Genomic DNA, 107,614 nt, shown 5'->3' with positions numbered 1-107,614 from the left:
ATAATTCCTAGTTATCCTTACTTTATTTGTTTATATAATCACCGAATAGATTCAAACCGTCAATAATTTACTTTTATTTTCCAAAATAGAAACTTTACATACACATTACCTCTATTACACAAGAGAACAGCCCTAGCCTTTTGGTTACCGCTTCTTAGTAGATTATTCAGTTTTTATGCTGTATGCTGCTTTTGATCAATACTCGTTAGCGATATTCAAATGGTACTTTGAAGTTTCAACTACCAAATATCTTACAAAACCAGTTATTCTCTGCAGTTCAAAGTGATAAAGGTTATTTAGAGGCCCACCTCAATTATTCAGCTCAACCCTTTTCGAGTATGATCTTTAAACTGAATAAGACGCCCGGATTGCTTTTCTGCTTGGAAGTCGCAACTCGTTAACCTAAACATGAGTACCCAATCCGAGAGACACTCGGTGTCATGAATATCTCCTGGAAGGTAGGTAGTCACGTTAGAGGGTTGTATAACATTGGCTCCACGACTCACTAGCGTGGTATCACCATCTGGGCTAGTTATTTGTTTATAAGTCGTCACCCTCATTTCACCGCTATGCAAAGCGTAAAACACCCAGCCAGCACCATGGTTGTGCGGCGCTCTGTACAAGCCCTTTTTTTCAAAATGTGCCAGTAAAATAAAGCCATGCTTAGCATCGCGGTGTAGCTCTTGGCTTTGCGGTTTCTCTGCGAACAAACGTGCTAACCACGGTTCCTGTACAGAAGTGTGAGTCAATTTTTGTAACTGTGTGCGGGTATGCTCGACTGTGTAAGAGTCAAGCCCTCGCCAATGTTTTTGAATGTCATTGATAACGTCATCTAGTGTATTTTTCATCACGGTTTACCTCTCTATATAATCAATTGAAATACCAAATGTTAGGCTGTCTCGCTGGTTCTTTACGTTGGTCGCTGTACTATAAATTGCAAGGATAATGCACAACATAGAACTAATGTGAGATTAACACTGCTAATGGCCATTGAAGGCAGCAATGCGGATAAAGCCAGAGCGACCAGAATAGCACGATGTGATTTGATATCTGGATGTGGAGCATTTAGTTGAGCAAGCCGTTTCATAGAGAACTTATTGAAGTCACAAACCATGAAACCTATACTAAGACTTCAAGTCGACTTGAGGTCAACAGCTATGAGCACACAATCTGAATTAGATATCCAACAGGTATCATTACGCTCAGGATTACCGTCTTCTACCATTCGTTATTACGAAGAAAAAGGGCTGATCAAACCGCTTGGTCGTAAAGGCCTAACGCGTATATTCAATGCCAATGTTCTAGAAAAACTATCGGTAATTTCATTGGGGCAGTTCGCAGGCTTTTCGCTGGACGAAATACGTGTATTACTTGAGTCGGGTACAGCCTCTGAGATTGACCGCTCACGACTGATTGAAAAGTCTGAGGAAATTGAGCGGAGCATTAAGTTGTTAAGCGTTATCAGTGATACCTTACAACATGTGGCCCATTGTCCCGAGCACAATCAATTTGATTGCGCTAAGTTTCAAAACTTATTAAAAAAGGCCACGCGATTACAGCATAAAGGCGTGAAGAAAATGAAGTTCAAATAAAAATGAGCGTATAAAGTTAACCTATCTCAGGCCAATCCAGTTTGAGGGCAATAAATTTATATCAAGATTTAACCCAGCCCATCACAACAAAAGTCCCCCCCTTGCTATCCAAATATCAGCCTATATCATTTGATAAATCGTCGCTGTAGAGCGCCTAGACATACAAAAAAGCCACAGTGTTCACTGTGGCTTTCTACTCTAAATAGCGCGAAGCAATTAATGCTCTTCGTTTACTATATTGAGGTTATATTTTGGAATTTCAACGACTAAGTCTTCATCAGCGATAACAGCTTGGCACCCGAGGCGAGATTCAGCTTCCAAGCCCCACGCTTTGTCTAGCATATCGTCTTCAAGTTCATCACTTTCGTCAAGTGAGTCGAAGCCTTCACGCACAATCACATGACAAGTAGTGCATGCACATGATTTCTCACACGCGTGAGGAATACTGATACCATTTTTCAGTGCCGCGTCTAATACCGTTTGTCCTTTTGGTGCTTCAATTGCAGCACCTTCAGGGCAAAGCTCTTCATGGGGTAAAAAGATGATTTGTGGCATATTACACCTCGTCTACAGACTGCCCTTGCAGTGCTTTCTTAATTGATACATCCATACGACGTGAAGCAAATTCGCTGCTGGCAGCGTCTACTTTCTCGATGGCATTTTTAATTTCGTCTGGTGATTGAGCCTGTTCACGAGCAATCGCTAACATGGTCATTTGTTCACGCAGTAGTGCCAGCTCCTGCTCGTTCAACAACTCGCTATCTGTGGCAAGTGATGCTTCCAACGCTTCCAATACTCGTAGCGCTTCTACTTGCTGCTCTTTGAGCATGCGTGCCTGCATATCGTCTTTTGCGTTGCTCATTGAATCTTTGAGCATTTGTGCCACTTGGTCATCCGATAAACCAAATGATGGCTTCACTTGAATCTCAGCTTGAACGCCCGTTGATTTTTCCATCGCAGAAACACTTAGCAATCCATCCGCATCCACTTTAAAGGTCACCCGAATATGGGCAGCACCGGCGGCCATCGGAGGAATACCTTTGAGGCTGAACTTAGCCAATGAGCGGCAATCATCTACCAACTCTCGCTCACCTTGTAGCACGTGTAAAGACATGGCCGTTTGCCCATCTTTAAAGGTGGTAAATTCTTGCGCTCTGGCAACCGGAATGGTGGTATTTCTTGGAATGATTTTCTCAACCAAGCCGCCCATGGTTTCTAAACCTAGAGACAGCGGTAACACATCCAATAGCAACATGTCTGAATCAGGCTTGTTACCCACTAGAATATCAGCTTGAATTGCGGCACCAATAGCAACCACTCTGTCAGGGTCTATCGATGTAAGAGGCTGTTTTTCAAAAAATGCTTCAACTTGCTCACGAACGACAGGCATACGGGTCGAACCACCGACCATCACCACTTGTAAGATGTCTTCATGACTTACATCAGCATCTTTCACTGCCCTGCGACATGCACGTAAGGTTTTTTTCACCAGCGGCATCACCAATTCTGCAAACTCAGCTCGGGTAATAGTAACCGTGTGGCTTTGCTCACGCAGCTCAAGCTTAACATTGACGGTTTCGTAGCTGCTCAGCGCTTCTTTACAGGCTTTCGCTTTATTGATGAACAAACGTAATTCGTTGGCATTTAAATCATTAATGCCAGTTTGAGACTTGAATACATTAACTAGTACAGAGTCAAAATCATCACCACCTAAGCTTGAGTCGCCACCCGTAGCAAGTACCTCAAACACGCCCTGATTTAGCCGTAAAATTGAAATATCAAACGTCCCGCCACCTAGGTCATACACGGCGATAACGCCTTCCTGACCCGAGTCTAAGCCATAGGCAACCGCAGCCGCTGTAGGCTCGTTTAGCAAACGTAATACTTTCAAACCAGCAAGTTCTGCGGCATCTTTGGTGCTTTGACGCTGTGCATCATCAAAATAGGCAGGTACTGTGATCACGGCACCTTGTAGTTCATCCCCTGCAAAGCTAGCTTCCGCTCTAGCGCGTAAGCTTTTTAAGATTTCAGCAGAAGCTTGAACAGGGCTAATAGGGCCTGCCACTGTGTTGATTGCCAAACCATTGTCTGTTTGTACAAACTCGTAAGGCAACTGACCGTAACTTTGTTCTATTTCTTGCTGGGTTTTACCCAAAAAGCGTTTTACTGAGATGAGGGTGTTAGTTGGATCTTGAGCAGAAGTTTGCTGTGCTTGAACACCCACTTCTGTGCCCTGCGCCTGATAACGCACTACCGAAGGTAGCATCACAGAACCGTCAAAATCGGCCAGTGTTTTGGCCTCACCACTTTGCACGGTAGCAACCAATGAGTTGGTTGTGCCCAAGTCGATACCTACAGCCAATTTATGTTCGTGTGGTGCCGCGCTCTGCCCCGGCTCAGCGATTTGCAATAATGCCATAATGCTCTTTCACTTTTGCGACCGCTCGTTAAGGGCGGTCTGGAGAATTAATCAAATAAACTGTCTTCGATACGCGCCAGTTCGTCACGTAGCTTATATACAAATTTGAGTTTACGGATGTTGTCGGCGGCTTGCTCTAAGTCTTGTTGGTTGTCACTGCTTAACTGCGCTGCCAACTGCTGACTAAATTGTACATCAAGCACTTTAATTTGCTGCTCAAACTGCTCAATTGCGGCCTCAACATCGTTGCTGTTAGGCAGCTCTTCCAATGCCTCACGCAGCTCCATTTGCTGCATTAGAAACATGGGGTCTTGCAATGTTTGTTGCTCGGCGCGAATATCTACACCGCGTTCGCTGAGCATGTACTCCGCGCGCTTGACTGGGTGCTTGAGCACCGCCAATGCGTCATTGATCTCCGCCGTTTTTTGCACGGCGAGCAGCTTCTCTCGTTCACTTTTTCCTGCAAAGCGGTCTGGATGAACAACTCGCTGTAACTCAAGGTAATGCTGATTTATCTTTTTAAGATCAACATTATAATCGACTGGAATATCAAAAAGCTCAAAATAGCGCATGTCTTTTATAAACCCTAAGTGTGCGCACAATGCGCATTGCAAATATACGACAAAGCCCCACCAAGGCAGGGCTTTGAGATCAGGCTAAGCGGCGCTTAAACCGTAAAGCTCTCGCCACAGCCACATTCGTCTTTCTGATTTGGGTTGTTAAATTTAAACCCTTCATTAAGACCTTCTTTAGTGTAATCAAGCTCAGTGCCGTCGATGTAAACCAGACTCTTGGCATCAACAATGATTTTTACATCTTTGTCATCAAAAACCTCATCGCCTTCATCAAGTTCATCAACAAACTCAAGAACATATGCAAGACCTGAACAGCCCGTGGTTTTAATGCCAACACGCAAGCCTACGCCTTTGCCACGATTGCTCAAAAAAGCCTGAACTCGGTTTGCCGCCGCGTCTGTCAATGTCACTGCCATATTTATCTACTCTTACTTCGCTTGTTTACTTTTATAATCTGCAATTGCTGCTTGAATTGCGTCTTCTGCTAAAATTGAGCAGTGGATTTTAACCGGTGGCAATTCTAGCTCAGCACTAATATCGGTGTTTTTGATGCTAGCCGCTTCGTCAAGGGTTTTACCCTTAACCCACTCTGTTACCAAAGATGATGACGCAATCGCACTACCACAGCCGTAAGTTTTAAACTTAGCGTCTTCGATAATACCTTGATCTGAAACTTTAATTTGTAGCTTCATTACGTCACCACAAGCAGGTGCACCCACCATACCTGTTGCAACACTTGGATCGCTTTTATCAAGTGACCCGACGTTACGTGGGTTTTCCACGTGATCTATTACTTTTTCACTGTACGCCATAACTCTTTCCTCACTATGTGCTCATAGCGCCTGGCTACAAGCAAAAACTTGCTTAATGATGTGCCCATTCAACGCTATCTAGGTCAATGCCTTCTTGATGCATTTCCCAAAGCGGCGACATTTCACGTAATCGACCGATTGACTCTTTAATCAAGTTGACGGTGTAGTCGATATCTTCTTCTGTTGTGAAACGACCAATGCTAAAACGAATCGAGCTGTGTGCCAGTTCATCGTTACGCCCCAAAGCACGTAACACATACGACGGTTCCAAACTTGCTGACGTACAAGCTGACCCCGAAGATACGGCGATGTCTTTTACCGCCATTAATAGTGACTCACCTTCAACAAAGTTAAAGCTGATATTCACAATACCTGGTACTGACTGATCAATCGCACCGTTGAAATACACTTCATCCATCGTCATTACGCCATCAATTAAGCGTTTACGAAGTGCACTGATGTGCGCGTGATCTTTTTCAAAATCTTCTTTGGCGATACGAAACGCAGCGCCCATGCCAACTAACTGATGCGTTGCTAATGTACCAGAGCGCATACCACGCTCATGACCACCGCCGTGCATTTGTGCTTCTAAGCGCGCACGAGGTTTACGACGAACATACAAAGCACCAACGCCTTTAGGGCCATAAACTTTGTGACCAGAGAACGACATGAAATCAACTTTAAGCGCTTGCAGGTCGATTTTTACTTTACCCGCGCTTTGTGCGCCATCAACGTGGAACATGATCTTGCGCTCACGGCACATTTCGCCGATAGTGGCGATATCTTGGACCACACCCAACTCGTTGTTTACATGCATAACGCTCACTAAAATAGTGTCATCACGCATTGTAGCTTCTAGCTTTTTCAAATCTAATAGGCCGTTATCTTCAACGTCCATATACGTCACTTCAAAGCCCTGACGCTCAAGTTCACGACAAGTATCTAGTACCGCTTTGTGCTCGGTTTTAACCGTAATAATGTGCTTGCCTTTCTTTTTATAGAAATGTGCAGCGCCTTTGATAGCAAGGTTGTTTGATTCCGTAGCACCAGAAGTAAAAACAATTTCACGTGGGTCCGCGTTAATTAAATCAGCGATATCATTACGCGCCTGATCAACCAACTCTTCAGCCTGCCAACCGAAACGGTGTGAGCGTGAAGCTGGGTTACCAAAGTTGCCATCCATTGTCAGGCATTGCATCATTTCGTCTGCAACGCGCTGATCAACCGGAGTGGTTGCTGCATAATCTAGATAAATCGGTAATTTCATTTGTTTCTCCGCTTGACGTCAACCTACAGTTGACAGCTCACTTGAATATTGTCTAATTGCTTCATCGCACTGTTGACGCTTTTATCTTGACGCGATGCAACCGCACGCACCTCTGAATTTGCGACTAACTCGGCAAGGGAAATATTGTTTAAAAACTCTTCGATGCGCACGCTTAAATCCGACCACAGGGTATGTGTTAAACAACGCATCCCACTTTGGCAGCCGCCCCCTTCTCCATGGCAACGTGTTGCGTCAACAGATTCATCAACCGCACTTATCACGTCACCTACAGAAATACTTTGCACATCACGACCAAGTAGATAGCCGCCTCCCGGACCACGAACAGAACTGACGAGGCCATGTTTACGCAGTCGGGCAAATAATTGTTCAAGGTAAGATAATGATATCTCCTGGCGTTCGGAAATATCAGCCAATGGGACTGGGCCAACTTCACCATGCAAAGCAACGTCTAACATTGCTGTTACTGCATATCTGCCTTTCGATGTCAGTTTCATGGAAGCCCCCTAGCTAGTTTACCAAGCCGCAAATTTTAATTACCTGACTAAGATAGTCAAGTATTACTCATCAGTATTGCGACTAAAGTTGACGAATACTTGAGTAAATTAGTCAACTACTAGGTCCATTGTAATTACCTGAGTAATTTAGTCAAGTATTATTATTGTTCGGCAGAACGTGCTAAAGCGGGTTTATTTCGCTGCTTGCACGTTCATGGGTGAGCGCTGTTTACTCAGGTTTTTGGCGGGTAGACTTATTGATAGAGGTTAAAATACCACGCAGGATATTCAACTCTTGATCCTCTGGTCTGGCACGATTGAATAAGCGTTTAAGCTTGGTCATTACCATGCCTGGATGCTGCTTAATGATAAACCCAGTTTCATTCAATGTGCTCTCTAGGTGCTCGTAAAACAGCGCCATTTGTTGAGCACTTGGGTATACCGCGTCATCTGACTCTGGCTGCTTTTCCTGACGGTCTAAAAACGCCATACGCGTCTCATAAGTCAGTGTTTGTACCGCCATTGCTAAGTTTAATGAACTGTATTGTGGATTCGCAGGAATACACACATGGTAGTTGCACAGTTGCAGTTCTTCATTGGTTAAGCCGCTATTTTCACGACCAAACACCAAAGCTACTGGGCCTGTTTCAGATCCGCTTACCAACTTTTGCGCACACTCACGCGGCTCCACCATCGGCCATGATAATGTGCGAGAACGCGCACTCGTGCCAATGGTTAATGCACACTCTTCAATAGCCTCTGACAGCTCGCTGACAACCGTCGCATTGCCTAAAACATCCGTTGCTCCCGCAGCCAAAGCACTGGCATGGCTGTCTACCTCACAAGCAGGGTCAACTAAATAGAGTTTAGATAGCCCCATTGTCTTCATTGCACGTGCGACAGAGCCAATGTTGCCTGAATGAGATGTGTTGACTAACACAATACGAATGTCTTCTAATGCCATTGATAAACCAGTCTTCAAAAAATAATGGCGAAGTTTATCACAGCATCAAGCTGGCACCATAGTAAAAAGCACATCAATCTAATTCCTTTTCCAGAACAGCGCAGTACAAAAAAACAGCAACTTTATTTGCAATCGGTTATTTACTTTGTGACAAAAATCGCTAGAATACGCCGGCTCTATATGAATATGTTCTTTTACAACCCAAAGGTAATGCTATGCATCCAATGTTAAACATTGCGGTACGCGCTGCGCGTAATGCAGGTAAAGTGATCTTACGTGCATGTGAAGATTTATCAAAAGTCGAAGCTCAACAAAAAGGCAGCAATGACTTTGTTACAAACGTAGACAAAGACGCAGAAGCCGTCATCCGCGATACTATCCTAAAAGCCTATCCTGATCATTCAATCGTGGGTGAAGAATTAGGTATCACTGAAGGCAAAGATGCAGATTACCAATGGGTTATCGATCCTCTTGATGGGACAACTAACTTCATCAAAGGCATTCCTCATTTTGCCGTTTCTATTGCATTAAAAGTGAAAGGCCGCGTTGAGCAGGCTGTGATTTATGATCCGATTCGCAGCGAGTTGTTCACCGCATCTCGTGGTCAAGGTGCCCAGTTAAACTCAAAGCGTATCCGTGTAACTAAAAGCACAGAAATCGCAGGTTCAGTCCTTGCAACTGGTTTCCCATTTAAGCAAAAACACCACCTTGATGCTTACACAGAAGCATTTAAAGCATTGTTTATACACACTGCGGATATCCGTCGTGCCGGGTCAGCTGCGCTTGATATGGCGTATGTTGCGGCAGGTCGTATGGACGGTTTCTTTGAAATTGGTCTTAAGCCTTGGGATACAGCAGCCGGCGAGTTGCTAGTAAAAGAAGCGGGCGGCATGGTAATGGACTTTGCCGGTGGCGCAAGCTACAACCAAAGTGGCAACGTGATCTGTGGCGCACCAAAACTTTGCCAGCTGATGGTTAAAGAGATTCGTCCAGTATTAACGGAATCATTGCTACGTTAATACCCACGCAGTACACCTAAACAAAAAAGGAGCTTATGCTCCTTTTTTGTTGCCTGTTGTATAGCGGTTCTATTGCGACTTACCTTGATTTAAAGCCCACTTAGACTCGTCTTGGTCGCGTTTTTTTGGCGGTCGAAAATACGGGTTTTGCAACATCAGCACTTTGGTGTCTTTATCAAAAGGTAGCTGAGCAAGCATCTTGGCAAAGTAGCGTTCAAACAGCGCGTCAAACTCTCCTGTCGCTTGTAGTTTTGCCAGCCCTTGAGTTAATGCATTGGCAAGCTGTGGCTTATCTTTATTGACGAAAAAATAAAATGCGCTGGGGTATTGCAAATAAAGAGTGGGTAAGATCACCAAGTTGTCACCCGTTTGTGTGGCCAACTCAGCGCCAACCTCAATAAACGAACGAGGAAAATAATCTAGGCGACCCCGAGACACCATCGCAAACATTGCCTGATAGTTCGCCATGGGCCTAACGTGCAAATGGTTGTGACCTAAGATCTTTGTGTCAGGCCAGTCATGCCCTTGTACGGCGGTAAGTTTGGCTAATTGTTGTAGTGAGTCAATATCCTCAAATTGCGACAGTTGCATCTTGTTGATCAGTAACGCACGCTTGCCAATAAAGCCTTTAAACAGAGGCACCGGTATTGCCGTTGCCAATTGCTCTCGCTCAGGGCTAGTCATACTCCAATGTAAATCAACTTCACCTTGGCTCAAAGCCAATAAAGTGCGCTGCTGATGAGGGTGTACTTTGACATGCTCTATTTGCGCTGCAAAGCCAGCGGCTTTAAGCGACATCTCTAATAATTCGTACAAGTACAAGTCTCTATCGTACAAAGTACGTTGCTCTTTGGCGACATAAATGGTTTCTGCCGCAACTAATAAACCAGCCCAACTACACAATAGGCACAGCAATACGAGTCTACGCATATCTGTGTTCCAAACTTGTTTTTGTTAACGCTACACCGAGCTGAGCTTTTACTCAAGCTTTTATACCGAGATTCGAACCACTCAGGCTATGCTGAGCATTCGGTCTGATCCTTTGCAACTTTTACGACTGATACACTTGGACGACGTCGATTACATACAAACAAGTAACTGTTTCGATACCGCTTAGCTTCTTTTTTAGCATCCGTCGCCAACGCCGCTACCTGATGACTGTTTTTACAGCTTTCTAAATCAGGCCTGACTAAACCGATGGATAGCGTCAGCAAGGGCACGAATTGCTTTTGCCCTTCTCGATTGGTGGCCCAGTAGCCTCCTGACTTAACATGTTCGGGTGTAAAAAAGGCCTTTGACTGTTGCTCAAAGTCATTGATGATTTGATGGCAAAGTTGCTCGGCATCGTTGGCATCAAACACCACCATAAAGTCATCACCGCCGATATGTCCGACAAAACACGGACTTTGTTCACTCGCTTTTACCGTCACATCAGCGAGCAATTTGATCACGCTATCGCCACTTGCGTAACCATACAAGTCATTAAATTGCTTAAAGTGGTTTAAATCGATATATGCCAACGAAAAGTCAGATTGCTTACGCAGGCGCGTTTCAATTGCTTCATTTATTGCTACATTACCTGGCAACATAGTGAGTGGGTTAGCGTGCTGAGCATGACGGATTTTTTCTTCCGTGATGTGCTTGAGAATATCTCTAAGCGGCGCAAGTCCTAAGTAGCAACCATCTCGAGTGATAATGATATGGCGACGAATATCAAATTCCTGCTCAGTTATTTGCTGACTCACTTGATCCAATAGGGCATTTTCATCGACGATCAGCGGCTGCTTATCCATTAGCTCCATCACTGATTTTTTCGCATATAATGCATGTCCATATGGCGCGGCAAATACTTCTGTCAGTTGATCACGGTGCAATAATCCTATCGGCTCTCTGTTATCGTTCACGACCGCTAAGCTCATCAGCTTTTTATCCGACTCAAAGCTTTTGTGGGCATCTTTACATTGTGTGCACTGGTGAATGGCATTTTGTGTCATGGCTAGCCAGCCAATCGCCATTGATTGCTCTGTCGTATTCATTTTCGGCGTCAAGTTTAGGGCCGACCACTGACTGGCCTCAAGTTCAATCGTAGGTTCACTCTGGGGGTAGGCCAGTAAATATCCTTGAGCGTTCACAATGCCTAGCTTTTCAAGCAATGATAATTCTTCAACCCGCTCTATCCCTTCAGCGATCACCGATGTTCCTGTAGCTTTTGCAAGCTCAATAATGGATTTTAAAAACTCTCTTTTAACAATACTTTGGTCACAATAGTCAATAAAGTACCTGTCGACTTTGACATATTCAGGGCAAAGCTCTGACCATTGCTTTAAGCCTGAATAGCCAGCGCCCAAATCATCAATCGCAATATTAAAACCAAGCTGTCGATAGTGCTCGATGGTTTTTAATAATAAAAAACCATCATCTACCTTGTCTTGCTCCGTTACTTCAATCACCACCCTATTCGCAGCCAATCCGTGTTTTTGTACTAAATGGCGCGTTTCTCCGCGCGGGTGACTTGGGTCAAGTAGCGTGCTTGGGCTCACATTCAAAAACAGCTTGCCAGGTAATTGTAGCGAGACAAACCGCTCTATCGCCTTTTCTCGACAAAGTAACTCTAACTCAGACAGCTTGTTATGAACCCCTGCGGCGCTAAACAATTGCTCAGGCATTTCTAAGCAATCTACACCTCGACTTAGTGCTTCGAATCCTAGTATGTCTTGTTTGCTAATATCATAAATGGGCTGAAATAAAGTATTAACAGTGCCGTGTTTTAATATGTTTTCTAATACTCGTTTTTCTAGCTCTGCTGCTTCATTCACGCCTGTAACCAACGAACAATTGACCAAATAATAGCCCAGCAAATTAGCAAGGTTTTATGACATTTTTGTGGCAAAAATGGGAATTGTCCCGATTATCATTGGTCGAATTTCAACAATAAACACCTTGAACATGTCGCCAGCGCCCAGCACGGCTTGGCTGTGTAAAAATAGCTTGTCGTAAAACAAGTGAGTGAATTTTATTCACGCTACGTGGCATTTTTATTTCATGAAAATCACAAATTGAATACCGTTATCAGCGTGCGTATTTTGATACTTGGGTAGCCCTATGTTTACTTGGCAATAAAATTGTCGTAGCATTTGCGATAGTTCATCTATTGGTTTTGTTATGTTCAAATCACTTTCAAGCATCTTAGTTACGCTCACAATGCTGATTGCCTTCACTGGGCAAGCCTTGGCGTATGCTGCTATGCCATGTGATATGTCATTAGATAACCATCGCTCAATGATGACTATGGTTAACAGCGCAGACATGATGGCCAGCAACATGGACCACAGTAATATGTCCAGCGCAGCGGATTGCTGCGATACCGATTGCACCTGCCCTGCCAGCGCCTGTACGTCAATTCATTACCTAAACACCTCATTGCTAACAACCCCAGCGGTTTATTGGTCTGAAGCAATCAATCATGCGCTTCCTGAGACACCTCACGCCATTACCAGCTCTCTCTATCGTCCACCGATTTTTGCCTAATATGGGGTAAGTGCGCCCAAAATTCGCACGCACGGCATATATTTACCTAATAATTACAGCGTTTATATTACGCATATTACCGTCCAGTTAGATCTGGGGACACACTATGAAACACAATTATTTTACCATTGTATTGATGGCTTTAGCGCTGCCCGTGAGCGTTCAAGCAACCTCCGTTGGGGCAACTACCGTTGGGACAACCTCCGTTGGGACAACCTCCGTTGGGACAACCTCCGTTGGGACAACCTCCGTTGGGGCAACCTCCGTTGGGGCAACCTCCGTTGGGGCAACCACTCAGCAGAATGCACTTTCTCTTGAACAGGCCATTACACTCGCTCAACAAAATGACCCATGGTTACATGGCAATCATCTCAAACAACAAGCTGTGGAACATGCCAGTATCGCCGCCAATACCTTACCCGACCCAAAAGTGTCGGTGGGTATGATGAATTTGCCAACCGATGGCTGGAATTTATCCCAAGAAGGCATGACCCAATTTAAAGTCGGCGTATCGCAAATGTTTGGCCGTGGTGACAGCTTGGCAATTAAAAGCAAGCAGCTTAAGCTCTCGGCAACGCAGTTTCCACTGCAAAGGCAAGATAGGAAAGCCAAACTACAAAGCAATATTACGCAACTTTGGTTAGACGCGTACCTCGCGCAAAAAACCATTGCTTTAATTAAACAGGACCGTGTTTTATTCGAGCAAATAGCTGAAGTTGCCAAGGCTGGTTATTCCAGCGTGGTCGGTAAAACCAGACAACAGGATGTTGTACGCGCTCAGCTGGAGCTCATTCAACTCGAAGATAGACTCACAGTGGAGCAACAAAAACTCGAAACGGCGCTGGCGCAGCTAAACGAGTGGCTACATATTTATGACGCAACGGCGCTCGATGTAGCCTATGACTTTGATAAGCAGCGCACCGCTTTTACTGTGTCTGACAATTTGCCTCACCTTGAGCTGGCCTATGCAGCGTTACTAAAACCCGAGCACTACGTTCGAAACGAACTGGCCAAATTATTGCTCAACCACCCAGTCAATCGCGCTATTGATGTTAAACAGCAAGTGTCTGAGCAAACCATCGCTCTAAACAAGCAGCTGTACCAGCCCCAATGGGGAGTTAATGCAAGCTATGGGTATCGGGATGATATGCCCTCTGGCATGAGTCGTGCCGATCTATTCTCTGTGGGTGTCACCTTTGATTTGCCGCTGTTCACAAAGAACAAACAAGATAAACAAGTTGCCGCCGCGGTTGCTGAGTCTGAAGCGGTAAAGACTGACAAGCTGTTGATGGTCAAGCAAATGCTTAGCGCCGTCGAAAAAGAGCTGAAGCAGCTCAATCGGCTCTCAGATAGACAAACCTTGTACGCCACACAACTGTTAAAGCAGGCGCACTACCAAGCTGAAGCAGCCCTGACTGCCTATACAAATGATGATGGAGATTTTGCCGAAGTGGTTCGAGCGCGCATAGCTGAACTCAACGCGCGTATCGCGGCATTGAAAATTGATGTGGATGCGCTGAAATCCGTCACTCGTATCAACTATTTACTTACACAAGCGACTCAACCTGCTGAGCAGCCTCACGCTTTGGGAGCAAACTAATGTCTTCAAATCAAAAAACTATCATCGCACTCATTGTCGGCATCGCACTTGGCACCGCGGCCATGAGCCTGATACCAACGCAGCACAACGAACAAGCACACAGTAGTGAGCCTGAGCAGAAAAAACCTTTGTATTGGGTCGCCCCAATGGACGCGAATTATCGTCGTGATAAGCCGGGCAAATCTCCTATGGGCATGGATCTGATTCCTGTTTATGCCGAAGACGATGGCGCAAATGATGCAGGCCCAGGTAGCGTCAAAATTGCACCACATGTGGTCAATAACCTCGGAGTGAGAACCGCCCCTGTAGAATATGCCCCCATGCATACAGCCATTTCAACGGTGGGTTACGTACAGTACGATGAAGACAAGCTCATTCATATTCACCCGCGTGTTGATGGCTGGATAGAAAAGCTTTATGTCAAAGCGGCAGGGAACCCTGTGGAAAAAGGGCAACCCTTGTACACCCTGTATTCACCACAGCTGGTAAATGCGCAAGAAGAGTTACTGCTCGCGCTAAAGCGCAACAATGGCTCTTTGATCAGCGCAGCTAAGGACCGCTTAAAGGCGCTACAGTTGTCTGAGCAATTTATCAATGCATTGGAAAAAAACCAGAAAGTACAGCAAACCATCACTTTTTACTCGCCACAATCTGGTGTCATTGACGGATTAAAAATTCGCGAAGGGTTTTATGTCAAACCCGGTACAACTTTAATGAGTATTGCTCAGCTCAATCAAGTATGGGTCGAAGCCGAGGTCTTCGAGCGTGATACGTCTTTGATTTCACAAGGTCAACCCGTTTCTATGACGCTTGATTATCTGCCAGGCAAACAATGGAACGGCACGGTAGACTACATTTACCCAGCGCTAAACAGCAAAACCCGTACGTTACGCGTTAGGCTTAAGTTCGATAACCCAAACTTTGAGCTCAAACCCAACATGTTTGCGCAAGTGGCTATTCATACCAACCTTGATGAGCCTGTTATTTTAGTGCCTAAAGAAGCGGTGATCAGAACCGGCAAGCAAGACCGCGTGGTACTCGCCTTAGGTGACGGGCAATTTAAATCCATTGAGGTGACGGTAGGACGGATCACAAAAGATAAAATCGAAATTTTACAGGGTCTTAATGAAGAGGACAAAGTGGTTACCTCTGCACAATTCTTGATAGATTCGGAGTCCAGCAAAAACTCTGACTTTAAACGCATGACCCATGACCCTGAGCCTACTTCTGTTTGGATTCAAGGCGAGGTAAATGATGTGATGGCTGACCACCGCATGGTCAATATTACTCACGACCCAGTGGAAGCATGGGATTGGCCAACTATGACTATGGACTTTATGGTCGCTGAAAAGGTCGATATTGATGCCTTAAATGCCGGGCAAACACTCCACTTTGAAGTGAGCAAAACAGACGGTGGCGGTTATGAATTAACCGGTATTCATATTATGTCGCAAGGTTCTGCTGAGCCACAAGTGAGTAGCGCAACCGTGAACGGTCTAATCAACGCGATTGATGTAAATACCCGTATTGTGAATATCAGCCGCGATGCCATTGAAAAATGGAACCGCCCCGCCGCAACCATGGACTTTTTGGTCGCTGAGAATGTGAGTCTTGATGAGGTAAAAGTCGGTGATGAAATCACCTTTACCTTTGAGGTTAGAGATGATTTTGTGGTGATAGAACTCAAGCCAAAAGCCGCTATGAGTGATGATGACCACAGTATGCATATGAATCACAATTAAGGAGCACAAATATGATTGAAGCTATCATTCGATGGTCTGTCGGCAATCGCTTTTTTGTGCTGCTGAGCACGCTAATCATCGCGTTTGCTGGGGTGTTTTCACTAAAAAATACCCCCGTTGATGCTATTCCGGATTTATCCGATGTACAGGTAATCATCAAAACCAGTTATCCAGGCCAAGCCCCGCAGGTGGTGCAAGATCAGGTAACTTTTCCGTTGACTACAGCCATGCTTTCGGTGCCTGGCGCGCAAACCGTGCGAGGATATTCATTTTTTGGTGATTCCTACGTGTATATCATTTTTGATGATGACACCGATTTATACTGGGCAAGAAGTCGCGTGCTGGAGTACTTGAGTCAAGTATCCGCCAGTCTCCCTGAGAGCGCCAAGCCGCAACTTGGTCCTGATGCCACCGGTGTGGGCTGGGTGTATATCTACGCATTGGCGGATAAAACAGGAAAACACGACTTAAGCCAGCTCAGAAGTATTCAAGATTGGTTCTTAAAATACGAACTGCAAACCGTTCCTGGTGTATCAGAGGTGGCAGCTGTAGGTGGAATGATCAAACAATACCAAGTGCAGGTTGACCCAGATAAATTGCGTGCTTACAACATTCCGCTCAACCATATTCAAACAGCACTCAAGCGAGGTAATCAGGAAACGGGCGCGTCTGTGGTTGAAATGGCTGAGGCCGAATACATGGTCACGGCAACAGGCTATATTCAGTCGGTTAGCGACATCGAAAAAATCCCCCTTGGGATCAATGAACAAGGCACGCCCCTTAGAGTGGGCGATGTGGCCACGGTTAACCTTGGTCCACAAATGCGCCGTGGCATTGCGGAGCTAAATGGTGAAGGCGAAGTAGTCGGTGGCGTTGTGGTGATGCGCTTTGGTGAGAATGCGCAGAAAACTATCAATGGCGTGAAAGAAAAACTCGCCGCTTTGAAAAACTCGCTGCCTGAAGGGGTGGAAGTCATTACGGTGTACGACCGCTCCAGATTAATTGAAAACGCGGTAGATAACCTATGGAGCAAGCTGCTTGAAGAGTTGGCCGTGGTCGCGCTGGTGTGTGTGGTGTTTTTATTCCATTTACGCTCTTCGATTGTTGCGGTGATCACTTTACCGCTGGGCATTTTGGTATCGTTTATCATCATGTACATGCAAGGCATTAACGCCAATATCATGTCGCTTGGCGGGATTGCGATTGCCATCGGAGCCATGACCGATGGTGCCATTGTCATGATTGAAAACATGCATAAGCACATGGAAAAAACGCCACTTACCGATGACAATCGCTGGCAGATTGTTGCCAAGTCGGCCTCAGAGGTAGGCCCTGCACTGTTCTTTAGTTTGCTGATCATCACGGTATCATTCTTGCCGGTGTTTATTTTAGAAGCGCAAGAAGGCCGTATGTTCGCGCCTCTGGCTTACACCAAAACCTATGCCATGGCTGCCTCAGCGGGACTTGCCATTACCTTAGTGCCAGTTTTAATGGGCTACTTTATTCGCGGCAAAGTGATCTCAGAGAAAAAGAACCCTCTGAATCGTATGCTTATAGCGCTGTATATGCCTGTGCTGAAACAAGTAATGAAGTTTCCAAAAATAACCATCATGTTAGCCATCGCAATCACCGCAGTTGGCTTTTATCCCATCGACAAGATAGGCAGTGAGTTTATCCCGCCGCTCGATGAGGGAGACCTCATGTATATGCCTACCACATATCCTGGTATTTCTATTGGTAAAGCGCGTGAGTTGCTGCAGCAAACTGACAAACTCATTCGCACCGTGCCAGAGGTGGAGAATGTATTTGGTAAAGTAGGCCGCGCCGAGACCGCAACCGACCCCGCGCCTTTAACCATGATTGAAACCTTCATTCAGTTAAAACCTAAGTCACAATGGCGTGAAGGCGTGACTACCGATAGTCTCAAGGCCGAGTTTGATAATCTGGTGAAGTTTCCGGGGCTAACCAATGCTTGGGTAATGCCAATAAAAACTCGCATAGATATGTTAGCAACCGGCATTAAAACCCCTGTAGGGATTAAAGTCGCAGGCGCTGATCTAGATGTTATCCAACAGATTGGTCAGCAAATTGAACGCCTACTGCCCAATGTTGAAGGCACCGCGTCGGTCTACTCTGAGCGCGTGGCTGGCGGTCGATACATTAAGGTGGATATTTCACGCCAAAAAGCCAGCCGTTTTGGCTTGAATATCGCCGATGTTCAGCAAGTTGTGGCCACCGCAATTGGGGGAATGAACGTCACTCAAACCGTTGAGGGCCAAGAGCGCTACCCTGTTAATCTGCGTTACCCACAAGATTATCGCGACTCACCAGAGCAGCTGGCTCGTTTGCCTGTGGTTACTCCATCAGGAGAGCGTATTGCCCTAGGCGATGTAGCACACGTTTACATTGAAAATGGCCCGCCAGGCATTAAAAGCGAAAACGCCCGCATCAATGGCTGGACATTTATTGACATTGATGGCGTGGATGTTGGCAGCTATGTGGCAAACGCCAAACAGTATTTGGCAGACAACCTTGATTTACCCGTAGGTTACTCAATCACTTGGGCTGGGCAGTACGAATATATGGAGCGTGCAAAAGCCAAGCTTAGTTATGTACTGCCACTGACTTTGGCCATCATCGTGATTTTACTTTACCTCAATTTCAGGGCATTTCGTGAAGTGGCAATTATCATCGTCACCTTACCAATGGCGATGAACGGTGGCTTGTGGCTGATGTATCTAGAAGGATTTAACTTCTCGGTGGCGGTTGGCGTCGGCTTTATTGCGCTGGCTGGGGTGGCCGTAGAAATTGGCGTGATCATGCTGGTATATTTAAACCAAGCACTCAATGAGCTCAAAGAAAACGCCCAGCAAACAGGCAAGCCAATCAGCGCTGAAATGTACCGCGAGGCACTGCTTCACGGTGCGGGCTTACGGGTTCGTCCTGTGATGATGACGGTTGCGACCATCATTATCGGCCTGCTCCCTATTTTGTACGGCACAGGTACAGGCTCTGAGGTGATGAGCCGAATTGCCGCACCTATGGTTGGCGGCATGAGCAGCGCCGTATTGTTAACCCTGATAGTACTTCCTGCTATCTATAGTTTGGTTAAAGCCCAAGCGGTGAGCCAATTTAACAAAGGGATTAGTCATGATAACAACCAAGCTTAGAAAGGCGCACAAATGGCTGATGACCTTTATCGGTATACAGTTTTTAGTGTGGTCTATCACTGGGCTGTATATGGTCAGCATGGATATTCATTTTATTCACGGCGAGCCACTAAAGCAGCAGCCCTTAAACACGCTTGAGCTTGATAAGGTCACCTACTCACTGAGCGATTTGCTCAGTGAGTATCCTCAGGCGCAAAATATTCAATTGGGTAGATTGTTAGACAAGCAAGTTTATCGCATTGACGAGAGCCAATCGGGCAAACTCATATTGGATGCAAGTACGGGAGAGCCGCTAGGCAACATCGATGAAAATATGGCAAAACGAATTGCTAAACATCGCTATACCGGTACGCATGATATTCAATCCATACAGTTGTTGAGTAAGCCAGAGCAAGTCCCCAGTGAGCTTTCTGCTCGTCACTTGCCCGTTTGGCAAGTGACCTTCTCAAATCCATTTGCCGATACTTTTTATATCAACCAATACAGTGGGGAGTTAGTGACAACACGCCACCACTTTTGGCGATTATTTGATTGGATGTGGCGCTTTCATATTATGGATTATGACGATGGTGAAAACGTCGCAAACTGGCTGCTACTGATGATTGCATTGCTTGGTTCGCTGGCAGCCACCTTAGGTTTGCTTTTAACTTACCAGCGTGTTTTTAAAACAAGCCAAGGAGCAAGCTAATGCCACAATGGAACAAATCACTACACAAATGGCTATCGCTGCTGGTCGGCATACAGCTCCTTATTTGGCTTGTCACAGGCCTGTATTTTAACTTGATGGACCATAGAAAAGCGTCAGGCAATAGCAACTTACAGAGCATTAACCATCAGGGAATTATTGCTCCCGAGCGCCTCATACCAGTCACACAACTGGCGGTCCAAAATGCCAAACACATTGGCTTATTGTGGCTGTTTGGTAAGCCATATTACCAAGTGACGATTGAGCGCGGCGCACATAGCTACCAAGCACACAATATTAAGTTGTTCGATGCCAGCACGGGGGCACCATTTACGCTCAATGAGTCCTTGGCTCGCACCATCGCCTTAAAGTCTTATAACGGGCCTGTTAATATTATTAGCGCCGATTTACTCGCGCCGCCTATGGATGAATTACCAAAACAAAAAAATCCACTGTGGCAGGTTAAACTGCAAGATGAATTGCATACCCATGTATACATAGAGCCTACATCTGGCGCTGTCGTTGCGCATATTAATGACGAGCGAAGAGTACGTGATTTAATGTTTAAACTGCATTTTATGGATTATCTCGGCACAGGGGGGTTCAATCATTGGTTGACCATCACCTTTGCTCTGCTCACTTTGGCTTTAACTATTACAGGGTTAGCTTGGCTGAGTGAGCGCTATCGAGCGGGTCAATTGAGCTTTACACACCAACACAAAACTCAAAATGTCACGGTGCATGTTAGTAACACGCAACACACCCATGTACTCGCACTTGATAAACACAGCACACTGTTTGATAGCTTAGCGCAACAAGGCATAATGCTCCCATCAAACTGTGGCGGCGGTGGCACCTGCGGCATGTGTAGAATACAAACAAACCAGCCCGTAAAAGTCACGCAAGCCGACCAAACACGGTTATCTCAAAGTAAGCTTGAACAAGGGTTTCGTCTTGCCTGCCAACACAATGCCTGTGATATACAGCACATCACTGTACGTACACTCAAAAGGACAAACAAAAATGCGAGCTAGCCTGCGCACCAAAATAATTGAAGTATGCGATAAAAAAATGGCCGTCAAAGGAGACAATGTCGGCCTATCGTTTTATGCGTTTTTTGCTAATAAAAACGATGCCCCTGAACTGCTGATGGAAGCCGCCACTTGGTGGATACAAACCCACCAGCTGGACCATTTTGAAAAGGCCATTAAAATAAAAAAGCTGGTAAATGAGGGCCAATAAAACCAGCTTTTTACTGCCTTATTAGCGCCAATACTTCCAACCATCTAGGTAATAATACAAAACGTGCGGCTTATCTAAGCTGCTCGCTTTGCTGTTGGTATTATTAATATCCTCAGGCTCTACTTCTGGGTCTAGCTCGTAGGTTGGATAAGCCGCGAAGCGGCGCCATCCAACTTTGAGGAGACATTTCGCGAACAAAGTGTGTTTATGAAACGCTCTATATAGGATGGCGACACGCGATGGTCGCCACCCGGTAGCCGCAACTATTACCCTCTACTTTGAATCGCTTAAATTCAATTTTGCAGTGGTAGGCAGCTGCCAACAGAGTGCTTGAGCATATCTAGCAACTCATCGTTCATGTAGCGATATTCATCGGAAATATCTAACACCTGAATATCTTTAAATACTACAGACCTAATTTGTAAACATTTTATATTAATTGTTGATTGTAATTTCAACTGCGCGTCCTCACTTCACTATTTTAGCAACAATCAAGAGAGTACTTATGGACATGCTTTCATCCATCACACTATGGAGCACGCTTGCTCAATGTTTACTAATGATTGTCGCTGCCTGCTTAGTGATAAAAACGATGTTCGCCATGGTAAAATGGGGCAAAAAGATGCCCAAAGGCGCCTTTATTTTGTTAGCTTTTTTACCGTTAATTTCGCTCTTTCCTATTCCTCCCCCGGTGTTTAAAAATGTTGAGAAAGCCAAGCAAGAGCAACCTAAGAAAAAAGCAGCTGATGGTGATGGGCCAAACAAACAGTAAGCGCTAGTGAGTAGGTTGAATAAGGCGCGCAGCAACGCCATCCAACATTGTTATAATGTTCGCCAAGTGTCGCTCGCTACTTTAAAACACCCGCTCTAGCAGCGTTTGCTTGCTAACTAATGGGACTGACTGCGCTTGTTTTATCTCACTTGCAAAGAGCACTCTGGCATGATGCGAAGACACAAACTGCTCAACCTCAATACCAAGCGCATCGACTTTATTCATCAATATTGCAAGACGGTGGTAGGCATCTATATCGGGCCAGCGACTTGGGGAATCAAAGCCAACTTGCATGCTACTGCCGAACATATCTTCACTAAACAATATTTTCTGCTCAGGAAGGTAAACCACTAAGTTGTGATTGGCATGACTATTTGGTACATCAAACAGCTGTACTTTGCCACCCGCCAATGTGCCTTGCTTGCTGACTTTAATTAACTGCTCTGCGGTGAGTGGCATTTTTAAATAGCTTTGCAGCGCAACGACATCGTTGGCATAAACAACCAATGCAGCCCCGTGTTCAAGCACGTCTTTTAGTCCCATTAAATGATCTGTGTGATGATGTGTGACGATATGCTGCTTGATAGGTTTGTCAATTTTGGTTGTTTCTCTAAGCAGTGCCACGTTGTTTTGCCAATCTTGGCTGTGCTCATCCATCTGCCAAGCCCCTGCACTGATAAAGTAGTCGCCAACATCAATAAACAAGGTGTATGACCACTCTTTACCTACATAATACACGCCCGGAGCAAGTTTTCTTATGCTCTGCTTTGATACGTCAATGGGCGTGTCACTTGGACGTAATCGGTAGTTGCTAGGTAACTCAAATTGGTGATTGCGTACTGAATTAAAGGTCACCCGCCTTGCATTGCTATGAAGCAGCGGCCCTTGTTCAGTGCCAGCAAAAATCCGCTGCGCCCAAGTTAACCCTGCGCTTTGCTTATGGTTTAAAAAATCCACACTCACAAGCTGGCCCTGCTGGGCTTTCAGTAGCCGCGTTAAATAGCCGGTATTTTGGTTGATATAGAGTGTGTACTCTTGCTGTGTACCAGAGTGAACAGTCAACACATCATGAGCTTGCCCCTGAATGTATGCGATATCCGTCCATTTACTCGCCGCTTTATGATCGAATAGGCTTTTAACTATCAGCGTATCTAACCACTTACTTTGTCCTATATCAGCATTATCAAAATTGACTCGCTTAGTAGGATTATATTGCTCTAAAGCGTGATCAACCCCGTAGCCTTTGCCATCAACATAAAGCCTGTGCATCACGGTGGGACTGTCCGAGCCATGGCCCCCCACTAATCGCATCGTTGCACGCTTAAACACTTTGCGCTGGTTGGCAAAATCAATTGCCAATTCTAGTCGTTGCTCGCTCAGGTAACTGACCATCTCCCCCTGAAGCGCATGACCGCTTTGCCACTGTGAAAAGTGTAGCTGCTCGTCATGTAATGTAATGCTTTTAAGCTGGATGAGTTTTTCGCCACCGTAAGCATTCACGGCATGATTAATCACTTGTGCGGCTTTATCACCCGCGCGCAATGTTGTGCATACGGTGGATAGCAAAATGGTCGCCGCCCAACACCACACCTTAATGTTATTTGTCACCTTCATATAATTGCCTTTGTTTTTATAATTCACCCGCAGTGAACAAAAAGCATGGTCACACCACCACAAAGGCATGCTTATAAATAGCTGATTAATAGCTGATGAAAACTAATCATTTGTTTTATAAGCTTATTTAAACTTCCCTTGTTATTCTAATAAGCCATTTGAGCCTAGACAGTAAATTCAATAGCCCATACACTGTGGCCAGAGAGTATTGAGTGACCACCATGACACAGCAGCCCATTTTTTCTATTCGCGATTATAAAATTGACCTATCACGTTCAGTCATTGAGCAGGGTGAGCGGCAGACTAAAATGGAGCCTAAGGTACTCAAGGTATTATATGTATTAGCGCAGCACCCCAATGAAGTCGTCACGCATCAAACCTTAATGGCACAAGTTTGGCAAGGAGCTGAGGTGGTGCCCAACGCCTTACAGCGATGTATTGCCATTTTGCGCAAAGAGCTTGGGGACGATGCTAAATCTCCAGCGGTGATAGCCACTCATCCCAAAATTGGTTATCGGTTGCTGTGTGAGGTCACTTGGCAAAGTCCACCGAGTGCGCAAAGCACACCACATAGCGTAAAACGTCAGCGCTTACTTGGCCTAACCCCCGCTGTGTTTGCAACGGCTTTTATCGCTATCCTACTGTTAATTATTACTCTATTTTGGACAGAAACGCCGAATTCGCATTACACACACATCACGGAACTGACGCATACCGATGCCCACGAGTCTCACGCCATTTATAGTCCAAACGCGCAGTATATTGTGTTCAACCGTTATGCAGGAAGTTGTAACAGTCATATTTGGTCCAAAGAACTCAGCACTGGCAAAGAAGTAAAACTGACAGCGAGTGCAGGCCAATTTGGTGCGCCAAGCTTTACTGTCGATGGCAGAGAGCTGGTATTTACTGCAAACGATACATGTGAACAAACAGCCTCTAGCCACTTACAAAAAAATACTTGTTGGACCTTAGCGACGTTAGATTTTGCGCAAGCACTCACTCAGTCACAAGCGCCAAGTATTCGCTATCAATGCCAAGCAACGCAGATAAAAAACCCCAAAGCACTCTCTAACCATCAATATGCCTTTTTACAATCTGATGGTACTGACTATACCTTGATCCATTACAACGATTTGACTAAGCAAATTACACCTTTGTTTAGTGATGAAAACTCGTCGGTTTATCATTTTGACTATCACCCTATCCACAAAAAATTTGCGCTGTTTGCGTACGATGGAAACAACCATCATCAGCTTATTTTACTCGATAAATTTGGCCAGCTGCTGCAACAAGCAAAGCTAACAACCGAGTTAGAATTTGATACAAACCAGTTTTTTACAGCTAAGTTTTCAACTCAAGGTGAGTACTTACTTGCTGTGTACAATCAGTATCTTTACAAAATTGAACTTGATGGCCAAGTAAGCGAGGTAAACACACCCAGCTCAAGTTTAATTTCTGTGAGCCCACACCCAACTAACAGCACTTTACTCGCGGTTCAGGGTAGTAAAGACATTGACATTGCACGCATCTATTTGCATGCAGATACAGCCCAACAAACCGAGCTTGACCTAAACACCGTTGTCACTCCTTACCCAAGCTTGGCTCGCACTCAAGCCCAAGAGCGCATGGCTCGCTTTGCGCCTAACGGGCAAAGCATCGCTTTTATTAGCGACCAAACGGGGCAAGATGAAATATGGTTATGGCTCGACTCGGGTAATGCGGTGCAATTAACCCATCGCGAAAATAACAGCAAAATTCACAATTTTGCTTGGTCGGCGGATAGTCACACTATCGCATGGGTGGAAAACGGTAAACTGGCGCTCACAAATATAAAAGGTAACGATTTAAAAATTCCAGATTTAAAAAGCACTGATTTAAAAGAAGAAAGTAAATTTGTAAGTACCCACCAACCACTATTCTCAGTATTAAACTGGCGTGATAGCAGCACACTGCTGGTGCTTATCAAACACAAGCTAGTCAAACACTTGTATCAGTTAAACATCAACACAAATACGCTTACACCCTACAACATCGGTGGCGTTGAAAATGCCTGGGTTAGTCATAAGCAACTCATTTATAGTACCGCACAAGGCGAGATATTTAGCCGGGCGCTGGAGCCCAACTTAGTGCCAGCTAGGGCGCTTACGCAACTAAATGGTAAAGCGCTATTGGTGAAAAACGGTTTTATTTATAGTGTGGATAAGCAAACCTTTGACCTAAACCAATACAACTTAGACGGGCAATTTATTCGCACCTTAAAAACCCTTAAGCCCACGGCTTGGAAAGTGACCGACTTACATAATGAACAACTCCTGCTTGAGCAGTTTATTGGTATAGATCAGGAGGTGGTGATATTGAATTAAACAGTACAGCATTGAACCATTAGAAGTAAGGTAAAATGAACTGAAACACTGACAAGCAGCAATGTTGAATTGCTCGTTGTCAGTGTTTTAGTTGCCCGATTTAGCGACTAGATGATAGTGCCTATTTTTAAATAAGCCCAATGTAGTGCTTAGTTATATCTTTTTGATTATATGCCTTTTTTGGTGTCCAATCTGTAGGCCAATTGCTACTACTGAACGACCATGCGTTAAAAAGGTTTAATCTTTTTTGCAACTCAGTTAGATTTTGTAATAGTCCTTGTTGTGATGACACATTGCTACTTACAGACATGCCTTTCCACTCAATATCACCTTCGGCTGCCGAAAAAGGTATTGGATAGCAGGTCACTTTGCCGTCTTGCGCACTCAACACCTTACGGGTTTTATCGCAGACAAACGATAGGTACTTAATTTTTTTATTTGGCTTTGAAAAAACAACCTCATTATCATAAATAGAGCTTAGCCCACCCTGTTCAGGACCAAAGATCCAAATATCTTGATCAGGGGTAATAAGCGGCAATAAACTATAATAATCACTAAATGCATGATAATTGGCAGATTCGAAGTCAAATAGGCAAGACTCTAATGAATAAGATTGACGTTCACTTGTTCCACTGAGTTTTTCAGATACTGATTTATCTCCTTTGATGAGGCCTAATCCCAGCTCACAATTTCGTAAGAACCCCACTTCATTCCACAATGAATAAATCGCGCCAGCATCCTTCCCAAGTTCCTTATATACCTTTTGCCTGTCAGCGTTTGGTTGTTGTAACTTCGCAGCACCATTTGCAAAGGCATCTGCCAACTGACTACTTTTAGTGCTAGGTTTCGAGGTATCTTTTCTCGCTATTTCGGTGATCCCACAGTTATCGGCAATATAATAAATTTTACTTAGTGTTAGAAGATCTTGCACCATAACCCGTAATTGCAACGACTCAATTTCCTTAAAGTCTTCAACATTGTTATAAAATCCACGTGCCAACCAAGGAAAAAGATCCGCCCAATTCGCTATCTGCACGCCCAGAGGTACACACCCTTCAATATTTAAAAAATCACTTGTACCCACACTATCAGCAGTCGCACTTGAACCACTTGCTGAACAAGAGAGCACTTGTAACGAGTGATGCTCACCATCACGCTTGCTTTCGATTTTTCCTTCTGATGCTAGTGTGTTGACATTGTTATTTTTAATATCGTCAATTGTTTTCGATATACCAGATGTGTTTGAAGGTTCGTCTGTTTGATTGAGAAATTCAGTCAACGTAAGCGTTTTGTCTTTTGCTTTGGCTTGCTCATAGGCTTGTGCTTTCGCAAGTGCTTCAAGTCCTTCTAAGTCTTTTATTTTGTCAATTTTATCGATTAAATTACTACTGACGGGAGGCTCTACAAAATCAGGGATTTTTGGCGTATCTTTTATCGTCATGCTCGGCGCTTTAGTCACCACGTCAACTTCCGCGAGCGCTTGGTAGCTCTTACCAGCCAGTTTCCCAACCCAATCGTTTGTTTGATGTTCTAACTTTGAACCAATCCAGAAAGATTGCCACTCCACATTCACTTTTGCATCATTGCTAGAGTTACTACCCGCATAGGTGGTTTTAACATTGATAGATGCTACAGGGTTCGCGTAAGAAAAGTTTGCCTCGCCACCATATTGCCATGAGTTAGCTTTCTCTTTGGCGGTCATAGTCATTTGTACACAACTGATCGCTCCCCAAGTCACTTCTACCACTATGCCATCGCCATGCTTCTGACAAAACGTGTTACTTCGCTCTATCCAAATATTAACTAGCTCAATAAAATCTTTGTAATCATCAGGATCCTTCAAAGCACTTAATATATCGACATCCAAATTGCCAGCCGCTTTAATGACGTTGTTATACGCGTCAAGTACGTCGATACATAAATCTTTAGGCGAGCTTTTTAAACTCTCTAAAAAGCTTCCCACGTTGAGGTTTTCAAAATCAATATATTGTACGCCAACAACAGATATTGCAGAGTAATCGACTGAGATTGATTTACTTGACCGTGCAACCGCATTACCCGCATACGCCGCTAAAGATGATTTGAATTGGCTGATCCCTGAAACACCGTAGGACCCCGATACACCAAATGACCCTTCATTGATTCGATCTTTATATACGTAGCTGCTTTGTCCTGACATGTACATGTGGGCTTTTTCTTGCTTCACCATCTTGCTCACATTTATATTTAAAACGGAGGCTTTATCTGAGCCTTCTGTAGGTACTGTGCCAAATGGATAGACTTTAGTGCCAAGGGTAACGCCATATAATGGGTACATATTGCTTATTCCTTACATTAAGTATTTGTAGTTAAAACGAATAGATGCGTGTTAAAGCCGCGCTCTACTCACTTTTGTTATAGAGTTTGTAAAACACTTTTTGCGTGTGTCCACCAGAGTGCTTTTCTTCACATTCAAAATCGGCGTCTGAAGGTTTAAGCACAATGCCGTATTTACTTTTGGTCGCAGCGATTGGATGATCAAACTCAAATTTAACCGTCGTATCCTGCCCTTCGAATTGGTAAAGCACATAGCCCTGTGGCCCGTAAGCACCACCACTCCTACTGCTGCACTTCCATGAACCAGTTGCTTCTATTCTCTTTGGTGGGTTTTTAGTAAATTTGCCGTGTGTATCGTGTTTCTTTACATAGATAAGTGCTATGCCTGTATTGTTTTCAACAGTTAAAGTAACGTCTCTACTCATATTCCTGAACTCCTATTCACTTCAATGGTACATTTAAAATTTGCCACGCGTAACGAGTAAAATGCCTAATCACTTGCTACTAAAGCTAAAAGGTACTGTTGGAAAGAATGAGAATCAATTACATGACATTACGGTGACATACCGCAAAGTTCAGAGTCTGTTAACATAAAGAGAACAAAACTGTAGAAAAGCCAAAATATGGGAGGAATTACTTTATTCCGATAATCCGCATTATCTACAGTCATTGCCTTGTGTGTTCGAAACAGATAAACACTGATTGCTGTCGCAGTTTATGGGTATTGAGCAAAGCTAACAGAATTAAAATAAGTTTTAAAATTAGATATTTAATCATTTTACTGACGCCTTTAGCCGCTGCTCTAATGCGGCCGTATAAGCAGGCACATACTGTTGAATAATGGCCAACCTTTGCCCTGAACTGTCAAGCGTATCCAGCGCTTTTTGCCAATTAGCTACCACACTGTCGGGCGTATCTTTTGAAAAAGCCATATACACGGCATGTGCTGGGCAATTGAAACGACATCATTTCGAGCGCATTAACGAATAACCCGCTTCTTGCATGGCTTGTTGGGTGTTCATCAGTGCAATCATATTGCAGTCAAATCGACTTTTGGGATGTAAAAGTAGCTTGATGGCTTGTTCTTGGCTTGAGGTTTCATGGTCTGCAATACCAGCGCTGGCAAATAACTCAGTATCCGCAACTTTTTGTTGTGCCACACAAGTGGCTTCATGCTGTTTGATGTCTTCTAGGCTGCGATAAATGCGCAGATCACCCGCGCGTTACTTCCTATAAAATAATGAGGTAAACTTAGAGATCTTTCTAAAACTTTCCCTGAAAACATCTGTCGAGTTATAGCCAACAGGATCAGGCGCCGCGTATTTGTCTGGTGGAGGTTTTGGAATATTGGAATTGCTTTTTGTATTTTTGTTAACTGTTGTAGGGTTATTTGGCCTAAGAGGTATTAGGTGGGTCTTACTCGTAGGGAGTTTTAATTTCACATAATCATTCTATCGATTAACACTTAAGTATTACGTTAAGCAAATTTACTTTGATACATTTCCCCCTTCTGTATAGCAAACTCTATATCGCGTGCATAAGCTAAGTAGGGTACCCTGTATCCATACTTTCGTTTCTCCGACACACAAACTAACACAAATAAAATGTGAACATTTGGCGGTAGGGCTAATACGGCGACTTGTATAACAATTTCAGCGTCGACTAAAGATAAAAAGTATACCACAAAGAAAATAAACCATAAAAATCAACAAAATAAAACAGTAATATTTTTACCTACAGTATTTAAACGCTCTCCTCCCTTGTTGAACCTTTCTATTAGTAATGTTAATTATTTGTTTACCATCGAGTTTAATTGATGGTTATAGAATGTTTAGCCACCCAAAAATGACAGCGATGTCTTTTGAGCTGTAAATATTTGGAAGATATTTATTTACCATCTACATCTAATGAGGAATTTATGAACAAGCCATACTCTATAAAAAACAAGTGTGTAAGCATATCTATATGTGCAATCTCTATGCTCAGCTGCACTGCTATCAATGCAAAAATCATTGATCAAGATAATGAGCGATTTATTATTAAGCTTAACTCAAGCTATGTTTCTAGCGAGTTAAGTAAAAAGCAGTATTTTCATAACAATACCCTAGAAGCGAAAGCGACTATATTGAGCCGTTTTGCCAAACAAACAGGGGTATCAGTGACAAAAAAACTACCACTACAAGATGCCCTTGTTGCCTATTTAAAGTCGTCTGAACTTAAAGTATTAAAAGAAAACCCCCACATTAAATTTATTGAAGCCGACCCAAAACGTTACCTTCAATCAGAATCTATTCCATATGGGATAAGTCTCATTCAAGCGGATCAATTGCCCGACGTGGGCGCAGCTAACCGCAAGGTATGTATTATGGATACGGGTTATACCTTGGGACATCCAGATCTACCTCATGCCAATATTTCAGGAGATGATGGCTATGGAGAGTTTGACACGGGTAATTGGTTTGAAGACGGTCACGGTCATGGCACACATGTAGCGGGAACAATTGCGGCTATTGGAGGAAACGACATAGGAGTTGTTGGTGTTAATCCCTCAGCAGAGTTGGGACTTCATATTGTAAAAGTATTTGATTCACAAGGCAGCTGGACTTATGGCTCTACGATTGCCGAAGCGGTTTACCAATGTGCTGCTGCTGGAGCAAACATCATCAACATGAGCCTTGGTGGTAATAAGCCTTCGGAACTAGAGCGAGAAGCGTTTAATACCACATACCAACAAGGTGTTTTGCATATTGCAGCGGCAGGTAATAGCGGCTTTTCAAATCATCATTACCCAGCCTCTTATGGTGATGTGGTTTCTGTGGCCGCGGTTGATGAGCAAGGGGTGAAAGCGAGTTTTTCTACCTACAATGATCAAGTTGAAGTCGCAGCGCCTGGGGTTAAAGTCAATTCTACAACAAAAAATGGTCGCTATGGGGAGATGAGTGGCACGTCAATGGCAACCCCTCATGTCTCTGGGGCTGCGGCGCTTCTATGGGGATACTATCCTGATTGCACCAATCAACAGATCCGTGAAGCCCTGCAAGTTACAGCATTAGATAAAGGGCCAGTTGGTCGCGATAATGAATATGGTTTTGGTGTTATCCAAGTACTTGCAGCAAAACACTATCTAGCTCAGCAAACATGCGAACAACCAGTAGGCTTACCACTTGCCGATTTTAGCTATAGCAGTAATTTACTTGAACTCACCTTTTCAGATGAGTCAACAGATAACGATGCCATTGTTAGCCATCACTGGGCTTTTGGTGATGGCAGCCACAGCTCACAACAGAACCCTATTCATATTTATGAAAAGGAAGGCACATATATGGTTCGCTTAGTGGTTACTGATAGTGAAGGCCATCGCGCATTAAAGATTAAATCGGTAAATGTTGATGACGGTATTGCTCCAATATGCGACGACCGACCTCAATGGCAGCAAGATAAACATTACCGTATTGGAGACAAGGTGAAGTACCTAGACAAAAAGTACACCGCAATCCATTGGGGAATGGGCGCAACGCCAGATGTATTTACTCATGTCTGGCGCTTTGATGGCCCCTGTGACGCTTCTACAACTAATAGCTTGTGATTTTTAAGGATAATCGAATGAAAAAAAGCACGATGATATTCAAATCTTTAGCCCTGTTAACGTCGCTATGCACATCGATGAGTTTTGCCGCAGAAAGAATCAACGCCAATGCACTTATTCCTTCGGTGTCGCAGGCGAAATCGGCTCAGATAGTGAAAGAATTGACAATTCACTCGTTGTTGCGTGAATCAAAAGCTTTAGTCGAAGTGCCAGTGCTATCAGGTGTTAAAAAAATGCGCATGCAACAGTATTACCAAGGTATTCCTCTATTAGGTGAGTCATTCGTCATGAGCAAAAGCCCAAGTGGTAGCTTGGGTTTATTTGGTGACGTGATAACGGAAATTAACGATGATATCGCATCTATAGTGCCAAAAATAACAGCAGAGTTTGCGGTTAAAATGGCGTTAGAACATACCAAATTGCGTATTGGAGAGCTTCAAAATCCATCACAACAGCTCTATATTTGGTTAGATACTGAAGACAAAGCACATTTAGTCTGGCTGGTATCTTTTTACAGCGATGTGGATAAACCTATTCGACCACATTTTATTATCGATGCCCACAATGGACTGCTTTTGCGCCAATGGGATGGGTTAACACATGTGTCTAAGTCGATAAAAGCGGGAGGTCCTGGAGGAAATGGTAAAACAGGGCTCTATCACTATGGAGTTGAGCGTGAATTGCCACCGTTTGATGCAACAGAAGAGCAAGGCCTTTGCTATTTAGACAGTTCCAATGTTTCAACGTTTGACATGCGTAACACAACAAGCGAGCTGCATTTGCATGAATTTGTGTGCTCTGAGAATGTAGCGAGGGAAGTAAATGGTGCTTTCTCACCTTTAAACGATGCGCACGCATTTGCACAGTATACGGATAGAATGTTTACTCAGTGGGCTAACACGCCAGCACTCAAAGACCAAATAAAAATGCGCGTGCATTACGGACAAAATAGAGCTTCAGCATTTTGGAATGGGGAGTTTGTTACTTTGGGGGATGGCACACAGAGCAATTACCCATCAGCCACTTTGAGCGTCGTGGCTCACGAAATAGCACATGGTTTTACCGAGCAGCATTCACAATTAATTTATAGCGGCCAGTCTGGCGGGCTCAACGAAGCCTACTCAGACATTACCGCCGCTGCAGTGAACCAGTTTATACACCAGCAGTTTAACTGGCAGATAGGCGATAAACTTCTAAAAGCTGAAGGCGCTGTTAGGTATATGGACAACCCTAAAATGGGCCACACTAGTCAATATAAGACCAATACAGGTGTACACACTAGCTCCGGAATATTTAATAAGGCGTTTTATGTACTTGCAACTAAGCCAAATTGGAATATTCAAAAAGCATTCAAACTATTTACGCTTGCAAATCAACTTTATTGGACAAGCGATGCAACGTTTGAGTCTGCAGGGCTAGGCCTTTATCAAGCAGCGTTAGATCTTAACTACTGTGTAAACGATGTTGTTTTTGCCATGGAATCGGTAGGGGTTTATGACTCTGGCGTGAAAACCGATAGATACTGCCCAAATCAAGATAATGATTCAGGGCCTACTGCACAGTTTTTATATAACAAACAGCAGTTACAAGTCAGTTTTAATGACCATTCAAACGATGATAACGGCATTGCCAGTTATCATTGGGATTTTGGTGATGGCGAACTGTCTACGCTTGCTAACCCCATACACACTTATAAACAACCAGGTAGCTATCAAGTGCGCCTGACGGTGTTTGATAGCAAGAACGTACTCGATCATACTTTGCAAACTATTATCGTGCAAAGTGATACATGTCATGTCGCCGCTTGGCAACCAACACAAGTTTATCGTTACCCAGATAAAGCTGAGTACAATAATTTAGTTTATCAAGCACGATGGTGGACTAAAGGCAATCAACCTGACCTAAACTCAGGAAATGGCCAAGTTTGGCGCTACATTGAACCTTGTTTAGGAAGCAACTAGCCGTTGGGCTTGTAGATAATGAAGAGAGCTTGCCCAAAAAAACACGAACAGGTTACTTGTAGTACAGTAACCTAAATAAGTAACCTAAATAAGTCTTAGCTTTACCTGTCAGGTTTGATTGTTAGAGCTTAATCAAATCTGACAGTCGCATTAGTGCCAGATGCGGACCTTTAAGGGTAACTCGTTTCTGCACCTAAATGAGTTAACCTAATTGCTCTAAAGGTCTGTTTTGACTGAACAACAGACGTAGGTAGAAAGCAAAGTTATGCAGTTTTTATACAAAGTGCCTGTTTTTGTCCTATAACATTATTACTCGCCGTTTTGAAGTGACAAACTGGAATTTGCCGCTGTGTTATATGCCTGTTCACAGTAGATATTATTAGTGGAATTATGAAGGTATGTAATAAGAGCCGCTTTGGTGTGTTATAAACCACCAAAGTGGGACAGAATAAGTTGTTATATTTTTTGATAGGTAGGACCAGACTTGGAAGCTTGTAATACATGGCAGTGCTTTAACAGCTTTGCTCCTTGGCTGTCAGCGTTCGGAGCAATACTAATTTCTGGGTTGGCTCTTTGGTTATCCGTTCTTGATAAATTTATCCGACTTAAGGCAAATTACAGTGGATGTATAATTCCAAGTTATGACCCGATGAGATTAGACACGTATGCATATGTGCTGGATTTAGTGAATGTAGGTACTCGCGAAGTCCAAGTTACAAATTTTGAATGGCACTGGAAGCATGCGCCTTTTCTAAGAAGACAACGCACTGTCATACAGCCGTATCTCGATGAAAGAGTCACTAGGCTTTGCTCGAAGTTGCCAATGAGATTGTCTGACGGAGATACAGCTAGAATAAACTTCGCCTCAGACTTCATTGAAAAACTTGATTCGCCAGAACGATTTCTATTTCCAGCCAATACCATGAAAGCATTTTTCAGGATATTTACATCTGAGATTTACTTATGCACCAGTGTAGGGCGAAAAATAAAGGTTCAAATGAAAGCAGGAATGCGACGGGAAATCTGGAGCAGATATAAAAAATATAACAAGTCAATGCAGCCGACCGCTAAACGCGGCGGCTGATTGAAGCATTAGGCAATTCAAAAATATGAACACAGAATTAGTAACTCAGTTAATCATTTTAGCTACTGCGCTAGTCGGTTTATATAAGGCTGCAACTTTTAAGTCAGCTGAGAATTCAACTGATGGTAAAGTAGAACCTAGTCCAGTCTCAGAAGCTGTTGCTAGACTACTAGACTTTGTTGGTATATTTGCTTTTATGCTGGCAATGCCTGCTTTTATTTGGGCGTTTACAACTATCACAGAAAATATTGGTTCTTCTTCTAAACGTAGTGAGGCTGTTCAATATAGTATTCCTTATGAAGTTAGCAAAGACCCATCAAAAGCTGAGCTTATGCTGGCTGCAGCTTCGCAAATATCGTATGAAACAAGTCGAGGCTCAGCGCTTGAAAAAGTATCCAACTTCGCTATCAGTGCTGGGAATTATCAAGTAGCAGTCTTGGCGGCAGCATCGATTCCATACGAACCGTCACGAGACTCGCAACTAGCAAAAGTAGTCGATTCGATAGAAAAAGAGGCGCGTGGGAAATTACCTAACAAACAAATTAACAAGGACTAAAAACCGTTGGCTTTAAGTGAAATATTTGAATTTAGGTCACAGGAACAACACGGTAAGTCTAGTTATTTCAAAGTAAATTCATCATTTTTGTCGGATGGCGGCGCTTCGCGCCTTATGCCGACCTACGTCAAAAGGTAGGTTGGTTAAGCCGAAGGCGCCACCCAACAGAGTTTCAGATTCACGCCTTGAAGGTCCGCTTCATAGAGCCGCCAGTTATCTCTATCTCATTTCTGTCCAGAAACGAGTTAGAGCGATGGTCTTCTTTTCGCTCAAAGCCACCTGTTAGGTGAAGTCTAAGCCCTGTTTTTTAGCTGTAAGATCGATTAACAAGCTAAATATCATAGCTTTTAAACTGTTTTAAGTTTCATGAGTTCGCAACGTTATAGAAGATAAAAGCGTTTACTACATGCATTTATCTTCTATCGATTTAGAGCTCCTACTGCTCATCGAAACGGCCAATCAGTGTCGCGCCTGAGAACTGAGGATCAGCAGACAACATAATGTAATACGTTCCCACCTGTGAATTATCAAAAGTACACGTCTCTTTGTTACCTCGCTTCCAAGGACGGCACTCGTAATCCTTTTTGGTCGGCTCACTGCCAAACTTAACATGCATATCAAGCTCCCCTGTACCTCCAACTGTGCTAAAACTTAAGTTGCTGGCACCTGCTGGCACATTCATGGCAAACATAAGTTGACCGCCATCAGCAATCGCTACAGGCACAGATTCGCCATTCTCTAATACACGAACATTAGACGGTACACTCTTGATGTAGCGCGCTAATAAAGTGGTATTTTGCACATCATTGTTTGCTTTCAAACTAATAAAGTGCCAACCTGATTGAACATCCTCTATAACCAGCGTTTCCTCATTAGTTGGCCCTTGTGACTTTGTAAAATGGCCATTTCGATTAAATTCGTGGTACACATCAGCATTACCTTGCCCGTGCCGCAGACTTATTTCTAGTGATGCCCCTTGAATCCTGCGGTCTACATATAATGCAAACTCAACTTGCTCGTGCGCAGATAGATGGTCGATGCACCTTGCATAGCCTGCTTTTAAATTGGAGGTGTCAATTGATGAATCGTCAATATCACATGCATTAACTCCAATCATGTCACTTCCTTGAAGCTCATCAATATCTATTGGTTCTACAGGCGACTCCGGACGCGTACTATCAATACTACACCCTTTTGACTCAACAGTGTTTAGCCATGAATTAAACTCATTATCGAAGGTTTTATTTGATATCCATTTATCAACCAAGTTTGTACGGTATTCTTGAAATTTCCCCTGCTTAAACAGTTCAAGCATCTCAAAGTAAGATGACTGCTGGCGTTCAAACATAAAGCGGTTTGATAAATACCCCCAATCGTAAATTCGCGTTTGTCCCACACCATATTCATTGTTGAATATTGTACTTAGCGCGTATGGCGCAGTTTTAGCTTGTGCTATTGCACCATCGTTACAATTTCGCAGTGACATATATTCCGCCACACCTTCACCAAACCACACCGTTCGTCCAGCACCATCGCTATCACTAAAGTCCCCCTTTGAAATGAATCGTCCTTCTAAGTAATGTATATATTCATGACGTAAATTCCAAATATCAAATACGGGGCGCTCAGACACATGTTCATAGGCATAAAATGTTGCTTGGTCACCCGCCTTGCTAGGATCTCCTTCTCGGTAAGTCCCACCGTTATTGGTATTGACATTGAATAGTACTCCACCATATGTCACCCACTCTTTTTTATCATTAAAAATGACCATTTTAAGCTTGTCGTTATCATCCGGTGTAACTGGTATACGATTGGTTACTAACTGCTCGTGGAAATGGTCTTCATGAGCTTTTAGCGAATTACAGGCCCAGTCAAGTTGCTCTTGATTCATGTCTTGCGCCCAAATAAACAAGGTGCCTGAAGAACAAGTTTTACGATTACTCAACACCTGCTCTATTATTTGCGCTTGTTTAGCACAGACATTGAATGCTAAACATTGCCTTTGGTAATTTACACTTTCTAATACGGCCAAATAGAGTGTTCTTTCTTTATCGTCTCTAAGGGGGCCATAATTTGTAAACACCTTATTGATATACGTTTTTAAGAGTGGCTCTATTGTACTAAAATGTGCATCCTTGCTACCTCGGTAAAAGTTAACCAACTGGTAACCGAGGTTGAATAAGTGGTAGTCATTCTTTGATTTCGCCAGCCAGTTAAGGTTACGATCAATAAAGTTGATGATTGCATTGACCAAAGTCGGGTTATGTTGCTGCGAGCGACATGCTGAGTCACTTGCACAGCTTTTTAGTACTTGCCAAAACAGTGGCGTTGCGGCACGTCCCCAGTCGTTAATAGATTCGTAAGACTCATTGTACTTTGACAATAAACCGAGTGTTAAAGGCACTAAATACTCACCTATTTGCGCATTCTTTATGATACCTGTCGCACTACGAACTAACTTCGCATTGCTTTGTGTTTTGTCAAAGAAGTGTTCATTAGCGAAAAACGTGTTGATAGCGCCCACCATCGCTTGCTGTGTTGTTGGATTAACGAATCGTCGATAGTCGTAATAGGCGTAGGCTTTTAACCAATAAAATAAATCGCTCAAATAGCTAACATCCGTTGTTCCATTATAACTTTGAAGGCGCTCATTTAGTTCAGTTATCACTGTTGAAAAGTTCGCATCATTATATGCACCCAATACTTGCGTCAGTGGCTTATCGTTAAATAGCTTATCAATACACACGCTGCCATACTCTCTGATCGCTTGTAAAAATACTAAGCCGCTAAGGTGGCTAAATACGGTATCAGGGCATGTTGATACATCAGCTGAAGTCTCAAATGCGCTCTTTTGAGTAATATTGCTTTGTGTTGGTAAGTTCATTTTCAGAACGGTTTGTTTATCACTATGCATTACATCTGGCACATAACTTGTGCTAGCGTGAATATGAGCCACATCATTGTGCGTAATAAATGTTCCTGTTTCTCGTTCATCTTTCGCCCAGCTTGCTGATGAGCTCAATGCGATGACAAGAGTTGTCATCTTAATTATTTTATACATGTTGTTGTCTCAGTGAATTGATTAGGTACTGAGCACTCGTATGTGTCTTTTAAGCGCTCAAATGAAGTAAGCAAAGACCCCAAGTTTCATTGGGGTCTTTGTAGCGCTCTAGTGTGGACGACAACCAGCTACGTCGTAGTCGACTACGATTGTTGCGCCGATAGGGTTTCCAGACATCTTCAAATAACCCCAATAGCGCGACTGTTCAGTGATTTTATAAAACAAACATGCTTGGTTACCCTGTGTTATGGAAACCGCATCGTGGTCGCTACCATCCGCTTTAGGCCAATGCCCATCGCCCAAATAAACCTTGGTGTCACTGGGTGCATTGATAAGTGTAATGGCAACGTTTTGATGCCCTCGGTCCATCTCTGCAAATGAATATCCACGAGTGCTGTTAACACAATGCGCTTTGCTTGGTGTTAGACGTCGGATTTCACCATCGCTCGGTTGGGTACAGGCATCAGTTAGCGGGGCATGGTTCACATTCACTGTAACGCTCGTAGTTGCAGTCATGTTGTCATTGTCAGTCACTGTTAATGTCACTTGATACACACCAGCAGCTGTATAGCTATGGCTTGGGTTGGCGAAAGTGCTTTGTGTACTATCGCCAAAATCCCAGTGATAGGCGACTATCTGTCCAAACTCATCGTCTGAGCCTGTGCTACTAAAATCCACAGTTTCGCTAATTTGAATGTCTGCTTTAGAAGCTGACGCGATGGCAATGGGTGGTTTTGGGGCGGGTGGAATATTTGAACAGTCGGCAAAGCTACACAAAGTGTGTAATTGTTCAACGTCGTGACTATTTATTATGCCATCTCCATTGATATCGAATGAACTATCCAGAGGTAAGTTAGCGTCAATAGCTGCTCTAAGCGCCTCTATATCATCAATATCAACGTTACCATCTTCGTCATAATCGCCTATTGGGAGTACACGAATGATTATTTGAACACTTGCTTTTGCACCTTTGTTGTCGGTCACAGTTAAACGGATTGGATAACTGCCCGAACGCTCAAAACGATACGATAACTGCTCCCCTGTGGCAGTGACGCCATGACCAAAATCCCATTCATATTCTACAATTGTGCCGTCTGTATCATTAGAGTTGCCCCCATCTAGCTGTATATCGCTGCCAGCTCTTACTGTTTTGTTACCGCCTGCATCTGCGATAGGTAACCGATTGGGCTCTGAGCGGTCTGCATCACGGTGAATATCATAATAGGCTTTAAAGCGCAGAGAGTCGTAATCTTTGAATGGGTCAATCATGACATTGAATATACCCCCTTGCTCAAACTGACATAGTTCAGTTTGACTAGGTGCTTCCCATGGACGACAGTCGTATTGTGATTTTGAAACAGCTTGATTTAGACTAACGTGCATATCAGGGTCGCCGTTATACCTTTCTACCAATTCAAAAGTCACTTTAGACGCAGCTTCAGGTACAGCGAACTCGTAACTATAAAGCTGACCATTTGCTTTGGCATTTAAATTAAGCTCATCTGTTAAATACACGCGTTCACACTCGTTACATAAAGGCGCATCATTAGGAGAGTTTTGTGTAATAAAAGCTTGCGCGTGCGCTGTTGTGCTCCAGCCTGTATTGTCGGTCACAGTAAGCGAAATGTTGTAAGTGCCTACCTCTGAATAAGTATGAATGGGGTTTGCAGTAGAAGCTTGTGTGCCGTCACCAAAGTCCCATAGATAAGACATGACTTCGCCATCAGGGTCATTTGACCCAAAACTCGTCAATTGAAGTGCATGACCTACTGCTTCATATTTATTCTGTCCGTTAATATTCGCAAAAGGAGGCTGATTACCTGAGTCCGCTATTTCATAGTACACGTGAATGGATGCATTCGTATAAGTTTCAAATGGGTCTATGATCACCTCGAAGTCACCACCGCCTTGAAATTCACAGTATTCTGATATCCCTTTCCAAGTAAATGGGCGGCAGTCAAAATCATCCTTCGTTACAGTGCGTCCCTTGGCAACATAGAGATCTAAGTCTCCATTTCTTTTAATAGAGCCATCTGCCATTTTTGGACCTTGATAGCCACCAGGAACAACCACAACAACACGAGACGCGTTGTCTGGCACGCTAAATTGGAAGTCATAAGTTTTCCCGAGGCGATCCGGCCAAGACGCATTTTTTTTGTTGGCCCATAAATCATCGAGTTTAAATAATGTATAACGCTGCTCTCCTGGTTCAAGATATGGGTCTGTGCCTTGAAGCACGCTCAGCGTTGCATTACTGTAGGCGCTAAATGCATGCACCGAAGCAAAGTAAGGTACCGTGACATCGGGCGTATCAACAGTGACTGCTTCACTGCTGCCAGCACTATTGAAAGAGATTAAATCAGCAATCCACTGTTCAGAATCGCCTGTCGGAGGCGTTGGAGCTTGTCCTTTTGACACATACAAATCAGGGTCTTCAGTGTGACCATTGAGATAAAACATGACATTACGAGCAGTATTTGGCAGGTTAATTTCAAATGTATCCACCACTGATTTTTCGGCAAATGGAATATCGAAGCTTGCAATAGTAGTACCTTGCGGTTCAACATCAAGACCAGATGCACCATCCCACGGTCTAGGGCTATCACTCACATACTGCGACAACCCCGTAGCCACCAAGTTTTCATTTGACCACAATGTACTGCGAGCCGGATTGTGTAACGCTGCTGTCATTCGCTCAACCTGTACCTGAGTAAACATGGCATAATTGTCCGAATAGTGCATAAAGTTTTCTGTGTTAGTCTGCTGGCCTAGGCAATTAGGTGCATTATTTTGCATGTCACCTGGCATAGACATTTGTGGTGTATCACAGCTTCTATCACCTGTTGAACCACAAAAAGCCTCGTTAGTGATTGAACACTGTTTGGTTTCAAATGTGTGAATCAGGTTTAGCCAGTGACCAAATTCATGAGTCAGAACAGAGCGAAAATTTTCACTGGTGTTATTCCCTACGTAATGGCCGTTGTAGACCACTCGTGCTGTACCTTGCTGTGTCATTGCCAACTCTGGATACCATGCGACACCTGAGTTGGTTTCTTTACCATCATCATACAAATCATGCATGAGGTACACATTCATGTAACGATAGTTATTCCAAGCATCAGCTTTAATTTTTGCAAGGGTTTGGTCATCATGATTACCATAACCTGTTTGATCGTGGTTATAGCGAACAATGCCATTGGTTTGATTACCGCTTGGGTCTTTACGTGCCAGAACGAATTCGATGTTCAGGTTTTCTCGAATTGCCTCAAACTGCGGAGCTATGGCTGGAGAATCAACAGATAACCCCTGAAAATCATTATTGAGCTTGGTCAGTGCGTCTTGTATTTTTTCATCGGTTAGGCATTTCGCGCTCTCATCGGTGCAATTGTAAGCATCACCATAGACATGAAATACGACAGGAATATAGTATCTGCCATCGACTGCAATGCTGTCTTGCTGAAGTTCGTCAAATACACTTTTATCGTATGTAGCTGAGCGCATAATACGTGGTATTTGACCCTGCGAGCGCTTTGCTTGAGATTGCAGTTTCGCCCAATTTTGGCCGTTTTTCTCAGCGCCACAGCTTGGCGTTAGCGTATCATCGAGAGCATGCCTGTGAACTGTGCTCTTATGTTTTATTAATGCTGGCTTTACACTTTCTTGCGCAGCCAAGTGCACACTGCAAACGCTGAGCGTACACAGTGCTAAAGTAGTAAGTTTCATGTTGTTGTATCCTTGTTGATGGTAAGTATTTGGGTTGGCTTGCAATCAAGCCTTGTATTTTTTATCCAAATTAAATGCCTTTCGTTTTACTGTTTTTGTGGTTCGAATTAACGGCTCACTGAGCGGAAGATAAACTCAAGTGCGTAGCCTTAACCGCTGTTATTTGTCTGATTACTGCATCTAACCCTTGCTTTGATTTTTCTACAGCTTCAAGCTGACTTAACCCATCAGGGTATTCTTCTTGCTCAAGCACTAACCATTGGGTCCCGCCGTTTATCACACAGGCACGGATAACGGATGCCCAGTTTGTGATGTCCTGACCGATTAGTGGTTTTTTGCCTTTCGTGTTAGATGGGAATTTGGCTTTTAAGTGTGTTGTAAGGGTTCGATTGGGGTAGCGGTTGATGTAAGCCACAGGGTCTTTACCTGCATATACGGTCCATCCCACATCCAATTGCAAAATAAAATCATCGGCTGTATGAGTGGCAATGTAGTCCCAGAAGGTACTGTTCTGATATTGAACAAGCTCACGGTCATGATTGTGAAAGCCAAAGCCCATACCTGTATCTCGCATTTTTGCAGCGACCTTGTTTACTTGTGCAACAAAAGCATCAATGGTATCAGCGTGTTCCGCGCGCTTATCGCTAGGAACTATCAACATAGGGGTACCTAGTTGCTGATAAAAGCGTACAGTATTTAAAAACTTATCATCTGTAAGATCGCGCATTTTGACATGTGCGCCACTGACTTTGAGGTGCAAGCTGTCTAAAAATTTCTTTAAACCTTGTGGGTCCTCACCATAAGGTCCAAAATGCCCAGCAAATTCTACGGCTTCAAAGCCCATTTTAGAGATAGCCTTTAATGTGCCTGCAAAATCTTTTTTAAGTGTTTCATTTACAGACCAAAGCTGGATGCTGACTGGTGGAATATTTTCAGGCTCAATCGCTTTCTTTCCCTTCGAATCTAAATACGAGCTTGAAAAAGCACTGTAAGCGCTCAACAACCCTACACATACCAAGAACAGGGTTAAGCGTGAAAAAATAGACATGTTTCGTTTCCTTTTTTATTTTAAATTCTTCTTGCAGCAACTTCTTTAACCGCATAGTTGACCGCTCGTACCGTCATTGCCATAAAGGTCAAGCTTGGGTTTTGTACTGCTGATGAGCAAAAACTTGAGCCATCAGTAACAAATAGGTTTGGAATATCGTGGCACTGGTTGTAGCCATTAAGCACCGATTCTTTCGGATCTCGCCCCATTCTTGCTGTGCCAAGCTCATGGATCCCAGAACCGGGGGGTTTGTTGTGTAGGCCCGATTTAACGTTTTCTAGGCCAATTTTTTCGAGCATTCGATATCCCTGCTCGGCCGCATCTTCCATCATGCGCTGCTCGTTATCTGAAAAGCGGCAGTTAATTTCTAGTAACGGAATACCCCACTTATCTTTTTTGCTCGTGTGAAGCTGTACGCAGTTTTCAAACCTAGGCAACATTTCACCTTGTGCTCCAAGCCAAAACCGCCACTTTCCTGGCATTTGTAACCGTTGCTTAAATGCTAATCCGATACCATCTTGATGTTGTATTGACGTCCACCCTTCTCTGTATGTACCCGCCGACATACCATAGCCGCGTAGAAATGGTCGTTTTGGATCTGGTTTAAAGTAAAAGTTAGGTATGTACAGCCCGCCGGGTCTTCGGCCAGAGTAAAAAGCATCTTCGAACCCCGGTATGTCGGCATTTGCCCAAGCGTTATAGTTATGATCCATCAAGTAATGACCAAGCACACCAGAGCGATTAGCAAGGCCATTGGGAAATGCTTTATTTTTGGAATTTAACAAAATTTGAGTAGAACCAAGCGTCGATGCACATAAAAATACAACATTTGCAAAATATTCACGTTCGCTTAAGTCTTCATTATCGATAACACGTACGCCTTTCACGCGGTTACTTGCAGGATCAAAAATCAAACTTTCAACCACACTATTAGGTGCAATTTGTAATAACCCAGTCTTAGCAGCATCAGGTAAAGTGGAACTTTGGGTTGAAAAATAAGCACCAAAAGAGCACCCTTTTTGGCATTCATTTCTAGCTTGGCACTGGCCGCGCCCTTGCTTTAAGTGAAGAGCGGATGGCTTTGTGAGGTGGGCTTGTCGACCGTGAATTAGCTTGCGATCGGGAAACATTTTTTCCAGCTTTTTTTTGATCTCCAACTCAGGTGCAGTCATGTCAAAAGGCGGTAAAAACTCGCTATCTGGTAGCTGTACTAATCCCTCTTTTTGACCACAAATACCAACGTGACGCTCCACATATTGATACCATCGCTGCAAATCTTTGTAGCGAATCGGCCAATCGTTGCCAAAGCCATCAAGGCGGTTTGCGTTAAAATCGAAGTCGCTCCAACGATAACAAAAGCGATGCCAAAGGAGCGACTTACCACCAAGTTGATTGGCACGGATCCACCAAAAGTCAGTATCGTTTGCTGTTACATAGGGCAGATCTTGGTCGTTACCAAAAAAATGCTTGGTGCTGTCATTAAACGCATAACAGTTTTTTTGGATACGGTATTGCTGCTCAACGTCTGATAATGACACCTTACTTCGTAATGGTTGCACCCAAGGCGGTTTGCCTTCACCGATGTAATCTTTTCGATGCTCCACGATTCTTCCGCGCTCAATGAGTAGCGTTTTAAATCCCTTCTCGCAAAACTCTTTTGCAGCCCAGCCTCCTGTTATCCCTGAACCAATCACGATGGCATCATACTTTTGTTTTGATTCTTTTATATACATGCTGTTTTCTCAATAATAAGCCAAAGAGCCGTAGTTGCGTTGACCGCTATAGGTTATGTCACCCTCAAATCCACCCGGATACGCTTGATAAACCAATTCTTCACTGGCACCAATTTCAGATGTGTAGTAACCAAAGCAGATCAATGCTTTTAGCTGTTTAAAGCATGCCTGTTGTGTTTTTGAAAAAGGTTTTAACCCTGTATCAAGCGATGTTAAGAGCGCTATTTGTTGTGGGCTTTGTAAATGCTCAAATGTACGGTTGTGAAAGGTTTGGCTCATTTGTGCGATTAAGTTCACGGTGGTTCGCATCCGCACGTGCGTCTGCACGTCATAGCAATGTTGTAGCTGATTATCAATAAAGTAGTGGACATCGATATCACCAGCACCCGGCGTGTCAGTAGTTGGTATAACGGTATTACACACTACTTTTAACAATTTCAGCTGCCCTTTATTGAGCACCTGATTCTGATAAGGCGCTTTACTTGCGTGAGAATGATAGGTAAGCGCTGCTGCTATGGCTTTTTCACTCATCAAACCTGTTGTGATACCTGCACCAAGGCTGGCAAGTAAGCCTTGTAAGAAGCGGCGCTTAGATTGGTCATGTTGCTCAAGCATCATTGATAACTTCCTTCTGCGTAGCTCGCTTTGAGACAACAAATCTGATCAGAAATACCCCACCAAAGGCGACAATTAAGCACAACGGAAAATAACTGAGCACCTCTAATGTTTCGGCCACCGAGCTTGAACTGCTTTTATTTTTAGCTTCAATAAATGCGCCAATAATTGGGTTCCAGATACCAACAGCTAGCATGCCAGCAGCCCCCATCCCCCCCAAACCTAGGGCACGCGTAGATGGTAGCGTTTCCGCTACAAATCCAAGCATGGTCGGCCAAAAATACGTTACGCCTAACGCAAAAATGATAGCGGCGTAATAAACCTGTGATCCGTCTGCAAAGCGCATAAATGTTAGTCCCATGTATGCAAAGCACGCACTAAGCAAAAGGACACCAATAGGATTAAGTGTTTTAACAAGCGGCCCAGCAAAGTAACGACCTACGGCCATTGTTCCTGTAATAAGCGCCAATATAGCCATTGCAGAGGCACCTGTGTCAGTAAGTATTCGCTCTATCCATTGCTGTGTTAACAACTCAGTACTTGCCGTGAGTGTCATACACAGCAATGCGAAAAGATACATTGGTGACAGCATGGCTCGATAGGCGCTCGCGTGATGGAGAGGTTGCTCTGATGTCTTTCCAACGTTTTTTGGTAGGAGTACCAGAAAAATGCCATATATTGATGTAGGGACAAGTAATAGCGCAACCTGAGTACGCCAACCAATGCTTAGTTCTTCCATGCTCAAACACAAGAGCGAACCAACCACAATCCCAGCGGGAAACCATACATGGAAGCGATTTAACATCGTGGTTTTATTTGATGGGAATAAACTAGTTATCAACGGGTTACATCCAGCTTCCACTGCACCATTGGCTAAACCGATTAAGAAGGTGGCTAAAAGCAAGCTAAGAAAACCAGTTGCCGTTGCAGTCAATAGCAGGCCTACTACATGACCGAAAAAGGCGATAATTAATAGGCGTCTTGCCCCTAGTTTTTCGTAGAAGGCGCCACCAACTATTGTCGCTAACGGAAAACCAAAAAAAGCGGTTGCATTAACCCAGCCTAGTTGTCCGTCACTTAGTTGTAACGTTTCATTGAGATTTGAAAGAATGCCTGCTCTCACGGCAAAGGTCATAGCAGTTACAGTTAATGCGACGCATGATGCAATAAAGGCCAACCGTTGAATATGTAAATTCATAAGACCCCCTCGACTAGACCTAAAATTCGCTTGTTGGTTTCTTCACAGCTTATTGAGCTTGCAAAGTCGTCAAACGCTTTTGTTGTCGGAGGTATAATCAAGTTTTTGATAATTTGAGCGCCTTGCATAGCGCCTACTTGTGGGTCTTTAATGCAACACTCCCATTCAAGTACGGCCCATCCTCGAAAGCCATATTGCGTCAGCTTACTGAAGATAGCTGTAAAGTTAATTTGTCCATCTCCTAATGAGCGAAAACGACCAGCTCTATCCTTCCAATCAAGATAGCCGCCATAAACACCGCTATGCCCATTCATGCAATACTCAGCATCTTTAACGTGAAATGCTTTAATACGCTCATGGTAAATATCGATGAAAGCTAGATAATCTATTTGCTGCAAAAGCAAATGACTAGGGTCATAGAGGATGTTGGCTCTAGGGTGATAATCGACAGCGCTTAGGAACGTATCAAAGCTTGCGCCATCATGTAGATCTTCCGCTGGGTGCAACTCATAACATACGTCAACATTTACATCATCAAAAGCATCAAGTATTGGCAACCAGCGCCTAGCTAATTCAGAAAAGCCTTGTTCTATTAGGCCTTTAGGTCTTTGCGGCCAAGGGTACACCATTGGCCATAGCAATGCGCCCGAAAAGGTTACGTGAGATGTTAACTGTAAGTTTTTACTCGCCTGAGCAGCCAACAAAAGTTGCTCACTTGCCCAATTTGAAACAACTTGCGGATCACAACCCAGCGATTTTGGATAAAAGCCGGCAAACATCTCTACATAACATGGTGCAACAGCAACGAGCTGTCCTTGAATGTGCGTAGACAGTTCAGAGATTTCTAGCCCATACCGTGCAAGTAATGTGCGTACTTGTATACAATAATCAAGACTATGTGCAGCTTGGTGCAAATCAAAAATAGTTGGGATATGGGTGGGTAACTGTAAGGCTTTGTAACCTAAACCAGACGCCCATTTAGCAAATCCTTCTAATGAGTTGAAGGGTGCTTTATCTTCAATAAACTGTGCTAAGAACAGGCTCGGTCCTTTTATTTCAGTCATGTAAGTTTTCTCCCTTTACTTCATGCCACTTTTGCGCGGATTTACTTGCTTTAACGACACTGTCAATGAATAACATGCCGCGGATCCCTTCAGCTATCCCAGGTACATCCATTGCGCTTTCACTCAGTTGACGGTTTTCTTTCTTGGCACGAATTTGTGCCGCAAAGTTGCGGTAAATATTTGCAAATGCTTCAATGTATCCTTCAGGATGGCCAGCTGGTAAACGCATGCTCTCAATAGCAAGTTTTGACTTGTTTGCGATACCACTTCTAATAACTTGTGTAGAAGAGTCAGGAAAATGTAAAGTGAGTGTATTTGGAGTTTGCTGCTGCCATTGAAGGCTTGCTTTATCGCCATAGATTGAAATTGACAGGTTATTGTCCTCCCCCGTTGCAACTTGACTAGCGAGCAATACACCTTTTAATGTCTCCCCAAACTTCATTAAGACTGTGCCATCATCATCAAGCACACGATTATCATGTGCGCTCGTTAGATCTGAACAGACATGGGTAATCTCTGTACCACTTATGTATTCGGCAAGATTTGCAGCGTGAACACCAATATCCCCCATACAACAACTCGGCCCTGCTTGAGCTGGATCCAATCGCCATTTAGCCTGTTTTTGGTGTTCAGAATTTTTGTCTGCTAACCACCCTTGCTGATAACTGACTATGATTTTACGGAGGTCGCCTAATTCTCCACTTTGCACACGATGACGGGCTTCTTTCACCATCGGGTAGCCTGTATAGGTATAAGTCAACGCATATAACACATTGGATGACGCTAGTTGACGCGCAAGTGTCAGAACTTGCGCCAACGATATAGTTGCGGGCTTGTCACAGATCACATGAAAACCATATTCAATCGCTTTACTTGCCATTGAATAATGAAGGTGATTAGGCGTCACAATCGCTAGAAACTCCATTCTTTCATCTTCAGGAAGTTGAGCCTCTTGTTCTATCATTTGAGAAAAGTGGTGATAGCAACGCGATTCATTCAGACCTAATTGTTGACCATATTCAAATGAACATTGTGGTTCACTGCTAAATACACCACATACTAATTCTATTTGCCCGTCTAGCTGAGCTGCCATTCTGTGTACAGCCCCTATGAAAGCGCCTTGACCTCCACCTACCATGCCCATTTTAACTTTGTTCATTCTGCCTCTTTCTATTAGTCATCGCGTTTTCCTTATATCGCAACAATAGTAAATACAAAGTAAACAGCATAGCTAGGAATAATGCGGCCATATATGCAACAAAATCAGCTTCTCACTATAGAAAATCCATCCCCTTACAAATAAACACTTTCAAAATAATGACATGCAAAATTACATATTGTATAAAGAATACCACGCGCATTTTATTGAGTTTGCATAAATGTTGTCTGATGAACACAAAGCGACGAATTTTTTTGAAACTGTGAACTTAGATGAAGTAATGTCTATGTTCGATCTGATGCCTGGAGTGATGTTTTGGGTGAAAAATTGTAATGGTCAGATCATTCATGCTAATCAAGCATTTTTGCACCACAATGGTATAGCTACACTACATGATGCAATAGGCCAGACAGACCTCGCTTTTTCGTCTGAACATATAGCTCGTCAGTTTATAAACGATGATAAAAAGGTGCTCAAAGGGGAACACGTAACTGAGCGCTTAGAAGTTAATCAATCTGAAAATGGTGAAATCTATTGGTTTATTACATCCAAACGACCTTTGTACGCATCAACTGGGCAAATCATAGGCACATATGGCACGTCCAAAAAAATTAGCGACAAGACTTGCAGCTTACCGGAAATTCAAGCGCTCAGGCTGCCTGTCGATTATATAAGGCAGCATTTTTCTCAGACCATCAGAATGGCAGACTTAGCTAAAATCAGTCATTTGTCCGTGAGTGCGTTAGAGCGACGTTTCAAAAAGCACTTGCACATGACTCCGTTGCAGTTCATCAACCAAGTCAGATTGGAAAATGCACGCAAAATGCTGATTGAAACAGATCATTCGGTTTATCAAATCGCTTTGTCAGTCGGTTTTTCTGATCATAGCTATTTCAGTCGGCAATTTTATAATTACTTTCATGAGCTCCCCAGTGACGTAAAAAACTTACTGCGAAAAACCAGATAGGCTTTTCCGCTGTCCTTTAACATGCGACAAGAGTTTAAATAGCTCTAAACTTATTCCAAACTAATATTGTTATAGATAACTTTAGTGCACGCCTTAAAAATATACTGAATAAGGAAATAGCGCCCCCCTTCGTTAACAATTTTTATTTTTTATCCCCCACTGTTTGTATATCACATAGCAACCCCCACAACTATTAGCTTTTTTAAGTAAGTTATGCGCAGCTCGTTTATAGTTTCAGCCATGATGTTGTCACCTAAATCACTTAGTTGAGAATACGTTTTTGAAGATAAAGAAATATCAAGCCGTAGCAACTCGATATGACAAATTGGCTAGGAATTACCTGAGCGTTGTAACCCTTGTTTTTTCACTCATATGGCTATTGATGTGGGTTGATTATAAAACGTACTTTATAGATCAATACGCACTAATCTCTTAGAAATTTAGATGCTCAAATACCAATTAAAACTATTCAACTACACACCAGACACTTAGTCTTCCTCACATACACCGCGCAATTGTTTATTAAGTAAGTTAATACGAGGCTGTAGCTCAACCATTTTGGCCATTGCTTGCGATTTTGCTTGTTCGACATTGTTAGTGTTCGCTACTCGAGAAAGCAGTGGGAATGCCCCCCAACTTAGACACATAACTGGACTTTTATTACAACCTTGGATCATCGCCTGCTCCGCTCTGCTCATATCGCCATAGAGCACAAAAAAACTTGCTAGTACCAGATCGGTTAGCGCAATTTCATCCATTGGCATGGCTAGTGCAGCATTTTCATGCTGCGACAATAGTCGTACTCGTTCATCCATTGAAAGTGACTCTACTTGTACTTGCGTGACAACATTGGCCAAATCCAAGAGCGCTTCTTGGCTGAACCTAGATAGCGATTTCTCCATTTGTGAATAAAACGGCATCGCTTGTTGTTTGTCACCTAGCGCTAAATAAGTCGTGGCGTTTAAGAAAAGTGCTTCAAACAAACTGTCGCCACCTAGTATGTCTGGAGCATAGGATTGATACCACTGCGGGTATGTTGTAAGGTTTTTCTCATAGGCATGTTTAGAGAAAGCTAACCATGGCAGCCGCCAATCTCTAGCAGGTAATTGGCCTGCCCAATATTCACTTTCTTCAAAATTACCTAGAACTACATTAAGTAGCGCCAAGGCGCCAGCAAAATCATCATTGCAACTCATTGCTGCTTGTCGCTCACTCAACAGCGTAAAAACATGTTCAAAGTCACCTTGCATCATGAACCAATTCGCAAAAACAAAATCTATACTGGTAGAAAGATATGGATAGCTTTGGAGCGTAGTTTGATACTGGCGTAATTCTTCATTACGAGGGCTATAAAGCAGCTCTAGAAAATAAAAATAGGCATTGTCTTCAAACTCTGGTTCGTGCTTAAACACCTTCTCAAAGTGCTTTAAAGCACGGTCATTTTCATCCAATTCAATGTGCAGGAGTCCTTGGATAAAAGTCAGGAAGTGGTCTTGTTCCAATTTTTCAAGCAATTGAAAAGCAATATGTCCATTGTCATTATTCGCCAAATACAAAGCGGCCGCAATCAATGAATAATTACTCTGATGATACCGTGCTAATAAGTAGTTTACACCAGCTTGGAGTTTATTGTCCTCAATAAATTCAACTCGATAAAACGCCAGCAACGTATTAATAAAGGCATGCTTTGCACGTGTTTGTTGCTCATTTAAACTACTCGTGTCAATTTCAAGTCGCAATTTCACAATCGCATTTTTGATACTTTCACTTTCTGATAATGCAGCTAAAGCCTTTAGCTCGTTACTCCCTCGCACTAATTCGGCTAGTCCCGAGTTACCCTGACGAAGCATTGGAGTGGTAAATTGACCCGCAATGTTAGAAAGGACTTTGTGTGTGTCAAATTTAACCAGCGGTTGATATTCAATGTGAATAAGTCTTGAAGGTAGTCCCATCATAACAAGCGCCAATACCGCATCTTTTTCAGGAAGGTACTTAATCACCAATTTGGGCTGACTACCTAGGTCATTCACCGTTTCTAAAAAAGTATTATTTTGTGCTGAAATCACATCTGAGATGTTGAGTGCGCTAGCCAGTTTATTGTGAAGTACCACTAGTTTTTTTTCGTTGTTATGTGTACCGGAGTCGATCACCACAAGGTGGGGCGTATTAGTTGCACCTTCTTGGATCGAAACCAGTGAGTGTGTTTGCTTGAAATGAACCCACAAATAAGTGCATATCGCAATCAGGCTGGTAATGATCAAAGTAAGCATTAATTTATAAATTGACACTTTGTTGTGCGGTGTTTTTTCTATGTCATGAGGGGCTGTGCTTGGTGATTTATCTTGATTAGACCCATGAGCTATATGGCTAACTTGTACAATCAATTGATAACCAAATCGCGGGACCGTTTTAATGTAAGCCTGCTCTTCACCACCTTCAAGCGCAAGTCGTAAATTACGAACCGTCTGATAAACAAGGTTATCCGTTGTGTATTCCGTATTCCAAACTTGCTTTTTAATTTCGGAAATAGAGACAACCTCATCAGACTTTAACACTAATAGCTGAAGTAGTTTAAATGCGGCAGGACTGAGTTCGATTTCATTTTCCCCTTCGAGAATGCTAAATCGCTTTTCATTTAAAACCCATTTTCCAACTTTAAATTGCACACCAAGTACCTTTTGTCAAAATTTACACTAGCGCCACGTATTAGACGTTTCGCATAGTTATAGTAGGTCCCTCTATCATTACCAAAAATCCAGTCGAACTTTATATCACAACTCTTTACACCCTTACACTATCCGTCGACAAACCAAACAGAACTCAGACCAGCCATTAATATAACTCACACATAAAGATAATGTCTAAGTTTGCCAATTGTTCCCTCATGAGCGCTCACAACTCATGCAATTTCCTAAATGAAATATTCATACTCAATACGGAAAAATCAATAAATAAGCTTATTTTTCATAAAACTGCGTATTTCATTAAGAAAAACTCAGATCTATTTAGTTTGCAATTTAGCCAAGGTTGATAGCTTTAGCGCAACTGTTACTCACCTTTATTAATTAGGAAAATAATCATGAATATCACGCGTCTTGTTCCAATCGCTGTATTCAGCGTAATGACGTTAGGATGCTCGGGCGGCTCATCAAACAATGAAAGCGCCGCACAGCAGTCTCTGCCAATAAAAAGTGTCGCGCCGTCTATCATACAAATCTCAATAGAGGTAGACGAGCAAGCGATGTCTATTACGCCTAATGCACTTAACCTAAAAACTGGGGAAAATGGAGTATTCAGCTTAACGTTGACTCAAGGCTATAAATTCGAGTCCATCAGTGGATGTGACGCGACATACAATCAAGAGAGCGGAAAAATTAACGTTACAGCGCCTGAAAAACCGTGCTCGATTAAAGTAATGGCAAAAGAACAAATGATGATCCCTGTTACCAGCTCTGTTTTAGGATTTGGTTCCCTACCTTCTCTACCACAAAGTGTAGAACAAGGTAGTCGTTTTGATATTATTGCAAAACCCCCAATCTGATCATATTTTGGATAAGGTTACTGGTTGCGGCGCCACAATGGACAATAGAGGTAACTGGCATGTTATGTCAGCGCAATCGCCTTGCCATATTGAAGCAACATTTATTTCAAACTTCAGTACTTTAGACGAGTTTGCCGAACCTATTCGTTTACCCGTTGTGGTGCATATAGTTGAAAACGACAATGTATCTATCAGCGATGTTCAAGCTAGCAGTCATGTTGAGCTATTAAACATGCATTTTAGACGCTCGAAATTGCTCGCAGACTTTGATTTTTTAATAGGTGCTTACTCAGCAGTGAACAAGGCTATTCCTGATAGTCACAGACAGTATATTGCTGATACCGGCATCACATTTTATTTAGCAAAAAATACGCCTGATGGCGCACCAAGTACAGGTATCAATCGTATTTCGGCTAATCAAGCGCTGACTGAACAAGCAATGAAATCATCAATGTGGGATGCAAATAAAGTGATTAATGTATGGGTTGGCGAAAAACCAGCATCAACCATAGACCAAGAAGCTACCTATCAGCTCACTGCGACTAGCGAGCCAAACTCACTTGCCGGGATAGCCATTGATCATCGCAAATTTTCAGATTTTTCTAATCGCAGTTTTGATGCAAAACTCGGTAAAACGCTGACGCATAACATGGGTCATTATCTGGGCTTAATTGGTCATATCGTTCAAGGACTAGAAAACGGCCATCGCAACTTACCCTGTGACGGCGTGATCCAACCAAGCCCTGAATGTACTAACAAAGGCTTATTATTCAACTATATGCGTGATAGCCAAGTCGCTGACGAAAACAAGCGTATGTTTTCTATCAGCCAAGCAAACCTGATGAGACAACACATTCAAAACGGTCCTCTTCAGGCGCTTTATAATAATGTGCGCGATAAACAGTAATGTGATTTAAACATCCGAGCCTTGGAAAGGGATCCATTCAAGGCTCCCCCCTCATTTCACTTAGATCACTAAGCCCCTAAATAAAGACATATGTGGCACATTAAACAATGCGCATTCTTCTGATAGATATATTTTTTGAGTATTAACACCACCACCGCATTCCACTGTCGACATAGCACGATCGGTATAAATGGCTTTTTGACAACGAAACGTTTGAGACAAAACAATCCTGTATGTAAGCAAACTGAAAATTGCATACATTATTCAAAAAAAGAATATGCAAATTATAAACCTAATTTTTATGAGGTTAAAAGCCGTTTATTGATAGTTACTTTTGCTTAGAGAAATTTAGGCTGTACAAAATTTGTATAAAATATACATTTAAATAACTCATAAATTCTCCTGTTGAATATTTAATTTAATGTGAAGGTAAATTCGACAAATTGAACGCATGAGTACCCCATTTAAAGGTTTAATTACTCTTAGGAGCACATGTAAAGTGAAACATCAAAATCCAAAGCGCACGCTTGCGGTTTTATCCGCTGCAGCGTGTTTCGCAACTCTCTCAACAAATGCACTTGCTTCAGACGTGGCTGCAAACTACTGTAGCAGTTCTGGTGGCGGAAATTATGAATATATCGCTGGCGTGTCTGTCGGTGGCCTAAACAACGTAACCACTGGCACTAATGCCTACAGTGACTTTACCTCTCAAACCGCTAACTTGGTTGTTGGTAGTAACCCAATCACCCTAACCCCCGGTTTTATAAATAATGCTTACCCAGAATATTGGCGCATTTACATAGATTTAAACAATGATGGCGATTTTAATGACGCAGAGGAATTGGTTGGCAGTGGTGATGGAAAATCAGTACTCACAACCAACCTTAGCATTCCAAGTTCGGCTGCGGACATCACCTCTAGAATGCGCGTGATAATGAAGTATAACTCGCCTGTGAGTAGTGCGTGTGAAAACTTTAGTTCAGGGGAAGTGGAAGATTACACTGTGGTTATTGGCACATCGGATAACACTCAAATGCCTGATATGTGTGCAACTCAAGCACCAAGTGATGCAAGAACACTTGTCAATGGGGTACCGCTGTGTGTCCCTACATCATCTCAATTTGTGAGCTTTTCAGTACCGGGAGCTGATTCCGCAGGCAGTGTTGCTATTACAACATCGTACGGCCTTGGTAACCTTACCCTTGAAGCAAGAAATGGTGAAGGTGGTTATCCTAAACCAGGAGATGATAGCATTCGCTCGAAGCATATCGGAAACACTGAATGTGTGGTCATCACTAACCCAACTAAATATTGGACTAATGTGACACTTAGAGGTTTATTCAAAGGCGCTACCATAGTGGCAGACCTAGGCAAAACGTCATGTCGAACACAGCCAGGTCAGCCCGATCCTGGTAATACAGGCTATCCGTATTCGCATGTCAATGTGCTTATTTTCCCGTTTAGTTTTAGCGATAGCGCGCTACCTTGGTCAAATGCACAAATCGAAGCCGATATGCAGGCCGTTAAAAACTACTATACAGAACAGTCTTATGGTCGTTTTAACGTTACATGGGAAGTCAAGCCTGAAATTTACATCAATGAGCCTAAATCAAAATACGACAGTGATACCCGATCTTGGCATAAACTTTACGAACAAAGAATTGCCCAAGCCGGTGTTGACCTGAACTTCCCCGGTGAAGCCACACTGGTGATGGTTGCAGCACCCCAAGTGTCAAATATTAACTCGCAAGCGGGACCTCCATATATCCAACTATATCACCATACACCGGGAACAATTGCGCATGAAATGGGGCATGCTATGGGCCTACGTCATTCAATGTCTGTGGAAGGTGGCAACCAAATCATCAATTCTGGCTCAGACACTATTAGAAACTATGGTAACCCACATGCCATGATGGGTATGGGTGCACATACCTTAGAAGAATACAATTTAATGTACAAAAGCTATTTTAAAGGCTGGGTTAATGATGCTGATGCTCCTGTTATTACAATCTCTGGCACCTATCGTATATACGCCTTTGACCATGGTACAGCCTCAGGAACCAATGCCCCTGGCAATATTGGTCTTAGGTTGAAGTCTGGTAATGGTGATTACACCTATTGGTTGGAGTACAGAACAACCAATAACAGGTACAACAATAATACCAAAAATGGCGTGCTAGTTAACATTCAAGGTTACATGGAGAATGAATCATTACCTTCATTTTGGAATCATCGTTCAGCATTACTTGATATGACACCCAATTCAAAAGACAACTCACGCTGGGAAATTGAAGACGAAACAGACGCAGAGCTGGCCATTGGTAAAAGCTTCACTGATCCGTGGAATGGTTTTAGGATCACACCTGTAGCCAAAGGCGGCACGGAAGACACGGCCAATGCATGGATAGAGGTTAGAGTCGAAAAGTTCTAACTTACTTGAAGCTGGGATAGTAAACATGACAAAGGCTTTATATCAATAGCTTAGCTCATCTCCGATGTTACTATTTTTTAGTGGTTCAAGATAAGCTCAATTTAACTGCAAATTATACTACTTTTATCCTTTTGAAGGGCAGCCCTGATAGCTTGCCCTTTTTTCAGCTAACGTCTGCATTACTATATGAACAAAAGCACCAGACCAACCTTCATTCTCACTGACCACGCAAAGGCTCTGCTTCAAGTAGATTAGTCGCAGCTACCACCCGTGGTAAGTGGATCATGATGCTTTGCGACGCAATATATAGTATCCAATTAATTTCTCGTGCGAGTGGAAAAAACCTGCACTATTGTTACCAAATATCCAAAACGCACCAATAATGGCATCTGCAATCGTGACTAACGCAAGACCTAACGCCAGTAACCAGTATCTTCGCCCAAAAGGACTCAACAGCTGTAATATAGCAGCACATGCAGGCAATGAAATTAACAGGCTATATGCAAAAGAAAGAGAGATAAAGTACGACCACTGTCTGAAGTAAACATATTGCTATAACAAAGCGCAGCGACAATAAATGCCAGCAAAGCAACAAAAGTGATAACACTAGGTGAGTAAATACACAACAATACTCTCGCACTGCAGCCAGTAATAAAGCATATCCTGGTGCAAAGAATATAAATGAGTCGATTAAATAATCATGCTTAACCACATTTGAGTGGACATAGAAAGTTTGACTCAGATGAAAATTAACAATATCGCCAAACATACACACTGTTATTGATAGCGTGCATAACCACGCTAATTTATAAATCTCGGTACCAAACTTAAGTTTATTTCTAAGTAACAAACTGCTGACCAACAACAAGGTTAATGTGCTTAGTTCAAAAGCTAAATGACCATGCGTTCATCTAGGTGAGTTATGGACCAAAATCCAAGTACTCCACCAAAGGCATCAATGCATGCAATGAACATCACAATGGCAGAAATGAGTACATATCGATTCAACGCAAAATATTCTTATGCATTTTATTGTTTTTAATCCAATTGATGTGGTGCACTAAACTTGTGATTGTTAACCTCGCTATCAACACCTTGTCTCACAAGTAAAATGTAGCAATCTGAGGCATACAAAAAGTTGAAGTACACCGATACTAAGTTAACTTAACACCAAAGTCACAAGTAGTTACTTGCATCTGTTGCTTATGCAAGAAATTAGCCCGACAACCTCGGGCTATTTTTTATCTCTACTGACAGGTGCTAATAAAACGCCAAACTTGCCATGGACCAGAGTATTGTTCTGGATGATGGTTTTTCGTATACCACTTAGCTTCATACAAACCGTTGTCGACGTAAACACGGTTGCCTTTGCGGTAAACGTCATCGGCTTGCCAGCTTTCTATCCCTTTACATGCGCCAACGCCATCATCAGGATCAGATTGACCAAACCACTGATTACCCACACCATAATTCATGGCACTCAAAATATCACCGTTGTCTTGTGCGTATTCCCACGCAAATATGCCGCCTAAATGATGCGTTAATACAAAGTTGGCTTTACTGATCACGCTTGCGGGATGGTCGAAACCAACAAAAGCTTTGTCACTGTCTCGCCATGCATAGTAGCAATCGCAATCTGCATCATAATGGATACTAAAGCCATTAATACCCTGACCGTTGGCACCTATCACTTCATTCACTATGCGCTTATAGGTACCAACGCCCTCTTCATCCCATGACTGAACAGCTTTTGGAAATAAACCAGTTGCGCGTCCACCAATGTGTGTGCCCGATGCGCTTAAACTCACGCCATCAAAACCACGAGCATATTTCGCCACACCCACAACCAATTTGTCAGCGGGTACGCTTCTATCCAGCAAGTTTTGCACGCCTTGTTTTACGCCGTGTGGCACGCTATTCTCACCATGGGCATCTAAGGCAGTATGATGACCGATGTTGTTTTTAGACCAGCCACCAAAAAAGTCATAAGTCATTAAAAATATATGATCGAGGTAAGGCGCTGCACGCTCATAATCAATATTCTTCACGTTATTTTTGTGCGTTCCAATTGCACTGGTAATGACGTACTCTCGTCCTAATTCGCTTTCAAGCACATCGAATGCAGCTCTTAAATCTTGCATAAGGTCAGCATAGTGACCACCTTCCTCTATCGTGCTTGGCCACTCCCAATCAATATCGATACCATCAAAAGCACGATGTGTTTTAAGGTAACTGACCACTGACTGGACAAATACTTGCCTCGACTGTGCATTTTTCGCCATGGGTGCGAAGGTGCCTGAGCCACCCCAACCTCCCACCGATGGCAGTATTTTTAAATGTGGATACTTTTGCTTTAATTGTAAAAACTTAGGCGCAAATTGCTTATCTACTGTGGTGCTATCTTCAGCTAATTGAAAGTCAGCTTTGTTCGCACATACAGTTGCATCATTTGGCCTTTCTCCTGGCCCACAAGCCCGCAAAAATGCATACAAAACATGTGTTAAGTTATCACCCGGCACATCATCAATGATGCTGGGGTTAGACCAATTGGCAATGTAAGTGCCCACTACCTTGTTGCTGGTTTGCTTAAACTTTTGATGGGTGCCAGTAAAGTACGGATAGTCTGCTTTTGCACAAGCGGAAGCTGTGACAGACAGAAGTATCGTACTCAATAGGTTAGCCCGCTTACTGTTTGATAATTTCATTAGAGTCCCTCTACCTAGTTGTATCAGCGCACATGACTCAAGTTTGTTATGTGCGCTTTGTTGTATATCTGCGGTGCGATCAGTACTTCATATATTAAAATAAGACGACACCACAAGATATATTGTATACAATAGTTACAGTTATGCCAGACACGCGTCAAATAACGTTTCGTGACGTCATCCGCTTACTTCCAAAGTTGTCACGCCTTTAACTTTAAAAACTAAATTTATTCATTGACCTTAAGTTAAGCTGAGGTTTTAAAGTGGCAACCAATTAAAAATAAAATTCTGATCTATAAGGAATTAAATATGAAAGTACTAGCTTTCTCAGCAAGCAATAATAAAAGCTCTATCAACAAGAGATTGGCTTTATATGTCGCAAAGCAGCTCCCCTAGCAGAGGTTTCGTCGCTCAATATCCATGATTTTGAAATGCCCATCTTTAGTGGCGACAGGGAAAAAGAAGGCGGCATCCCACAACTTGCGCATAACCTCTATCAGGCCATCGGTGATGCCAATGTTATCGTAGCTTCATTCGCTGAACATAACGGCACCTACTCCGCTGCCTACAAAAACGTGTTTGATTGGACGTCTCGTATTGATAAGAAAGTATTTCAAAATAAATCGGTGATCATGCTGTCTACTTCACCCGGTCAAGGCGGCGCACAAAGTGTACTAAAAGCAGCCAACGAGTCCGCCCCATATTTTGCGGCCAACGTAAAAGGTGCCCTGTCATTACCCAGCTTATTCGACAACTTTGATGCCCCAAATGAACAAGTGACATGAGAAGCGTTTAATCAAAAACTTGAAAGCGTGATTGGTGGGCTTTAGAAGATTTATGTTGATTAGTAATTTGTATTCAATTGCCTCGTAGAAGTGACTTAACTTCATATTCGAAATTAACGACAATCCATGTCGGGTGGTGAGGCTTTGGCACTTAACCGACCTACTCCGGTGCCTCGGTAGGTTAGTTAAGTAAAAAGCCGCCATCCAGTGGCTTACCGCCAAACCTCCTTCGAACGCGCAAAACGCACCACTTGATACACGGCAATGTTCTTTTCACTCAATGATATGACTAGGTCTGGCACAGCTTGCAGCGGCACTTTGAGCAAATAACCATGATCCATCGGCGTGATAAACCCTAACCGATCAGGACCTAGGTATTCTTCAAAAGTGCGTAGGGCCATATTTTCATGTTCACCCACTTCAAAATAGACTTCGTACATATGCTCGGTATATTCTCTTGGTGATCCCATATCGCAGGCCCGTGCTCCTACTACTGGAAATTCATTTTCATCTATCACTATGTAACCTACTCCCTTATTTAGATTTAACGGCACGCATATATTAATAACTCAAGGTAGCCATAACCTCCTAGCGACTGCTGAGCTTTAGTGGCTGTTTTTTTTAATCTTCATTTGGTTAAAAATGCATTTGCGAAAGTTAAACATGATATTGCTATTTCAAAAAAATATGCGATGCCATAAAGGAATTACGCCAGCATGGCATCGCTAGCATTGATGTTAATGTGGCTGATGATGTTTTACTGAGCAAGATATATACAGAAAACATCATCAGCCCCTAGTCAAGCTGTTATAGTTATTGGCACGATATTAAAGCGGATCATTGGTTATAATAGATACACCTGTTCGATTTAGAATACCAGAGCAATTAGGGCAAGCGGTGAAATCAAACCCCGTTTTTAATGGTAGTTTACTGACTCGAACCGTTGCAATTGTGATTCTACTCAGCTCTTCCTCAGTAAGTGTTACCCCATACTCTTCTGCTATGTTAACCATATCATTAAACGCCAATACCTCGGCATGCATCCCAGGCAAGCCACTTACTTCATTTAGCAAGCGCCCTCCCTCCTCAAATGGCAACCCATCATCGCTAAATGTTAGATATTCTTGAATAAATTTTCGAGTTAATGGATTAACCCTTGTTCCTGAAATCTTCCCAACACTCTGTCCTGCTACAGCATACTCTTTTTCCAGTCGCTCCATATACTTGTTTACATTGTTTATACGAAACTCAAACTCGCCAGGAGTATCAGAATTCACAGTTGTGATCCAGCTTTCATTTTTCACACTGCCATATTTAACGTTAATATTAATATTACCTGAGGTTTGATATATACCATCCTCAGCTTCCTCAAAACCCTCAAGGCCTCCAACGTTGATTTTAGCTCTAGCATAAGCAGCCGCATTATTTGTTTTAGCATTACTCAGCAACCCAATTTTTGCCTGTGGATTAGCTGCTTTGCTATTAGACCAATATTGCCCTTCTAGAGAAACAGCTTTTCTAAACTGTTCATCTTCAGTAAGTGGCGTGTTGCCAAAAACTTCCCCCTCCGCTATTTCTTTTCCAGCATTTGGTAATGCGCATCCGGCTTGACCTACTGCGTAGGATTGAAAAGAAGTTAAGTAAAGGAAAGCGATTAAACACAATTTGTTATTCATAATAAAACTCCTCAATGATTGCAAATTAAATGGGACAATAAGAGCTAAAGCGAGTTTCTGATAATTCTTCGCCCAGCTCAGTTGAGGCTGACTCTTCTGCCGCTGTTGCTTCTCCCGCTCCTGCTTCCTCTTCTGTAGCCAACTCACTTCCTGTCGTTTCTAGTTCTATCTCACTTGCTTCCGTTGTCGCAAACTCCTCAAGCAAACCTTCAAACTCTTCACCAAACAATGAGCCTGTAAATACATAATCGATCAAAGGGCCACTAATCAGAGGCAACAATATTTCATCCCAACCTCCTGATATTTGAGTTTTTTCTACACGCATAAAGCGGGCAATTTCTTGCTTTTTAAGCTCTGCAATGTCTCTTTCTTCTTGGTGTAGCTGCACTAAACCGCAATCGGCAAACTCAGCCTCTGTCAATACAGCTTTCTTGCTCGTATCATCTAAGCTGCAAAAAGACTGTAAAACATCATTTGGCGCACGATAAGCTCGCTGCGCATATTCATACGCTGCATGGAAAATGATTGACTCTCTTCGCAGAGGTCTATCACTGGCGGGGATCCACTGTTGGCCATATTGATTCAGGATTAATGAAGAAGCTTTATAAAGCTTATGATAATTATGACCATTTTTGGCATAAAAGTTACGAGCGGCTTCTCGCCCTTCCATTTTTTCTATGGTTTGCAATGCAGCAACCATAGTACCAAAAATAACCAATGGTGCATCATAGGCAGGCAAAAGTGAATAAGGTGAATTAGTGTAATCGGCGTGTTTTTCCATATCTGCAAATGCCCCAAACGCAAACGTACTCAAATATGGTCTATAAATACCCATAGGTAAAAAATAGTGGCGAGATTCGATTTCCTTAAACCAGTTTGTGCCTGAAACGTACTCTTTTAGGTATAAATCGTGTACCCCAGGAAAGCTTTTTGCTGCTGGGCGCATAGCTTCTAACTCGTCATCACTGAAAACATGTGAAAGGTAGGTGCGAAACTGTTGTTTGTCTGCGCTTGTCAACCCTACTGTGGCCAAATAACCCAAATACCCAACTGCATCTAGATTTGGATCCAAATCACTCTTTAAAAAACTATTTGAGAATAGATAATTTAAGGCTTCTTCATAGACGGCCGACGCAGCTTGAACCATTTGCTTATGGCTAAACTTTTGTACCTTGTCTTCAGTGACTCGCTCTGTTAGCTTTGCCGCTATAAAACGTGGTGTAAGTTCATTGCTTTGTATATCACTAAAGCCATCAGCGTAAGAAATACAGCTGTCGCTTTGTTTTATATATGAAACATTGCCTGTTGTCTTACAGCGCGTATCGCCTATATAAGTTAATTGCTTTTTGTCAATGTAGGTTGGTAAAACCATTGTGCTTAAATCAGTCACGGAGCCAGGGTGTCGACTATTGGTGGCTGCAACAGCAAGGCGTCTAAGTTGCCCCCAATCATTCGATTCCATGTAATGTTGATCGTATATCTGAAACTGTTCTCCATTTTTATTTTCTACCGTGATCACCGCTTTCATGGGATACAAATAGTTCGCACCAATTACTTTGCTCATATGTTTAACTTCATCGAGTTTGGCTCGAACATCTTCTGGGCTCATTCCTAGGAATATCCCAGTTGCGTAATTAAAGTGATTCTTCGTTTGTTCCAATTCTGGCTTTTCATTGATTCTAAAGGTCAAGTTTTCAGGGTAATCACGCTCCTTCAACGGCGCATGGAATAACTCAAAATCAGCCACTTCGGCTTTTTGTGCTAGTTGCAAACTGGCTGGATCTTTATCCTTATTACTTGCTTCAGGTACATTGGCAACTCCCCCCAAACTATTCACATCCCAAAAGCGAATAACTTTGTGGTAACTTTCGTTGAGAGTGACAATTGGAGAATCATCGTCGCCTATAAAATCAACATCTAGGGTTAAGTCATTGTCAGCAGTGAGAACAATCCCTGAGGTATACAAATTGTCACGCTCAGCCGCCAGCTCATCACTTATCCAATCTACAGTAAAAATGGATTCATCGGTGGGTTCGATACTCGCCGTTAAACCAAGATAGGGTTTATTCAAAAATTCGTTATAAGCGCGTTCGATATAGCGACCCGCCTTATTACCCGAGTCATGCCGCATCTTCAAACGAATTTGGTTTAATTCTGGGTTGACAACATCAATCTCAAATCGAGACAGACTATCGCTCCCAGCTAAACCTGTAGTTATTGCTACATTATCTTGCACAGCCAATGAAGTTGATACACCACGCCACACATCGAGTACTTCAATCGTTATAGTGTCTTTGTCGGTATAAGCAAATCCGCCAACACGAATGTGAGGAAGATTAGCAACATACTTTGCAGCATCGCTATAAACAATGGTTCCGTCCGCTGGGCACTGCTCATTATCAGAGGCAAGAACTGCAAAAGGCAATCTGTCCAGATGTTGCAGTTTTATCCTGTAATTACAGTTGGTATTTGGATTTTCAAACACCTTGGAGTGCAGACCTTTAATGGCTATAGAGTAATCACTACCATTCTCGGCGTATGGTAAGTAGTCACCGTCTCGCCACTCACCGTTACTAGCTTCTAGGTCTTGTTGAGTGATCTTAAACTGCGCGATTACATCGTTATCTATGGTGATACTTGCGCAATACGCTCCACCAGAAAAAATGGAGGCAAGCACTAAGCCAACGCATCGTTTATTAAACATTTTTTCAATCATAATAATTTTGTCCTTCTTGTTTGCCGCCGTGGTTTTAACTTTGCGGCAAGTAAGCGTGTGATGTTTTGCATGCTAGTCGCTACGTGGTAAATCTATGGTTGATTTAATTGTTGATTTACCATTTGCTTGCGACAAACAAGCCACTTGCTTTGCAGAAAAGCCAATACAGGCTAACAGGCTCATGTGGGTAACGAATATGAATAATCCTGAATTGATCTTAATTTATCTTTTTGAATAGATAAGCTTAACTATCAATAAGTTAAGCGCTTCTTATTACTTATTCAGGATGAGAGCATGCTTTGTTAACACCCATTATCCAAAGATAGGTTCTGCTTTGAATTTATCGTCAAAGCGAGCACGACAGAAGGACCATAAAAGCGTGTCTATTTTTGTTATTGAACCGGAGATATCAAGCACATCTCATAGGCTCTTAGCGCAGGTATTTCATTCGATTAACTCTTTAGCATACGCTGGTACGTTTACTGTCGCTGAGTAATCGCCGTTCGAATTACCCTTAGAAGATTTTAATTAATAATTTCAATTCATTGGTGCATGCCTTCAGCTTATGAATACTAGATAAACAAGGCTTTGAGTAGTTCAATAGTGGAGGACAAACTGAAGTGTAGGTCTCTAAACCTCGACTAACACCTAGCTAATACAAAATATGTTACCCTTGGCCTAAAATTTGTGCAACTTAGGTCTAGCTTGAATTCGGATTACACGACTATAGCCCAATACAATAACCCCCTGTGCTTCAGGGCTATCGCGCGGAGATGACTTGCGTTGATATGCTTCACCTGAATAGATATCATTAACCTGCCCGTCATACTTGGGTTGTTCTTTTAAATTCACATAAAGTCAGCGCGAGGTCGAACTTTAAATTGACGAGTATTGGTGTTTTATGATCTGATTACGCATTGCAATTTTTTAGGTCGTTACAGTGAGCATCATTACGTATTTAGAGTGGATTGAAGATCCTAGAACTGATGTTAATATCAAACATAATCTTGTCGACGTCTTGTTTTTAACTTTGAATGCCGTGCTTAGTGGTGCTGACGGATGGAAGTCAATTCAAGCGTTCAGTGAGTTGAATTGGCTAAGACAGCATAGTCCCCATTGAACATGGCATTCCAAAGTGTTCTGCGCAATTGAGTCAGGACACTTTTCTTAAAGAATTTTGCTCATACTCTACAGGTGATAGTTCACCATTGGCTGTATGAAATCTTTCTAAGTTGTAATAGCGGATATACGCCGTTACATCATTTCTCATATGCTCACGAGTAAGCTGAAGCTCTCTCTACAACCAATCATGTTTTAAACTGCCGAAGAAGCTTTCATCATAGCCTTCTCACAAACCAGTCGTCATGCGTTTATCAATGTGCTAACCAACAATACAACAAGAGTATAAATCCATAACTACAGCTAGGTATATCCATCCTTCAGCAGTTCTTAGATAAGTCACATTACCAGCCCATACCAGCTTTAGTGCTACAAGATTAAAGTTCTGGTTTAACAGGTTATCAGCAACGGTATCACTGTATTTACGCTTGATTGTTATCTTGTAGGTCACTCGTTGAGTAACAACTAAACCAAGTGCTACTGTTAACTTCTGAACGCCATAATTACTGACGTCAAAGCCCTCACTGCGTAACTTATTTCTGGTTCTCGATAGGCCAAGCTATTTCTGCTGTTCTCAAATTAATGCGTGGCCTTTCGATATAAATTAAGCTTCTCTACAGTAATGACCTTAATGTCCTGCCGGCATGAGGGCGTAATCCGTTTGAATGTATTCCATTGCTGTTCCTTCTTGTTAACAATTAACCAGTAAAGTTTGTAGTGTATTCGTCGCTTTGAGACCATTTCCTGTGATCACGCCAACCGTAATTTGTCCATCCTCAATGTCTCCTGAATCAAGCAATATCTTGATCCCTGCAAAAGCTGTAGCAGAAGTCGGCTCAATGAAAAAGCCTTGCTGACCCATACTACGCAACGCTTCCTCGATTTGTGATTCATTCACGCTAATAAAGCCACCATTGGACTGCCGGACAAAGTCAACGATTTCATCTATGCGAGAGGAACGTTGGATCTTAATGCCTTCAGCTAGAGTATCTGTCGAGCCGATTTCGATATTTTCATCATTAAACTGTTGCACAAAGGGCTGAATTCCTTCGGTTTGGATCCCAAAAAGTCGTGGCATTTTCTCTATTGCTCCACCTTTTAATAATTCTTGGAACCCCGTATATGCTCCTGCCAATAAGCTGCCATTACCCGCGGGGGCAATAAAGTTATCAGGTGCTCTATAACCACACTGTTCCCAAATTTCATAGGCGATAGATTTAACACCTTCAATAAACAGCGGATGCCAATTATGACCGACATAATAACTATCATGCGTTTCAATGCTGTTCATCGCCGCTTGTGCCACATCTTCTCGAGAGCCTTCAATTTCAAAACAACGAGCACCATAAAATCGTGTTTGAACTGTCTTCGCTAGGGAAGTCCCAGCTGGGACAAAAATATTACAGTCAAAGTTACCTTTAGCCGCATAGCCAGCGTAAGCCGAGCCACCATTGCCACTAGAATCTTCCGAAACACTTCTAATTCCTTGTGTATTGAGGTAGTTAACAACCATGGCTGCACCACGATCTTTAAACGAACCTGTAGGCATCAAAGAATCCATTTTTGCTAAAATATTTACATTGCCAATTTTCAATGGTGCCAATGGAGTAATAGTTTCATTAAACGAAACCTCAATGCTCTCTTTATCAAGTGGATACGCTTTCGAGTAGCGCCACATGGTTAAGTCATCTGTAATAATATCTGATTTTGAGAAGCTTTTTTCAGGCTTCACCCACAAAGCACAACCACATTCACAACGTATTAAAAGTGGGTCAGGCACATACTCTTTGCTGCAATGCATACATATAAATATCATTAATTACACTCCGATTTGTAAATAAAAATTTAACTAGAGACTTCTTAGAAGTACTATTAAGGAAGATGAACGAACACGGCTAGTTAACAGTTACAAAAATGCTAATCGGATCGCAAATAACAGCAATAGTGAGCCTAATACCGCCTCGATTAAATTAACGTTACGACTTAGTTTATTCCTCAAAAGATCAGACGAAAATATCACACCAACAAGTACGAACCACAGAGCATTAACAAAACACATCCATCCCCCGTAATACATTTGGATTTGAAGTGGAGTATTAATGCTCACAACACTTGTCATTACAGCTACAAAGAATAAAGTAGCTTTTGGATTCGTTGCGTTTGTCATAAAACCAAGCCAAAAAGATTGATTTAAAGACTGTTCGGACTTGTCGGTATTTTCAACCTTAAAATCCATAAGATTATTTTTATTAGAAAAAATACAGTTAAACCCAATAAAAATTAGGTAACCCACTCCTAATACTTTCATTAGTAACATTATTTCAGGGGTCGACTGAATAATGGCGCTTAACCCTAACAAGGTATAAATTACATGAACAGATAGACCGCTACCTATACCTAAAGCTGTAAAAATAGAATGTAAGCGCCCGAATCTAATACTTTGTCTAATTGTTACAACAAAATCAGGTCCTGGCACTATCACTGCAATAAAATGAATTAATGCCAAAGCTAAAAATTCTTGAAAATATTCACCATTCATATACTGAACTCCAATTTTAAATTCTTTCTTAAACTTTCTTCACTCACCTCAGGACGTAGGGGAGTTATATTTTTCAGAGTATTAGCTCTGCAATTTTAATTTAGGTTGAACATTCAGCTTATTTTCTTTGATGTCCTAAAATCATAGGTAGCACGATTAATAAAATGCCGACAAGCGTGAGCCCGTCTGGATATTCTTCGAACCAGACAACGCCAAACAAGCTAACAAATATAAGCCCAGAATATTCAGCCAAAGCAATGTGTGAGGTTACTGCACGTTTATAGGCAGATACCGCACTCGCATGATACCCCATAGTAAAAAACGCACTGGCAGCAACTAACACTAATTCAAAATAGGACAACGGTTGCCAAAAAAAGGCGGAAAGTAGACCTGCAAATGGCAGTGAAAGAAGGCTTGTCCAGAAAAGAGTAATAAAGACAGGCTCCCTTCGTGGTAATTTCTTAACCAATATATTATAAAGTGCAAGTGTAAAAGCACACCCTAGAGCAAATATGGCTGCCCAGTGAAATTGAGAGGGTCGTAAAATTACCATAACACCAATAAAACCAATCAACGTGGCAACCACTTTACCTGAAGTCGTTTTTTCACCTAACAACCAAATCGATAATGGCAGCATGATAAGCGGTGCTGTGTAAAAGACCGCATTGGCTGTTGCTAAAGGCAGATATGTAAGCGCAACCATTAATAGCCCACTTCCTGCCAGCATTAAATGAGACCTAAACAAAGTCACCTTAATACTTCCCAATTGTCGTTTGTTAACAGGTGCTTTAAGCCAAAATGGTAGTAATAATAAGACACACAGCAACTGACGAACAAACATATATTGGAATGGAGAAATACCACCACTTAGAAGTTTTACAGCGACATCGGATAAAGAAGCGGATAAATTACCAGCGACTAAGAAGGTTATAGCAACTGAAACGGCGCTACAACGTTTCAACATAGTTTGCTAATTCGCATATCAAGGTGAGGAATATCGTCTTCTAGATACACCTCTGATATGGCCTTAAAACCATATCCTTCATAAAATGCCCGTAAGTATTCCTGTGCTCCAATATCAATATCCTGATTCGGCCATAACTGCTGGCAGTAGCTTAAAGCTGTAGAGATTAACTCTTGGCCTAAACCGCAACCGCGAGAGGATAGCTCAATAGCGACGCGTCCAAAACTGACATTATTATAAGAAGTACCAGAGCTCAGAAGACGTGAGTATGCTACTAATCGTCCGTGTTGATAGCCAAGCAAGTGATATGTACCTTCAGCGCGGTCTTTATTATCGAGTTCGGCATAAGGGCAAGTTTGTTCGACTACAAACACATCGACTCTAAGTTTCAAAAGCTCGTAAAGTTGTTCTGTGGAAAGTTGGGGAAAAGTGAGACACACCCAGTTCATCATTGTTCTCAGTATCACAAATTAAGTTATGTGAGAACTTTAGCGTGTATAACTTGATGCCGCGTTAACCTTTGTTAAGATTGCAGACGTTTTTTAATTCTACTTAAGCTGATTGGGGTCACTCCAATATAAGACGCTATTTGATAGTCCGATAAACGAGTCTCTAAATCATGAAACCTTCTGCAAAATAATTTGTAACGCTGCTCTGGGTTATTTAGTAACATAAAGCGCTCTTTGTTTTCTTTATGTAGTAATTGATTTTCAGCTAGATGTAGATAAAACGGGTGACATAGCTTACGCAGTTTTTGGACTGTGGTGATAGGTAACTTTATCAAATGGCTAGGTTCCAGAGTTTCGATTAAATATGGTGCAGGTTTCTGTTGAATTAAGCTTTCAAAATTAATCATGCAATCTCCTGTCCAATAAAATTCTTTGCTGAACCTCTTGCCATCAACAGTAAGATAACAGGCATGACACAAACCTTCGATCATGAAATATAAGCTATCAACTTTATCACCTTGGTGAATTATTGTTGTTCCAGCCGCCAATTCTATAAATTCTGATTTCTGGCTGAGTTTTTTGGCTTCATCCACTTTAAAACCATGTTGATTTAAAAAGTTAATAAAGACTTGTTTCATAATACCTTCTTGCGTGTATTTATCATTTTAATTCGGGAAGCATTGAACTTTAGGACTATCAAAAAGCTTGATGGCAGCACTTGAGCTTGCCTAGTGTAGCTCTGAACCTGTGCATACTAATGTTAATTATCAACCAAAGAACACCTGTAAATTGTAGTTGTCATTTCTGTTAGCCGTTTTCAATTTGCTTTATTGAGTCGATAAGTTGCTTGAGTATGTTCATCATCAATTCGCAGCATTAGCTAGCTAAATTCTAAATAGAGCTTATTCCAAAAGAAGCACCTAGTACATAGTCTCTATATATCAGTGCCGAAAATTGTACTAACCCGACATGTATGTTTTGACGATATTGAGTTAAGGGAGTGGCTGGTATCATCACTAGTGTTTTCCGCCAGATGCGCTATGTCTTTTTGCGGCAATAATTCTCCGAATAGTTATCTGCACACGCTGAATCAGTTTCATTTCCCACTTCGGCTTTTTTGACATCACCATCCCAGCGTCCGTGTTGTACGCGATATCCAGCTATGATGCGCTCTTTTGTAGCTTCGATAAGCGTAACATTGCTTTTTGCTAACCAATACTGCAACTTATTTGCCTGACTTTTTGTTGGTCATTGATCTAACGAAGCTGCGCTTCCTGTAGTTGCCTTGCCAAAACCATATATTTTCGATTCACCATAGAGCTAAATATCCTACCAGACATCAGTACCAAACATAATTACTAGGAATATGACATTGACTAAACCAGTCAATATCGGAAAGGGTTTCTTCGACAACCGTCAGGTACTCAAGCAGGCTAATTGGCTACGCTCAGTAATTACAAAGGTGTTGTTTAATCATAGAACAACGCAAACTGAGATCCCGTCATGATTTAACCGCAATTGTGGCGAACACCTTAGTGGCTTCCTTTCGCAATAATATTTGTCTACAAAGCTAAGCTAAAAGTACGACCGTTTATTCAATTTTTGATTTTTCTTGCAGAAAGATTCGGTGATACGTCTTACTGGGGTAAGTAAATATTTTCTTAAGCAACTTGATTAATAACATTTAATTTCGCTTTGAGCCAAACCCCAAACCAACACAAAAACTAATTAAATTTCAAAAAGTTAAACCCAAACAAATAAACATAAGATAAAAGCAACATTTTTAAAATAAAAAGTTCACAAACGGACAAATATTGTATACAGTATACTTTATATTCAGTTTATTTTGTATCCAGAAATAATAAACGAGCGTTATCTATGAAGCTCACTAGTAAAAATAAAACTATGGAAAAGATGATGAAAAGAACCGCACTTTATTTGGCAGTAGCCACTACTCTTATGTCAAACTCGCAAGTACTCGCTTCTGAGCACTCAAGTCATGCTTACAATCAAGAAAAAATGCCTGAGCATTTACGCACACCGTATCAAGGCGTAACAGATATGGAAGACAGCGAGATAGCCGATCGAGATCAACTACCTCCTGTCTCAGTGAAACGTAGCAATGTACAAATGTTGCTTAAAAATATTGATGACTCAGTGGCACCTCTTTGTCTTACCACTACTGATTTAGCTAGTGTTAATGGCCAACGTCGTATTGACATGTTAAAAACAAACACTGACTTTAGCTGCTTTGAGGATAATATGTGGGCTGTTGCTGACGATTTGAAAGCCACTTTATTTGATTCTGCGTCAATGATTGCTGTTGCCCAAAGAGCACAAGAATTAGCCGCACAATATGATGGTACCAATAGTAATGGGTTGCGCAATTTCATTAATTATCTCAGAGTCGGCTTTTGGGCCGTCACCACAAACCGCAACGCAAACGTAACAACTGCGGTAGAAGGGTTTTTAGATACTTTAGTCGCTAACCCAAACTACTACAGCACTAACGATGAGAATGCTTTCAACGTAAAAGAAGCGATGATCTTAATGTTTATAGAAAACTGGCGTAGTCGATATATCAATGCGAGCATTGGTTGGTTACAACGTTACGATGTTAATTGGGGTGCAAATATGCAGCGTCTGTTAACAAAAACATTAACTCTGTTTTATCGAGGTCGTAATGACCAAGCGTTTAAAACAGCTGTAGAGCAAGACCGAGCATTAGTGGACGCCCTTAAAAACTTTTTATCTAGCAATGAAAACTTAATTGGTCATACCCGTGAATATCAGTACAACGATGCGGCAAATGAGCTAGCTCGGTTATTAGGAATTGGCGGGCAAACTTACCAAGAGGTCAAGGTAATCGTACGCGACTTTTTAGCCACTCACACTATGACGGGTGATCACAGTACGGCTTGGCTCAATATGGCGGGCCAAGTTGATTATTATGACAACACTAACTGTAGCTATTACAATACCTGTAATTATAAACAAACACTTGAGGCAACTGTATTACCTATTACTTACAACTGCTCTTCAACGCTACGAGTCCGCGCCCAAGAGTTAACTAACAACCAACTTGTTGGCATTTGTAATGACTTGGCTCTTCAAGAAACCTACTTTCATAATAAGCTCAACACCGCTCATACACCCGTTGCTGACGACAACAATGATACCCTTGAGCTTGTTATTTACAATAGTTCGTCTGAATACAAAAAGTTTTCTGGCATCTTGTTTAATCACAGCACAGATAATGGCGGCATATATTTGGAAGGGGATCCTTCTGTGCCAGGCAATATTCCTCGGTTTATGGCACATGAAGCTGAGTGGTTGAGCGACTTCACAGTATGGAATTTAGAACATGAGTATGTACACTATTTAGATGGTCGATTTAACAAAAAAGGAAACTTTCAAGATGGTAAGAATCATAAGACTGTATGGTGGGGTGAAGGCTTAGCTGAGTATATTTCTAAGAAAAATTTTAATGATGATGCCGTTGAAGAAGCCCGTAAAAATACATATAACCTAAATGACTTATTCAATACTAATTATGATGACCATGGCTCAACACGTATTTATGACTGGGGCTATTTAGCTGTTCGTTACATGTTTGAAGAACGACAGACTGACATCAATGCATTACTCATAGAGTTACGCAATGGTGATTATGTCGGTTTTGATAACTACCTTGCTAATATTGGTACTCAGTACAACAGCAACTTTTCAAGTTGGCTACAAACCGTTGAGAGTACCAAGGACAATAATGATGATACTGGCGCGTTAACTAATGGACAGTCAGTCACTGTCAACTCTGATGGTACTGAACTCCCTGCTTACTTTATTGATATTCCAGTCGGAGCGAAAAATCTAGTAATTCAAACTAGTGGTGGTACTGCTGGAGATGCTGACCTACATGTAAATTTTGGTAGTGAAGCTACACATAGCGATTATGATTATCGCCCATGGAAAAGTGGTAGCAACGAAACAGTTTCAGTTTCCTCTCCACAAGCTGGTCGCTGGCACATTATGATTAGTCCGTACGGTAATCAGGTTATGGAAAACGTCAATTTAACGGTTAGTTGGACAGAATCAGATGGAGGCACTCAGGTTGAAGATGCTTGCGTAGAACAAAATCCAATAAGTTCAGGCTCACTTTCATCAGGGAATGCGGTGTGCCTCGATGGTAGTCGTACCAGCTATATGTCAATTTGGGTACCAGCAGGTAAGTCTTCACTTAACTTCTCTACGGGACATGGAAGTGGCGATTTAACCCTATACCACAAAGCGGGTGGCTGGCCAGACGTAAGCTCTTACGATAATATTTCTGCCACAGCTGGTAATAGCGAGAATATCACAATTAATAATCCAAGCGCTTCTTGGCATTACTTAATGATAACAAAGCAGCATAGTGGTGCGGCTTTATTAGCAATAATTGAATAATATCTCTTAAATTAAAAACTCGTAAACTGTATCAATATCAGTTGAATGGATTTAAGAATGAGGAATTATATTAGCTTCGTTAAAAAACCTCTCATTTATTTAGCAAAGCTTTTACTTTGACTGCAAGGATGCAGTCCCTAGGCGATAATAGGATATGAGAACAATATGGCTAAGCTTTTCCACGTCAAACACTCTTCATTTAGTGCAAACTTTAAGGGATGTGTGCAATCTAAATTGTCAATTCACACCTAAACCACTTGCCCTGCCGCAAAGCCGCAGCTCCAGGCGTATTGGAAGTTGTAGCCGCCTAGCCAACCGGTGACGTCGGTGACTTCGCCGATAAAGTACAACCCCTTTTGTTTTTTGGCTTCGAAGGTTTTTGAGCTGAGTTCATCGGTGTCTACGCCGCCGAGTGTAACCTCTGCAGTGCGGTAGCCTTCTGTGCCGTTGGGCTTTATTTGCCAGTTGTGGAGATAGTTGGCTATGGCGTCTATTTCGCCGTGGGTAAGCTGGTTTAGAGCCTTGTCGGGAATGGCTTGCTCTGCGATTAAAATTTCTACAAAACGTTTAGGTAAGATTGTGCCGAGGGCGTTTTTCAGTGATTTACTACCACTTTCACTACGCCATTGATGAATGGTGTCGTTCAGGTTTAGCTCTGGTAATAAGTTGATGGTGACTGCCTGCCCTGCTCGCCAAAATGACGATATTTGCAATATGGCGGGGCCAGAGAGCCCACGGTGTGTAAACAGAATGTTTTCTTTAAACTGTGTACCGCACTCGCTGCTCACTTCACAAGGAATGCTTACGCCTGATAAACCATCAAATCGTACTTTATCATGCTCATGTAATGTAAACGGCACCAATGCAGCCATGGTTGGTAGTACTTTTAGGCCAAATTGTTCGGCGATTTTATAGCCGATAGGCGTAGCACCCAATTTAGGCATGGTGAGTCCACCTGCGGCAACCACCAAAGACTCACACTCAAAAGTCTGTTCATTGGTGGTGACGATATAACCGCCCTGTTCTTTACTTTGTACACCAAGCACTTCATTACGTAAAAATAGCTGTACACCAGCCCAGTCGCACTCTGTTGTTAGGATATCAACAATATCTTGGGCGCTGTTGTCACAAAATAACTGCCCCAAAGTTTTGTGGTGATAGGCCAAGCCATGGCGGTCCACCAGCTCAATAAAGTCATGCTGGGTGTAACGGCTCAAACAGGATTTTACAAAGTGTGGATTGCCACATAAGTAATTACTGGGTGAGGCACCTTCGTTGGTAAAATTGCAGCGACCACCGCCACTTATCAGGATTTTTCGGCCCGGCTTTTTGCCCATATCAAGCACTGCAACTGAGCGCCCACGGTAGCCAGCCTGCGCCGCACACATTAACCCTGCGGCACCCGCACCAATAATTACAACATCAAACTGTGACATGCTTCTCTCAACTTACCAACATCTCAGCCCATTATACCTGCATTATCGGCCAGATCAGAATAAGTACTTAAAAACCAAATAATACGCCACTCACCTGAACAAAAAACAAACACATAAAATAGTTAAAAACTTATGAATGATTGAACATTTTTTTACCAACTGAGCAAAAACATAGCTACATTTACATTCATTTACATAACAAGCCTGTATTTCACACCCTTGTAAAAAAGTAGAGTAAAAGCTTTTAAAACAACCAGTTAATGTAACCAAAATGTCATATAGCCATCCGCTTATAACAATTTTATCAATGTAAATAACAAAACAGTTCTTTTAAAAAGTTAACCGTAACTTTACGTTCTGTAACGTCTAGATTGCACTTGTGTGCACTAGTTAAAACAAAAATACAACATGTCAGGGGATCTTATGACAACAACTCAGTTCAAATTAGGTGCATTGTCACTTGCAATGACCACACTGTTCACAGCAAATACCGCTTTTGCTAATCCAGAATTCACAGTTCAGAACGTTAACTTTGCGCAAACATCAGCAAAGTTGCAGCATCAAGGTAACTTCGGCACTCAATTCATCATCAAGTACAAGAATAACGACCAAATGTTGATGTCTTCAGGTGCGGAAATGTCACCTGCAGCATTGAGAGCGCAAGCTGAAAACTTCGTGCAAGGTTTTCAGAGCAAAAAATCAAATGTAAAAACACAATATGTTCGCCCTATGGCGCTTAGCAACCACCACGTAATGCGTGTTGATAAGAAGCTATCAGCTGCTGAAGCGAACTCATTCATGCAAGAAATTGCAGCGTCTGGTAACGTTGAATACATTGAAATCGACCAAATGCTACAACCATTCGCAACGCCTAATGACCCGCGTTACAGCGATCAGTGGCACTACTTTGAAGCAAACGGTGGTCTAAACCTACCAACAGCATGGGACAGTGCAACAGGTGCTGGTGTAACAGTTGCAGTTCTTGATACTGGTTACCGTCCACACGCAGATCTAAACGCTAACATCCTCCCAGGTTACGACATGATCTCTAACTTAGACGTAGCAAACGACGGCGGCCTTCGTGATAGCGATGCGCGTGACCCAGGTGATGCTGTGTCTGCAAACGAATGTGGTTACACACACAGCGCTCGTAGCTCTAGCTGGCACGGTACGCACGTAGCAGGTACTGTTGCAGCGGTAACTAACAACGGTGAAGGTGTTGCCGGTGTTGCTTACGACGCAAAAGTAGTGCCAGTGCGTGTACTTGGTAAATGTGGTGGTTTAACGTCTGATATCGCTGATGGCATCATCTGGGCATCTGGTGGTTCTGTATCAGGTGTACCTGCAAACGCAAACCCTGCTGATGTTATCAACATGAGTTTAGGTGGCAGCGGTGCTTGTAGCTCTACAACACAAAACGCTATTAACCAAGCGCGTGCTAACGGTTCTGTTATTGTTATCGCAGCGGGTAACGACAACGACAATGCAAACAACTACAACCCAGGTAACTGTGCTGGTATTGTTAACGTAGCTTCTGTTGGTCGTAACGGTGGTCGTGCTTACTACTCAAACTACGGTACATCTATCGATGTAGCGGCTCCAGGTGGCGCACAAAGCTTTGCTAATGACTCTGAAGGTGTACTGTCTACACACAACTCTGGCAGCGATGCGCCTCAGTCAGACAGCTACCACTACTCACAAGGTACGTCAATGGCGGCACCACACGTAGCGGGTGTAGCTGCACTAATCAAGCAAGCTAAACCAACTGCAACGCCTGATGAAGTTGAAGACATCCTTAAAACCACGACACGTAGCTTCCCTGCAACATGTACAAGCTGTGGTACAGGTATTGTTGACGCAGCAGCAGCTGTGGCAAAAGCGAAAGGTGACATCATTGACCCACCTACAGGCGATGATCAACTAGAAGATGGCGTAGCGAAAACAGGTCTTAGCGGTGCAAAAGACAGTCAAGCATTCTACTACGTTGACGTACCAGCGGGCGCAAGCAAGCTAACTGTTGCGATGAGCGGTGGTTCAGGTGATGCAGACCTTTATGTTAAAGCAGGTTCTAAACCAACACTAAGCAGCTGGGAATGTCGTCCGTACAAAGGCGGTAACTCTGAAACGTGTACGATTGATAACCCAACTCAAGGTCAGTACTGGGTAATGCTTAATGGCTACTCTTCGTACTCACAAGTGAGCCTACAAGCTGATATTACAGGTGGCACGACTTCTCCTGTAGGCGGCGGCGCAACTGAAACTAACCTATCAGGTACTCGTGGTCAGTGGAAACACTACACAATCGACGTACCAGCAGGTATGAACAGCTTCACGATTACAACAAGCGGCGGTTCTGGCGATGCAGACCTATACGTTAAACAAGGTGGTCAGCCTAGCGCATCAAGCTACGACTGTCGTTCTTGGAACAACGGTAACTCTGAGATTTGTACTTTCTCAAGCCCAGCGGCAGGCACATGGAACATCAGCCTTTACGCTTATAGCTCATTCTCTGGCTTAACACTGGACGCACAGTACAAGCCATAAGCTGAGAGTTCCCCCAGCAAGTCATAACTACAGTATTTAATACTGTTGTAAACACCCAATCGGCCACGATGAAAATTGTGGCCGATTTTTTATTACCTTCACATAAAGTCATCCCCACTACGACCCTAAAATAGAAAAATTCACTTTCAAAAATAAAAATAAGACCCTAATGTAGCTGTTGAGCACTTGGCTCAACTATTCTTTAACAAGGAAAAGATAATGAATAAAACAGCTTTATTACTCATCACGGGATTGGTCAGTGTCGGTGCACATGCAAGCCAAGTTATTTACGATACCGATGGCAATGCAGGACGCGTAACCTACTATCAAAATGCACCAATTGATGCCATGGTGACGCAATCTAGTTCGGCCTATGATTTAAGCATCTACACACCACACTTTACTAACCCCACACCCTGTCAGTTTGCGGCGGTGTACGATCAAAACAATGATTCACTCATCACCACACTCACAGTAAACAACAAAACCTTATGGGGAACACTGCCTCAAGGTTATGAAACAACCGCCAAGTATGTACAGGCGCAATGCACTGATGAACAAGGACAGCGCCAAACATTACGGCATAAATTAGCCTCCGCACCTCAGGTTAATTTAAACAGCCAATTGTCTGTAGCAAACTGGCGCGACTCAAATGGTTTTGGACCGGGTTATTTTCAGGACGTGAGCTATCAAGCACTATTGAATATCGATAATGGCGAGCCTGATGGGTTCTGCCACGCTGCAACGCCTGTGGGGCAAACGCCTAAGCTATTAAGTCAACGCCATAATTCCGGCTTTTATAGTGATGTATTAAGCATTCAAGGTGAAGCTAAGTACGATGCTCGAAGCAGCGTGTTGGTCAATGAAGTCATTTGTAAAAGCACTGGGGGCACTACCCGTGTCGTAGAAGTTTGGCACATCAACGAGCTGCAACAACGTAAAGAGTTAAGCGTGAGTTACTTCTAAGGCTCCATTATATCAGCAGGGTGGCGCGCACTTATTGTAGCGCTCCCCTCGTATTTGACCTAATTACCTAACTCGCTAAAAACGATAGACGCACTTTTGCTTTGTTGCAGGTACGCTTTGGGGTTACACCTGTGCCCAGCCATCTTTTACAGGACCTAACTTAATTGCAGGATGCGCTTTTCGCCAATCGGCTAATTTTTTCCCATATAATGGATTAACATCGGTATCTGGTGGTACGTAAGCTGCCTCTTTGCCAGCTTTAAGCTCAGCTACCGCTTGCTGCTTTAACTGCGTTTTTATGGCTTCGCTCGGCTGTGGTGCTGCTAACTTCTTGCATAAAAGGTTAGTCAGATCTTGTTTTCCCTTTGCAAATACCCCGGAATAACTCACCAGCGCATTCCATACTTTCTGGTTGTCATTGACTAGGCCAAAGTCATCAATTCCTAAAGTATTATCGACTTTTTTATTGATGTCCTTACGCGCAGAACCGGGGTTAACACCGGCAGTTGTGATGGTGTAGGAAATATTCATATCTTTGATGATAAGATCGGCAGCGGCGTCAATATTGATCTTATCGAGCAAGCGCTTAATGGCATTATTAATGTTACCAAGCGCCCAAGTCCTTGCGTTCTCAGCTGCATCTCGTTGAGCGTCATCAGCCAATGTTGGTAGCAATGCTTGAAAGGGCCCCCGCGCTTTATCTAACCCCCATTTGCAAGCATTCACTAAACTCAGCTCGAACTTGCCTCTAATGGCCTGCGTTGCCAGTAAGTTACGAGTAACTTCATAGTCCCCTTTCTCTCCCTCTCCTGGTCGCCAATTCGCTGCATGACCGGCGTTGTTGTCGCCTCGAATTCGGTCTTCTTCTGGGGTCCACTCATCTTCGCTAATACCTGACCACCAAGCAACGTTTCCAGGACCACCTGCTCCGCCAAACTGTTTGCCATAAGCATGGGCGCGATGGAACGTAGCGCTAGTCAATTCAGCACCACCCCAGCCAGAGAATAAATTGGTCGGCCCGATTACATCAGAAGGTTCTTCACCCGCGCGCTGAGTTGGATTCCACATGTATAAGTCAGGTCCATTATGTTTTTCAGCTTGCAGTTTCGCGGGGCCCGTTTGCGGGTTTGCAGTCAATAATGCCAACTGTGCAACGTCACCCATACTGCCTGTTTTAGGGGCTGTTACCATCATGGGCATATGTTGCGCCACCGAACTACCAATAGACGCGGCCTTCGCCCCCATGACATCGGCTTCTCGTTCTAACCCAATATCATCGTTAATATTCACTTTAGCTTGTATTGTTGGTGTAACACGTCCCTGCTTTTGCTGTACAACATGCCACGCCTCATGGGGTAAATGTTTTTCTTGTCCTGATGCAACATGAATGTCACTCCCCTGCGCATATGCATGAGCGTTTAATTGAGCAGGTTTAGATGAGTTATAATGCACCTTAACATCATCCATCGCATAACCAGATAGTTGTTCAATCCCTGATTTAAGCTGCTGAGGTAAACCCGAGCTATGGTTGACTTGTTTCGAGCCACTACGTGGTACAGGCTCAGAGCGAGCTTTTAGTTGTGTTATTGAACTGGCGTGTGCACGATTATCTTCAAGCACGGCTTTGCCTGATTTTTCGCGTTTTTGAGCAGTGTTAATCTGTTGCTTCTTAGCTTGTTGCTGATGTGAGTACATGCCAATTCCTTTCGCTATTCTCTGCTCTTAACTATATATTGCACAGCTTCATCTGTGCAATCGTTTAAAAAGCCATCCGCACCTTTATCACATTACACACGCTTACAATGCTCACTCAGTTAAGAACTGGCAGGTATGTTAGGCCACCTAAATTGGCGAAATGAAATGTTAAACCTAGGGCCCGTTTGTTTATCGCCTTTGGCTACAGCGTGTTCATATTCATCCTGAAACCCTTTGCCCATAACCAGTAGCGAGCCATCTTCGAGTGTAATACTGTGTTGTTCATCTGGGTTTTGTTGTTCACGAATTAAAAACTCTCGCTCGGCCCCCAAACTGATAGACGCTATCACATCCGTCGGACCAAAGGCGGGCAAGTCGCAATGAAACCCCAGCGCTTCTTCACCATCAGGGTAATACAAACACACCCCGACACTGAACTCTACCCCAGTGCGCTTTGCTATTTGTTGCTGTAGTTCAGCCAGAATTGGCGGCCAAGGAACTCGCCTGCCATGGTGCTTTGGAAATACCGCGGGGTCCACTAGTGTCGGCTCAACAAATATCATTTTCCACGGCCAGATACTGACTTCATGACCGTCAGGCATAGTCACTTTCTCAGGTTCACTCAGGTCGAAGTTAGACGTGATCCAATCAAAGATGGCTTGAGATTGCTGAGGAGACATAAATTGTGAGTAGTAGTGGGCGTCACGGCTAAGCGCTAGTTTCACGATGTATTCCTTATGATGATCCATTCATCGTTAATCTAGCGCTAAGTGTTATACAAAGCAAAGTACATCCTTATTTTGCCCTGTATTTATTAGATATCAGGCGCTTTGCAGCTAATGTGTGGCTAGCCCCAGACTGTGCTTGATCTGTTGCATTTGTTCTTGCAGGCGCGCTTGAATATCACACACCTGTTGACTTGAGCTGTTCACTTGCGCCTTCATTTGGTCCATTTCATCACTGAAGTTATCGAGTAGACCGCTTTGTTGCTGCGCAATTTCCATGGCATGCGTGGCCACTTGGTTAGCGTTTTGTGCGCTTTGAGCCACACCTTCTGAGTTCTTTTTCAGCTCTTGTGCGTGATGGGTTTGCAGCTCGGCATCTTCTGCCAAGGCTGAGATCTGAGTAGACACGCGACTAGAGTTATCTCCTAGAATATTCAACTGTGAGTTAATATCAGTCAATGAGTCTTGGGTTTGCTGTGCCAGTTTGCGCACCTCATCGGCCACCACCGCAAAACCACGACCATGCTCGCCCGCCCGTGCCGATTCTATCGCAGCGTTCAGTGCCAACAGGTTCGTTTGCTCTGCAATATTACGGATAATTTCAATCACTTTACCCACATCCGCCACGCCGTTTAGTAGCTCATTCAGGCTGGCTAACCCTTCTTCCACCCGTTGTTGGTTTTTAGAGCTGGCGTTAAGCATGGCATCGGCAAAGCTCACACTTTGCGTCATCGCATTAAACGTTTGGTTCGCGTTATCAGATACCTGTGAGTTGATATCACTGGCTTCATTTCCTAATGTTTTAACCTGCTCTAACATGCTTTGTGTTTGTTCAACCCGTGTGTAAGTGGTATCAGATTGCGTGCTGATCTTGGCTAAATGATCGCTCATTTGCTGCATAAACTCGTTGATCACACTGAGCATTTGTTCACGCTCTTGCGCCTCTGCGCGTTGTCGTTCTATCAACTGATTAAAGTAGGTGGCAATTTCGCCCAACTCAGTATTGGTGCTCTTACTTTTAATGGTTTTAAGCTCGTTACTTTCGATTAAATCGGCGAAGCCATCGCGCAGATAACGCAGCGGTTGAAGCACCTGATTACGCTGCACCAAATACACACCTAGCGCCAGTAATGCCAGCAATCCAATGGCAACCCCAAAGATGATCAACACGCGTTCTGACAACACATCTTGTTGTTGTTTAAGTTGTTGCTCTGCACCGAGCATCACATTAGAAACTTGTTTCATATCATCTCGCAAACCACGAATGCCCGATTGGCGCTTTTTCGCTTGCGTTAGGGTTGAGCGCAGATCTCTTTCAAACCGGTTTGGCCAACTGTTCAGCTCAGCTTTGATCTCTTCCGCTAAATCTTCGACCTCTGCCCCTAAAAACAACTCGTCTTCATCCACCTCAGACATCACGCCCAAGTTGTCTAATTGGCTGATCTCATCGGATAATTGCTGCAACCGATAAACGGTTTGCTGTAAGTTCTTTTCAGTCGCCAAATCAAAGCTCATCACCAACTGGTACGTATAAATACTCAAGTTGCTGACCTGCGAATAATAATCTGATGCTAGAGCATGGTATTGCGATGCCAGCGGGTGCTGCGGTGCCTTTAGCGTATAATTGATAAGCGATGAAGCGGACCCAGCCATTTGTCGTAAGGCATTATCCAGTAACGCCATTTCGTTGCCCGATAGTTTGCCCAAAGCACGATACTTACCATTGATGTCTTTATCGAGCTGGCCGAGTTGATTTTGCATTCGCTCATTAAGCGCATCGGGTAGTGCGTCGAGTTGCTGCTGTTTGATTCTGTCTATCAGTTCAGAGGCATGATTTAGATATTGGCCATCTCCTGAGCCTAGGTAATCTTCTATATTGCCTTCTAAATCTATCAAAATGGTATTTTTAAGCTGGGTATATGCCATGTTTTGGCTATCGAGCGAGCTGAGCACCTGAGAGGCCCACACCAATACGGCAGCTAAAAACACACTGGCGGAAGCCAACAAAATTGCCAATAACCGAGTAAACGACGAAACACGCATAACCACAACCCTTCTATATTTAAGCGCGTGTACAGTATTACTCTTTTATGACAATTTGATGTAAATTACCCAAAAATTAAACAAGCGATATAAAAACCATACTTTTAGCGTATATTTTATCAACAACAAACATCTATACGGCTATTTCATTGCTGCTTTTACGTAAACATCAAATCTGTTTTTCTTAGTTTTTATTTGCATGCTAGGGGTTTTATCGTTTAAGAAAGGTGCATAATCAGGGCGCTTAACAACCACTCTTTTGGTCGCTAATTGGTAAGCAAATTCCAATAAATTATCGGCATCTTCATCGGCACCGACGAGATCTTGAAAAACCCTCATCTCCTTTTTAACCAATGCCGACTTTTCACGGTGAGGAAACATTGGATCGAGATAAACAACATCGGGTTGTAATTCAGTGCTGGTAAGCAAAGCGTGGCTAGAACCAAACTCCATTTGCATGTTTTGCTGCATCCAATCGCCAATCTCTGCGTCTTGATAGGCGCGTTGCAAACCATCATACAACAGCGCAGCAACCACTGGGTGGCGTTCATGCAGGGTTACTTTACAACCGAGTGCTGCTAACACAAACGCGTCCCGACCCAAACCTGCGGTTGCATCCAACACATGTGGGGTAGCGCCTTTATTTAAACCCACCGCTTTAGCAATTGCCTGCCCTTTGCCACCGCCAAACTTACGACGGTGTGCCGCCGCCCCCGTCACAAAGTCAACAAGCACAGCACCCAGTTTAGGTTCATCCGCCTTCAGCAGTTGTAAACCTTGCTCGTCATACAGGAGTTTAAAGGTTTGACCTAAGCTGTTAGAGCGCTCTGCCCATTGCGGTAACGCAAAGCGCTGCTCAAGGTCAGTGAGATAAGGACGGTTTTCAACAAATGGGGTATGAATAAGCACTGCAAACTCCTGTGTTCAGAAGTGCTAAGTATACCTAAAGCATAATTGCCACGACACCGCTAAATGACGTTGTTAAGGATAAAAGCAGAGTCACCTAGAACAGTTCAACGTCAGCCTGAGAGGCCACGTCTTCTTCACCCCAAGGTTTAGAAATTTTATTGAGGCTTTCAATCAACTGATAACGCACTTGAGCCACTTCGTTGAGCTTAGCTTTGATCACCGTTAGTTCATCATCTAAAAACGTAAAGTGCTCATGCATCTTATCCAAGGTGTTCGCCTGTTCGCTTGGGAGCTGCTCTTTAATTTGCTTTGCAAGTTCAGAAAACTCAGCAACTTTTAGCGTATGATGTTCATCCATACCATACAGTTGCTCACTCAGCTCCTCAAACATTAACCCAATTCTCTCGACTTTGTTCAACGCATCTTCGCTTATCTCCATATCTTTTATTTTGGCATTCGTTGCTTCAAGAATATGTGGCAGTAAGTCTTTATAACGGCCATATAAAGCCGAATCTTCAACAGGCATGTTTTTTACTAACAACGACACTTTTGGGTAATTGATGATGGTTCTACAACCAAAATCAACAAACCGATTGCTGTGCCGATGCTTTTCTAACAGCTCTTGCTCTATGGGTTGAATAGCACCATTGTGTGCGAAGAACACTTCACTACCGTGATACCAAAACACCACAGCCACATCGAGCTTAAGTGGTACGAAAAACTCAAAAAAGTAATCACTGAGTGATGTCAGGTCATGCGCATGATATGACTGCCCAACATAACGCATGATCCGCCCCATATCACCTGAGTCCGTCATCGCAATTTCAGCGGTAACTTGAGCACGTTGCATGTCTTGTTGGAGTTGTAAAGATTGCTGACGGTAGGTATCGAGCACTTGAATTCTTGCCAACAACTCAGGTGATGCAAAGGGTTTGACAATATAGTCCGATGCACCTGAGTTATAACCGCGCATACGCTCCGAGATATCCCCCTTGTTTGATAAAAACATCACTGGGGTGTCAGCTGTTTGCTCACATTGCTTTAGCTTTTCACAGGTTTCATAGCCGTTCATACCCGGCATTTCGACGTCTAATAGGATAATATCCGGTTGGTATTTTCGCGCCAGGCGAAGTCCTTCTTCACCGCTTTTAGCATGTAGTAACTGACAAGATGAAGCAAGTGCGTCCTCTATGATGCAATGCGCTAACTTATCATCGTCAATCGCTAATACTAGTTTGCTCATTTTGCTGCCCTAATTAGCTCTATTCTTTAAAAAGCATAGACCTAGATAGCAATTTTGCGAACGACAAAAAACAAAGGCACCCTATGGTGCCTTATTTTTGTCACTTACTGTTCAGTAGTGAGCTTAAGCTGCACTGTTGATACCACAGTGTCTTAACAAAGCATCCACCTGCGGCTCACGCCCTCTGAAGCGGGTAAATAGTACCATTGGCGCTTCAGAACCGCCTTTCTCCAAGATGTTTTCCATGAACGACTGACCAGTCTGCGCATTGAAAATTCCCTCTTCTTCAAATTTTGAGAATGCGTCTGCCGAGAGCACTTCCGCCCATTTATACGAGTAGTAACCCGCGCTATAGCCGCCTGCAAAAATATGACTAAAGCTGTGTTGAAAGCGGTTAAACTCAGGTGCTTTGATCACCGCAGTCTTTTCTCTTACTGCATTCAAGATGTTTTGAATTTGACACGCTTGGCCTGCTTTGTAATCGGCGTGAATATGAAAGTCAAACAAGCTAAATTCAATTTGACGTAGCATTTGCATGGCCGATTGATAATTTTTTGCTGCCAACAGTTTGTCTAATAACTCTTTAGGTAGCGGCTCGCCCGTCTCATAGTGACCAGAAATAAAGTTAAGCGCCTCTTCTTCAAAGCACCAGTTCTCTAAGAATTGACTCGGTAGTTCAACCGCATCCCACGCAACCCCATTGATACCCGACACAGCCGTTGCATCAACTTGCGTCAACATATGGTGAATACCATGACCAAACTCATGGAATAATGTGGTCACTTCATTGTGCGTAAACAGCGCAGGCTTATCACCAACTGCTTTATTAAAGTTACAGACTAAAAATGCGACGGGTGTTTGCAACGTGCCATCATCATGGCGCATACGACAAATACAATCTCCCATCCACGCACCACCGCGTTTATGCTCTCGGGCATATAGGTCTAAATAGAAATGACCTCTAAGTTCGCCCTTTTTGTCATGAATCGCAAAAAATCGCACATCAGGGTGATAAGTATCAAACTCTTTTACCTCAGTAACCGTTATGCCAAACAAACGATTTACGGTGGTAAACAAGCCGTTCAATACCTTGTTTGCAGGGAAATACGGACGTAGTAGTTCATCAGAAATCGCGTACTTAGCCTGTTTTAGCTTTTCACCATAATAGCCGTAATCCCATGCTTGCAGCTGTTCAATTCCGTGCTGCTGCTTGGCAAATTCAACTAGCTCAGCCAGCTCGGCTTGTGCTTGAGGTTTTGATTTGTCGGCCAAGTCATTTAAAAATGCAAACACTTGCTCTGGTGATTCTGCCATTTTGATCGCCAACGACTCATGCGCATAACTGTCAAAGCCTAACAGTTGTGCCAGTTCGTGACGTAATGCCAATTCTTCAGTCATGATCTCTGAGTTATCAAACTCGTTAGCATTGGGGCCTTGATCTGATGCGCGAGTCGCAAACGCACGGTACGCTTCTTCACGTAGTTCACGGTTATCTGCGTAAGTCATAACCGGTAAGTATGAAGGAATATCCAGCGTAAATACCCAGCCTTCAAGGCCTTTTGCCTCAGCAGTGTGTTTTGCTAGTGCCAATGCCGACTCTGGTAAGCCGCTTAATTGCGTTTGGTCAGTGATATGTTTATGCCAAGCTTGCGTCGCATCCATCACGTTGTTACCGAACTTAGCTGATAACTCAGACAACCTAGCGCTAATTTCGCCAAAGCGTTTTTGTTTGTCTTTGCTTAAACCAATGCCCGATAACTCAAAATCGCGCAATTGATTGTCTATCGTAGTTTGCTGAGCAACAGTTAACTGTGCAAACTCAGCCGACTCTTTAAGTGATTTATACGCTTGATACAAACCCTGATGTTGACCAACATAGGTCGAATACTCAGACATTAATGGCAAACATTCATCGTAGGCTTGGCGTAATTCTTCGCTGTTTACCACCGAGTGCATATGAGACACAGGAGACCATACACGAGACAGCTTATCATCCGACACTTCCAATGGCTGGACTAAGTTTTGCCAAGTAAACGTCTCGTTCTTTAGAACGTCATCAATCGTTTCACGACAGTGTGCAATGGCTTCTTTTAGAGCAGGAACGATGTGTTCAGGCTTGATCTTTGAAAATGGAGGCAGGCCTTCTAGCCCAATCAATGGGTTGCTCATAATCTTTTCTCTATCGTTATTTAAGCGTTATTGGGTTGAAATTGGGGCAAATGCCGCAATTACAAGTTAGACTGTTATTTTTTCCTACGTTTTGAGGTCTTGATACACTAAGCGTAGAACAATTTTTTAAGAATAAAGGGTAAGCTATGGCTCAACATTTTGATTATATTGCCATTGGTGGTGGTAGTGGTGGTATTGCATCAGCTAACCGTGCAGCAATGCGCGGCGCCAAAGTTGCATTAATTGAAGCAAAGCATATGGGTGGCACTTGTGTAAACGTAGGGTGTGTACCTAAAAAGGTGATGTGGCATGGTGCGCAAGTCGCCGAAGCCATCAAACTATACGCGCCAGATTATGGTTTTGATGTTGAGCTAAAAAACTTTGATTGGGCGCGCTTGGTCAAAAGCCGAGAAGAATATATTGGCCGCATCCACAAAGGATATGAAGGCTACCTTGCCAAAAATGGCGTTACCGTGATCAATGGCTTTGCCAAGTTTGTTGACAATCACACCATAGAAGTCAACGGCGAGCACTACAGCGCCGATCACATCAGTATTGCGGTAGGTGGTCGTCCTTCTATTCCTGAGATTCCTGGTGCCGAGCATGGTATTGATTCAAACGGTTTCTTTGAGTTAAACGAGCAGCCTCGTCGCGTAGCGGTAATAGGCGCGGGTTACATCGCCGTTGAACTTGCGGGTGTGTTAAACAGCCTAGGCACTGAAACCCATTTATTTGTGCGTAAACACGCACCACTGCGCAGCTTTGACCCAATCCTTGTTGAAACCCTCACCGAAGTGATGGAAAAAGAAGGCCCAACACTACACACCCATGCCACACCCAAAGCCTTGACCAAAGAAGCTGACGGTTCGGTAACATTACACCTTGAAAATGGCCAATCACACACCTTTGATCAAGTGATCTGGGCTATCGGTCGCGAACCTGTCACCGACCTTATCAACCTACAAGCAACCGATGTACAAACCAACGAACGTGGCTTTATTAAAGTTGATGAATATCAAAACACCTCTGTCAAAGGCATTTATGCACTAGGTGATATTATGGAAGGTGGTATTGAACTAACCCCTGTCGCAGTTAAAGCAGGCCGTATGCTGGCGGAGCGTCTATTCAACCCAGAACTGCCCGACGCCAAGATGGACTACAACTTAGTCCCAACCGTGGTATTCAGCCACCCGCCCATTGGCACCATCGGCTTAACCGAACCACAAGCGATTGAAAAGTACGGTGAAGACAACATAAAGGTATACACCTCAACCTTTGCCGCCATGTACACCGCCGTCACAGCACACCGCCAGCCATGCAAAATGAAATTGGTATGTGCCGGTGAAGAAGAAACCGTCGTCGGCCTACACGGCATCGGTTTTGCGGTCGATGAAATGATCCAAGGCTTCGGCGTCGCCATGAAAATGGGCGCCACCAAAGCCGACTTTGACTCAGTGGTAGCAATACACCCAACAGGCTCTGAAGAGTTTGTTACTATGAGGTAATTTATTGATTATTATATCTATTCAATGAGAAACCTAAAACGCGAGTGTATTAATACCCTCGCGTTTTTTATGTTCACCCTACACCTCAAATTCAAGCTATCTGCCGGTAGGTTGGATAAGATGCGAAGCGGCACCGTCCAACGATACTCAAGACTTCACCCAGTTCCTTTTAGAAAAACAACTACATCACTACGCCTAGCAAAAGATCAAAAATATACTGGAGCTTGTCTTACCACCTCTGGTTTAAAAAAAACCTAAACAAATTGGCAATAATAAGCTAAAAGATGCTTATAAGCATGCCGCAGCAAGAATGCGTATATCACTACACATCTATGAAGGGCTTGCAATGCATTGGCAAGGATAGCACTCTACGACTTACCAACCATCGTTTTCAAATGATTTTGGTGAGTTTGTGCGAGCATATTAGCAGCAAAGCAATTTTCAGCTGATTGTTTACGAATACACCTTGGCTGAAAAGACCAATAAAATTGCTCCATCAGACTTATAAGTCAAAGTATGCAAGTAATAGAGCTATTATGGTATCTTCTGGTTCTACGCCGCTTAAATTGACATGCCACGACGGGGTAGCTCGACTTGGTTCTAGAGCTAAGGTATAAATATTAAAAATAGGGAAAGTTAATATGCACTTTAATTTTTTTGAAAATTACAAATTATCAATAACATTAATTGCAATCATTCTATTATGTGGCTGCAACACTAGAAATTTCACTCCAAACATAAACCCAAAAAGTTATGATGATTATTTACTTGGAGTAACAACAAAAAAAAACACCAAAGAAGTGCTATATTTTTACTTAAAAGATGGCAACATTTACTCAGCAAGTACAAAATCTAGGTTTATAGACAAACCAATTGGAAAATACCAAGATAAAAGTGACAGCATTCATATAGAAATAGACCCACACATTAATTACCTTTACCCAAATAAACTTATCGCTATAAATACCACAATAAAAGGTAAAGCACCTTTGGATACTGCACAGTTTTATTGTAAGAAAGATAATGGATATGCATCTAGATCTAAATTAAGTGAATGTAATTCATTAATTTTTGTTCTTATTGATAATACTTATAGGTGTGGAAGGTTTCCTTCAAAATTAGATATGACCTGTATGAGTAAAAATCGCTTTTCATCATTTACAGGAAGTGTCTTGAATGATATTTCCAAGTACAAATCACAAGCAATTGAAGGAAAAAGAGAAGTTAATGAGCTATCCAAATTAGCCAAATCAATCGCAACAACATACTTAAAGAAAAAACAAATTCTTGAGGGAATTATTCTCGCAGCAGACTTAAGTAACATCAATTACTTGATTGGAAACGACATTGCTTATGAAGCATATCAAAGTGAAAGTTTTATTAGGTTGATCACCCCTCCTAGAGAAAACGCTCGTCTCCATGCCCGTTTCCATAACAATGAAAACCTCACATTTCGCTCGCAGGTAATACTCAATAGAATGATGCTAACTGATTGGGCTATAACCAATCTCCAAGTTTTTCCTGCTACTCATGAAGAGCCAAAGGCAAGTGCCGATTCATACGCAAATATATTTGTTGATGTGGAGTGGCTAGATAGCTTAAGTAAAGAGGCTGCGGAGTCTGTTTTGAAACATGAGGTTGTGCACATAATTAACAACATAGTACTGGAATACGAATATAGTGGTCTACCATCACTTGAAGGACTAACTTATGAAGATGCACTGGGTAAACAAACCTTCAGTTCACGCTCGCGTACTAACGTGCAAGATATTGTAAGAAGTGCTGTTATCGAAAAAGCTCTCGAAAAAATGACCAATCAAGCCCTTGAAGAAGTCTTAGCTGATAAGCTAGTCATACTAACAAATCACTTAACACTGGATAAGGCAAATTCTTATTGTGGTTTGTTAGCATCTCTTGATGCGGGAAATAACCGAGTAAATGCTTGCAACTCTTTAAGCAACCTACTATCAGAGTATTCAGGGCTATATTTTGGGTTGGACCTGCTTGTAAATCGAGGAAGTATGATTACAGGCTATAGTGCATCATCTATAAAATCACTAACACAAACACAAGAGGAAAGGCTCAAAGAGACTAACTCAAAACTGGCACCTATATATCTTGAAATGTCTAATGACTTGCTCCAAAAAATGCATTCATATGATAAGATTTATTCATCTCACTCAAACCGAAACAAGTCGCTCAAAAGAGCACGAGAAAATTATAATAATATGATCAAGGAGCTTTTTAAATGATATGGGTTCGAGCCATTAAGCTTTTAATAATTAGTCTTATATTACTATTATGCGCATGTACTAAAAGCAACCTTGTTGAAACCAAAACCGTAGAGAAGCTTTCTTATTTATATATAAAAACCCCTGATAACGTTGGTGATTTCGATACCATAACCTATTTATTTACTCACTCTAGCCCTACAAAAAAGTTAGAGAAAAACTTCCGTACTTTCTCTAGGGTCATTGGTGAAAATAGTGCATTTGTTGTTATCTCTCCAAATTCAAGCCTCGAGTTGTATAACTCATTAAAGAAAATTAAGAATAGATGTGACTTTCCTAGCTCTCGACAATGGCCCTCAATACTATTCCAAGATTCCAGATTGAATAAATGCTACATATTCAACATCCCAGAAAACCAAGAAACAAAGTATACAATCGTTCTCAGTGAAATCATTGATGCCATAGAAACCAAAAAGAGCCTTAACAAGTATGAGTTCAAAGAAAGCATGGAAAAAAACCTAGAAAAACTTTTAAAAACCCACCCTGAAATAAGCAACTTAAAAGAACCATTCATAGATTTAATATCATACATCTCAGATAAAATATACAACTAAAAACATTTTAAACGAGTAAAAATGAAAACAATTAAACAACTAGCTTTATACATAATAATATACATACTATCTTTCATTTCATTGTTTATTATTTTCCAGATCTTGTCTCCTATTTTTATTGGTGATCATGTCTTTCGTGGTGACCTGAATCAAGATGAAGAATTTTTAGCAAATTTCACTTTACTCGCCATTGTCTTTATATCAGTGCTTTCATCATATTTTCTATTGAAAAAAATAGAACCAAAACAACCTATTCATACTTCAATCCAAGCTCTCAATCAAGGAGCAGCTACCCATGGAGATTTTGAATATGAATCAAACCGCATTACTTCAATATTATCGAATATCGAAAATTTAACTTTGAAACAAATACACCAAGAGATTTCTACTACATTAGAATTTATTAACAAATTAAAAGAGGAAACCACCCAAAGAGCCAATATTATACGCAGTTTGCAAGATGAAGCTGACAAAAAACAAGTAGAAATTGACAATGTAGTGAATGAAATCAAGCAAGTAAAATCTATCAGTAAAGAACAACTTGAAGCGGTCTCTAAAGTGCTAACAACACAATCAAAAACAGCGTCAAACCGAGCTTTTTGGCTAGGTGTTGCAGCATCATTTCTTGTTGGTATTGTGACATCTATCCTTGCTACAGTACTCACCGATAGGCTGTTTTAAGGTAGTGCATGTTTGTTGATATGAGTGCCTTTGGCTTCCCTATATCAATCTGAATCGCCCAGCTTTTACTAGACAGATTTTGATTTGAATTCTTCGAGTTTTTCATAAGCCAGTGGAGGCATGTTATTCGCCTCCCCATGCTTATCTCTAGAGCTATAAAACATTTCGATGTAACCGAACATGCCGACTTTAAGTCACCTAATTTTAAAACAAAAAAAGCGCGAGTATAAACCTATACTCGCGCTTTTTATTCCACAACCTACTGGGAATTTTTTACTAAGCGTCTATTTTTTCTTCTTTCTCTTTTTTCTTTTTACGCTCGTCTTTTAACTGCTTTTGATTTTCTTTTCTAAGCTCTCTTTCTTTTTTTCGAGCTTCTTTTTCAGCTTTTCTGCGCTCCTTTGCGAGCGCTTTCTTATCTTTTCTGACTTCTCGCTCGTGTTCCGCTTTATCTTTGCGTGCTTCTCTTTGCGCCTCGTCTAAGTCTTTTCTGCGCTCTCTTTCATGCTCGGCTTTGTCTTTACGTGCTTCTCTTTGTGCCTCGTCTAATTCCTTTCTGCGCTCTCTTTGATGCTCGGCTTTGTCTTTACGTGCTTCTCTTTGCGCCTCGTCTAAGTCTTTTCTGCGCTCTCGCTTAGACGCTTCTAACTCTTTGCGGGCTTCTTTTTGCACCTCTGCTAACGCTTTTTGTTCATCACGTTCTGCCGATGTTTCGTTACTGGCATAAAGTACCGATGCGTCACTTTCAGCACTTGCAGAAGCGTGATTAAACAAACTTAAAATTGATAGTGTTACTACTGCAAATAATTTCATAATCTTTTCCTACTAAAAAAAGCAACAATGTCCAATCTAATTGACTGAGATTAATCTTGCCTGAACTGACCAATACCTTCGATTCACCTGATCACCTCTATTTCAACTTCAATCACCCCAACACTGGTATCCGCGATATCGGAGAATGCCGACCTAGACAAGTCGATAATTCGCCCTTTAATAAATGGCCCCCTATCATTTACTTTAACAATCGTGCTTTTGCCATTGCTCACATTCGTCACTCTTACTTTAGAGCCAAAAGGTAGGGTTCTGTGCGCCGCAGTTTTTGCTAATTGATTGAAACGTTCGCCACTTGCAGTTTTACGAAATTGGTATTTCATCGCATAAAATGAGGCTTTTCCTCGCTGCGTATAGCCAATTGAGGATTCTTTAGACTTCATAGCAATACTAGAGCAACCAAGTAATAAAGTAGTTGAAGCTGCAAGTGCTAACAACTTTACATACATATCTGTGTCATTCCTTCTGAATAAATCATCGCACTATAGCATCGTGGAATCTTAGTAAACCTAGTATGAAGCGGCCACTATTCTTTGAGTTTTACAGCCCAAAATAATTGCTGAGTGTTACTTTAAGTGATACAAGTAAAAATAAACTGCTGATACAGCAACATAAAAAGGATGTGTAATTTTGCATAAACTATTTTTTGCCATATTGGTTTTTATCTCAGCCAATGTGAGTGCCTCGAACTTTCTAAACCTTGAAGTGCCCCAATCTCGCTTTGTGACCGAGACACCAAAAATAGCGATTGCACTACCCGCTTCATATAAAACAGATAAAACCAAGCGCTACCCAGTAATGTACGTGTTAGATGGAGATTTAAATGGTGAGTTGGTTTATGGGGCTTTAGATAGATTACATGCCTCTAAAGGCGCGAATGAACATATTATCGTGGGGATTAGCAGCGCGGATCGATTAAGAGACTTTGCACCGACCGTTAATAAAGACCCTAGAGGCCCGGTTGGCGCAGGGGGTGGCGCTGATAACCTATTAGATTTCATACAAAAAGAGTTAATGACGACGATTAATGCACAGTATCGTACGTCAAATCATAACGTGATTGCAGGTCACTCTATCGCGGGTTTATTTGTGATGCACACTTTCCACACACGTCCTACTCTTTTTCAGGCGCATATGGCGTTTAGCCCCGCAGTTTGGTGGGCAGCGAGAGAAACGGCGCAAGCAGCAAAGAAATATGTACTCTCTGAAGATGATGTTGGCACCTTTTTGTATATGAACATCGGCAGTGAAGGCGGTGAAATGCGCCAAGTATACGACGACTTATCACAAACAATCTTAAGAAATCGCTCCACTGATCTAAGTCTACACCTGAACTCATTTGACAACGAAGATCACGATTTCACCATGCCGGCGGGGTTGTATAACGCTTTAAGAGCACTACATAATTATCAGCAAGCCCAGAAGATTTAGTCACTGCCATTGTTATGTGTTGTGTTCTATGGTGATAACCCCCGAGAACACAATACAAACCACTGCTTAAAGATTACGCCTTTATAGATTACGCAAAACATTCCGAATTCAACCATCCTTGTAGTCCTCCGGGCACTTCAACCCAATAGTGGGGTTTACTGTTGGTGATACCTGTAGAGAAATGATTTCCAGACTTATTTTTATTTTTAATGATCACGACAGTTCCGACTAATATCTTGCTTATTACCGTTTTACTCAGGTTGTCTTTTCTGAGGTTACCCGCCTTTTTCAGTAAGTGTTTTTGCTCGCCTTGGGTATTTTGGCCCCAAATAAGTTTTCGTTTTACACCTGAGTTATGATCTATCTTGTCCATCAGATCCTGATAGAGCTGTGCTTCTTGGCTCAAAGGTATAAACAAAGTAGGAAGCTCAGTGCGATAATATGCTACATCCCTGCTATCAGTATCTATCTCTTGACCCTGAAACCTTTCGCTATGCAAAGTGTGATGCCTAACATACCTCTGTGTGTGTCCATTTTTGATTTGTTCAACCAGATAAGTATCAAAGGTGTGCCACTGACGTTCAATATCTTCGAGTAATGAAGGCTGATGTCTAAACCCCATTTTTTTGCCATCTTGTTCATACTTAACCGTATAGCGAATCAAATTGAGCCATTCAATAAACTCCATTAATCGACATGTTTTTATATCTTTAACATTGTCATTATCAAGTCCGTTGTCAATGACAGTTTTGGCCGTGATTTTACTATTCGATGAAATTGCATTGTGTAACTCAAACCCCAGTTGTTCTTTGGTTTTTTCACCGCGTAAATTACGTCTGATATAAATGGTGTCAACGTGCTTGCCTCTATGGTAGCGACTCGACCCATCATCCTTTTCTAACCTAAGACCTTCCATGCTAACAGGCCTCAAAAACTCATTTACATCATGGGCAAACAGAGGGCTTTTCATTAACTGATCAAATAACCTAATGAGGTTACTATCACCTGTCACTTTAGGAAATTCAGTAGACTTTGCTTCCGCCAACTGAATGGGCAGCCCACTTTGATGCATTATTTGCGGTTGAACTGGTGGTCTATTATCGGTGAGGTTTGGGGATTGTCGGATGTGGTGTTTTTCGTTTGATATTGCTGCGCTCAAAACACGCCGTTTTGCTTTTGTGTGATACGAGTACATGTTCAATCCTTGCTGAGGCGCTTATCGTTTAAGCGGGCTCTTTTATGATTCACCAAAGCATCGAGTATAGACCATAGCACAACATGGATATGTGACAAACTCATCTGGCACTGTACTTACGACTACCAATGTGTCATTAAGCATAAGAAAAGTAACCACTTTTTATTATTACTTACCTTTAGTTTTTATTAACACCTCCGAATGCCGCTCAGGGAAACTAAGAATCAAACAAATAAACCTAGTTTATTGACCAGGTTGTTCACCAATAAATAGCACCTTGCATTTCCCACCAGCAGAATAATTTAGTTACCATTAAAACATTTGCATTCTAATACTAGGAAGTCTTTGTCACTGCCCACAACATACCAAGGGGTATTTACGATAATTTATATTTTCATTGAAAGTTAGTTATTTTTGCATATTTCAACTGTCCAATTTACATTAAGCTTATACATCGATAAGAAGTCCATTTATATTTCACAAAACTCAAAATACACTTAGGTGAGACAATGAAAGTCAAAAAACATCGCTTTAATCTCTGTACTGGTTTCTGGCCCTACTTATGCCGCCACAACGAATCTAGCAGGCACCCAACATATCCAACTTGATAATATCTTGGACGGACAAATAGCTTCCCCAACTCAACTAACTTACGATTTCAACGGCAACGAAGTTCTATTTGCGGCTATTGCAAGCGCTAATGTATTAGCTGGTAGCACCAGCAAAGACGATCAACTAATCCACTTTCAAATAAACAATGCGACGACTGGCGACCTTCAGTATTTTGTAGGGGTGTTTAATGGCACTTCTTATACAGGCACTTGGTTTTCCAACACGGGGGCTAAAGGCGACTGGAAACTTACGCCGGAAGGTAATGCTGAATTTTATACCTGCCGCGAGATTTTAGCTGCGGGCGCAAGTATTGGTGATGGCGTTTATCAGTTAATGGGCGATGATCAACAGCCCTATTCTGCTTACTGCGATATGACCAGAGACGGCGGCGGTTGGACACTCGTCGGTACATTCCCTAAGAATGTCGCTGGCGGAACAGCCAAAACATTGAACGACTATTCTTCTACGTTAGAATTAACCGATACAAACCCAGCGACTTTATCAATGTATAAAGGAAGTTTGGAACGCTTTTTCGACGTAAAAGAAACCGTATCTTGTTCAACTGACAACTGCGCTGATGGCCGCTCTGTATACGGTATTAGCTTCTCAACATATGACTTACAAAAAGTGAGAACATCATGGGCGCATCAAGAAAAAGTTGCTGCTATGCCGACTCGCTCAGACAAACCAACCTGCCAAAAGGTGTATACAGATCCGACCTCACAATATCAAGGCTGTACGCAACCACAATATGTTAATTATCCGAATACAGACTCATTTGTTGGCTGGCAAAATGATATTAATGGTGCTTATTGCTGGGCCGCGCGTGGTACTTATTCATCAGGCTCTCCTGGTTCGGCTCGTTGTATCAGTGGCCAGGAACCTAACGGTACCAACTGGGCGTTGCTTTGGATGCGTTAGTCTACTCAGTCAAAATTTAGTGTTTGGTATTACATCAATTAAAGACTGAATTTCAAGCTCTAAAGAGCGTTATTTAACCTTGGTTTATTAGCGCTCTTACTCGACACTAATATTCTCGCTATTTCTCAGCGTGCTAATATTGCTTTTCATGCTCCTCGACTGAGTAAACCCAAACACACAGAAGTGTGCTTCATTTTATTTATTATACGCGTTATCCAATCAAGCATCTAAGGCATTTTCTTCGATAAATAATATCTATTAAACGCTTTTGAATAGCGTGTGCGTTTTAGGGGCTTGGTCACATTTCGGTGCTCACTGTGTGACAAAGATCTGCGGCTCAGTTTGCTGCTGCATGCTAGCTTGTTTTATGTTCATCATAAACGCCTCCCTCTCATTAATGAGGTGAAAATAGCATGCCTTTGGTGGTTTTTTGATGTTTGTAACAGCAAGCCTAATAAGGGGCCCTTAAGCCTATGAGTTAGAACATGCCACCCGATTTCGCCCTTGCGCTTTGGCGTCATACACCGCGTGATCAACCTGTTTAAGTGAGTAGCTAAAAGGCTTGTCTAACGCGACATTGGCGACCCCACAGCTGACGGTGACTTGAATGTAGTGGTGTGCCGTTTCAATGATATTTTTTTCTACACTTATGCGCAGTCGTTCAGCAACCTCTTGTGCGCCAGCCACCGATGTACTGGGCAGTAACACAATAAATTCTTCACCGCCTAAGCGACACAAGCTGTCTTCCGCTCGCAAGGCTTGCAGGCAGCACTGGGCGAACTCTTTTAATACCACATCACCAATTTCATGGCCGTAGCTGTCGTTGATACGCTTAAAATGATCTATGTCTAGCATCACCACGCTCAGTGGCTCTGATGCGCGAATATGACGGCTGATCTCTCGATGTGCACTATCCATCAGATAGCGACGGTTTTTTAGGCCGGTCAGCGCATCTTGAAAAGCCAATTTGGTCAGTTGTTGTTGCAAGGTCCACAGTTCATTGACCAAAAGCCGACGGCTACAACAATCAGCCACCATCTCAGCATAAGCTATCTCTGCACTTTGCCACTGCCTCAAAGGCCCACGGCCTTCAAAACACACAACCCCATGTGGAGTACCGTTTTTAAATATGGTGGTATCAAGCATGGTAGTGATGTGGTTAGGAAGCAGGTAATTGTTTTTAAACTCAGCTGTGCGCGGGTCTGTGACGGCATCATGGGCGTCTATGGAAATGCCCGTGGTGATGGCCTTGAAATAATTAGGGTATTGCTCACACAGCAGAACGGGATAATCATCTGCGTTAAGGTCGTTATCCCACTGGGTATTGGCTACATTGATCAGCTTTTTAGGGTCAGAAATATCATCAAAAAGCCATACTGAAACTTGATCAACCACTAAGGTTTCTTTGCCTTCTCGGATCAAATCCAGTAAAAAACTTTGATAACTACCCGATACATCTAACTCTTCAGAACTCATGCGCCTTAAACGTTGAGTTACTTCACTGAGATCAATAAACATAGTAAGCCATTTATATGTAAGTCATTTGATGTCTATGAGCCTTGCTCACTTATGATCATAATACCTAAACAGCAAACAAATGGGTAAGCATTTATACACAATTATTTTAAAGGTGAACTACGATACGAATAGCTTACTGCATATATTTTGCCAAGTATTTTTTAAATACCGGGTCTGTTTTGGCCAACTGTTTTTGCTCTTCTAAAATATTTTGTAAAATACTATGTGATGTCAAAGGATTAGCAAGTACCACACGAAATACCACGGTCGGTTGATGGTCATACTGCTCTGGTGTTAAACGTGTACGCGATACAAACGAGATCCCCGCTTCACGCTGACGCTTTTGCATACTGGCGGTAAAACGATTGAGCGCCGCGTAGATATCAATGCGCTCTTGTTCGTCCGCTTTGGCAATGGCATCACGAATTTGCGTCGGTACATAACGGTAGGTCAACAAGCATAACTCTGGCTCTGAGATCAGCTCAAAATCTGGGTCTTGTTTGATTAACTGGGCAAAATACTTCGCTTTTTCAATGCCTTTATCAATCAACATTTCATAGCCTTTGCGGCCAATTACACGTAGGCAAGCATGTACCAACATCGCCATACCAGGGCGACTGCCTTCTAATGTGTGACTGCCTAAGTCTTTCGAGCCTTTACGAAGAATGTATTCGGCGTGGTGTTCAATCGCATCAGAGGCAGCAGGGTCTTTAAACAACACTAAGCCCGCGCCCATCGGTACGTACATTTGTTTGTGCGCATCAATAGTGATTGAATCAGCGCGCTCAATGCCATCCAATAACTTTCTGTTGTTACTAGATAATAAAGTAGCGCCACCCCAAGCGGCATCAACATGAAAGTGACAGCCAAGCTCTTCACTCAAATCAGCCATCTCATTGAGGGGATCGATATTGCCGGTTTCAGTGGTGCCAGCCACTCCCACCAACGCCATCACTTTAATGCCCTGCGCTTCTAGTGCTAAAGCCTGTTCACGCATTTCATTCACATCAACCTTGTTGTTGGCATCCGTTTCAATGGCAATGAAATTGTCTCGTCCTAGCCCCAACACATCAGCAGCTTTACCCAAAGAGTAGTGACCACGTTCAGAAACCAGCACCGCCAATCCTTTGTAACCGTAATGTAGCATCGCTGCCACGACACCTTGCGCGGCAATGCCTTTAAACTGCCCATCGGCTTTTAACAGACGGTTTCGAGCTATCCACAACGCGGTAATGTTGGCAATGGTGCCCCCTGAGCAAAACGCGCCCAAAGAGGTGCTCGCGCTGTGCATCCACTTGTCATAAAACTTGTCTGACGCGCCATAAGCCAAATGGTGCATCATGCCCAATACTTGTCGCTCTAGCGGCGTGAACGCTTTGGAGGTTTCTATTTTAACTAGGTTCTGGTTTAAACCCACCATCAATTTTGACAGTGGCAACACAAAGTGTGGCAATGCTGAGGTCATGTGACCAATGAAGCTTGGGGCTGCGGTATGCACCGAGTGAGCAACAAGCTGCTCCATGATGTCTTGCGCGTAATCCGACACAAACATGGGCTCTTCAGGGATCACAGCCGATTGAAAGTCCTTTTCAATTTCATGCAAAGGCTTTTCAATCGCGGCGATATTCTCATTTAAGAAACCCGCAAGATTATTTGAGATCTCTAACTCTATCTTACTTAGAGTGGAGTCAGGCGCTTCTGGCACCGTAAAAATACGCATCAAACTTTCTTCAGAAGCGACAGCACAACGCTTTGGACCCATTACATTACCCAATGTTTTTATGGGCCACGGCAAAGTGTCCCACCAGCTTGTTATTACGAAATGGCTAACTTTACTGTAAGTTAGCCACAATGTCTCCTATTGTATAGCGAAAAGTCTTAACTTGACCCTGTTTGATATGACATTTTGATGTTGTCATAACGACAGTTCTTTGAATTTTAGACCACCATAACAGCCTTGTTTTTACGTCTAATCACTGTTACAAAACTTCACACTATTCATATATTTAAAAGCAGTCTAGACTTGTATCCAAATATTCTGTTGGTAAACTCTGAGGCTACATAAAGGCAAAGTTTACTTCTTTGGAACATACAGATAAGGATCATTATGTACAGGAAGACTTCTGCGATGACGTGGTCTTTGGTTGGGTTTTTGCTATTTATCTCCAGTTTAATTGGCTACGTGGCTTACACATACCAATCTACCCGCCAAGCCATTATGGATAACATCGATAAACAACTGTTGCACGCAGCCAAAAGTGCACAGCTGATTATAGGAGACGATTACCACACCCAACTCAGTTCTGTGTCCCCACATGAGTACCAGCAAAAAAGTGCTCAGTTGACCGCGCTTGCTCAAGCGGTAGGCGTGGAATATGTATACACCATGATCTATCGAGCTCCCGATGTTTACTTTACTGCATCTAGCTATACCAAGAGCGACCTCAGGCAAAACAGACTCACTCAGTTTCTGGATCGCTACGAAGAAGCCACCGCCATCAATAAGGCCGCCTTTCGCTCCACTGAACCTGTGTTTGAGGTATCTAAAGATCAATGGGGGCATTTTAAGAGTATCTTTATCCCGTATATTGCACCAGACGGTACGCCGTATATTACTGGTGCGGATATAACGATTGGTAAAGTCGATGCACTGCTGCAAGAAAGTGTGACTAAAGCCACCCTCACCGCGAGTTTTTTCTTCTTTATTGCCGTGCTGGTTGCGGCTTTATATTTGCAGTTATATCGCAAGTCAATGAGTACCGACCCGCGCACGGGGTTTGCGAATCGTGTCGCACTCGAACGCGATCTCAGTAAAAAACAAGACCAGCATCTAGCATTGGCAATTGTGACGGTTGATGAGCTAGAAGACATCATTGGCTTTTATGGCACTCAAGTCGGCGATCTGGCTCTACAAAAAGTGATGACTTACTTTAAGCGTTTTACTCACCCTCATCAGGTATACCGCCTGGCGACGTCAAAACTGGTTATTATGAGCAATATCAAAGATGGAGAAGCCTATTTGAGTCAACTGATAGCCGATTTTCCAAAGTCCAGCCCAGTGCTGACCAATCCTCATTTATACATTCAGCTACATGCTGGAATAGCCTCGGGCAATAAATCTTTATTACTAGAAAACGCCTCTATTGCTTGTCGACAAGCCAAACAAACCCAGCAGACAGTCTGCCTATTCAGTGTCGATAGCCAAGATGCGAGGCTAAAACAAAAAAACCACCTCGCGATTGCCAATATTCTGCAAGATGCTTTTGACAGCGAGCGTATCGCTACGTACTTCACCCCTAGAGTTAACCCTAAAACCGAGCAGATCTTGCAACATGGCTGTAGCGCTCGGATCATCACCGAGCAAGGCGCCATACTAAAAACCGAGAGTTTTAGTGAAGTGGTGCGTCAGTCTCGGCTGCAAAGTAAACTCACGCGCAGCATTTTTACCCAGTGTATTACCCACTTTAGAAAAACCACCTCGGCTTGGAGCATCAAACTCAGCTTTCAAGACGCCACCGACCCACAGTTGCTTGATTTTATCGATCAGGAATTGCGTCGCTACCCACAACCGCAGCTCATTACCTTTGAGCTTGATGAAAAAGATGTACTAGATAACTTTAATGCCATGGCGGTGTGTATCAATGTACTCAAAAGTAAGGGCGTAAAAGTGTCTATCAATGCAGTCAGTAGCGGTTTACTCACGGTCAGTCGCGTAATGAAACTCAATATCGACATGTTATTGCTTGATGAGGCGCTCACCACTTACATCGCCGAGGATGAGCAGGTGTTTGAATTTATACAAAACATAGCCAAGCTCTGTGGCGATAAGCACATTCTATTGTTGGTTGCGGGGGTTGAGTCTGAACAGCAATATGCTCGGCTGAGCGAAGCTGGCGTTGATTTGGTTGAGGGCCCCTACATTGCAAGAGCGGCCCCACATGTTTGTAATAAATTACGGCAGCTTAACAACCAAGCGCGTGCTTGATTGGCCGCTGGCCCAATATTTACGCTCAAACGGTGTAATAGCCATATCACTGTGATATGGCTCTACCGGCGTTGGGTGTCCAGCTAATTGCAGCGCGCGGGCAAACTCCTTTACGTAAATATCCCAGTTGCTGCGCACCTCAAGCAAACCGCCAAGCTTAACAATAAATGGGAACACTGCCGCTCCATGCCAACGACGTTGGATATGTTTAGCCTTTGGCCAAGGGTTTGGATACAACAAATAATGGTGTGTTGGTTGCCAATTGGCAGCCACCGCTAAACGCCAAAAATCATTGAGATCCGCCTGTACCAGCACATATTGCCCCGCATCCGTTTGCTTGTACTCAACATCATGTTTTTCAAGGCGATGTGACGACTTATCAATACCAATCACCAAAGCGTTTGGATGTAGCTTTGCAAGATTGGCGGTGCTTTCTCCCACGCCACAACAGGAATCTAAGATAATCGGACCATTAAATGCCTGAACGCGCGCATTAACTTCGTCAAAGGCGCGTTGCGTATGTTGTGCTACAGGCTTTTTAAATTCAGCCTTTAAATGCTTAGTGACTATTTCGTCCAGCTTGTCGTGCAAGCTGGGCTGGTTTGAAACAATGCTTCTTGAATTTGCTTCACTCATCAGTGACGTAACCCTACTCCCCGGCGGATCAAACTCAACGCCAGAATAAATAATCCAGAAATAAACGCGAATAATACCGCAAATGACGTGTAAATGTTCACATCAGATACCCCTAAAAAGCCATATCTGAAGGCATTAACCATATAAATAATGGGATTAACCTGAGAAACGCCCTGCCAAAACTCTGGCAACAAGGTGATTGAGTAGAACACACCACCAAGATAGGTCAACGGTGTTAACACAAATGTGGGGATAATACTGATGTCATCAAAACTGTTAGCGTACACGGCGTTGATCAAGCCGCCCAAAGCAAACACTGCGGAGGTTAAAATCACCGTTGCGATGATCACCGCTAGGTTATGAATTTGAATATCAACAAAAAATAGCGATACCAAGGTAACTATCAAGCCCACTAACATGCCACGGGCCATACCACCGCCGATATATCCCAACACAATGATGTAGTTAGGTACAGGCGCAACCAATAACTCTTCAATACTCTTTTGAAATTTAGTGGAATAAAAACTTGAAGCCACGTTGGAATAGGAGTTGGTGATCACCGACATCATAATAAGACCCGGCACAATAAACTCCATGTAACTAAAGCCACCCATTTCGCCGATTCTGGAGCCTATCAAACTGCCAAAAATCACAAAATACAAGGTCATGGTGATGGCTGGCGGCACTAGGGTTTGCACCCAAATGCGCAAAAAGCGAATACATTCTTTGATCCAGATACTTTTTAGTGCAACACCGTAGCGGGTGATATTCATGCTGTGCGCCCCTGTTCTAATAATCCAACAAACAACTCTTCCAAACGATTGGCCTTGTTACGCATACTCAATACCGTATTGCCTTGCGCACTTAGTTGTGTAAATACCTCATTAAGCCCTTGAGATTTAGCCACTTCTACCTCAAGCGTGTGGTCGTCCACCATGGTGAATTGATAACCTGTAAGGGAAACTGGTTGAATAGGCGCTTTTAAATCCAGTACAAAGGTTTCTTTGTCTAATTTGGCCAGCAAGGCTTTGATGGTGGTGTTTTCAACAATGGTGCCTTTATCAATAATGGCGATGTTTTTACACAACAACTCGGCTTCTTCAAGGTAGTGCGTGGTCAAAATAATGGTGACGCCTTGCTTGTTTATCTGGCGTAAAAAGTCCCACATTGAACGACGCAGTTCAATGTCTACCCCAGCGGTTGGCTCATCTAAAATGAGCAACTTTGGCTCGTGCATCAGCGCTCTGGCAATCATCAAACGACGCTTCATACCGCCCGATAGGGTACGTGCCTGCTTGTCTTTTTTATCAAATAAACCAAGCTGTTTGAGGTACTTTTCAGCACGCTCGTGGGCCAAAGCGCGTGGCACACCATAGTACCCCGCCTGATTGACCAAGATCTGATTAAGCGTTTCAAATTGACCGAAGTTAAACTCTTGTGGCACAAGGCCAAGCTCCGACTTGGCGTCTTCCAAAGCGGTATCAATGCTGTGACCAAACACTTCAACCTGCCCCTCGGTTTTATTCACCAATGACGCAATAACCCCGATGGTGGTTGATTTACCCGCGCCATTGGGGCCAAGCAGCGCAAAAAAGTCGCCCTGCTCTACTTGCAAGTCAATGCCTTTTACGGCCTCAACGCCGTTTTTATAGACTTTTTTCAAGCCTTTGATATTCAGTGCTATCGTCATATTAATGTTGTTCTCCATAACCCCAACGCTTGGTTAGGGTATGTTCGATATTTAAATGATCTAAAATACGGGCCACCATAAAATCGACTAAATCTTGAATCGACTCGGGTTGATGATAAAACCCTGGGGCCGCAGGCATAATGGTGACGCCAAGCTGGCTGAGCTTGAGCATATTTTCAAGGTGAATCGAGCTAAATGGGGTTTCTCTGGGGACCAAGATCAGTTGCCCGCGCTCTTTTATCACCACATCGGCGGCGCGCTCTAACAAGTTGTCTGACGCGCCCATGGCAATGGCCGAAACCGACCCAGCACTACACGGGCACACCACCATTTTTTTCGGCGCAGCCGAGCCAGAAGCAACGGGGCTAAACCAGTTGTCTTTTCCAAATACTTTGATTTGCTCGCCCTGTGCTTTATACAGCTCAGTTAACTGCTCGGTCGCTTTTTGCTCGTTACCCGAAAGTTTGATACCCGACTCCGTGTCTAACACCACCCGTGCAGCACTGGAGATAAGCACAAACACCTGATAATTCATCGCTACGAGTACTTCCAACAAACGTAGCCCGTAGGGTGCACCCGATGCACCGCTAAATGCCAAGGTAATGGCTGGTTTAAACTCGCTCACATTAGTACCTACTTAGTTAAATTTTTGCTCAAGCGCCTTGAGTAACTTTTGATGCAAGCCGTCAAAGCCACCGTTACTCATGATCAAAATATGCTGACCTGACTGCGCACGTTCACATACCTGAGCAATAATATCGTCAATATTATCGCTACACTGGCGAGCCGCTTTTTGTGCCTGCTCACGTAGTGACCAGCCTAACCCTTGCGGTTCAAACAGGTAGGCTTCATCGGCCTGCGTTAGCGAATCCAGTAAGGTGCTTTGATGCACGCCCATTTTCATGGTGTTTGAACGCGGTTCTAAAATTGCGATTACAGGCTCATCGCCCACACTGGCTTTTAACCCCGCCAACGTGGTTTTAATGGCTGTGGGATGATGTGCAAAATCATCATAAACACGTACACCGCCTACCTCACCTAATAGCTCCATACGGCGTTTAGGCGATTTAAACTCACTCAGTGCGTCAATGCTTACGGATACAGGAATACCCACATGACGTGCGGCCGCAATCGCCATCATGGCATTTTTAACGTTGTGCTCGCCAATGGCCGACCAATTCACCACCCCTGCTAATTCACCCTCAAGGTATACCTCAAATTGCGAACCATCATGTTGTAGGAGCTTGTACGTCCAATCACCGTTTAGGGTTTCTTGTTGGCTCCAAAAACCACGCGCGACCACCTCGTTTAACGGCGTATCGTCCGCAGGATAAATGGCTTTACCTTGCGATGGTAAAGTGCGTAATAAGTGGTGGAATTGCGTTTGTATGGCATTCAGATCTGGGAAAATATCCGCATGATCAAACTCAAGGTTATTCATAATCAAGGTGCGCGGCAAATAGTGTACAAACTTGCTGCGCTTATCAAAGAACGCCGTATCGTATTCATCCGCTTCAATCACAAAAAATGGCGTATCGCTGATGCGTGCCGACACTCCAAAGTTTTGTACTATGCCACCAATTAAAAACCCCGGTCTAAGCCCTGCATATTCTAACAACCAAGCCAACATGCTGGCGGTGGTGGTTTTACCATGGGTGCCCGCCACCGCAAGCACCCAAGCGTTTTGCAATAAATTGTGTTTGAGCCATTCGGGGCCTGAAGTATAAGGAATGCGCTGTTCAAGCACATATTCAACACACGGGTTGCCACGGCTCATCGCATTGCCAATCACCACCATATCTG

General features: G+C 42.9%; 83 protein-coding genes and 3 pseudogenes (1 of these 86 cut by a window edge). 32 read left to right on the top strand and 54 right to left on the bottom strand.

The genetic code is table 11. The features are described from left to right. Nucleotides 1-317: 317 nt before the first annotated feature. The gene (locus tag BET10_RS03430) at nt 318-848 is read right to left on the bottom strand and encodes a hypothetical protein (RefSeq protein WP_070983413.1); all 531 of its coding nucleotides are present in this window, start codon (nt 846-848) and stop codon (nt 318-320) included. 309 nt (nt 849-1,157) lie between these two features. Between BET10_RS03430 and BET10_RS03425 the strand changes: the two genes are divergently transcribed. Next, nucleotides 1,158-1,592 carry a helix-turn-helix domain-containing protein gene (locus BET10_RS03425; protein ID WP_070983412.1) on the top strand — a complete coding sequence of 145 codons (435 nt, stop codon included), beginning with the start codon at nt 1,158-1,160 and terminating at the stop codon, nt 1,590-1,592. A gap of 216 nt (nt 1,593-1,808) precedes the next feature. On the opposite strand, the gene fdx is transcribed toward BET10_RS03425, so the two are convergent. The 8 genes from fdx to trmJ form a co-directional block, all read right to left on the bottom strand. Further along, entirely contained in the window at nt 1,809-2,147 is a 339-nt protein-coding gene (gene fdx, locus BET10_RS03420) for an ISC system 2Fe-2S type ferredoxin (RefSeq protein ID WP_070983411.1), read from the bottom strand. Between the two features lies 1 nt (nt 2,148). Next, entirely contained in the window at nt 2,149-4,011 is a 1,863-nt protein-coding gene (hscA, locus tag BET10_RS03415) for a Fe-S protein assembly chaperone HscA (protein ID WP_070983410.1), read from the bottom strand. Nucleotides 4,012-4,058: 47 nt separating this feature from the next. After that, a complete protein-coding gene (gene hscB / locus BET10_RS03410; protein ID WP_070983409.1) occupies nt 4,059-4,583 on the bottom strand; it encodes a co-chaperone HscB in 525 nt (174 codons plus the stop codon). Between the two features lie 95 nt (nt 4,584-4,678). After that, nucleotides 4,679-5,002, bottom strand: a complete 324-nt coding sequence (iscA, locus tag BET10_RS03405; protein WP_070983408.1) for an iron-sulfur cluster assembly protein IscA — start codon at nt 5,000-5,002, stop codon at nt 4,679-4,681. A gap of 12 nt (nt 5,003-5,014) precedes the next feature. Next, entirely contained in the window at nt 5,015-5,398 is a 384-nt protein-coding gene (iscU, locus tag BET10_RS03400) for a Fe-S cluster assembly scaffold IscU (protein WP_070983407.1), read from the bottom strand. A gap of 52 nt (nt 5,399-5,450) precedes the next feature. After that, nucleotides 5,451-6,665: an IscS subfamily cysteine desulfurase gene (locus tag BET10_RS03395; protein WP_070983406.1), complete on the bottom strand. Its 1,215-nt coding sequence runs from the start codon at nt 6,663-6,665 to the stop codon at nt 5,451-5,453. Between the two features lie 23 nt (nt 6,666-6,688). Then, nucleotides 6,689-7,180 carry a Fe-S cluster assembly transcriptional regulator IscR gene (gene iscR, locus BET10_RS03390; protein ID WP_070983405.1) on the bottom strand — a complete coding sequence of 164 codons (492 nt, stop codon included), beginning with the start codon at nt 7,178-7,180 and terminating at the stop codon, nt 6,689-6,691. A 229-nt stretch (nt 7,181-7,409) separates the two neighbouring features. Beyond that, entirely contained in the window at nt 7,410-8,144 is a 735-nt protein-coding gene (gene trmJ / locus BET10_RS03385; RefSeq protein WP_070983404.1) for a tRNA (cytosine(32)/uridine(32)-2'-O)-methyltransferase TrmJ, read from the bottom strand. Nucleotides 8,145-8,359: 215 nt separating this feature from the next. Here trmJ and suhB point away from each other — a divergent pair, with 215 nt between their 5' ends. Continuing rightward, on the top strand, nt 8,360-9,163 hold the full coding sequence (suhB, locus tag BET10_RS03380; RefSeq protein ID WP_070983403.1) for an inositol-1-monophosphatase: 804 nt from the start codon (nt 8,360-8,362) through the stop codon (nt 9,161-9,163). A 69-nt stretch (nt 9,164-9,232) separates the two neighbouring features. On the opposite strand, the gene BET10_RS03375 is transcribed toward suhB, so the two are convergent. Both BET10_RS03375 and BET10_RS03370 read right to left on the bottom strand, forming a co-directional pair. Further along, a complete protein-coding gene (locus BET10_RS03375; protein WP_070983402.1) occupies nt 9,233-10,093 on the bottom strand; it encodes a substrate-binding periplasmic protein in 861 nt (286 codons plus the stop codon). Between the two features lie 86 nt (nt 10,094-10,179). Further along, nucleotides 10,180-11,979 (bottom strand): GGDEF domain-containing protein, encoded by a 1,800-nt coding sequence (locus BET10_RS03370; protein ID WP_070983401.1) that lies wholly within the window; start codon nt 11,977-11,979, stop codon nt 10,180-10,182. Nucleotides 11,980-12,325: 346 nt separating this feature from the next. Between BET10_RS03370 and BET10_RS03365 the strand changes: the two genes are divergently transcribed. From BET10_RS03365 to BET10_RS03335, 7 genes are all read left to right on the top strand, one after another. Further along, nucleotides 12,326-12,691, top strand: a complete 366-nt coding sequence (locus BET10_RS03365; protein ID WP_070983400.1) for a hypothetical protein — start codon at nt 12,326-12,328, stop codon at nt 12,689-12,691. Between the two features lie 106 nt (nt 12,692-12,797). Beyond that, nucleotides 12,798-14,291 (top strand): TolC family protein, encoded by a 1,494-nt coding sequence (locus BET10_RS03360; protein WP_240503630.1) that lies wholly within the window; start codon nt 12,798-12,800, stop codon nt 14,289-14,291. Continuing rightward, entirely contained in the window at nt 14,291-16,033 is a 1,743-nt protein-coding gene (locus BET10_RS03355; protein WP_070983399.1) for an efflux RND transporter periplasmic adaptor subunit, read from the top strand. The genes BET10_RS03360 and BET10_RS03355 overlap by 1 nt, the downstream gene beginning before the upstream one ends. A gap of 11 nt (nt 16,034-16,044) precedes the next feature. After that, the gene (locus tag BET10_RS03350; protein ID WP_070983398.1) at nt 16,045-19,203 is read left to right on the top strand and encodes an efflux RND transporter permease subunit; all 3,159 of its coding nucleotides are present in this window, start codon (nt 16,045-16,047) and stop codon (nt 19,201-19,203) included. Continuing rightward, nucleotides 19,184-19,891 carry a hypothetical protein gene (locus BET10_RS03345; protein WP_070983397.1) on the top strand — a complete coding sequence of 236 codons (708 nt, stop codon included), beginning with the start codon at nt 19,184-19,186 and terminating at the stop codon, nt 19,889-19,891. Before BET10_RS03350 ends, BET10_RS03345 begins: the two co-directional genes overlap by 20 nt. After that, a complete protein-coding gene (locus BET10_RS03340) occupies nt 19,891-20,922 on the top strand; it encodes a 2Fe-2S iron-sulfur cluster-binding protein (RefSeq protein WP_070983396.1) in 1,032 nt (343 codons plus the stop codon). The genes BET10_RS03345 and BET10_RS03340 overlap by 1 nt, the downstream gene beginning before the upstream one ends. Then, the gene (locus tag BET10_RS03335) at nt 20,912-21,130 is read left to right on the top strand and encodes a DUF6500 family protein (RefSeq protein ID WP_070983395.1); all 219 of its coding nucleotides are present in this window, start codon (nt 20,912-20,914) and stop codon (nt 21,128-21,130) included. The genes BET10_RS03340 and BET10_RS03335 overlap by 11 nt, the downstream gene beginning before the upstream one ends. Before the next feature lie 293 nt (nt 21,131-21,423). Here the strand turns inward: BET10_RS03335 and BET10_RS21410 are convergent, their stop codons facing one another. Continuing rightward, entirely contained in the window at nt 21,424-21,588 is a 165-nt protein-coding gene (locus BET10_RS21410) for a hypothetical protein (protein ID WP_170829101.1), read from the bottom strand. Between the two features lie 101 nt (nt 21,589-21,689). On the opposite strand from BET10_RS21410, the gene BET10_RS03330 reads away from it, so the two are divergent. Further along, a complete protein-coding gene (locus tag BET10_RS03330) occupies nt 21,690-21,902 on the top strand; it encodes a hypothetical protein (protein ID WP_083330424.1) in 213 nt (70 codons plus the stop codon). A gap of 81 nt (nt 21,903-21,983) precedes the next feature. On the opposite strand, the gene BET10_RS03325 is transcribed toward BET10_RS03330, so the two are convergent. Next, complete coding sequence (locus BET10_RS03325; protein WP_070983393.1) at nt 21,984-23,516, bottom strand: MBL fold metallo-hydrolase; 1,533 nt, start codon at nt 23,514-23,516, stop codon at nt 21,984-21,986. Nucleotides 23,517-23,737: 221 nt separating this feature from the next. Here BET10_RS03325 and BET10_RS03320 point away from each other — a divergent pair, with 221 nt between their 5' ends. After that, nucleotides 23,738-25,879, top strand: a complete 2,142-nt coding sequence (locus tag BET10_RS03320; protein ID WP_070983392.1) for a winged helix-turn-helix domain-containing protein — start codon at nt 23,738-23,740, stop codon at nt 25,877-25,879. Between the two features lie 127 nt (nt 25,880-26,006). On the opposite strand, the gene BET10_RS03315 is transcribed toward BET10_RS03320, so the two are convergent. From BET10_RS03315 to BET10_RS03305, 4 genes are all read right to left on the bottom strand, one after another. Then, complete coding sequence (locus BET10_RS03315; RefSeq protein ID WP_070983391.1) at nt 26,007-28,196, bottom strand: hypothetical protein; 2,190 nt, start codon at nt 28,194-28,196, stop codon at nt 26,007-26,009. 64 nt (nt 28,197-28,260) lie between these two features. After that, nucleotides 28,261-28,620, bottom strand: a complete 360-nt coding sequence (locus BET10_RS03310) for a hypothetical protein (RefSeq protein ID WP_070983390.1) — start codon at nt 28,618-28,620, stop codon at nt 28,261-28,263. 348 nt (nt 28,621-28,968) lie between these two features. Further along, nucleotides 28,969-29,127, bottom strand: a complete 159-nt coding sequence (locus tag BET10_RS21405; protein WP_170829100.1) for a hypothetical protein — start codon at nt 29,125-29,127, stop codon at nt 28,969-28,971. A 33-nt stretch (nt 29,128-29,160) separates the two neighbouring features. Continuing rightward, entirely contained in the window at nt 29,161-29,355 is a 195-nt protein-coding gene (locus tag BET10_RS03305) for a hypothetical protein (RefSeq protein WP_070983389.1), read from the bottom strand. Between the two features lie 154 nt (nt 29,356-29,509). On the opposite strand from BET10_RS03305, the pseudogene BET10_RS22045 reads away from it, so the two are divergent. The 4 genes and pseudogenes from BET10_RS22045 to BET10_RS03285 all read left to right on the top strand — a co-directional run. After that, nucleotides 29,510-29,641: pseudogene (locus BET10_RS22045) on the top strand (hypothetical protein); the annotation flags it as partial. A 532-nt stretch (nt 29,642-30,173) separates the two neighbouring features. Continuing rightward, nucleotides 30,174-31,781, top strand: coding sequence for a S8 family serine peptidase (locus BET10_RS03300; RefSeq protein ID WP_240503629.1), 1,608 nt, complete (start codon nt 30,174-30,176; stop codon nt 31,779-31,781). Between the two features lie 17 nt (nt 31,782-31,798). Then, a complete protein-coding gene (locus BET10_RS03295) occupies nt 31,799-33,742 on the top strand; it encodes a M4 family metallopeptidase (protein ID WP_070983388.1) in 1,944 nt (647 codons plus the stop codon). 1,109 nt (nt 33,743-34,851) lie between these two features. Further along, nucleotides 34,852-35,382 carry a hypothetical protein gene (locus BET10_RS03285; RefSeq protein WP_070983386.1) on the top strand — a complete coding sequence of 177 codons (531 nt, stop codon included), beginning with the start codon at nt 34,852-34,854 and terminating at the stop codon, nt 35,380-35,382. Nucleotides 35,383-35,818: 436 nt separating this feature from the next. Here the strand turns inward: BET10_RS03285 and BET10_RS03280 are convergent, their stop codons facing one another. From BET10_RS03280 to BET10_RS03245, 8 genes are all read right to left on the bottom strand, one after another. Continuing rightward, nucleotides 35,819-38,428, bottom strand: coding sequence for a M9 family metallopeptidase (locus BET10_RS03280; protein WP_240503628.1), 2,610 nt, complete (start codon nt 38,426-38,428; stop codon nt 35,819-35,821). A 126-nt stretch (nt 38,429-38,554) separates the two neighbouring features. Next, nucleotides 38,555-42,169 (bottom strand): PKD domain-containing protein, encoded by a 3,615-nt coding sequence (locus BET10_RS03275; protein WP_070983384.1) that lies wholly within the window; start codon nt 42,167-42,169, stop codon nt 38,555-38,557. Nucleotides 42,170-42,284: 115 nt separating this feature from the next. Then, nucleotides 42,285-43,217, bottom strand: a complete 933-nt coding sequence (locus BET10_RS03270) for a sugar phosphate isomerase/epimerase family protein (RefSeq protein WP_070983383.1) — start codon at nt 43,215-43,217, stop codon at nt 42,285-42,287. 20 nt (nt 43,218-43,237) lie between these two features. Next, nucleotides 43,238-44,950 carry a GMC oxidoreductase gene (locus BET10_RS03265; RefSeq protein WP_070983382.1) on the bottom strand — a complete coding sequence of 571 codons (1,713 nt, stop codon included), beginning with the start codon at nt 44,948-44,950 and terminating at the stop codon, nt 43,238-43,240. A 9-nt stretch (nt 44,951-44,959) separates the two neighbouring features. Beyond that, entirely contained in the window at nt 44,960-45,568 is a 609-nt protein-coding gene (locus BET10_RS03260) for a gluconate 2-dehydrogenase subunit 3 family protein (RefSeq protein ID WP_070983381.1), read from the bottom strand. Then, the gene (locus BET10_RS03255) at nt 45,558-46,763 is read right to left on the bottom strand and encodes an MFS transporter (RefSeq protein WP_070983380.1); all 1,206 of its coding nucleotides are present in this window, start codon (nt 46,761-46,763) and stop codon (nt 45,558-45,560) included. Before BET10_RS03255 ends, BET10_RS03260 begins: the two co-directional genes overlap by 11 nt. After that, a complete protein-coding gene (locus tag BET10_RS03250; protein WP_070983379.1) occupies nt 46,760-47,827 on the bottom strand; it encodes a sugar phosphate isomerase/epimerase family protein in 1,068 nt (355 codons plus the stop codon). The genes BET10_RS03255 and BET10_RS03250 overlap by 4 nt, the downstream gene beginning before the upstream one ends. Then, entirely contained in the window at nt 47,820-48,986 is a 1,167-nt protein-coding gene (locus BET10_RS03245) for a Gfo/Idh/MocA family protein (RefSeq protein ID WP_070983378.1), read from the bottom strand. The genes BET10_RS03250 and BET10_RS03245 overlap by 8 nt, the downstream gene beginning before the upstream one ends. A gap of 220 nt (nt 48,987-49,206) precedes the next feature. Here BET10_RS03245 and BET10_RS03240 point away from each other — a divergent pair, with 220 nt between their 5' ends. Next, complete coding sequence (locus BET10_RS03240; RefSeq protein ID WP_070983377.1) at nt 49,207-49,953, top strand: AraC family transcriptional regulator; 747 nt, start codon at nt 49,207-49,209, stop codon at nt 49,951-49,953. Nucleotides 49,954-50,441: 488 nt separating this feature from the next. On the opposite strand, the gene BET10_RS03235 is transcribed toward BET10_RS03240, so the two are convergent. Further along, nucleotides 50,442-52,619, bottom strand: coding sequence for a winged helix-turn-helix domain-containing protein (locus BET10_RS03235; protein WP_070983376.1), 2,178 nt, complete (start codon nt 52,617-52,619; stop codon nt 50,442-50,444). Nucleotides 52,620-53,032: 413 nt separating this feature from the next. Between BET10_RS03235 and BET10_RS03230 the strand changes: the two genes are divergently transcribed. The 3 genes from BET10_RS03230 to BET10_RS03220 all read left to right on the top strand — a co-directional run bounded on the left by BET10_RS03230 (nt 53,033) and on the right by BET10_RS03220 (nt 56,835). Continuing rightward, a complete protein-coding gene (locus tag BET10_RS03230; protein ID WP_070983375.1) occupies nt 53,033-53,494 on the top strand; it encodes a hypothetical protein in 462 nt (153 codons plus the stop codon). Between the two features lie 37 nt (nt 53,495-53,531). Further along, on the top strand, nt 53,532-54,401 hold the full coding sequence (locus BET10_RS03225) for a M43 family zinc metalloprotease (protein WP_139158526.1): 870 nt from the start codon (nt 53,532-53,534) through the stop codon (nt 54,399-54,401). A gap of 499 nt (nt 54,402-54,900) precedes the next feature. After that, complete coding sequence (locus BET10_RS03220) at nt 54,901-56,835, top strand: GEVED domain-containing protein (protein WP_096348920.1); 1,935 nt, start codon at nt 54,901-54,903, stop codon at nt 56,833-56,835. A gap of 1,247 nt (nt 56,836-58,082) precedes the next feature. Here the strand turns inward: BET10_RS03220 and BET10_RS03215 are convergent. Further along, nucleotides 58,083-59,540, bottom strand: a complete 1,458-nt coding sequence (locus tag BET10_RS03215) for a glycosyl hydrolase family 18 protein (RefSeq protein ID WP_070983373.1) — start codon at nt 59,538-59,540, stop codon at nt 58,083-58,085. A gap of 431 nt (nt 59,541-59,971) precedes the next feature. Between BET10_RS03215 and BET10_RS03210 the strand changes: the two genes are divergently transcribed. Continuing rightward, the gene (locus tag BET10_RS03210) at nt 59,972-60,325 is read left to right on the top strand and encodes an NADPH-dependent FMN reductase (RefSeq protein ID WP_338053287.1); all 354 of its coding nucleotides are present in this window, start codon (nt 59,972-59,974) and stop codon (nt 60,323-60,325) included. 212 nt (nt 60,326-60,537) lie between these two features. Here the strand turns inward: BET10_RS03210 and BET10_RS03205 are convergent, their stop codons facing one another. From BET10_RS03205 to BET10_RS03195, 3 genes are all read right to left on the bottom strand, one after another. Next, nucleotides 60,538-60,843 carry a hypothetical protein gene (locus BET10_RS03205; RefSeq protein ID WP_205987520.1) on the bottom strand — a complete coding sequence of 102 codons (306 nt, stop codon included), beginning with the start codon at nt 60,841-60,843 and terminating at the stop codon, nt 60,538-60,540. Nucleotides 60,844-61,152: 309 nt separating this feature from the next. After that, nucleotides 61,153-62,001, bottom strand: a complete 849-nt coding sequence (locus BET10_RS03200; protein WP_070983372.1) for a YwqJ-related putative deaminase — start codon at nt 61,999-62,001, stop codon at nt 61,153-61,155. A gap of 25 nt (nt 62,002-62,026) precedes the next feature. Next, entirely contained in the window at nt 62,027-64,717 is a 2,691-nt protein-coding gene (locus BET10_RS03195; protein ID WP_070983371.1) for a hypothetical protein, read from the bottom strand. 940 nt (nt 64,718-65,657) lie between these two features. Here BET10_RS03195 and BET10_RS21070 point away from each other — a divergent pair. Next, nucleotides 65,658-65,853 (top strand): annotated as a pseudogene (locus tag BET10_RS21070) (transposase family protein); the annotation flags it as partial. A 17-nt stretch (nt 65,854-65,870) separates the two neighbouring features. On the opposite strand, the pseudogene BET10_RS21725 reads toward BET10_RS21070, so the two are convergent. From BET10_RS21725 to BET10_RS03165, 7 genes and pseudogenes are all read right to left on the bottom strand, one after another. Then, a pseudogene (locus tag BET10_RS21725) lies at nt 65,871-66,478 on the bottom strand (IS3 family transposase); the annotation flags it as partial. Between the two features lie 49 nt (nt 66,479-66,527). Continuing rightward, nucleotides 66,528-67,652, bottom strand: coding sequence for a threonine synthase (locus BET10_RS03190; protein ID WP_070983370.1), 1,125 nt, complete (start codon nt 67,650-67,652; stop codon nt 66,528-66,530). A gap of 90 nt (nt 67,653-67,742) precedes the next feature. Continuing rightward, on the bottom strand, nt 67,743-68,375 hold the full coding sequence (locus BET10_RS03185; RefSeq protein ID WP_070983369.1) for a LysE family translocator: 633 nt from the start codon (nt 68,373-68,375) through the stop codon (nt 67,743-67,745). A gap of 118 nt (nt 68,376-68,493) precedes the next feature. Next, nucleotides 68,494-69,339, bottom strand: a complete 846-nt coding sequence (locus BET10_RS03180) for a DMT family transporter (protein ID WP_070983368.1) — start codon at nt 69,337-69,339, stop codon at nt 68,494-68,496. Further along, nucleotides 69,333-69,791, bottom strand: a complete 459-nt coding sequence (locus tag BET10_RS03175; RefSeq protein ID WP_070983367.1) for a GNAT family N-acetyltransferase — start codon at nt 69,789-69,791, stop codon at nt 69,333-69,335. The genes BET10_RS03180 and BET10_RS03175 overlap by 7 nt, the downstream gene beginning before the upstream one ends. Nucleotides 69,792-69,862: 71 nt before the next feature. Then, complete coding sequence (locus BET10_RS03170) at nt 69,863-70,426, bottom strand: Crp/Fnr family transcriptional regulator (RefSeq protein WP_070983366.1); 564 nt, start codon at nt 70,424-70,426, stop codon at nt 69,863-69,865. A gap of 400 nt (nt 70,427-70,826) precedes the next feature. Then, nucleotides 70,827-71,012, bottom strand: coding sequence for a hypothetical protein (locus BET10_RS03165; RefSeq protein ID WP_070983365.1), 186 nt, complete (start codon nt 71,010-71,012; stop codon nt 70,827-70,829). 148 nt (nt 71,013-71,160) lie between these two features. Here BET10_RS03165 and BET10_RS21950 point away from each other — a divergent pair, with 148 nt between their 5' ends. Together BET10_RS21950 and BET10_RS03160 are read left to right on the top strand one after the other, a co-directional pair. Then, nucleotides 71,161-71,295 (top strand): hypothetical protein, encoded by a 135-nt coding sequence (locus tag BET10_RS21950; RefSeq protein ID WP_276204876.1) that lies wholly within the window; start codon nt 71,161-71,163, stop codon nt 71,293-71,295. 407 nt (nt 71,296-71,702) lie between these two features. Continuing rightward, nucleotides 71,703-74,231: a M9 family metallopeptidase gene (locus BET10_RS03160; RefSeq protein WP_170829099.1), complete on the top strand. Its 2,529-nt coding sequence runs from the start codon at nt 71,703-71,705 to the stop codon at nt 74,229-74,231. Between the two features lie 248 nt (nt 74,232-74,479). Here BET10_RS03160 and BET10_RS03155 read toward each other — a convergent pair whose 3' ends face one another. Beyond that, nucleotides 74,480-75,667 carry a BaiN/RdsA family NAD(P)/FAD-dependent oxidoreductase gene (locus BET10_RS03155; protein WP_070983363.1) on the bottom strand — a complete coding sequence of 396 codons (1,188 nt, stop codon included), beginning with the start codon at nt 75,665-75,667 and terminating at the stop codon, nt 74,480-74,482. A 423-nt stretch (nt 75,668-76,090) separates the two neighbouring features. Between BET10_RS03155 and BET10_RS03150 the strand changes: the two genes are divergently transcribed. Beyond that, nucleotides 76,091-78,211, top strand: a complete 2,121-nt coding sequence (locus BET10_RS03150) for a S8 family peptidase (protein ID WP_070983362.1) — start codon at nt 76,091-76,093, stop codon at nt 78,209-78,211. 219 nt (nt 78,212-78,430) lie between these two features. Further along, on the top strand, nt 78,431-79,177 hold the full coding sequence (locus tag BET10_RS03145) for a hypothetical protein (protein ID WP_070983361.1): 747 nt from the start codon (nt 78,431-78,433) through the stop codon (nt 79,175-79,177). Nucleotides 79,178-79,300: 123 nt separating this feature from the next. Here the strand turns inward: BET10_RS03145 and BET10_RS21060 are convergent, their stop codons facing one another. The 6 genes from BET10_RS21060 to prlC all read right to left on the bottom strand — a co-directional run bounded on the left by BET10_RS21060 (nt 79,301) and on the right by prlC (nt 87,961). Continuing rightward, nucleotides 79,301-80,872 (bottom strand): eCIS core domain-containing protein, encoded by a 1,572-nt coding sequence (locus BET10_RS21060; protein WP_083330414.1) that lies wholly within the window; start codon nt 80,870-80,872, stop codon nt 79,301-79,303. 119 nt (nt 80,873-80,991) lie between these two features. Further along, nucleotides 80,992-81,597 carry an alpha-ketoglutarate-dependent dioxygenase AlkB gene (locus BET10_RS03135; RefSeq protein WP_070983360.1) on the bottom strand — a complete coding sequence of 202 codons (606 nt, stop codon included), beginning with the start codon at nt 81,595-81,597 and terminating at the stop codon, nt 80,992-80,994. Between the two features lie 111 nt (nt 81,598-81,708). Next, complete coding sequence (locus BET10_RS03130; RefSeq protein WP_070983359.1) at nt 81,709-83,640, bottom strand: methyl-accepting chemotaxis protein; 1,932 nt, start codon at nt 83,638-83,640, stop codon at nt 81,709-81,711. 141 nt (nt 83,641-83,781) lie between these two features. Continuing rightward, a complete protein-coding gene (locus tag BET10_RS03125) occupies nt 83,782-84,549 on the bottom strand; it encodes a class I SAM-dependent methyltransferase (RefSeq protein ID WP_070983358.1) in 768 nt (255 codons plus the stop codon). Nucleotides 84,550-84,643: 94 nt separating this feature from the next. After that, complete coding sequence (locus BET10_RS03120) at nt 84,644-85,792, bottom strand: response regulator (RefSeq protein ID WP_070983357.1); 1,149 nt, start codon at nt 85,790-85,792, stop codon at nt 84,644-84,646. Nucleotides 85,793-85,915: 123 nt separating this feature from the next. Beyond that, the gene (gene prlC, locus BET10_RS03115) at nt 85,916-87,961 is read right to left on the bottom strand and encodes an oligopeptidase A (protein ID WP_070983356.1); all 2,046 of its coding nucleotides are present in this window, start codon (nt 87,959-87,961) and stop codon (nt 85,916-85,918) included. Nucleotides 87,962-88,107: 146 nt separating this feature from the next. Here prlC and gorA point away from each other — a divergent pair, with 146 nt between their 5' ends. From gorA to BET10_RS03095, 4 genes are all read left to right on the top strand, one after another. Beyond that, the gene (gene gorA / locus BET10_RS03110) at nt 88,108-89,466 is read left to right on the top strand and encodes a glutathione-disulfide reductase (RefSeq protein WP_070983355.1); all 1,359 of its coding nucleotides are present in this window, start codon (nt 88,108-88,110) and stop codon (nt 89,464-89,466) included. Nucleotides 89,467-90,107: 641 nt separating this feature from the next. Further along, on the top strand, nt 90,108-91,718 hold the full coding sequence (locus BET10_RS03105) for a hypothetical protein (protein ID WP_070983354.1): 1,611 nt from the start codon (nt 90,108-90,110) through the stop codon (nt 91,716-91,718). Continuing rightward, entirely contained in the window at nt 91,715-92,311 is a 597-nt protein-coding gene (locus tag BET10_RS03100) for a hypothetical protein (protein ID WP_070983353.1), read from the top strand. Before BET10_RS03105 ends, BET10_RS03100 begins: the two co-directional genes overlap by 4 nt. A gap of 21 nt (nt 92,312-92,332) precedes the next feature. Further along, entirely contained in the window at nt 92,333-92,992 is a 660-nt protein-coding gene (locus BET10_RS03095) for a hypothetical protein (protein ID WP_070983352.1), read from the top strand. 276 nt (nt 92,993-93,268) lie between these two features. On the opposite strand, the gene BET10_RS03090 is transcribed toward BET10_RS03095, so the two are convergent. Beyond that, entirely contained in the window at nt 93,269-93,805 is a 537-nt protein-coding gene (locus tag BET10_RS03090) for a hypothetical protein (RefSeq protein ID WP_070983351.1), read from the bottom strand. Between the two features lie 83 nt (nt 93,806-93,888). Continuing rightward, on the bottom strand, nt 93,889-94,272 hold the full coding sequence (locus tag BET10_RS03085; protein WP_070983350.1) for a septal ring lytic transglycosylase RlpA family protein: 384 nt from the start codon (nt 94,270-94,272) through the stop codon (nt 93,889-93,891). Nucleotides 94,273-94,453: 181 nt separating this feature from the next. On the opposite strand from BET10_RS03085, the gene BET10_RS03080 reads away from it, so the two are divergent. After that, nucleotides 94,454-95,254 (top strand): alpha/beta hydrolase, encoded by an 801-nt coding sequence (locus BET10_RS03080; protein WP_240503627.1) that lies wholly within the window; start codon nt 94,454-94,456, stop codon nt 95,252-95,254. Between the two features lie 88 nt (nt 95,255-95,342). Here BET10_RS03080 and BET10_RS03075 read toward each other — a convergent pair whose 3' ends face one another. Further along, nucleotides 95,343-96,449 carry a hypothetical protein gene (locus tag BET10_RS03075; RefSeq protein WP_070983349.1) on the bottom strand — a complete coding sequence of 369 codons (1,107 nt, stop codon included), beginning with the start codon at nt 96,447-96,449 and terminating at the stop codon, nt 95,343-95,345. A gap of 615 nt (nt 96,450-97,064) precedes the next feature. On the opposite strand from BET10_RS03075, the gene BET10_RS03070 reads away from it, so the two are divergent. Next, nucleotides 97,065-97,982 (top strand): fibrinogen-like YCDxxxxGGGW domain-containing protein, encoded by a 918-nt coding sequence (locus BET10_RS03070; protein WP_070983348.1) that lies wholly within the window; start codon nt 97,065-97,067, stop codon nt 97,980-97,982. Between the two features lie 471 nt (nt 97,983-98,453). Here the strand turns inward: BET10_RS03070 and BET10_RS03065 are convergent, their stop codons facing one another. Both BET10_RS03065 and panP read right to left on the bottom strand, forming a co-directional pair. After that, nucleotides 98,454-99,500, bottom strand: coding sequence for a sensor domain-containing diguanylate cyclase (locus BET10_RS03065; protein WP_070983347.1), 1,047 nt, complete (start codon nt 99,498-99,500; stop codon nt 98,454-98,456). Nucleotides 99,501-99,633: 133 nt separating this feature from the next. Continuing rightward, complete coding sequence (gene panP / locus BET10_RS03060; protein WP_070983346.1) at nt 99,634-101,262, bottom strand: pyridoxal-dependent aspartate 1-decarboxylase PanP; 1,629 nt, start codon at nt 101,260-101,262, stop codon at nt 99,634-99,636. 345 nt (nt 101,263-101,607) lie between these two features. On the opposite strand from panP, the gene BET10_RS03055 reads away from it, so the two are divergent. Beyond that, the gene (locus BET10_RS03055; RefSeq protein WP_070983345.1) at nt 101,608-103,485 is read left to right on the top strand and encodes an EAL domain-containing protein; all 1,878 of its coding nucleotides are present in this window, start codon (nt 101,608-101,610) and stop codon (nt 103,483-103,485) included. Here BET10_RS03055 and trmB read toward each other — a convergent pair. The 5 genes in view from trmB to mpl are tightly spaced (at most 12 nt apart) and all read right to left on the bottom strand, a layout consistent with a single transcriptional unit that may run on beyond the window. Continuing rightward, entirely contained in the window at nt 103,453-104,121 is a 669-nt protein-coding gene (trmB, locus tag BET10_RS03050) for a tRNA (guanine(46)-N(7))-methyltransferase TrmB (RefSeq protein ID WP_070983344.1), read from the bottom strand. The two genes, BET10_RS03055 and trmB, sit on opposite strands and share 33 nt — an antisense overlap. Then, nucleotides 104,121-104,888, bottom strand: coding sequence for an ABC transporter permease (locus BET10_RS03045; RefSeq protein WP_070983433.1), 768 nt, complete (start codon nt 104,886-104,888; stop codon nt 104,121-104,123). The genes trmB and BET10_RS03045 overlap by 1 nt, the downstream gene beginning before the upstream one ends. 2 nt (nt 104,889-104,890) lie before the next feature. Then, nucleotides 104,891-105,811, bottom strand: coding sequence for an ABC transporter ATP-binding protein (locus tag BET10_RS03040; RefSeq protein WP_070983343.1), 921 nt, complete (start codon nt 105,809-105,811; stop codon nt 104,891-104,893). A 1-nt stretch (nt 105,812) separates the two neighbouring features. Then, nucleotides 105,813-106,436: a flavin prenyltransferase UbiX gene (locus BET10_RS03035; protein ID WP_070983342.1), complete on the bottom strand. Its 624-nt coding sequence runs from the start codon at nt 106,434-106,436 to the stop codon at nt 105,813-105,815. Between the two features lie 12 nt (nt 106,437-106,448). Next, nucleotides 106,449-107,614, bottom strand: the 3' portion of a protein-coding gene (mpl, locus tag BET10_RS03030) for a UDP-N-acetylmuramate:L-alanyl-gamma-D-glutamyl-meso-diaminopimelate ligase (protein WP_070983341.1). The gene runs 208 nt beyond the window's last position; only the last 1,166 of its 1,374 coding nucleotides appear in the window; the start codon falls outside the window, past its right edge; its stop codon occupies nt 106,449-106,451.

Source organism: Pseudoalteromonas amylolytica, assembly GCF_001854605.1.
GTDB lineage: Bacteria > Pseudomonadota > Gammaproteobacteria > Enterobacterales > Alteromonadaceae > Pseudoalteromonas > Pseudoalteromonas amylolytica.
Note: the sequence above shows the minus strand (reverse complement) of the source record. Positions and strands in the feature narration are given on the sequence as shown.

What these genes read in the sequence shown, in the direction of transcription:
- BET10_RS03430 (WP_070983413.1), bottom strand. Translation starts at nt 848, where the DNA reads ATGAAAAATACACTAGATGACGTTATCAATGACATTCAAAAACATTGG.
- BET10_RS03425 (WP_070983412.1), top strand. Translation starts at nt 1,158, where the DNA reads ATGAGCACACAATCTGAATTAGATATCCAACAGGTATCATTACGCTCA.
- fdx (WP_070983411.1), bottom strand. Translation starts at nt 2,147, where the DNA reads ATGCCACAAATCATCTTTTTACCCCATGAAGAGCTTTGCCCTGAAGGT.
- hscA (WP_070983410.1), bottom strand. Translation starts at nt 4,011, where the DNA reads ATGGCATTATTGCAAATCGCTGAGCCGGGGCAGAGCGCGGCACCACAC.
- hscB (WP_070983409.1), bottom strand. Translation starts at nt 4,583, where the DNA reads ATGCGCTATTTTGAGCTTTTTGATATTCCAGTCGATTATAATGTTGAT.
- iscA (WP_070983408.1), bottom strand. Translation starts at nt 5,002, where the DNA reads ATGGCAGTGACATTGACAGACGCGGCGGCAAACCGAGTTCAGGCTTTT.
- iscU (WP_070983407.1), bottom strand. Translation starts at nt 5,398, where the DNA reads ATGGCGTACAGTGAAAAAGTAATAGATCACGTGGAAAACCCACGTAAC.
- BET10_RS03395 (WP_070983406.1), bottom strand. Translation starts at nt 6,665, where the DNA reads ATGAAATTACCGATTTATCTAGATTATGCAGCAACCACTCCGGTTGAT.
- iscR (WP_070983405.1), bottom strand. Translation starts at nt 7,180, where the DNA reads ATGAAACTGACATCGAAAGGCAGATATGCAGTAACAGCAATGTTAGAC.
- trmJ (WP_070983404.1), bottom strand. Translation starts at nt 8,144, where the DNA reads ATGGCATTAGAAGACATTCGTATTGTGTTAGTCAACACATCTCATTCA.
- suhB (WP_070983403.1), top strand. Translation starts at nt 8,360, where the DNA reads ATGCATCCAATGTTAAACATTGCGGTACGCGCTGCGCGTAATGCAGGT.
- BET10_RS03375 (WP_070983402.1), bottom strand. Translation starts at nt 10,093, where the DNA reads ATGCGTAGACTCGTATTGCTGTGCCTATTGTGTAGTTGGGCTGGTTTA.
- BET10_RS03365 (WP_070983400.1), top strand. Translation starts at nt 12,326, where the DNA reads ATGTTCAAATCACTTTCAAGCATCTTAGTTACGCTCACAATGCTGATT.
- BET10_RS03360 (WP_240503630.1), top strand. Translation starts at nt 12,798, where the DNA reads ATGAAACACAATTATTTTACCATTGTATTGATGGCTTTAGCGCTGCCC.
- BET10_RS03355 (WP_070983399.1), top strand. Translation starts at nt 14,291, where the DNA reads ATGTCTTCAAATCAAAAAACTATCATCGCACTCATTGTCGGCATCGCA.
- BET10_RS03350 (WP_070983398.1), top strand. Translation starts at nt 16,045, where the DNA reads ATGATTGAAGCTATCATTCGATGGTCTGTCGGCAATCGCTTTTTTGTG.
- BET10_RS03345 (WP_070983397.1), top strand. Translation starts at nt 19,184, where the DNA reads ATGATAACAACCAAGCTTAGAAAGGCGCACAAATGGCTGATGACCTTT.
- BET10_RS03340 (WP_070983396.1), top strand. Translation starts at nt 19,891, where the DNA reads ATGCCACAATGGAACAAATCACTACACAAATGGCTATCGCTGCTGGTC.
- BET10_RS03335 (WP_070983395.1), top strand. Translation starts at nt 20,912, where the DNA reads ATGCGAGCTAGCCTGCGCACCAAAATAATTGAAGTATGCGATAAAAAA.
- BET10_RS03330 (WP_083330424.1), top strand. Translation starts at nt 21,690, where the DNA reads ATGATTGTCGCTGCCTGCTTAGTGATAAAAACGATGTTCGCCATGGTA.
- BET10_RS03325 (WP_070983393.1), bottom strand. Translation starts at nt 23,516, where the DNA reads ATGAAGGTGACAAATAACATTAAGGTGTGGTGTTGGGCGGCGACCATT.
- BET10_RS03320 (WP_070983392.1), top strand. Translation starts at nt 23,738, where the DNA reads ATGACACAGCAGCCCATTTTTTCTATTCGCGATTATAAAATTGACCTA.
- BET10_RS03315 (WP_070983391.1), bottom strand. Translation starts at nt 28,196, where the DNA reads ATGTACCCATTATATGGCGTTACCCTTGGCACTAAAGTCTATCCATTT.
- BET10_RS03310 (WP_070983390.1), bottom strand. Translation starts at nt 28,620, where the DNA reads ATGAGTAGAGACGTTACTTTAACTGTTGAAAACAATACAGGCATAGCA.
- BET10_RS21405 (WP_170829100.1), bottom strand. Translation starts at nt 29,127, where the DNA reads ATGGCTTTTTCAAAAGATACGCCCGACAGTGTGGTAGCTAATTGGCAA.
- BET10_RS03300 (WP_240503629.1), top strand. Translation starts at nt 30,174, where the DNA reads ATGCTCAGCTGCACTGCTATCAATGCAAAAATCATTGATCAAGATAAT.
- BET10_RS03295 (WP_070983388.1), top strand. Translation starts at nt 31,799, where the DNA reads ATGAAAAAAAGCACGATGATATTCAAATCTTTAGCCCTGTTAACGTCG.
- BET10_RS03285 (WP_070983386.1), top strand. Translation starts at nt 34,852, where the DNA reads ATGAACACAGAATTAGTAACTCAGTTAATCATTTTAGCTACTGCGCTA.
- BET10_RS03280 (WP_240503628.1), bottom strand. Translation starts at nt 38,428, where the DNA reads ATGACAACTCTTGTCATCGCATTGAGCTCATCAGCAAGCTGGGCGAAA.
- BET10_RS03275 (WP_070983384.1), bottom strand. Translation starts at nt 42,169, where the DNA reads ATGAAACTTACTACTTTAGCACTGTGTACGCTCAGCGTTTGCAGTGTG.
- BET10_RS03270 (WP_070983383.1), bottom strand. Translation starts at nt 43,217, where the DNA reads ATGTCTATTTTTTCACGCTTAACCCTGTTCTTGGTATGTGTAGGGTTG.
- BET10_RS03265 (WP_070983382.1), bottom strand. Translation starts at nt 44,950, where the DNA reads ATGTATATAAAAGAATCAAAACAAAAGTATGATGCCATCGTGATTGGT.
- BET10_RS03260 (WP_070983381.1), bottom strand. Translation starts at nt 45,568, where the DNA reads ATGATGCTTGAGCAACATGACCAATCTAAGCGCCGCTTCTTACAAGGC.
- BET10_RS03255 (WP_070983380.1), bottom strand. Translation starts at nt 46,763, where the DNA reads ATGAATTTACATATTCAACGGTTGGCCTTTATTGCATCATGCGTCGCA.
- BET10_RS03250 (WP_070983379.1), bottom strand. Translation starts at nt 47,827, where the DNA reads ATGACTGAAATAAAAGGACCGAGCCTGTTCTTAGCACAGTTTATTGAA.
- BET10_RS03245 (WP_070983378.1), bottom strand. Translation starts at nt 48,986, where the DNA reads ATGAACAAAGTTAAAATGGGCATGGTAGGTGGAGGTCAAGGCGCTTTC.
- BET10_RS03240 (WP_070983377.1), top strand. Translation starts at nt 49,207, where the DNA reads ATGTTGTCTGATGAACACAAAGCGACGAATTTTTTTGAAACTGTGAAC.
- BET10_RS03230 (WP_070983375.1), top strand. Translation starts at nt 53,033, where the DNA reads ATGAATATCACGCGTCTTGTTCCAATCGCTGTATTCAGCGTAATGACG.
- BET10_RS03225 (WP_139158526.1), top strand. Translation starts at nt 53,532, where the DNA reads ATGGACAATAGAGGTAACTGGCATGTTATGTCAGCGCAATCGCCTTGC.
- BET10_RS03215 (WP_070983373.1), bottom strand. Translation starts at nt 59,540, where the DNA reads ATGAAATTATCAAACAGTAAGCGGGCTAACCTATTGAGTACGATACTT.
- BET10_RS03210 (WP_338053287.1), top strand. Translation starts at nt 59,972, where the DNA reads ATGCCCATCTTTAGTGGCGACAGGGAAAAAGAAGGCGGCATCCCACAA.
- BET10_RS03200 (WP_070983372.1), bottom strand. Translation starts at nt 62,001, where the DNA reads ATGAATAACAAATTGTGTTTAATCGCTTTCCTTTACTTAACTTCTTTT.
- BET10_RS03195 (WP_070983371.1), bottom strand. Translation starts at nt 64,717, where the DNA reads ATGATTGAAAAAATGTTTAATAAACGATGCGTTGGCTTAGTGCTTGCC.
- BET10_RS03190 (WP_070983370.1), bottom strand. Translation starts at nt 67,652, where the DNA reads ATGATATTTATATGTATGCATTGCAGCAAAGAGTATGTGCCTGACCCA.
- BET10_RS03185 (WP_070983369.1), bottom strand. Translation starts at nt 68,375, where the DNA reads ATGAATGGTGAATATTTTCAAGAATTTTTAGCTTTGGCATTAATTCAT.
- BET10_RS03180 (WP_070983368.1), bottom strand. Translation starts at nt 69,339, where the DNA reads ATGTTGAAACGTTGTAGCGCCGTTTCAGTTGCTATAACCTTCTTAGTC.
- BET10_RS03175 (WP_070983367.1), bottom strand. Translation starts at nt 69,791, where the DNA reads ATGATGAACTGGGTGTGTCTCACTTTTCCCCAACTTTCCACAGAACAA.
- BET10_RS03170 (WP_070983366.1), bottom strand. Translation starts at nt 70,426, where the DNA reads ATGAAACAAGTCTTTATTAACTTTTTAAATCAACATGGTTTTAAAGTG.
- BET10_RS03160 (WP_170829099.1), top strand. Translation starts at nt 71,703, where the DNA reads ATGATGAAAAGAACCGCACTTTATTTGGCAGTAGCCACTACTCTTATG.
- BET10_RS03155 (WP_070983363.1), bottom strand. Translation starts at nt 75,667, where the DNA reads ATGTCACAGTTTGATGTTGTAATTATTGGTGCGGGTGCCGCAGGGTTA.
- BET10_RS03150 (WP_070983362.1), top strand. Translation starts at nt 76,091, where the DNA reads ATGACAACAACTCAGTTCAAATTAGGTGCATTGTCACTTGCAATGACC.
- BET10_RS03145 (WP_070983361.1), top strand. Translation starts at nt 78,431, where the DNA reads ATGAATAAAACAGCTTTATTACTCATCACGGGATTGGTCAGTGTCGGT.
- BET10_RS21060 (WP_083330414.1), bottom strand. Translation starts at nt 80,872, where the DNA reads ATGTACTCACATCAGCAACAAGCTAAGAAGCAACAGATTAACACTGCT.
- BET10_RS03130 (WP_070983359.1), bottom strand. Translation starts at nt 83,640, where the DNA reads ATGCGTGTTTCGTCGTTTACTCGGTTATTGGCAATTTTGTTGGCTTCC.
- BET10_RS03120 (WP_070983357.1), bottom strand. Translation starts at nt 85,792, where the DNA reads ATGAGCAAACTAGTATTAGCGATTGACGATGATAAGTTAGCGCATTGC.
- prlC (WP_070983356.1), bottom strand. Translation starts at nt 87,961, where the DNA reads ATGAGCAACCCATTGATTGGGCTAGAAGGCCTGCCTCCATTTTCAAAG.
- gorA (WP_070983355.1), top strand. Translation starts at nt 88,108, where the DNA reads ATGGCTCAACATTTTGATTATATTGCCATTGGTGGTGGTAGTGGTGGT.
- BET10_RS03105 (WP_070983354.1), top strand. Translation starts at nt 90,108, where the DNA reads ATGCACTTTAATTTTTTTGAAAATTACAAATTATCAATAACATTAATT.
- BET10_RS03100 (WP_070983353.1), top strand. Translation starts at nt 91,715, where the DNA reads ATGATATGGGTTCGAGCCATTAAGCTTTTAATAATTAGTCTTATATTA.
- BET10_RS03095 (WP_070983352.1), top strand. Translation starts at nt 92,333, where the DNA reads ATGAAAACAATTAAACAACTAGCTTTATACATAATAATATACATACTA.
- BET10_RS03090 (WP_070983351.1), bottom strand. Translation starts at nt 93,805, where the DNA reads ATGAAATTATTTGCAGTAGTAACACTATCAATTTTAAGTTTGTTTAAT.
- BET10_RS03085 (WP_070983350.1), bottom strand. Translation starts at nt 94,272, where the DNA reads ATGTATGTAAAGTTGTTAGCACTTGCAGCTTCAACTACTTTATTACTT.
- BET10_RS03075 (WP_070983349.1), bottom strand. Translation starts at nt 96,449, where the DNA reads ATGTACTCGTATCACACAAAAGCAAAACGGCGTGTTTTGAGCGCAGCA.
- BET10_RS03065 (WP_070983347.1), bottom strand. Translation starts at nt 99,500, where the DNA reads ATGTTTATTGATCTCAGTGAAGTAACTCAACGTTTAAGGCGCATGAGT.
- panP (WP_070983346.1), bottom strand. Translation starts at nt 101,262, where the DNA reads ATGGGTCCAAAGCGTTGTGCTGTCGCTTCTGAAGAAAGTTTGATGCGT.
- BET10_RS03055 (WP_070983345.1), top strand. Translation starts at nt 101,608, where the DNA reads ATGTACAGGAAGACTTCTGCGATGACGTGGTCTTTGGTTGGGTTTTTG.
- trmB (WP_070983344.1), bottom strand. Translation starts at nt 104,121, where the DNA reads ATGAGTGAAGCAAATTCAAGAAGCATTGTTTCAAACCAGCCCAGCTTG.
- BET10_RS03040 (WP_070983343.1), bottom strand. Translation starts at nt 105,811, where the DNA reads ATGACGATAGCACTGAATATCAAAGGCTTGAAAAAAGTCTATAAAAAC.